Annotated in this window: 92 protein-coding genes, 3 pseudogenes and 1 riboswitch (1 of these 96 only partly in view); of the genes and pseudogenes, 60 read left to right on the forward strand and 35 right to left on the reverse strand. The window is 73.4% G+C overall.

Going from position 1 to position 115,343, the window contains the following annotated elements; translation table 11 throughout:
- The 5 genes from AC0VYN_RS08940 to AC0VYN_RS08960 form a co-directional block, all read right to left on the reverse strand.
- A protein-coding gene (locus AC0VYN_RS08940; protein ID WP_475535497.1) for an MFS transporter crosses the window boundary here: on the reverse strand, positions 1-148 show its start. 1,364 nt of this gene lie to the left of the window's left edge; the window shows 148 of its 1,512 coding nt (coding positions 1-148); the start codon lies at positions 146-148; the stop codon falls past the left edge of the window.
- Positions 149-230: 82 nt separating this feature from the next.
- Positions 231-890, reverse strand: coding sequence for an isochorismatase family protein (locus AC0VYN_RS08945; protein WP_475535498.1), 660 nt, complete (start codon positions 888-890; stop codon positions 231-233).
- A 27-nt stretch (positions 891-917) separates the two neighbouring features.
- A complete protein-coding gene (locus AC0VYN_RS08950) occupies positions 918-1,445 on the reverse strand; it encodes a flavin reductase family protein (protein ID WP_475535499.1) in 528 nt (175 codons plus the stop codon).
- Positions 1,446-1,600: 155 nt separating this feature from the next.
- Complete coding sequence (locus AC0VYN_RS08955) at positions 1,601-3,286, reverse strand: NAD(P)/FAD-dependent oxidoreductase (protein ID WP_475535500.1); 1,686 nt, start codon at positions 3,284-3,286, stop codon at positions 1,601-1,603.
- Between the two features lie 44 nt (positions 3,287-3,330).
- Positions 3,331-4,653: an NAD(P)/FAD-dependent oxidoreductase gene (locus tag AC0VYN_RS08960; protein ID WP_475535501.1), complete on the reverse strand. Its 1,323-nt coding sequence runs from the start codon at positions 4,651-4,653 to the stop codon at positions 3,331-3,333.
- Positions 4,654-4,876: 223 nt separating this feature from the next.
- On the opposite strand from AC0VYN_RS08960, the gene AC0VYN_RS08965 reads away from it, so the two are divergent.
- The 7 genes and pseudogenes from AC0VYN_RS08965 to AC0VYN_RS08995 all read left to right on the forward strand — a co-directional run bounded on the left by AC0VYN_RS08965 (position 4,877) and on the right by AC0VYN_RS08995 (position 21,251).
- The gene (locus tag AC0VYN_RS08965) at positions 4,877-11,374 is read left to right on the forward strand and encodes a beta-ketoacyl synthase N-terminal-like domain-containing protein (protein WP_475535502.1); all 6,498 of its coding nucleotides are present in this window, start codon (positions 4,877-4,879) and stop codon (positions 11,372-11,374) included.
- 43 nt (positions 11,375-11,417) lie between these two features.
- A pseudogene (locus tag AC0VYN_RS08970) lies at positions 11,418-15,275 on the forward strand (type I polyketide synthase); the annotation flags it as partial.
- A gap of 184 nt (positions 15,276-15,459) precedes the next feature.
- Complete coding sequence (locus AC0VYN_RS08975) at positions 15,460-16,875, forward strand: MFS transporter (protein ID WP_475535503.1); 1,416 nt, start codon at positions 15,460-15,462, stop codon at positions 16,873-16,875.
- 429 nt (positions 16,876-17,304) lie between these two features.
- Complete coding sequence (locus tag AC0VYN_RS08980; RefSeq protein ID WP_475535504.1) at positions 17,305-17,532, forward strand: hypothetical protein; 228 nt, start codon at positions 17,305-17,307, stop codon at positions 17,530-17,532.
- 213 nt (positions 17,533-17,745) lie between these two features.
- On the forward strand, positions 17,746-18,171 hold the full coding sequence (locus tag AC0VYN_RS08985) for a hypothetical protein (RefSeq protein WP_385470230.1): 426 nt from the start codon (positions 17,746-17,748) through the stop codon (positions 18,169-18,171).
- A gap of 21 nt (positions 18,172-18,192) precedes the next feature.
- Complete coding sequence (locus tag AC0VYN_RS08990; RefSeq protein WP_475535505.1) at positions 18,193-20,541, forward strand: hypothetical protein; 2,349 nt, start codon at positions 18,193-18,195, stop codon at positions 20,539-20,541.
- A 29-nt stretch (positions 20,542-20,570) separates the two neighbouring features.
- Positions 20,571-21,251 carry a hypothetical protein gene (locus tag AC0VYN_RS08995; RefSeq protein ID WP_475535506.1) on the forward strand — a complete coding sequence of 227 codons (681 nt, stop codon included), beginning with the start codon at positions 20,571-20,573 and terminating at the stop codon, positions 21,249-21,251.
- Positions 21,252-21,319: 68 nt separating this feature from the next.
- On the opposite strand, the gene AC0VYN_RS09000 is transcribed toward AC0VYN_RS08995, so the two are convergent.
- The 4 genes from AC0VYN_RS09000 to AC0VYN_RS09015 are packed head-to-tail and all read right to left on the reverse strand — an operon-like array spanning position 21,320 to position 25,835.
- Positions 21,320-22,480, reverse strand: coding sequence for an acyl-CoA dehydrogenase family protein (locus AC0VYN_RS09000; protein ID WP_475535507.1), 1,161 nt, complete (start codon positions 22,478-22,480; stop codon positions 21,320-21,322).
- Between the two features lie 26 nt (positions 22,481-22,506).
- Positions 22,507-24,012: a 3-hydroxyacyl-CoA dehydrogenase gene (locus tag AC0VYN_RS09005; protein ID WP_475535508.1), complete on the reverse strand. Its 1,506-nt coding sequence runs from the start codon at positions 24,010-24,012 to the stop codon at positions 22,507-22,509.
- Between the two features lie 51 nt (positions 24,013-24,063).
- Positions 24,064-24,867, reverse strand: coding sequence for a CoA-transferase subunit beta (locus tag AC0VYN_RS09010; protein ID WP_475535509.1), 804 nt, complete (start codon positions 24,865-24,867; stop codon positions 24,064-24,066).
- Positions 24,868-24,917: 50 nt separating this feature from the next.
- Entirely contained in the window at positions 24,918-25,835 is a 918-nt protein-coding gene (locus tag AC0VYN_RS09015) for a CoA transferase subunit A (protein ID WP_385470242.1), read from the reverse strand.
- 251 nt (positions 25,836-26,086) lie between these two features.
- Here AC0VYN_RS09015 and AC0VYN_RS09020 point away from each other — a divergent pair, with 251 nt between their 5' ends.
- The 4 genes from AC0VYN_RS09020 (at position 26,087) to AC0VYN_RS09035 (ending at position 30,439) form a co-directional block, all read left to right on the forward strand.
- The gene (locus AC0VYN_RS09020) at positions 26,087-27,040 is read left to right on the forward strand and encodes a LysR family transcriptional regulator (RefSeq protein ID WP_475535510.1); all 954 of its coding nucleotides are present in this window, start codon (positions 26,087-26,089) and stop codon (positions 27,038-27,040) included.
- 65 nt (positions 27,041-27,105) lie between these two features.
- A complete protein-coding gene (locus tag AC0VYN_RS09025; RefSeq protein WP_475535511.1) occupies positions 27,106-28,365 on the forward strand; it encodes an acetyl-CoA C-acetyltransferase in 1,260 nt (419 codons plus the stop codon).
- 235 nt (positions 28,366-28,600) lie between these two features.
- Positions 28,601-29,935, forward strand: a complete 1,335-nt coding sequence (locus tag AC0VYN_RS09030; RefSeq protein WP_475535512.1) for an MFS transporter — start codon at positions 28,601-28,603, stop codon at positions 29,933-29,935.
- Positions 29,936-29,980: 45 nt separating this feature from the next.
- The gene (locus AC0VYN_RS09035) at positions 29,981-30,439 is read left to right on the forward strand and encodes a MaoC family dehydratase (protein ID WP_475535513.1); all 459 of its coding nucleotides are present in this window, start codon (positions 29,981-29,983) and stop codon (positions 30,437-30,439) included.
- Positions 30,440-30,546: 107 nt separating this feature from the next.
- On the opposite strand, the gene AC0VYN_RS09040 is transcribed toward AC0VYN_RS09035, so the two are convergent.
- Positions 30,547-30,987: a hypothetical protein gene (locus AC0VYN_RS09040; protein WP_475535514.1), complete on the reverse strand. Its 441-nt coding sequence runs from the start codon at positions 30,985-30,987 to the stop codon at positions 30,547-30,549.
- Between the two features lie 98 nt (positions 30,988-31,085).
- On the opposite strand from AC0VYN_RS09040, the gene AC0VYN_RS09045 reads away from it, so the two are divergent.
- Positions 31,086-31,460, forward strand: coding sequence for a hypothetical protein (locus AC0VYN_RS09045; RefSeq protein WP_475535515.1), 375 nt, complete (start codon positions 31,086-31,088; stop codon positions 31,458-31,460).
- A gap of 53 nt (positions 31,461-31,513) precedes the next feature.
- Here AC0VYN_RS09045 and AC0VYN_RS09050 read toward each other — a convergent pair whose 3' ends face one another.
- Complete coding sequence (locus AC0VYN_RS09050) at positions 31,514-31,648, reverse strand: helix-turn-helix domain-containing protein (RefSeq protein ID WP_475535516.1); 135 nt, start codon at positions 31,646-31,648, stop codon at positions 31,514-31,516.
- Here AC0VYN_RS09050 and AC0VYN_RS09055 point away from each other — a divergent pair.
- Positions 31,643-31,771 (forward strand): hypothetical protein, encoded by a 129-nt coding sequence (locus AC0VYN_RS09055; RefSeq protein ID WP_475535517.1) that lies wholly within the window; start codon positions 31,643-31,645, stop codon positions 31,769-31,771. The genes AC0VYN_RS09050 and AC0VYN_RS09055 overlap by 6 nt on opposite strands.
- Positions 31,772-31,813: 42 nt before the next feature.
- Here the strand turns inward: AC0VYN_RS09055 and AC0VYN_RS09060 are convergent, their stop codons facing one another.
- Positions 31,814-33,658: a thiamine pyrophosphate-requiring protein gene (locus AC0VYN_RS09060; protein ID WP_451692555.1), complete on the reverse strand. Its 1,845-nt coding sequence runs from the start codon at positions 33,656-33,658 to the stop codon at positions 31,814-31,816.
- Between the two features lie 201 nt (positions 33,659-33,859).
- On the opposite strand from AC0VYN_RS09060, the gene AC0VYN_RS09065 reads away from it, so the two are divergent.
- From AC0VYN_RS09065 to AC0VYN_RS09075, 3 genes are all read left to right on the forward strand, one after another.
- Positions 33,860-34,672 carry an SDR family NAD(P)-dependent oxidoreductase gene (locus AC0VYN_RS09065; protein WP_475535518.1) on the forward strand — a complete coding sequence of 271 codons (813 nt, stop codon included), beginning with the start codon at positions 33,860-33,862 and terminating at the stop codon, positions 34,670-34,672.
- 68 nt (positions 34,673-34,740) lie between these two features.
- Positions 34,741-35,970, forward strand: a complete 1,230-nt coding sequence (locus AC0VYN_RS09070; protein WP_475535519.1) for a cytochrome P450 — start codon at positions 34,741-34,743, stop codon at positions 35,968-35,970.
- 119 nt (positions 35,971-36,089) lie between these two features.
- Entirely contained in the window at positions 36,090-36,284 is a 195-nt protein-coding gene (locus AC0VYN_RS09075; protein WP_359405708.1) for a hypothetical protein, read from the forward strand.
- Between the two features lie 165 nt (positions 36,285-36,449).
- Here AC0VYN_RS09075 and AC0VYN_RS09080 read toward each other — a convergent pair whose 3' ends face one another.
- The 4 genes from AC0VYN_RS09080 to AC0VYN_RS09095 form a co-directional block, all read right to left on the reverse strand.
- Positions 36,450-36,959 (reverse strand): nucleoside deaminase, encoded by a 510-nt coding sequence (locus AC0VYN_RS09080; protein WP_385467153.1) that lies wholly within the window; start codon positions 36,957-36,959, stop codon positions 36,450-36,452.
- Between the two features lie 258 nt (positions 36,960-37,217).
- Positions 37,218-38,036, reverse strand: coding sequence for a xanthine dehydrogenase accessory protein XdhC (xdhC, locus tag AC0VYN_RS09085; RefSeq protein ID WP_475535520.1), 819 nt, complete (start codon positions 38,034-38,036; stop codon positions 37,218-37,220).
- Positions 38,029-40,425, reverse strand: coding sequence for a xanthine dehydrogenase molybdopterin binding subunit (xdhB, locus tag AC0VYN_RS09090; RefSeq protein WP_475535521.1), 2,397 nt, complete (start codon positions 40,423-40,425; stop codon positions 38,029-38,031). The genes xdhC and xdhB overlap by 8 nt, the downstream gene beginning before the upstream one ends.
- A complete protein-coding gene (locus AC0VYN_RS09095; RefSeq protein WP_475535522.1) occupies positions 40,422-41,900 on the reverse strand; it encodes a xanthine dehydrogenase small subunit in 1,479 nt (492 codons plus the stop codon). Before AC0VYN_RS09095 ends, xdhB begins: the two co-directional genes overlap by 4 nt.
- A gap of 744 nt (positions 41,901-42,644) precedes the next feature.
- Here AC0VYN_RS09095 and AC0VYN_RS09100 point away from each other — a divergent pair.
- The gene (locus AC0VYN_RS09100) at positions 42,645-43,703 is read left to right on the forward strand and encodes a vWA domain-containing protein (RefSeq protein ID WP_451692565.1); all 1,059 of its coding nucleotides are present in this window, start codon (positions 42,645-42,647) and stop codon (positions 43,701-43,703) included.
- 34 nt (positions 43,704-43,737) lie between these two features.
- On the opposite strand, the gene AC0VYN_RS09105 is transcribed toward AC0VYN_RS09100, so the two are convergent.
- The 3 genes and pseudogenes from AC0VYN_RS09105 to AC0VYN_RS09115 all read right to left on the reverse strand — a co-directional run bounded on the left by AC0VYN_RS09105 (position 43,738) and on the right by AC0VYN_RS09115 (position 45,645).
- Positions 43,738-44,169 carry a YybH family protein gene (locus AC0VYN_RS09105; protein ID WP_475535523.1) on the reverse strand — a complete coding sequence of 144 codons (432 nt, stop codon included), beginning with the start codon at positions 44,167-44,169 and terminating at the stop codon, positions 43,738-43,740.
- Positions 44,170-44,228: 59 nt separating this feature from the next.
- A pseudogene (locus AC0VYN_RS09110) lies at positions 44,229-44,498 on the reverse strand (NADPH-dependent FMN reductase family protein); the annotation flags it as partial.
- Between the two features lie 370 nt (positions 44,499-44,868).
- Entirely contained in the window at positions 44,869-45,645 is a 777-nt protein-coding gene (locus AC0VYN_RS09115; RefSeq protein WP_475535524.1) for an IclR family transcriptional regulator, read from the reverse strand.
- A gap of 70 nt (positions 45,646-45,715) precedes the next feature.
- Between AC0VYN_RS09115 and AC0VYN_RS09120 the strand changes: the two genes are divergently transcribed.
- The 7 genes from AC0VYN_RS09120 (at position 45,716) to AC0VYN_RS09150 (ending at position 51,784) form a co-directional block, all read left to right on the forward strand.
- The gene (locus AC0VYN_RS09120) at positions 45,716-46,876 is read left to right on the forward strand and encodes a cupin domain-containing protein (protein WP_475535525.1); all 1,161 of its coding nucleotides are present in this window, start codon (positions 45,716-45,718) and stop codon (positions 46,874-46,876) included.
- Position 46,877: 1 nt separating this feature from the next.
- Positions 46,878-47,705: a fumarylacetoacetate hydrolase family protein gene (locus tag AC0VYN_RS09125; protein ID WP_475535526.1), complete on the forward strand. Its 828-nt coding sequence runs from the start codon at positions 46,878-46,880 to the stop codon at positions 47,703-47,705.
- Positions 47,702-48,337 (forward strand): maleylpyruvate isomerase N-terminal domain-containing protein, encoded by a 636-nt coding sequence (locus AC0VYN_RS09130; protein WP_475535527.1) that lies wholly within the window; start codon positions 47,702-47,704, stop codon positions 48,335-48,337. Before AC0VYN_RS09125 ends, AC0VYN_RS09130 begins: the two co-directional genes overlap by 4 nt.
- 28 nt (positions 48,338-48,365) lie before the next feature.
- Positions 48,366-49,619 carry an FAD-dependent monooxygenase gene (locus tag AC0VYN_RS09135; protein WP_475536840.1) on the forward strand — a complete coding sequence of 418 codons (1,254 nt, stop codon included), beginning with the start codon at positions 48,366-48,368 and terminating at the stop codon, positions 49,617-49,619.
- A gap of 109 nt (positions 49,620-49,728) precedes the next feature.
- Entirely contained in the window at positions 49,729-50,421 is a 693-nt protein-coding gene (locus tag AC0VYN_RS09140; protein WP_475535528.1) for a 3-oxoacid CoA-transferase subunit A, read from the forward strand.
- Positions 50,421-51,083 carry a 3-oxoacid CoA-transferase subunit B gene (locus tag AC0VYN_RS09145; RefSeq protein ID WP_475535529.1) on the forward strand — a complete coding sequence of 221 codons (663 nt, stop codon included), beginning with the start codon at positions 50,421-50,423 and terminating at the stop codon, positions 51,081-51,083. Before AC0VYN_RS09140 ends, AC0VYN_RS09145 begins: the two co-directional genes overlap by 1 nt.
- Positions 51,084-51,175: 92 nt before the next feature.
- Positions 51,176-51,784, forward strand: coding sequence for a TetR/AcrR family transcriptional regulator (locus tag AC0VYN_RS09150; RefSeq protein WP_475535530.1), 609 nt, complete (start codon positions 51,176-51,178; stop codon positions 51,782-51,784).
- An 18-nt stretch (positions 51,785-51,802) separates the two neighbouring features.
- On the opposite strand, the gene AC0VYN_RS09155 is transcribed toward AC0VYN_RS09150, so the two are convergent.
- The 4 genes from AC0VYN_RS09155 to AC0VYN_RS09170 are packed head-to-tail and all read right to left on the reverse strand — an operon-like array spanning position 51,803 to position 55,233.
- A complete protein-coding gene (locus AC0VYN_RS09155; RefSeq protein ID WP_475535531.1) occupies positions 51,803-52,726 on the reverse strand; it encodes a LysR family transcriptional regulator in 924 nt (307 codons plus the stop codon).
- Positions 52,727-52,736: 10 nt separating this feature from the next.
- A complete protein-coding gene (locus tag AC0VYN_RS09160; protein ID WP_475535532.1) occupies positions 52,737-53,879 on the reverse strand; it encodes an NAD(P)/FAD-dependent oxidoreductase in 1,143 nt (380 codons plus the stop codon).
- The gene (locus AC0VYN_RS09165; protein ID WP_475535533.1) at positions 53,876-54,064 is read right to left on the reverse strand and encodes a ferredoxin; all 189 of its coding nucleotides are present in this window, start codon (positions 54,062-54,064) and stop codon (positions 53,876-53,878) included. The genes AC0VYN_RS09160 and AC0VYN_RS09165 overlap by 4 nt, the downstream gene beginning before the upstream one ends.
- Entirely contained in the window at positions 54,061-55,233 is a 1,173-nt protein-coding gene (locus tag AC0VYN_RS09170) for a cytochrome P450 (RefSeq protein ID WP_475535534.1), read from the reverse strand. Before AC0VYN_RS09170 ends, AC0VYN_RS09165 begins: the two co-directional genes overlap by 4 nt.
- A gap of 247 nt (positions 55,234-55,480) precedes the next feature.
- Between AC0VYN_RS09170 and AC0VYN_RS09175 the strand changes: the two genes are divergently transcribed.
- The 7 genes from AC0VYN_RS09175 (at position 55,481) to AC0VYN_RS09205 (ending at position 62,848) form a co-directional block, all read left to right on the forward strand.
- Positions 55,481-56,455 (forward strand): phosphotriesterase family protein, encoded by a 975-nt coding sequence (locus AC0VYN_RS09175; RefSeq protein ID WP_475535535.1) that lies wholly within the window; start codon positions 55,481-55,483, stop codon positions 56,453-56,455.
- 48 nt (positions 56,456-56,503) lie between these two features.
- Positions 56,504-57,460, forward strand: coding sequence for a phosphotriesterase family protein (locus AC0VYN_RS09180; RefSeq protein ID WP_475535536.1), 957 nt, complete (start codon positions 56,504-56,506; stop codon positions 57,458-57,460).
- A 13-nt stretch (positions 57,461-57,473) separates the two neighbouring features.
- Positions 57,474-58,589, forward strand: a complete 1,116-nt coding sequence (locus AC0VYN_RS09185) for an FAD-dependent oxidoreductase (RefSeq protein WP_475535537.1) — start codon at positions 57,474-57,476, stop codon at positions 58,587-58,589.
- A gap of 4 nt (positions 58,590-58,593) precedes the next feature.
- Positions 58,594-59,517, forward strand: a complete 924-nt coding sequence (locus AC0VYN_RS09190) for an alpha/beta hydrolase (RefSeq protein ID WP_475535538.1) — start codon at positions 58,594-58,596, stop codon at positions 59,515-59,517.
- A gap of 35 nt (positions 59,518-59,552) precedes the next feature.
- Complete coding sequence (locus AC0VYN_RS09195; protein WP_475535539.1) at positions 59,553-60,494, forward strand: MBL fold metallo-hydrolase; 942 nt, start codon at positions 59,553-59,555, stop codon at positions 60,492-60,494.
- 17 nt (positions 60,495-60,511) lie between these two features.
- Complete coding sequence (locus AC0VYN_RS09200; protein WP_475535540.1) at positions 60,512-62,251, forward strand: CocE/NonD family hydrolase; 1,740 nt, start codon at positions 60,512-60,514, stop codon at positions 62,249-62,251.
- A 135-nt stretch (positions 62,252-62,386) separates the two neighbouring features.
- Complete coding sequence (locus tag AC0VYN_RS09205; protein ID WP_451692573.1) at positions 62,387-62,848, forward strand: VOC family protein; 462 nt, start codon at positions 62,387-62,389, stop codon at positions 62,846-62,848.
- 45 nt (positions 62,849-62,893) lie between these two features.
- Here AC0VYN_RS09205 and AC0VYN_RS09210 read toward each other — a convergent pair whose 3' ends face one another.
- Entirely contained in the window at positions 62,894-66,226 is a 3,333-nt protein-coding gene (locus tag AC0VYN_RS09210) for a CHAT domain-containing protein (protein ID WP_475535541.1), read from the reverse strand.
- A 285-nt stretch (positions 66,227-66,511) separates the two neighbouring features.
- Here AC0VYN_RS09210 and AC0VYN_RS09215 point away from each other — a divergent pair, with 285 nt between their 5' ends.
- The 17 genes from AC0VYN_RS09215 (at position 66,512) to AC0VYN_RS09295 (ending at position 87,166) form a co-directional block, all read left to right on the forward strand.
- Positions 66,512-67,105, forward strand: a complete 594-nt coding sequence (locus AC0VYN_RS09215; protein WP_475535542.1) for a hypothetical protein — start codon at positions 66,512-66,514, stop codon at positions 67,103-67,105.
- Positions 67,106-67,286: 181 nt separating this feature from the next.
- Positions 67,287-68,006, forward strand: coding sequence for a hypothetical protein (locus AC0VYN_RS09220; protein ID WP_475535543.1), 720 nt, complete (start codon positions 67,287-67,289; stop codon positions 68,004-68,006).
- The gene (locus AC0VYN_RS09225; protein WP_475535544.1) at positions 68,006-68,692 is read left to right on the forward strand and encodes an RES family NAD+ phosphorylase; all 687 of its coding nucleotides are present in this window, start codon (positions 68,006-68,008) and stop codon (positions 68,690-68,692) included. The genes AC0VYN_RS09220 and AC0VYN_RS09225 overlap by 1 nt, the downstream gene beginning before the upstream one ends.
- 80 nt (positions 68,693-68,772) lie before the next feature.
- On the forward strand, positions 68,773-69,882 hold the full coding sequence (locus AC0VYN_RS09230; RefSeq protein WP_475535545.1) for a macro domain-containing protein: 1,110 nt from the start codon (positions 68,773-68,775) through the stop codon (positions 69,880-69,882).
- Between the two features lie 195 nt (positions 69,883-70,077).
- Positions 70,078-70,308 carry a hypothetical protein gene (locus tag AC0VYN_RS09235; RefSeq protein WP_475535546.1) on the forward strand — a complete coding sequence of 77 codons (231 nt, stop codon included), beginning with the start codon at positions 70,078-70,080 and terminating at the stop codon, positions 70,306-70,308.
- Positions 70,301-71,071, forward strand: coding sequence for a vWA domain-containing protein (locus tag AC0VYN_RS09240; RefSeq protein ID WP_475535547.1), 771 nt, complete (start codon positions 70,301-70,303; stop codon positions 71,069-71,071). Before AC0VYN_RS09235 ends, AC0VYN_RS09240 begins: the two co-directional genes overlap by 8 nt.
- Complete coding sequence (locus tag AC0VYN_RS09245; RefSeq protein WP_475535548.1) at positions 71,068-71,907, forward strand: protein phosphatase 2C domain-containing protein; 840 nt, start codon at positions 71,068-71,070, stop codon at positions 71,905-71,907. The genes AC0VYN_RS09240 and AC0VYN_RS09245 overlap by 4 nt, the downstream gene beginning before the upstream one ends.
- A 2-nt stretch (positions 71,908-71,909) precedes the next feature.
- A complete protein-coding gene (locus tag AC0VYN_RS09250; RefSeq protein WP_475535549.1) occupies positions 71,910-72,950 on the forward strand; it encodes a protein kinase domain-containing protein in 1,041 nt (346 codons plus the stop codon).
- Positions 72,947-73,597: a 4Fe-4S single cluster domain-containing protein gene (locus AC0VYN_RS09255; RefSeq protein ID WP_385471737.1), complete on the forward strand. Its 651-nt coding sequence runs from the start codon at positions 72,947-72,949 to the stop codon at positions 73,595-73,597. Before AC0VYN_RS09250 ends, AC0VYN_RS09255 begins: the two co-directional genes overlap by 4 nt.
- The gene (locus AC0VYN_RS09260) at positions 73,594-75,060 is read left to right on the forward strand and encodes a hypothetical protein (protein ID WP_475535550.1); all 1,467 of its coding nucleotides are present in this window, start codon (positions 73,594-73,596) and stop codon (positions 75,058-75,060) included. The genes AC0VYN_RS09255 and AC0VYN_RS09260 overlap by 4 nt, the downstream gene beginning before the upstream one ends.
- Entirely contained in the window at positions 75,057-77,213 is a 2,157-nt protein-coding gene (locus AC0VYN_RS09265; protein WP_475536841.1) for an AAA family ATPase, read from the forward strand. The genes AC0VYN_RS09260 and AC0VYN_RS09265 overlap by 4 nt, the downstream gene beginning before the upstream one ends.
- Entirely contained in the window at positions 77,210-79,273 is a 2,064-nt protein-coding gene (locus tag AC0VYN_RS09270; RefSeq protein WP_475535551.1) for an Hsp70 family protein, read from the forward strand. Before AC0VYN_RS09265 ends, AC0VYN_RS09270 begins: the two co-directional genes overlap by 4 nt.
- Positions 79,273-80,463: a hypothetical protein gene (locus tag AC0VYN_RS09275; RefSeq protein ID WP_385468172.1), complete on the forward strand. Its 1,191-nt coding sequence runs from the start codon at positions 79,273-79,275 to the stop codon at positions 80,461-80,463. Before AC0VYN_RS09270 ends, AC0VYN_RS09275 begins: the two co-directional genes overlap by 1 nt.
- Positions 80,460-82,982, forward strand: a complete 2,523-nt coding sequence (locus AC0VYN_RS09280; RefSeq protein WP_475535552.1) for a GTPase-associated protein 1-related protein — start codon at positions 80,460-80,462, stop codon at positions 82,980-82,982. Before AC0VYN_RS09275 ends, AC0VYN_RS09280 begins: the two co-directional genes overlap by 4 nt.
- 6 nt (positions 82,983-82,988) lie before the next feature.
- A complete protein-coding gene (locus tag AC0VYN_RS09285) occupies positions 82,989-84,539 on the forward strand; it encodes a TRAFAC clade GTPase domain-containing protein (protein WP_475535553.1) in 1,551 nt (516 codons plus the stop codon).
- 104 nt (positions 84,540-84,643) lie between these two features.
- On the forward strand, positions 84,644-85,300 hold the full coding sequence (locus AC0VYN_RS09290) for a TetR/AcrR family transcriptional regulator (RefSeq protein WP_475535554.1): 657 nt from the start codon (positions 84,644-84,646) through the stop codon (positions 85,298-85,300).
- A 249-nt stretch (positions 85,301-85,549) separates the two neighbouring features.
- On the forward strand, positions 85,550-87,166 hold the full coding sequence (locus AC0VYN_RS09295) for an MFS transporter (protein WP_475535555.1): 1,617 nt from the start codon (positions 85,550-85,552) through the stop codon (positions 87,164-87,166).
- Between the two features lie 15 nt (positions 87,167-87,181).
- On the opposite strand, the gene AC0VYN_RS09300 is transcribed toward AC0VYN_RS09295, so the two are convergent.
- The 7 genes from AC0VYN_RS09300 to AC0VYN_RS09330 all read right to left on the reverse strand — a co-directional run bounded on the left by AC0VYN_RS09300 (position 87,182) and on the right by AC0VYN_RS09330 (position 95,570).
- Positions 87,182-88,030, reverse strand: a complete 849-nt coding sequence (locus AC0VYN_RS09300) for an energy-coupling factor ABC transporter ATP-binding protein (RefSeq protein WP_475535556.1) — start codon at positions 88,028-88,030, stop codon at positions 87,182-87,184.
- Complete coding sequence (gene cbiQ / locus AC0VYN_RS09305) at positions 88,027-88,776, reverse strand: cobalt ECF transporter T component CbiQ (RefSeq protein WP_475535557.1); 750 nt, start codon at positions 88,774-88,776, stop codon at positions 88,027-88,029. The genes AC0VYN_RS09300 and cbiQ overlap by 4 nt, the downstream gene beginning before the upstream one ends.
- On the reverse strand, positions 88,777-89,118 hold the full coding sequence (locus tag AC0VYN_RS09310) for an energy-coupling factor ABC transporter substrate-binding protein (RefSeq protein ID WP_475535558.1): 342 nt from the start codon (positions 89,116-89,118) through the stop codon (positions 88,777-88,779).
- A complete protein-coding gene (locus AC0VYN_RS09315) occupies positions 89,115-89,810 on the reverse strand; it encodes an energy-coupling factor ABC transporter permease (RefSeq protein WP_475535559.1) in 696 nt (231 codons plus the stop codon). The genes AC0VYN_RS09310 and AC0VYN_RS09315 overlap by 4 nt, the downstream gene beginning before the upstream one ends.
- A 30-nt stretch (positions 89,811-89,840) precedes the next feature.
- A riboswitch (cobalamin riboswitch) is annotated at positions 89,841-90,024 on the reverse strand.
- A gap of 121 nt (positions 90,025-90,145) precedes the next feature.
- The gene (locus AC0VYN_RS09320) at positions 90,146-90,652 is read right to left on the reverse strand and encodes a potassium channel family protein (RefSeq protein WP_475535560.1); all 507 of its coding nucleotides are present in this window, start codon (positions 90,650-90,652) and stop codon (positions 90,146-90,148) included.
- 71 nt (positions 90,653-90,723) lie between these two features.
- The gene (locus tag AC0VYN_RS09325; protein ID WP_475535561.1) at positions 90,724-92,115 is read right to left on the reverse strand and encodes a chloride channel protein; all 1,392 of its coding nucleotides are present in this window, start codon (positions 92,113-92,115) and stop codon (positions 90,724-90,726) included.
- Between the two features lie 323 nt (positions 92,116-92,438).
- Positions 92,439-95,570, reverse strand: coding sequence for an FAD-binding and (Fe-S)-binding domain-containing protein (locus AC0VYN_RS09330; RefSeq protein WP_475535562.1), 3,132 nt, complete (start codon positions 95,568-95,570; stop codon positions 92,439-92,441).
- Between the two features lie 192 nt (positions 95,571-95,762).
- Here AC0VYN_RS09330 and AC0VYN_RS09335 point away from each other — a divergent pair, with 192 nt between their 5' ends.
- The 10 genes from AC0VYN_RS09335 to AC0VYN_RS09380 all read left to right on the forward strand — a co-directional run bounded on the left by AC0VYN_RS09335 (position 95,763) and on the right by AC0VYN_RS09380 (position 107,808).
- On the forward strand, positions 95,763-96,155 hold the full coding sequence (locus AC0VYN_RS09335) for a cell division protein SepF (RefSeq protein WP_475535563.1): 393 nt from the start codon (positions 95,763-95,765) through the stop codon (positions 96,153-96,155).
- A gap of 193 nt (positions 96,156-96,348) precedes the next feature.
- On the forward strand, positions 96,349-97,524 hold the full coding sequence (locus AC0VYN_RS09340; protein ID WP_475535564.1) for an AAA family ATPase: 1,176 nt from the start codon (positions 96,349-96,351) through the stop codon (positions 97,522-97,524).
- Positions 97,521-97,892, forward strand: coding sequence for a nucleotide pyrophosphohydrolase (locus AC0VYN_RS09345; protein WP_475535565.1), 372 nt, complete (start codon positions 97,521-97,523; stop codon positions 97,890-97,892). Before AC0VYN_RS09340 ends, AC0VYN_RS09345 begins: the two co-directional genes overlap by 4 nt.
- 194 nt (positions 97,893-98,086) lie before the next feature.
- Positions 98,087-98,557, forward strand: coding sequence for a DUF6099 family protein (locus tag AC0VYN_RS09350; RefSeq protein ID WP_385468128.1), 471 nt, complete (start codon positions 98,087-98,089; stop codon positions 98,555-98,557).
- Between the two features lie 120 nt (positions 98,558-98,677).
- The gene (locus AC0VYN_RS09355; RefSeq protein ID WP_475535566.1) at positions 98,678-99,601 is read left to right on the forward strand and encodes an LLM class F420-dependent oxidoreductase; all 924 of its coding nucleotides are present in this window, start codon (positions 98,678-98,680) and stop codon (positions 99,599-99,601) included.
- 144 nt (positions 99,602-99,745) lie between these two features.
- A complete protein-coding gene (locus AC0VYN_RS09360) occupies positions 99,746-101,230 on the forward strand; it encodes a 3' terminal RNA ribose 2'-O-methyltransferase Hen1 (RefSeq protein WP_475535567.1) in 1,485 nt (494 codons plus the stop codon).
- Positions 101,227-103,776: a polynucleotide kinase-phosphatase gene (locus AC0VYN_RS09365; protein WP_475535568.1), complete on the forward strand. Its 2,550-nt coding sequence runs from the start codon at positions 101,227-101,229 to the stop codon at positions 103,774-103,776. Before AC0VYN_RS09360 ends, AC0VYN_RS09365 begins: the two co-directional genes overlap by 4 nt.
- Before the next feature lie 172 nt (positions 103,777-103,948).
- Positions 103,949-105,172, forward strand: coding sequence for an arginine deiminase (locus AC0VYN_RS09370; RefSeq protein ID WP_475535569.1), 1,224 nt, complete (start codon positions 103,949-103,951; stop codon positions 105,170-105,172).
- Between the two features lie 79 nt (positions 105,173-105,251).
- Positions 105,252-106,259, forward strand: a complete 1,008-nt coding sequence (gene argF, locus AC0VYN_RS09375; RefSeq protein ID WP_475535570.1) for an ornithine carbamoyltransferase — start codon at positions 105,252-105,254, stop codon at positions 106,257-106,259.
- Positions 106,260-106,362: 103 nt separating this feature from the next.
- Positions 106,363-107,808, forward strand: a complete 1,446-nt coding sequence (locus AC0VYN_RS09380) for an amino acid permease (protein ID WP_475535571.1) — start codon at positions 106,363-106,365, stop codon at positions 107,806-107,808.
- Here the strand turns inward: AC0VYN_RS09380 and AC0VYN_RS09385 are convergent.
- A complete protein-coding gene (locus tag AC0VYN_RS09385) occupies positions 107,762-108,205 on the reverse strand; it encodes an ATP-binding protein (RefSeq protein WP_385469547.1) in 444 nt (147 codons plus the stop codon). The genes AC0VYN_RS09380 and AC0VYN_RS09385 overlap by 47 nt on opposite strands.
- A 319-nt stretch (positions 108,206-108,524) precedes the next feature.
- Here AC0VYN_RS09385 and AC0VYN_RS09390 point away from each other — a divergent pair, with 319 nt between their 5' ends.
- Both AC0VYN_RS09390 and AC0VYN_RS09395 read left to right on the forward strand, forming a co-directional pair.
- Positions 108,525-109,352, forward strand: a complete 828-nt coding sequence (locus AC0VYN_RS09390) for an enoyl-CoA hydratase family protein (RefSeq protein WP_475535572.1) — start codon at positions 108,525-108,527, stop codon at positions 109,350-109,352.
- A gap of 4 nt (positions 109,353-109,356) precedes the next feature.
- Positions 109,357-111,741: a bifunctional salicylyl-CoA 5-hydroxylase/oxidoreductase gene (locus AC0VYN_RS09395; protein ID WP_475535573.1), complete on the forward strand. Its 2,385-nt coding sequence runs from the start codon at positions 109,357-109,359 to the stop codon at positions 111,739-111,741.
- Between the two features lie 238 nt (positions 111,742-111,979).
- Here the strand turns inward: AC0VYN_RS09395 and AC0VYN_RS09400 are convergent.
- The 3 genes and pseudogenes from AC0VYN_RS09400 to AC0VYN_RS09410 form a co-directional block, all read right to left on the reverse strand.
- Positions 111,980-112,630 (reverse strand): annotated as a pseudogene (locus AC0VYN_RS09400) (sulfotransferase family protein); the annotation flags it as partial.
- 106 nt (positions 112,631-112,736) lie between these two features.
- A complete protein-coding gene (locus tag AC0VYN_RS09405; RefSeq protein ID WP_475535574.1) occupies positions 112,737-113,567 on the reverse strand; it encodes a PaaX family transcriptional regulator in 831 nt (276 codons plus the stop codon).
- A gap of 15 nt (positions 113,568-113,582) precedes the next feature.
- A complete protein-coding gene (locus tag AC0VYN_RS09410) occupies positions 113,583-115,304 on the reverse strand; it encodes an AMP-binding protein (RefSeq protein ID WP_475536842.1) in 1,722 nt (573 codons plus the stop codon).
- Between the last annotated feature and the right edge of the window lie 39 nt (positions 115,305-115,343).

Below are 115,343 nucleotides of genomic sequence, written 5' to 3' on the forward strand. Positions count from 1 at the left end.
CGTCGAAGCCGAGCGCCGTCCGCATCGAGGGCAGTGCGACGTTCACCACCGAGACGTCGAGCGAGACCATGAGCTGGGCTACGGAGACGGTCCACAGGACCCCTCCGGGGCTGACGGCCCGTTCCTCTCGTGCCGATTTTTTGTACATGTAAAAATTTTAGACCGGCGTGGGTGCCTTGTCGAGCGGAAACGGAGGGGCCCGTACGGGCGGCGCCGGGCGGGCCGGGAACTCATGCTCCGTACGTACGGGCGGAGCCCAGCAGCTCCGCGGTGAGCCGCGCGGTGGGTCGCACCGCCGCGCAGCAGCCCGCCGCCCAGGCGAGTGCCGCCCGGTGCTCGTGGGCGCTGAAGTCCGCGACCGCGTCGGCCGCGAGGAAGACCTCGAGGTTGTGGCTGAACGCGTCCACAGCCGTGGTGACACAGCCCAGATGCGCGTACACGCCGCAGATCACGAGCTGGTCGCGGCCCAGCTGCCGCAGCTGTCGCTCCAGGCCGGAGCCGAAGAAGGCGCTGTAGCGCCAGGCGGACAGCACGGTGCCGTCGACGTCCGGGGCGAGTTCGCGCACGATGGCCGCGTCCTCCAGGACGTCGTCGAGGCCCTTGCCCCAGAAGTCCGTGAGCAGTCCCCGTTCGCCCGGCGCCTGGGTGCCGGGCTGCACGGTGTGGACGACCGGCACGCCCAGCCCGCGGCACGTTGCCAGCAGGGCCGAGCAGTTGGCCAGGAGAGGGTCGAACGGGGACGTGCCGCGGGGGTAGGGCCGCAGGAAGAAGCCCTGCATGTTGAGGACCAGCAGGACGGACCGCTCGGGGTCCGCGGTCCAGTCGACCCTGGTCCCGAGGTCCGGGTCCGGGCCGGGCATCGGATACGGATGGATCACGGGGACGTCCATCGTCTGCCGTTCCCTCCGGCGCAGTCGTCAGGAGATGAAGTCGTACGACAGGAAGCCGTTCTCCATGTCCTCCGCCCAGGACCCGTACCGGCGCATGCCGTACAGCAGGGGTATGGGCCGGCGCAGCGAGGTGACCTGGGTGGCCCTGGCCATCACCACTGTGTGGTCGCCGACGGCCTGTTCGGCGGTGACCGTGCAGTCGGCGATCGTGTGCGCCGCCTCGACCAGATGCGGGCCGCCCTGCGGGGCCGGTACCCACGGCATCCGGTCGAACCGGTCCGCGGCCCCCGAGCCGAACAGCTCGGCGGTGGACCGGGCGTGCTGGTGGAGCAGGTTCACGGCCAGCGACCCGCTGTCCAGTACGGCGCCGAGGGTGGGACTGCCGGCGCGCAGGCAGACGAGCAGGGTGGGCGGGTCGAGGGCGACGCTGCACAGCGATGTGCACGTCATCCCCCAGGGGGTGCCGTCCGGGGCCTGAGCGGTCACGACGGAGACACCCGTGGGGAATGCGGCGAACAGGCGGCGCAGATCGGCTTCGTACCGCTGGTGCGACATGGTTCCTCACTCGCCTCGGTCACAAGGATGCGGACGGGGAAGACCCGGAGTGCCGCACGGCCTCGTGGCGGGAGGGGCCGCGTCCACGAGGTCGTTCGGCGGGGAGGCGCCGGGCCGGAGGTAGGGCCTCGGTGTGCCGGTTCGGGCAGCCGGGGTCAGTAGTCCCTGGAGCCGGTCCCGGCCTCCGCCTCCTTGGCGAGCGCCATGCCCCGGGCGGCGTTGATCATGCGTTTTCCGATCTCCGGCGGGGCCTGGGTGCGCGACCACTCCTCGGCAGCGACCATCCGCTCCCGCGTCATGTTGAAGCAGCGGTTCTCCGGCAGCCCGAACCTGTCGGCATGCGCGATGAAGTCCACTTCCTTCCGGATGTACTCGTGGATGCGCGCGGCGGCGACACCCGGCTCGACGGTCCCGGCCTCGACCGCCTCGCACAGCTCACGGGTGAGCTTGCCCATGCGGACGAAGGTCTCGCTGATCGGGAGGGGGGAACCCGGGTTCCCGGACCGCTCGGCCTCGAGGAAGACGTCGGCGTCACCGGTCTCGCTGAACCGGTAGTAGGCGTCCTCGACCATCATGTTGCCGCTCATCGTCCCGAGCATCCAGGTCCGGTTGACGGCGTTCCACAGCTCGTAGTGACCGAAGCCGACGAACGAGCTGTAGACCAGGTCGTCGTGGAAGTCGAACAGCCCCTGGTGCAGCGCCTCCACGTGGGCGAAGCGCTCCTTGGACCAGTCACCGTCGCGGGATGCCGCGATGAGCCGCCAGCCCAGTGCGTTGACGAGCTCCAGGGTGTTCGCCAGGCCGCGCGAGTACAGCGCGTCGATGAACCCGGCGGCGTGGGACGTCAGGCAGTAGCGGTCGCCGACGACGGTCCTGGCCGAGTACTGGAGCCGGCCGGTGGAGACCCACGGGCGGACCGTCTTCGCCCCCTCGAACTGCCAGGCGATCTCGGGGAACCGTGCGAGGAAGTCCTGGAACTCCTGCTCCGGGGGCGTGTCGCCCTTCGGGTACTTCCGCGGATCCAGGGTGAGGCCGACGCTGCACAGCGGGTTGCGGGCCGCATCGTGGTTGTCGAACGGGATCACCCAGAGCCAGCCGCCGTCGAAGACGTGGTGCAGCGTGCCGTGGTGCCACGGGCTCGGCTGGTCGTGCTGCCGCGCGGTGGGCGAGTCGTCGAACGGCTTCACCCCGATCATGTGCGTGAAGAGACAGCGGGAGTGGGTCCGGGCCCGCGTGGGCGTCTCGCGCAGTTCGTACTTCTCCGCGAGCGGCGAGCGGAACCCGCTGCCGTCGACCACGTACGAGGCCCGGAACTCCTCGCCGTGCTCCGTGCGCAGGACCGCGCCCTCGGCCGGGTCGATGTCGATTTCGGTGACCCGGGTCGCGAGCCGCGCGTCGGCGCCGTGCGTGAGCGCCACGTGGAACAGGTGCGCGTCGACGTCCTGCCGGAACAGGTGGGTCTCGGTGCGGAGGTCGACCGGAACCACCAGCTGGTTGATCTCCTGCGGATTCTGCGGCTGCCCCTCGCGGTGGTAGACGAAGCCGAAGTTCTGCTTCTGGCCGCAGTTGGGGGAGATCTCCTCGATGGTCCCCTTGTAGTTCGACAGGGCCTTCAGTTCCGGCACGTCGTAACGCTTCGCGATGAGCCGCGCCATGCCCGACGTGTACGGGATGGTCGACTCGCCCACCGCGAAACGCGGGTGGGTGCCCGCGTCCAGGATGAGGGTCTTCACCCCGTTGCGCGCGAGCACCGAGCCCAGCATGCCCCCGGCCATGCCGCTGCCGAGGATCACCACGTCGTACCGGTCTGTCGCCGTGGAGGCGGAGTTCTTGCCGTGCACCTGTTCTTCCTTCCCTCTGACGGTCGGCCGGTCGGCCGGTCGGCTCAGTGCTCGGTGGTGGCGGGCTGGGTCTCCGGGACGAGATCGTCCACGGTGATGTCCAGCGCGAGGTGCTTGCCGCGCAGGCCGGCCAGGAGCGTGACGAAGTCGTTCGCCGGTGTGTTCTTCTGCTCCGGGTCGATGATCGACTGAGCCAGGTTGTGGTAGTCCTCCTTCTTCAGCGAACGGTCGTAGAAGCGCTCCACGAAGGAACGGACCTCGTTGAAGAAGCTCAGGTAGGCGGTGGCGTAGCGCTTGAGCGCCACCTCCTCGATCTCCGGGTACTGGAGGACCTTGTCGATGACCCGGGACAGGATGCTGCCCGCGGTCGTCGCCAGCGCGACACCGGTCGAGATCAGCGGGTCGACGAACGCCGCCGCGTCACCGACGGCGGCCCAGCCCTTCCCGTAGACGGTCTGGTTCGTGTACGACCAGTCCCGGGCACTGCGGAAACCGGCCGACTGACGAGCGTCCCGCAGCATGTGCTTGAGCTTCGTGGTCTTCTCGACCTCGTCGCGGAAGAGCCGCTCGAGGCCCTGGTCGCTCTCGCCGGCGACCGTGCTCGGCGTCACGAAACCGACACTGACCGTTCCCTTGTCGAGCGGAATTCCCCAGAACCAGCCGTTCTCGAGCCCCTCGATCAGGATGTTGCTGTACTGGTCGCCGGGCAGCCGCTCGCAGTTGTCGAAGTAGGTCCACACGGCGACGTTGCGGAGCTTGTCGTGCCAGTGGACCTCCGAGTACCTGCGGGTGAGGACGCGTGCCTGACCCGAGGCGTCCACCACCATGGCGGACCTGACCTCATAGGTCTCCTTGCCGCCGCGCACGGTGAAGCGCACGCCCGTGACCCGGTCGTCCTCCTCGACGGGCTCCTTCACCGTGGCGTCCTCGACGACGTACGCCCCCAACTCCCGTGCCCGGTCCAGGATCACCGAGTCGAGGTCGGCACGCCGGGTGTGATATGCGAACGGATACTCGCCGCCGTCGACGAAGGAGAAGTCCCAGGCCGCTTGCTCGTTTCCCCAGATGAACGTCCCGCCGTACTTGCGCTCGAATCCGCGCTGTTCCAGCCGCTCGGTGAGCCCCATTTCCTCCATGGGGGCCATCACCACCGGAATGAGCGATTCGCCGACGTGGTAACGCGGAAAACGCTCTCGGTCGAGAATCAGCACCCGGTGCCCGCGCTTGGCGAGAAGCCCGGCGGTGGTGGCACCGGCCGGCCCGCCCCCGATAACAATGACGTCGAATTCAGTGGGTATGCCAGTGAGACTGGACGGCATGCTCGACCTTTCCGATCCGAAACGTGCCGCGGCCCGCCGGGCGGGCATCCGCAGCACTGCGTTGGCTGGACTCAGCCAGGTTCGGGCACGCGGGCTGAATGCCTTCTGCACAGCTTCTGGACAACTCCTTGTGGAATCCGGAACAGACGCTGGATCAGGGGAGGAAATAGGGGTTGTTTCGCCGCCCCGAACTTTCTAGCGTTGCGCAAGGTGAGCTCGCCGGTCATCACGCCGCAGGTATGAGCAAGCTCAAGCAGGCAGGAGCGTACGAGTGACGCACGTCGAAGACATCCGGCCACTTTCCGAAGTGCTGCGCGGCCATGCGCTCGACCGCCCGGACCGGGTCGCGTTCGCCGACGAGGAGCGCGAGGTCACCTACGCGCGGCTCGCCGAGCGCACAGGGCGAGTGGCCGGCCACTTGGCCGGGGCCGGGGTGGAGCGCGGCGACCGGGTCGCCATCCTTCTCGGCAACAGCGTCACGACCGTCGAAAGCTATCTGGCGGTCACCCGCGCCGCGGCCGTGGGCGTACCGGTCAACCCCCATTCCCCGGACGCCGAACTGGCGCATCAACTGGACGACAGCGGGGCGCGCCTCGTCATCACCGACGGCGCCCACCTGGAGCAGGTCGAGCGCATGAGGGCGACGCGGGAAGACATGCTCGTCGTCCTCGCGCACGGGGACGCCTCCGGTGGCCGCGTTCCCACGGCGGGCACCCTCGCCTTCGACGAGCTCGCCGAGAGCGAGCCGGCCCAGGGACCCCGGGACGACCTCGGCCTCGACGAGCCGGCCTGGATCCTCTACACCTCCGGCACCACCGGGGCGGCCAAGGGCGTGGTCTCCCACCAGCGGGCCTGCCTGTGGTCCGTCCACCACTCCTACCAGGGCGTCCTCGGTCTCGGCCCCGACGACCGGCTGCTGTGGCCGCTGCCGCTCTTCCACAGCCTCGCGCACATCCTCTGCGTCCTGGGCGTGACCGTCACCGGCGCCTCCGCGCGCATCCTGCCCGGCTTCGGAGCCCAGGACGTGCTGGAGGCGCTGCGCGCCGAGCCCTGCACCCTGCTGCTGGGCGTCCCGTCCATGTACTTCCAGCTGGTCGAGGCGGTGGAGGCGGCCGAGGAGGCCGGCCGGCCGGTCCCGAAGCCGCGGGTCTGCGTGGTCACCGGCGCGGCGACCGGCGCGGCGCTCGCCTCGGCCGTCGAGCGGGTGCTCGGCGCTCCGCTCGTCAACAGCTACGGCTCCACCGAGACCTGCGGCGCGATCACCATGAGCCGCCCCCGCTCCCCGCGGCCGCCCGGCACCTGCGGAACCGTGGTGCCCGGCGCCGAACTGCGCCTGGCCGACCCGCGCACCGGCCTCGACGCGCGGGCCGGCGAGGAGGGCGAGGTCCTCGTCAGGAGCCCCAGCCTGATGCTGAGGTACCACGACCGTCCGGAGGAGACCGCGGCCGCGCTGCGCGACGGCTGGTACCGCACCGGAGACCTGGCCCGGCGTGACGCCGGGGGGCACCTGACGATCACCGGCCGGGTCAAGGAACTCATCATCCGGGCCGGGGAGAACATCCAGCCCGGCGAGATCGAGGACGTCCTGCGCAGCGTCCCCGGCATCGTGGACGCTGCCGTGACGGGCCGGCCCGACGAGGCACTGGGCGAAGTCCCCGTCGCCTACGTGGTTCCCGCCGCCGAGGGCTGGTCGCCCACCGATGCGCTGGCGGCCTGCCGGGACCGGCTCAGCTACTTCAAGGTTCCGGCCGAGCTCTACGAGGCCGCCGCCCTGCCGCTCACAGCTTCCGGCAAGGTCAGCCGCCGCAGGCTGCCGCACCTCCCCGCCCGGCTGCGGGGCGTCGGCGGCAGCCACCACGACCGTCTGTGGCGCACGCGCTGGGACCCGTGGCAGCCCGGGACGGCACCGGCCGGCTCGGACGACGGGCCGTCGGCGGCGGAGGCGACGGCCGGCCCGGCGGCGCGCTGGGCCGTGATCGGGTCCGGAGACCCGGCCTTCACGGAGGCTGTGCGCCGGGCGGGCGGCGTCACCGAGTCCTTCCCCGACGTGGCGGCGGCTCGTGCCGCCGGGCCGTTCGACGGCTGCCTGCTGGCGGCCGGCCCGCCGGACAGCGGCGCGTGGTCCGACGGGCCGGCCGCACCGGTCGTCCCGGAGACGGACGGACCGCCCGGGGCCCGGACCGTCGTCCTCTCCCGGGGCGCCGTAGCCGCCCGTCCCGGCGAGCGAGCGGCCCCGGCCGCCGCGGCCGCGCGCGCCCGGCTCCTCGCCCCTGGGGCCGGCCGGACGGTCCTGGTCGACCTGGAGCCGGGGGAGCGGACCGAGGACGCGTACGTCGCCGCCTGGCACACGATCCTGGACGCACCCGCGGGAGAGCCGGAGTTCGCCGTCCGCTCCGGCGAGGTCCTGGTACCGCGGCTGGTCCGCGCCCGGGCGGCGGCCGAGATCGCCGCGGTGCCGCCGCGGCAGGGCGGCACCGCTCTCGTGACGGGTGCGGGCACCCGTCTCGCACACGTGCTCGCGGCCCACCTCCTGCTGAATCACGGAGTCCGTGACCTCGCGGTCACCGATGCCGACCCGGCCGCGGCCCAGTCCCTTGCCGCCGAACTGACCCGGCTCGGCGCCACCGTGACGGTATGCCGGGAACTCCTGGACACGACCGAGGGCGCCGCCGCACTGCTCGCCGCCCTCGGCCCCAACCGCCCGCTCGACACGATCGTCCACCCGGTGACCTCCCCTGCCGACGCGACGGCCGCGGACCGGCTGCTCACCCTGACCCGCGACACCGGGCACACGACTCTCACCCTGTGCGGCACGCTCGTCCAGCACGGCACCCACCCCGCGGACCCCGCCACGGCGGCGGCCACGGCCTACGCCGCCGCGCTCACCCACGACGCCCACCACGCCACCTTCCTGGCCTTCGGCCCGGTCACCGACGACGGGGACGCCCCCGCCCCGACACCGCCGGGTCTCGCGGCGCTCACCGCCAGGGAGGTGGCCGACGCCTTCGACGTCGGGCGGGCGACGTCGGGCGGCCAGGCCCTCGTGATGCGCACCGACCCGTGGACGGCGCGGTCCACCGGGGCCGCCCGGCTCCGCCGGCTGCTCCACGCGCCCACCGACGACGCCGGCCCGACCGCCGACGACGGGCTGCGGGGCCGGCTCGCAGGGCTGCCCCTCAGGGCCCGTGAGCGGGCGCTGGCCGGTCTCGTACGGGACGAGGCGGCACGGGTGCTCGGACTCGACGATCCACGGCGGATCGAGTCCGGCCGCGCCTTCACCCACTTCGGGCTCACCTCGCTCACCGCCGTCGCCCTGCGCGCCCGGTTGGCCGCGCGGACCGGGCTGCGCCTGCCCGTGACCATCGCCTTCGACCACCCGACACCCGCGGCGCTGGCCGCGGCCCTGGCACGTGAGCTGTTCGGCCGCCGGCCGGACGGCGCCGCCGAACGGCGCCCGCCGCGCGCCGCCGACGACGCCGGCCGGGACCACGATCCCGTCGTCGTGGTGGGCATGAGCTGCCGCTACCCCGGCGCCGTCGCGTCTCCGGAGGACTTGTGGCGGCTCGTCGCCGAAGGCCGCGACGCCATCGGCGCGTTCCCCACCGACCGCGGCTGGGACCTGGAACGGCTGCTGCGCGGCGACGGTACGGAGCCGGGTACCTCGGCCACCGGTTCCGGCGGGTTCCTCGACGCACCGGGCGACTTCGACGCCGCGTTCTTCGGCATCAGCCCGCGGGAGGCCCTCGCCATGGACCCGCAGCAGCGACTGCTCCTGGAAGTCGGATGGGAGGCCGTCGAACGCGCCGGCATCGACCCGACCGCCCTGCGGCAGACGGACACCGGCGTGTACGTCGGGCTGATGTTCCACGACTACGCCAAGAACCCCGGCCCCCTCCCCGAGGACCTGGAACGCCTCCTCGGCACCGGCACGGCGGGCAGTGTCGCCTCCGGGCGCCTCGCCTACACACTGGGCCTCAACGGCCCGGCCCTCACGGTCGACACCGCCTGTTCCTCCTCGCTCGTCGCCGTCCACCTCGCCTCGCAGGCCCTGCGCCGCGGCGAGTGCTCGCTCGCCCTGGCCGGCGGCGTCGCCGTCATGGCGACCCCCGGCACCTTCGTGGAGTTCAGCCGTCAACGCGGCCTCGCCCCCGACGGCCGGTGCAAGGCCTTCGCCGCGGGCGCCGACGGCACCGGCTGGTCCGAGGGCGTCGGCGTGGTCGTCCTGGAACGCCTCTCCGACGCCCGCCGCAACGGCCATCCCGTGCTCGCCGTGATCCGGGGCAGCGCGGTCAACCAGGACGGTGCCAGCAACGGTCTTACCGCGCCCAGCGGACCGGCACAGCAGCAGGTCATCCGCCGGGCCCTGGCCGACGCGGGCCTCACGCCCGCCGACGTCGACGCCGTCGAGGCGCACGGCACGGGAACCGTCCTCGGCGACCCCATCGAGGCCAACGCGCTCCTCGCCACCTACGGCGTGGACCGCGACCCGCGACGCCCGCTGTTGCTCGGCTCGCTCAAGTCCAACATCGGTCACGCCCAGTCCGCGGCCGGGGTCGGCGGCGTCATCAAGATGGTGCAGGCGATCCGGCACGGCGAACTCCCCCGCACCCTGCACGCCGACCGGCCCACCCCGAACGTGGACTGGGCCTCCGGGACGGTACGCCTGCTCCAGGAGCACACCGCCTGGCCCGACACCGCCGGCCGCCGCCGGGCCGCCGTGTCCTCCTTCGGCGTCAGCGGCACGAACGCCCACCTCATCCTGGAACAGGCACCCGACCCCCTGCCCGCCGACCCGCCGGACGTACTTCCCGACGTCGTGCCGGTCGTACTGTCGGCCCGAACCGGTGCGGCCCTGCGCCGCCGGGCCGAGCACCTGCTGAACCGGTTGCGCGCGCACCGGGAGCTCCGCGTCCCCGACCTCGCGGCTGCCCTCGCCACCACCCGTACCGCCCTTCCGCGGCGCACCACGTTCGTCGTGGACGGCGCGGCGGAGATGGAGCGCCGACTGGCGGCCGTCGCCGCCGGCCGGGACACGGGCGTCGCCACGGAGGAGGCGGGCGCGGCACCGGGACTGGCCATCGGGTTCACCGGCCAGGGCAGTCAGCGCCCGGGTATGGGGAAGGAGCTGTACGACCCCTATCCCGTCTTCGCCCGGGCGCTCGACGCGGTCTGCGCCGCCCTCGACCCCCACCTCGACCATCCGTTGCGTGACGTCATGTGGGCTCCCGAGGGCACGCGGCAGGCCGCGCTCCTCGACCGTACCGACTTCACACAGGCCGCGTTGTTCGCCCTGGAGAGCGCCCTCTACCGGCTGGTGGAGTCCTGGGGCATCGTCCCCGACCTCGTCATGGGGCACTCCGTCGGCGCGCTGGCCGCCGTACACGCGGCCGGGGTGCTGTCCCTGGAGGACGCCGCCTCGCTCGTCGCGGCCCGCGGCCGCCTGATGGCCGCACTGCCGGCCGGCGGCGCCATGGCCGCCGTCGAGGCGACCGAGGACGAGGTGCGTACCGTGCTCGCGACCGCGGCCCGGACACTGGCCGTCGCCGCGGTGAACGGTCCCCGCTCGGTCGTGGTGTCCGGCGAGGAGGGGGCGGTAGGGACCGTCGCCGAGACGTTCCGGACGCGGAGGCGGCGGGTGACCGCCCTGCGGGTCAGCCACGCCTTCCACTCGCCGCTCATGGACCCCGTGCTGGACGAGTTCGGAGCGACGGCGCGGAAGCTGACCTACCGTCCGCCCCTCCTCCCGGTGATCTCCGACCTCACCGGTCGGCTCGCCGAGCCGGACCAACTCCGCTCTCCCGACTACTGGGTCCACCACGTCCGTGAGACCGTCCGCTTCGCGGACGCCGTACGCGCCCTGCCCGGCGAGGGGATCACGGCCTTCCTCGAACTCGGCCCCGACCGGCAGCTCACCACCATGGCGGGCGACTGCGTGCCCGGCTCGGAACTCGCCCTGTGCGGAGGGCTGCGCCGCGGACGGTCCGAGGTGCGCTCGCTCCTCGAAGCGGTGGCCCTGGCCCATGCGCGCGGCGTTCCGGTCGACTGGCCGGAGCTCTTCGCCGGACGCCCGGCGCACCCGGTCGACCTGCCCGTCTACCCCTTCGAGCACCGGCGGTACTGGCTCGCGTCCGGGGTGGCGGACGCCTCGGTCCCCGCGCAGGCGGCGATGCCCGCGCCCGCCTCCCCGCCGGACGAGCCATCGGCCGGGGAACGGCTGCGCGCCGACCTGGCGAGCCTCTCCGGGGAACTGCGGGAACGGACGCTGACCGAACTCGTCCGGACGGAAGTCGCCGGCGTCGCCGGCTTCGAAGGCCCGCACGAGGTCGAGGCCCACCGCAGCATGACCGACCTCGGACTCGACTCCGTCTCCGCCGTGGACCTGAGCGAGCGGATCGGGGCGCGGACCGGGCTCCACCTGCCCGCCTCCCTGGCCTTCGACCACCCGACGTCGACGGCCATCGCCCGCCATCTGCTCAACGAGCTCCACGCCACGGGCCTCGTCCGGGAAGACGGTGAGACCGGAGCACCGGAGGGAACGGTCTTCGGCGAACTGGCCAGGCTGGAGGCGTCCGTCGAACGGGACCGTCCCGACGCCGCCGCACGCGACCGGCTCGTCGAACGGCTGCGCACCCTGGCCGCGCGGCTCGCCGACGACGCGCCGGAGTACTCCGAAGGCGCGGAGGAGACCTCGATCGGGGACCGGATCGCCGACGCCGCGACGGTCGACCAGCTCTTCGACCTCATCGACAACGAACTGAAGGGACCGTGACGTGACGGGCAGCGAGGAGAAGCTGGTCGACTACCTCAAGAAGGTCACCGCCGAGTTGCACGAGACCCGCCGGCAACTGCGCGGTGCCACGGCCGCGGGCCGTGAGCCGATCGCCGTCGTGGGCATGGCCTGCCGCTATCCCGGCGGTGTGCGTTCGCCCGGGGACCTGTGGCGGCTCGTCATGGAGGAGCGGGACGCCATCTCCGGATTTCCCACGAACAGGGGCTGGGACCTCGACGGCATCTACGACCCCGATCCCGACCGGCCCGGCACGTGCAACGCCCGCGAGGGAGGATTTCTGCACGACGCCGCCCTGTTCGACGCGGAGTTCTTCGGGATCTCGCCCCGTGAGGCACAGGCGATGGACCCCCAGCAGCGGCTGCTCCTGGAGACCGCCTGGGAGGCGCTCGAGCGCGCCGGCATCGATCCGACCTCGCTGCGCGGCAGCGACACGGGCGTGTTCACCGGTGTCGTCCACCACGACTACGCGACCGGGCAGGTGCCGGACGCCCTGGAGCCCTACCTCGTCACCGGCCTGTCCGGGGGCGTCGCCTCGGGCCGCGTCGCGTACACGTTCGGCTTCGAGGGGCCGGCGGTGACGGTGGACACGGCGTGCTCGTCGTCACTGGTCGCCCTGCACCAGGCGGCGCACGCGCTGCGCTCCGGGGAGTGCGGCCTCGCACTGGCCGGCGGCGTGACGATCATGGCGACGCCGCGCGCCTTCCTGTCCTTCAGCAGGCAGCGGGGCCTCTCGCCCGACGGACGGTGCCGGGCGTTCGGTGCCGGGGCCGACGGCACCGGCTGGGCCGAGGGCGTGGGAATGCTGCTCGTCGAACGGCTGTCGGACGCCCGGCGCCACGGTCACCCGGTGCTCGCGGTCCTGCGCGGCTCGGCGGTGAACCAGGACGGTGCCTCCAACGGGCTCTCGGCCCCCAACGGTCCGTCCCAGCAACGGGTGATCCGCAAGGCCCTGGCCCACTCGGGCCTCACGGCGCGGGACGTCGACGCAGTCGAGGGACACGGCACCGGCACGAAGCTCGGCGACCCGATCGAGGCCCAGGCGCTCCTCGCCACGTACGGCCGGGAACGCGACGCGGACCGCCCCCTCTACCTGGGGTCCATGAAGTCGAACGTGGGCCATGCGCAGGCCGCGGCCGGGGTCGGCGGCGTCATCAAGATGATCGAGGCGATGCGGCACGGCGTCCTGCCCAGGACACTGCACGCGGACGAGGCGACACCGCACGTCGACTGGTCGGTGGGAGCGGTGGAGCTGCTGACGAGCCGGCGCGCCTGGCCCGAGACGGGACGGCCGCGCCGGGCGGCGGTGTCCTCGTTCGGGATCAGCGGCACGAACGCCCATGTGGTGCTGGAGGCCCCGCCCGCGGAATCCGGTCGGGGGACCGCCGACGGCCCCGCCCGTGACGGCTCGCGGGACGCCGTACCGTCCCTGGTGCCCTGGCCGCTCTCCGGGCGCGACGCCGGAGCGCTGCGGGACCAGATCACGCGGCTGCGGACGTGCGTCGAGGAGGCGCAGGCCGACCCGGTGGACGTGAGCTTCACGCTCGCCCGGCGTGCGGTCTTCCGGCACCGGGCGGTACTCCTGCGGGGCGGCACCGCCACCCGCGAGATCCGCGGCACCGCCCGGCCGGGCGGCACCGCGCTGCTGTTTCCCGGCCAGGGCAGCCAACGCCCCGGCATGGGACGCGAACTGTACGAGGCCCACCGCGTCTTCGCGGAGTCCTTCGACGCCGTCGCCGAGCACACCGGGCTGCCCCTCAAGGACGTCGTCTTCGGGGAGGCGCGGGACGGCCTGCTCGACCGGACGCGCTACGCACAGGTGGCCCTGTTCGCGGTCGGGGTGTCCCTGTACCGGTTGCTGTGTGGCCTGGGTGTCGAGGTGCACGCCGTCGTGGGCCACTCCGTGGGCGAGGTGGCCGCGGCCCACGCGGCGGGCGTGCTGTCCCTCGAGGACGCCTGCCGCCTGGTGGAGGCCCGGGGCCGCCTGATGCAGGCGCTGCAGCCGGGCGGTGCCATGGCGGCGGTGGAGGTCTCCGAGTCCGAGGCTGCGGCGTCCCTGGGCGGCCTGGCGGACCGGGTGGCACTGGCCGCGGTCAACGGTCCGACGTCCGTGGTGCTCTCCGGCGAGGAGGCCGCGGTCCGCGAGCTGGTGGACGGCTGGCGCGAACGAGGGACGCGCACCCACTGGCTGACGGTCAGCCATGCCTTCCACTCACCTCTGATGGACCCGATGCTGGAGGAGTTCCGGGGTGTCGTCGCGGGGCTGGAGCTCCACGAACCCGCACTGGCCGGGCTGCCCGCCGAGGTCGTGGACCCCGAGTACTGGGTACGGCACGTGCGCCGCCCGGTACGCTTCGCCGACGCGGTGGCACGGGCCCGGGAAGCGGGGGCCGTACGCTGGCTGGAGGCGGGCCCGGGCGGTGTCCTGACCGCTCTGACGCAGCGGATCGTGCCCGAGGCCGAGGACCAGGTCTTCGCCGCTGCCCTGCGCGCCGACCGTCCGGAGACCGAATCGCTCCTCGTCGCCCTGGCCCGGATGCACGTCGACGGGGGCACGGTCCACTGGAGCCGGCTGCTGGACGGGCACGGCACGCTGCTGGACCTCCCCACGTACTCCTTCCAGTACCGGTCCTACTGGGTCGAGGACCGGCCCCTGCCGGCCACCGCGCCCGGCGCGCCGCCCGCGCAGACGGTCCCCTCACCCAGCCACCCGTGCGACGGGGCCACCGCGAACGGAGTGAACGGAGCGGGCGGCATCGGCGGTCCCCTCGCCGGGCTCACCGGGGCCGAGCGGCTGGCCGCCGTGACCGAACTCGTGCGGACCGAGGCCTCACGGACCCTGGGGCACACGGGTGCACCGCTTCCCGCGGACCGCACCCGCCGCGAGCTGGGCATGGACTCCCTCACCGCGATCGAGCTGCGTGACCGGCTCAGCAGCACGCTCGGTCTTCGCCTGCCCGCCACGCTCGTCCTCGACTGCGAGGACCTGGCCTCGGTCGCGGCCTTCGTCGACGCCCGCCTGGAGGACGCCTCCCGCGGGCGGCCCGCTGATGACGGCCGGTCCGGCGAGGGCGGCGACGCCGGCCTGCTGACCGAGCTGTTCCGGGACGCGGCCGCCGCCGGGCGCATCGACGATGCCGTGGCTCTCGCCGAGACCGCCGCACGAATACGGAGGACCTTCACCGACCCCGCGGACCCGGCCGTCCCGCGCACCCTGGTCCCGCTCGGCCGCGAGGTTGCCCGTCCCACCGTGGTGTGTCTGCCCTCCTTCAGCGCGATCGCCGGCCCGCACGTCTACGTCCGTTTCGCGGACGGCCTCAGCGACGCGTGGCGGGGGGCGGCCCTCGTCCATCCGGGCTTCCTTCCGGGCGAACCGCTGCCGGACTCGGTGGAGGTCCTGGCGGAGCTGCACGCCCGGACGATCACCGAGACGGTGGGAGAGGCCCCGTTGCTGCTCGTCGGCCGTTCCGCGGGCGGCTGGCTGGCCCACGAGGTGGCGGCCGCCCTGGAGCGCGGGGGCAGGACTCCCGTCGGCGTCGCGCTTCTGGACACCCCGGCGCGCGGAGACGATCCGCGCGGGTACGCCCTGATGATCGGCGGGATGCTGGAGCGCGACAACCGGCTCGTGTCGATCGACGACCACCGGCTGACCGCGATGGGAGCCTACCGGCGACTCTTCAGGGACTGGAAGCCCGAACCGATCGCCGCCCCCACCCTGTTGCTGCACGCCGCCACACCGTACGGGAGCGACGGGGTGCGAATCGCCTCGTGGCATCTCCCGCACGAGGCCGTCGAGGTGGCCGGCGACCACTTCACGATGCTGGAGGAACACTCGGCGACGACCGCCGAGGCGGTTGAGCGGTGGGCGCGGTCGCTGCTCTGACACGGCGGGGACGGCCCCGTGACCGGGCGGGGGCCTGCGCCGTTCGGCTCCCCGCTGTCGACGTCGACCGGCCGGCGCCGTGCGGGCACCGCGCGCCCCCCGAAATGGAACCGGAACCTGACCGGACCCGAGCCGGGCGACGCGAGTGCCGGCGTGTCTCCCGTCCAACGAAAGGTGCTCTCCCATGTCCCTCGACTCCTTGTCCGGTTCCGGGCAGGCCCCTTCACCGCAGCTGAGCGTCCAGGAGTTCATCGACTCGGCTCCGATGGGGCCGCGGCAGCAACTCGTCGCGGTGCTGGGCCTCCTGGTCATGATCGCCGAAGGCCTCGACGTCACCATCGCGAGCTTCGTTTACCCACACGTCATGCGCGAGTGGGGCACACCGATGAGCGCGGTGACCACCACCGTGACCGCCGGCGTGCTGAGCATGGCGGCCGGCGGTGTGGTGGCGGGACCGCTGGCCGACCGGTACGGGCGCAAGGGCGTGGCCGCGGCCGGCATGGTGGTCTTCGGGGCGGGCACGGCGGCGATGTCGCTCGCGACGACCATCGAGCTCTTCGCCGTCCTGCGCGTCGTGGCCTGCGCGGGACTCGGCGGCGTGGCCCCGGTCGTCATGGCGATCGTCGCCGACTCGACGCCGGCCGCGCGCCGCGCACCTGTGGTGGCCCTCGCCTTCTCGGGCATCGCGGCGGGCACGGTCGCGGGAGGGCTCGTCGCGTCGACACTCCTGCCGGACGTCGGCTGGCCCGCGGTGCTCACGCTCTGCGGTCTCGTGCCCCTCCTGCTCGTCCCCCTCGTCATCGCCTATGTCCCGGAATCGGTGAGCGTCCTGCTCGCCCGTGGACGACCGGCCGAGCAGGTACAGCAAAGCCTCACCCTGCTGGCGCCGGGCCGGGACACCTCCCACGTCGATCTGACCCGTGCCGCGGACGACGAGAAGCAGCCGATGCGGAAGACCGGCGCGAATCTGCTGTCCCACTCCTTGGCGCCGACCACGCTCCTCATCTGGCTGTGCTACTTCGTGATGTTGGGAGTGGTGTTCCTCCTTCTCAACTACCTGCCGCTCATGGCCGAGCGAGCCGGGCTGACGGCCTCCCGCACCGGAGTCGTCGTCGGCCTGTTCGGCGCCGGCACCCTGTGCGGACAGCTCCTGGCGTCCGCCGGCCTCAGGCGGCACGACCGCTTCCGTTTCCTCGCGCTCGCATCGGGCCTCAGCGCCCTCGCGGTCTGTGTCACCGCGGCTGTGGGCACGAGACACGCCGCGATGTTCGTCCTGGTCTTCGTGCTCGGCGCGTGCCTCGGCGGCTCCATGGGCGCGCTGCAGGCCGTCGGTGCCCTGGCCTACCCGCCCACCCTGCGCGCCACGGGCATGGGATGGATGAGCGGCGTCGGCCGTATCGGCACACTCGTCAGCGGCCTGCTCGGCGGGGTCATGATCGGCGCCGGATGGAGCATCTCGCGCATTCTCCTCCTCATGTGCCTGCCCCTGGCGCTCACCAGTACGGCAGCGCTGCTGCTGCGCAACGAGGTCCCTCCCGCGGTCACCGCCGCACCCTCGGACGGACGGAGCGGCCGGGGAGGTCCCGGCGCGGGGGCGTAGTGCCGGCAGCCGTGTCATCCCGATCCCGAGGGCGTCCGTAGGACCCGGGGTCCGTGTCCCGGTACGACCGGTGCCGTGTCTCACTCGCTCGGCCGCAGGCGGCGCAGGGCTTCTTCGGAGTCCCGGTCGTCGGTCAGATGGGCCAGGAGGTGGTGTCCGGGCTCGTCCACCGCGGCCGGCTTCACCTACCTCAGACACAGTTCACCCACCGCCGGATGCCGGAACCGGCGGACCGAGGGCTGCAACCCGGCTGTCTCCCGGCGCTCGTGCCGGCGGGCCGCGTCACCGTCCGGCAGCAGCTCGCCGAGGAGTTCGGCGAACCGGCGACCGTCGGGGGCGCGCGTGGGGGATGCGGGTGTCGCCGACCGGCGCGGCTCCGGCCGCCCTGATCTCGGCCCTCGCTCCGGCTTCCGCGGCGAGCCCGGTGCCGTGACCCGGACCCGGGTCGGCACGAAGCTGTTGTGGACCGAGGCGGCCTCCACGGACAAGGGCGGCATCGACGAGGACGGTGCCCGGGGCCTGGCCACGATGCTCGCCGAGCGCGCCCGACAGCCCCAGGACGGGGACGAGCCCTCCGCCGCGCTCGACGGCCGACCGTTCGGCCATGCCGGGGCCCGCCCCGCTGCGCGAACCCCTCGAGAGGACTTCGGCGAGTGACCGTTGTCGCCACGTGCAACGGGCTCGGGGCCGGCAGCCGACCCGTGATCCCGCCGGGCTGGGCGTCATTCGAGGGATCATGTGAGGAAGCTGTCCGGGGTTCGGGGATTCAACTACCGACCGCCCCGGGTGATGATACAAGCGACAGGTGATCAGGCCGGTGGCCGCGTGGATACGGTGGAGTCGCCCGCCCGGATGAACTTGGGGGAATTCATGACGTTCGAGCAAGAATGGGCCGAGCTGCGCGAGGCGTCGGCCACGCGGACGGCCATGCAGATCGACAGCATTCCCGCCGAGGGCGGCGGAGGCGGTGGTGGGGACCTGGTGGTCCACCGGGACGACCTCGGCGCCATCGGCAGCGACGCGTACGACCTGCTGGGACGGCTGGGCAAGGACGGCGACATCGCCCGTGCCTCCACCTTCGACGCGGCGACGGCGCTGACCAACGGGAACTTCGTGAGCGGTGCGGCCGTGCTGAAGGTGCACGACTTCTGGCAGACCCACCTGAAGACGCTGCTGGACTCCTGCGCGCAGATCTCGAACCACCTCGATTACAGCAAGGCCCGGCACGCCAAGGACGAGGCGAAGATCGAGGGCGATCTGACGCGGATATCCGTACTGTCGGAATACATGAAGTAGGGCTCGGGGGAGCGCGCGACAATGCTGAAGTACGAGGACATCATCGACGCCCCGGTGGCGAAGCTGAAGGCCGCCGCCGACGACTGGTCCGAGATGGCGGGGAAGCTGGACAAGCTCGCCACCGACGCCGCCGACGGGATGAAGGCGAAGGCGGACAAGGCGGCCTGGGAGGGCGTCAACGCGGGGGTCACCAAGGCCTTCATCGGCAAGACGGTCAAGGAGTTCGCGGACGCCGCCGCCGAGGCCAAGGGTGTGAAGCTGATCCTGGAAGAGGGTCACGCGGCCATCAAGAAGGCCAAGGACGACCTGGTGAACATCCGGGACAACGAGGGGCCAGCGGCCGGCGTCCGCGTGGACGGCAAGGGCAAGGTCACGGCGAAGAACCCGTTGTCCGAGATCCCCGCGGCGCGGCACGACCCCGACTACAGCCGGCTCCTGCAGGAGGAGAGGAAGAACATCGAGTCGTGGCAGAAGAGGATCGACCTCATCGTCGACAACTGCAACGACACCGACCTCTCCTTCAAGAACACCCTCGAGGCCAACGTCACCGACCGCAAGGACTTCAGCGCTCCGAAGTACACGAAGCTGGACCAGGAGGAGGCCGCCCGTGCCGCCGCCCTGGCGGCCAAGGGCCGGGACATCACACACACCGAACTCCAGCAGCTCAACGAGCTCCTGAAGGACAACAGTTCGTCGGTGGAGTTCTCCAGGAACTTCTACGAGAAGCTCGGCCCCGAGAAGTCGCTCGCGTTCTTCGGCCAGCTGTCCACGGACACGTACGAGTACGGCAAGGTCGACAAGGAACGCCTCAAGGACGTCCAGGAGCTCCAGAAGAACCTGGGCCTCAACCTGGCCACCGCCTCCCACGACAAGGAGTTCACCGACAAGTGGGGCCCGGAGCTCCGCAAGCTGGGTACGGAGCGCATCCCCCTGGCCAAGCACGACTACAACGGACCGTACGGATACCAGCTACTCGGCGGGATCATGCGGTACGGGAACTACGACGCGAAGTTCCTCAACCCGATCGCCGAACACGTGGCGCAGCTGCACCAGAAGGACCCGTACATGTTCGCCGACAACAAGGTGGTGAACAGTCCCTTCAAGAACCCGTTCAACCCCTCCGGCGTGAACGGGGCCGGCTACGACCCGGCCACCGCCATGCTGGAGGCGCTCGGCAACAGTCCGGAGGCGGCGAAGAAGTTCTTCACCGACCCCCCGACCGCGTACAACGAGGACGGCACGGTCAACCACGGCGCCACGGCCGACCTCGGCAAGAACAAGGACGGCGAGGCGATCGACAACTACCTCGACTTCTTCGGCAACGAGAAGTGGGAGTCCTTCCCCGACGTCAACTCGCTCGACCAGAAGGAACTCGAGGCGTCGCTCGACCAGATGCCCGACGCCCTCGGCCGCGCCCTGGAGGCGGCGACGCTCGGCTACCCGGCCGGGCACCCGGACGCCGGTGTGGTGCGGGACGCGGACAACGCCGCGGTCATGCAGAAGGTCGTGGAGAAGTACAGCGCGGACCCCGGGCTGCTCAAGGAGCACCACGAGGCGATGGCCGACAGCCTCGGCGTCATGGGCGCCGGCTACATCGACGACATCAACTGGGCGCTGGACAAGAACGATCCGGACAGCGTGTTCGCGCCGGGCAAGAACCCGGACGGGCACCTCGACTTCGCGGACAGCGCGGACGGGAACGGGCGGAGCGTCGTCCGGGGCTTCCTCAGCACGCTCGGCCAGCACCCGGACGCCTACGCGACGGTCTCGACCGCGGAGCAGGTCTACACCCGTAGCGCGCTGGAAGAGACCGTGGGCCCGGACGGGAAGGTCAACGAGGGCGCCGCCAGGGCGACCGTGCGTGTGGGCGCCGAGGTGCAGGGCATGCTCGACCAGTCCCGGGCCGACCAGGTGGAGGCGACGAACCTCAAGACCCACGAGGACTACGAGAAGGCGGTCGCCAAGCGGTCGGGCTGGATCGAGTTCGGGGCCACCGCGGGCATCGCGGCGGGCGTCGCCTTCCTGCCCGCGACCGCGGCCGTGGGCGCGGCCGCGGTGCTCATCCCGCTGGCGACAGATACCGCCAGTGGTGCCGCCGAACAGGTCATAGGCCAGATGATCGGTGACATATCCGATAACTCGGTCGACGAGCACAAGGAGAAGATCGAGGAACTCACCAGGGAGGAGAAGACCAAGGTCTACTCCGCCGGTGAGGGCATGGCGGAGTCCCCGATGGAGGAGTTCCTGCGGCACAACGGCGTGGACCCCAACAGCGACTTCGGACAGGACCTGCGCGAATCGATGCTGGTCGGCTACGGGGTCGGCAACGACCGGGAGAACCAGCAGGGCAACGACCCGGAGACCGGCTGAGGCCGGTGGACGGCCGAGGACACGTGAGGATGCGGACAGTGATCAATCGTAGGCCGGTGCGCCTTCGGCTCCTTGCCACGGCCGTGGCCGGCTTGTTGTCCCTCGGGGCCACCGGTTGCAGTGGGAACGGGGACGAGGACGCGGCCGACAAGGAACTGACGGGAACGCAACTGTGCGGTGGCGACGCCGTGTCCGCCCAGGCGTCCGAGGCGCTGAAGGTGATCACGGGGTCGTCGCGGTTCGGGACGACGGCGGAGAAGTCCACCGTCGCGCAGGCCGCGACGGACCTTGTCGCGGCGTTTCCGGCTCCCACCGGGGGACGCGACGACGTCTGCCGCATCTACACGGCCGCCGGTACACCGGATGTCGCGCTCCGCGTCACCTGGCGACTGGATGACGGCAACTCGACGGGAACTCCCGCCCCGGACTTCACCGCGCTGAAGATGGGGAAGCGTACCCTGACTGCGGCGAACAGGGCGTCGATCCTGTTCGCGTGCCGGAGCGACAGGTTCCCCAACAGGATGAACGAGGCTCTCGTCGCCATCGGCGTGGAACGCTGGGGTATGCCGACCGAGCCCGAGGGCGACGTCGAGGCGTTGAAGGACGCCTACGCGACCGTGGCCCACTCCTTCTCGCTGGCCATGGCCGAGGAACTGCGCTGCGAGAAGAACGGCGGGCTCCCCGCACGGCCCGTCCTGGAGCCCGCGTAGCCGCCGGCGTACGCGGCAACGACCACGAGCAGGCGGCCCCTCCTGTCCGCAGGAGGGGCCGCCTGCCGTCACGTCAGGGCGTTCACCCCGGTCAGGGCGCGGCCGATGATGAGCTTCTGCACCTGGCTGGTGCCCTCGTACAGGGTCAGCACGCGCGCGTCGCGCAGGTACTTGCCGACCGGGTACTCGTCGATGAAGCCGTAACCGCCGAAGACCTGGAGGCAGTTGTTGCTCACCCGTACCGCCGTCTCGCTCGCGTGGTACTTCGCGGCCGAGGCGTCGGTGGCGTACTCCTTCGGGGAGGCGCCGGCGTCCGCCATCCGGGCCACGTGGTGGGTGAGCAGCCGGGCGGTCTGCACGTCGACGGCCGAGTCCGCGAGGAGCTCCTGGACCAGCTGGAAGGAGGCGATCGGCTTGCCGAACTGGGTGCGCTCGGTGGAGTAGCGCACCGCGGCGTCGAGTGCGCCCTGGGCGAGGCCGACCGCGCCGGCCGACACCGATATCCGGCCGCGGGAGAGGGCGCCGAGCGCGATGCCCAGGCCCCGGTCCACCTCGCCGAGGCGGGCCGAGTCGGGCACGCGCACCGACTCGTAGGTGAGTTCGGCGGTCGCCTGGCCCCGCAGCCCCAGCTTGCCGTGGATCTCCGTGGCGGTGAAGCCCGGCGTGTCCGTAGGGACCAGGAAGGCCGTGATGCCCTGCTCGCTGGTCCGGGCGAACGTCAACGCGGCGGCGGCGACGGTGCCGTTGGTGATGAACATCTTGCTGCCGTCGATGATCCAGTCGTCGCCGTCGCGCCTTGCCCGGGTGGTGAGGGAACCGGCGTCGGAGCCGGTGCCCGGCTCGGTGAGGGCGAAGCAGCCGAGCGCCTCACCCGCGGTGAGCCGGGGCAGCCAGCTCTCCTTCTGCTCGTCCGTACCGTGCGACGCGATGGTCTTCGACACCAGCCCCAGCGAGACCGACACGATGCCGCGCACCGACGAGTCGCCCCGGCCCAGCTCCTCGGTGACCAGGACGTACGACAGCATGTCGGCCTCGACGCCCCCGTACTGCTCGGGAAGCATCAGCCCGAGGATGCCGAGGTCCCCGAGGCGCTTGGCGATGCCTGGGTCGACCCGCTCGGCCCGGTCCCAGTCGCGGGTGTGCGGCACGATCTCGTTGTCGACGAACTCCGCCGCCAGGGCGCGGAAGTCCCGCTGGGTCTCGGTCAGCCCGAAGTCCCTTGTCAGCACGGTGTCTCTCCTTCAGTGGGTGGTGTTCAGCGCGCGGCGGGACCGGTGCCCGGCTCGGTGAGGGGGAGACCGAGCTGCGCCCGCTCCGTCAGCCACCGGGTGGGGCGGTACCGGGGGTCGGCGGTCGTGGCGTGCAGGGCACGCTGGAGGTCGAGCATGCGCCCGGCGCCGACGCGTTCGCCCCAGGCCAGCGGCCCGGTCGGGTATCCCAGGCCGGCCGTGACGGCGGTGTCGATGTCGGCCGGGGCGGCGATCCCGCGCTCCGCGATGGACGACGCCACGGACACGATCGACGCGAGCAGCCGCTGCGCGACGGAGCCCGCCGTGTCACGCACCGGGGTGACACGGTGCCCGCCGCCGGCCAGGACGGCGTGCGCGTCCCGGGCGGCCTCCGGGTCGGCCGCCGGGGTCACCGACAGGACCCGGCGTGACGTGCCGAGGGACAGGGGGTCGACGCCGAAGGTGCGGGCTGCGGGCAGCCCCAGCTCGGCGACCGCGGCGGCCACGGAGGTGCCCCACACCGGTACGAGGACGAGCGCGTCCCCGGTGAGCGGTCCCGGCGTCGCGCCGGAGGCGGTCAGCGCGTCCCGCAGCGCGGCGGCGTCGTCGCTGTCACCGGGTACGTGCACGGGACGGGCGGCGTTCCCGGTGGGGGCGGGTTCGGGCTCCGCCGCGGGTGCGGCTGAGCCGTAGGTGTGGAAACCGCGCCCGGTCTTGCGTCCGTGCAGCCCGGCCGCGACGCGGTTGGGGGTCAGGTACGAGGCGCGCAGCCGGTCGGAGTAGCGGAAGCCCTCCCAGATGGTGTCGATCACGGTCGCCGTCACGTCGAGCCCGGTGAGGTCCATCAGCTCGAACGGGCCCATGCGCAGCCCGAGCACGTCACGGGCGATCCGGTCGATGCCGGCCGGGTCGCCGACGCACTCCTCGAGGAGGGCGAGGGCCTCGGTGACGAGCCCGCGCCCGGCGTGGTTGACGAGGAAGCCCGGGGTGTCGGCCACGACGACGGCGGCGTGCCCACCGGCCCGCACCATCTCCGCGAGCTTCTCCGGGAGTCCGGGACGGGTGAGGGCGCCGGGGACGACCTCGGCGACCTTCATCAGCGGGACCGGGTTGAAGAAGTGCAGTCCGGCCAGGCGGGAGGGGTCCTCCAGTCCGGCGGCGATCCGGGTGACGGGCAGCGACGACGTGTTCGTCGCGAAGACGGCCGAGGCGGGCAGGACCTCCTCCAGCTGCCGGAAGAGGGCGGTCTTGACGCCGAGGTCCTCCAGGACGGCCTCGACCACCAGCTCCACGTCGTCACCGGGCGCGGCCGGGGAGTCCACCGGGACCAGGCGCCCGACGGCGGCTTCCGCGGCCTCGGCGCTCATCCGGCCCTTCTCCGCGCCCCGTTCGAGCATGGTGCGGACGAAGAGGACGGCGTCGTCCACGGACTCCCGGCGGGCGTCGGCGAGTTCGACGGTGTGCCCGGCCGTCACCGCCCACTGGGCGATGCCGCGGCCCATGACACCGGCACCGACGATTCTGATGCGCATACGCGTTCTCTCCTGCTTCGGTACGGTTCGGCTCGGCGGTCTCGCGGCCGGTCAGCGCAGATAGACGCGCTCGGGGTCGACGTCCTCGCGCAGCAGGCGGAGTTCGGGGTCCGAGGGAGGGGCGACGACCGTCACGTCCTCGGCGACCTTCAGGTCCCAGCCGGTGGCTTCCCGCACCTGGTCCACGGTCACCCCGGGGTGCACGGCCACGAGCCTCAACTCGTCGCCCAGGCCCCGGCGCTCGAGCACGCCGAGGTCGGTGATCACCCGGGTGACGCCCGCGCCGAGCGGACGGATGCCGTCGGCCAGGGCGCGGTCGGGCCCCGGGGAGGTGCAGAAGTCCAGCCGCTCGGTGAACGAGCGGGGGGTGTGGCGGCGCATCACCACGAAGATCTCCCGCGCGTTGGCCATCACCTCCATCGCCCCGCCGGAGCCGGGAAGCCGTACGTCGGGGGAGTGCCAGTCGCCGATCACGGACGAGTTGAGGTTGCCCCACCTGTCGATCTGCGCGGCCCCGAGGAAGCCCACGTCGATGTGCCCGCCCTGCAGGACGTAGCCGAACAGCGCCGGGATCGTCAGCACCGCCTCGGCGCCGGTGATCAGCACGGCGTCCGCGATGGTCTCCGGCAGATGCGAGGGATGAGCGCCGCACACCCCGGACTCGTAGACGATCTCCAGGCCGGGCGCCACCGTCAGATGGGCCAGCGACGCCGCGAGGGTGGGCAGCCCGATGCCGGCGAAGACGGTGCGCCGGCCCGCCAGGGCGCGCGACGCCACGACGGCGAGCAGTTCGGACGAGGTGACGTCCGGCGCGTCCTGTGACGCGTCGGGCGTGGTCGTCGTCGCGGTGGTCATCCTGGGCTCTCCTTCGGGTGCGGTCAGGTGCGGCGCCGGCCGTGCGGCGGTCACAGCCGCCGCCCGTAGTTCACGGGCAGGCTCATGGCCTCGCCCACCGCGAGGGAGGCCCAGTGCTCCTCGCCGAGCTTCGCGGTGTACTCGGCGTGGTCCTTCGTGCCGTACACCCACTCGGCCATCCATTCCCGCAGCCGTACGGGGTCCTTGCTGATGGCCGACCAGGCGCGGTAGAAGGCGTTGTCGCGGTCGTAGTAGCCCTGGGCGAACGACGGGTGCGCGCCCCGGGGGCACTCGACCACCGCGTCCACGGCGTGCGCGGGGATCACGGTGCGGTTGGGGTCGGAACGCACGACCTCGTCGTCGACGACCTCCTCGACGACCACGACGGCCGTGCGGGCCGCGTACACGGCTTCCGCCTGGACGCCGGTCAGGCCCCAGACCTGGGTGTTGCCGCTGCGGTCGGCGCGCTGAGCGTGGACGATCGTCACATCGGGGTTCACCGGCGGCACGACGTAGATCTGCTCGGGCTCGCCGTCGGGTCCCGGGTAGGGCGACGTCACCTTGCGCAGGCCGTCGTTGACCTTCGTCAGGTCGCTGCCCGCGTAGCTGCGCAGCGGGAAGAACGGCAGCCGCTGCGCGCCCGCCAGATAGCGGCAGACCATCCCGTGGTGGCTGTACTCCTCGAACACGAGCGGTTCCGGGTCGGCCCGCTCGACGCGCCGGCGCAGCTCTCCGAGCGAACCGGCCGACGAGTTGCCGACGAAGGAGGACACCAGCCGGGAAACGCAGCCTCCGGCCAGCATCTGGTCCACGACGATGTCGGCGGTCATGCGGACCACGGTGAGGTCCCTGCGGCCCTGGCGGATGATCTCGTGTCCGGCCGCGGTCGGGATCAGGTGGGTGAAACCCTCCAGGCAGACGGTGTCGCCGTCGTGCACGAAGGCGGCGATCGCCTCCCTCATCGACATCGTCTTGTCCGCGCCGCCGCCCGGATTCCTCGCGGGAGCCGGAGGCGCGACGGCGACGCCGGCTCCCTGGGAGCCGTCGGGGGCGGAGTCCACGGATCGGTTCACGGGTGGCAGCTCCTCGGGGGGTGCGGGTGTCGCGTCACACGGTGCCAGGAGCCATTGATTGCCGTCCAATACCGAATTAAGGTGAGATCGAGACGCCGAACGAATCAATGTTGTGCCGTGCCGAGGACGGCAGGGGAGAAGGCTCCGTGGAACTGCGCTACCTGACCGCCTTCGTGGCCGTCGCCGAGGAACTCCACTTCGGACGGGCCGCCCGGCGGCTCCAGATGGCGCAGCCGCCGCTCAGCCAGCAGATCCGGCAACTGGAGAAGGAGCTCGGCGTCCAGCTCTTCGAACGCAGTACCCGGTCCGTGCGGCTCACCAGCGCCGGGGAGTCCTTCCTCGGCCCCGTCCGCACCGTGCTCCGCGACCTCGACCTCGCCACGCGCGCGGTCAAGGCGGCCGGCCGCGGGGAGTTCGGCAGGGTGACCGTCGGATTCGCCGGAGCCTCCAGTCACGAGGCGCTGCCCCTGCTCACCCGCGCCGTCCGCGCCTCCTATCCGGGCATCGAGCTCGTCCTGGCCGGGCAGACGTACGCGAACACCGCCCTCGCCCGCGTCGCCGAGGGCACCCTCGACCTCGGCTTCGTCCGGCTCCCCGCCCGCCGTCCCGGCGTACGGACCCGGGTGATCTACGAGGAGGAGCTGATCTGCGCCCTGCCGTCGGACCACCGCCTCGCCCGCCAGGAGCGCATCGCGCTCGCCGACCTCGCCGAGGAACCCTTCGTCACCTTTCCCGCCAACGCGGGATCCAGCCTGCGCGACGCCATGACCGAGGCGTGCGAGAAGGCGGGCGTCGTCCCCCGGGTCACCCAGGAGGCGCCCGACTCGCACACCATCCTGGCGCTGGTCGCGGCCGGCGTCGGTGTGACCCTCACCCTGACCTCCGTCCAGCACGTCCAGGGCACGGGCCTCGTCTACCGGCCCCTCGAAGGGGACCCCGTGCGGCTGCACGCCGCCCTCGCCTGGCGGGCCGACAACCCGTCCGCCGCGCTGCGCACCGTCCTCGCCGTCGCCGAGGAGGCCCTGCCCACGCCGCCCGGTCTCACAGCGGACCAAGACGGAATCGGTATCAGTCGGCTAGCAACTGAGTATTGGAGTTGAAGGGCAGGGGGATGCGAGGGTCGGCCCAGACGCCGTTGTCTGCCTGACCGGAAAGGCCCCACCGCATGTCCGCACAGCCAGCGAATCCCCCTCGTCCGACGCCGGCGGCGGGAACCGATGTCGTCGTCTGCGCCCCCCTGCGCACTCCCATCGGCCGCTTCGGGGGTGCGCTCGCCGGTCAGCGTCCCGCGGCGCTCGCCGCGCAGGTCGTCTCGGCCGTCGTCCGGGAGAGCGCCGTCGACCCGGAGCGCATCGACGAGGTCGTCCTCGGCCACGCGTACCCCACCGCCGACGCCCCCGCCATCGGCCGGGTCGCCGCACTCGACGCCGGCCTCCCCGACCGGGTGACGGGCGTGCAGATCGACCGGCGCTGCGGCTCGGGCCTGCAGGCCGTACTCGACGCCGCCATGCAGGTCAGGTCCGGCTTCAGCGAGGTGGTCGTGGCCGGCGGCGTCGACGTGATGAGCGCGGCGCCCTATTACACGCACGAGGGGCGGTGGGGAATCCGCGGTGCCGGACTCCGGCTGCACGACTCCCTGGCGCGTGGCCGCGTCACGGCGGGAGGGGAGCACCACGTCATCCCCGGCGGCATGATCGAGACGGCCGAGAACCTGCGCCGCGAGTTCGCCGTCAGCCGCGAGGACCAGGACGCGCTCGCCCTGCGGTCGCAGCAGCGCGCCGCACGGGCCATGGCCGAGGGTCTGTTCGACGACGAGATCGTGCCCGTCACCGTACGCACCCGCAAGGGCGACGTCGTGGTGGACACGGACGAGCACCCCCGCCCGGACACGACCGCCGAGAAACTGGCCTCCCTCAAGCCCCTCATGCACGCCTCCGATCCGGAGGCGACCGTCACGGCCGGCAACGCCAGCGGCCAGAACGACGCGGCCGCCGCCTGCCTCGTCACCACCAGGGAGACCGCCGAGCGGCTCGGCCTGACCCCGCTCGTACGCCTGGTGTCGTTCGCCCGTGCGGGCGTCCCCGCCGAGACGATGGGCATCGGACCCGTGGAGGCCACCCGCGTCGCGCTGGGCCGCGCCGGACTGTCGCTCTCCGACCTCGACCTGATCGAGCTCAACGAGGCGTTCGCCGCGCAGGTCCTCGCCTGCACCCGCGCCCTCGGGCTGTCCGACGCCGACCACGAGCGCATCAACGTCAACGGCTCCGGGGTCTCCCTCGGCCACCCCGTCGGGGCGACCGGTGCCCGCATCCTGGCCACCCTGACCCGCGAGATGCACCGCAGGCAGGCGCGCTTCGGCCTGGAGACGATGTGCATCGGCGGCGGACAGGGCCTGGCAGCGGTGTTCGAGCGCATCGCCCCGTAGGCGCCGGCGCGTCCGTTCCCGCCCGCACGGGCGGGGCACCGCGCTCACTGATACGTAAATCGTCTCACTGAATCCGTCATTCAGTATTGGACCGCTATGGGCGGCGACTGGCAGCGTTGCGCCATCGAACGGGACGGACGCCCCGTCCCGTGGCCGGCACGTCGCCGCCGCCCTCCGGAGCCCCCACCTCCACCCCCTCCAATTCCCCTGATCACCGCTGCCCATGGGAGCCGTCATGAGCACCATCCCAAGCCAGGAGCGGAACACAACCGCGCGCAGAGCCGGAATCGGAGCCTTCATCGGCTCGACCATCGAATGGTTCGATTTCTACATCTACGGAACCGCGGCCGCACTGGTCTTCGACAAGGTCTTCTTCCCCGAACTCGAAGGGGCCCTCGGCACCCTCGTCGCGTTCGGCACCTTCTGGGTCGGCTTCCTCGCCCGGCCCCTCGGCGGCATCGTCTTCGGCCACTTCGGTGACCGGCTCGGCCGCAAGAAGACGCTGGTCATCACCCTCCTGATGATGGGCCTGTCGACCACCGCCATCGGTCTGCTCCCGGGCTACGCAAGCATCGGTGTGGCCGCTCCGATCCTGCTGATCCTCGTCCGCATGATCCAGGGCATCGGTCTGGGCGGCGAATGGGGCGGCTCCGTCCTCATCGCCTCCGAACACGCGCCCAAGGGCAAGTCGATCCTGTACGGCGCCTTCGCCCAGCAGGGCTCCCCGGTCGGCAACACGCTCAGCACCGTCAGCTTCCTGGCGATCAGCCAGCTGCCCGACGAGGCCTTCGTCTCCTGGGGCTGGCGAGTGCCGTTCATCGCCTCCGCCGCCCTCGTCTTCGTCGGACTCCTCGTCCGGATGAAGGTCGAGGAATCGCCGGCGATGGCCGGCATCATCGAGAAGAAGGAAGTCGCGAAGGTCCCGGTCCTCGAGGTCTTCCGCAAGCACCCCGGGCTGATCGCCCTCGGCATCGGCGCCTGCACCATCGGTCTGTCCGCCACCTACTTCAAGGGGACCTTCGCCCTGTCCTGGGCGACCAGCAGCCTCGACTTCGACCGCAGCTCGTTCCTGACGATCCTCCTCGTCGCGAACATCACCCAGGTCCTCGTCCAGCCCTTCGGCGCCGTCATCGCCACCAGGATGAAGAGCAAGTCGCGTGCGGTCGCCGTCATGCTGGTGCCCGAACTCGTCCTGATGCCGCTGATGTTCATGCTGATCGCCAGCGGGAACTACGCCCTGGCCATGCTCGGCGTGGTCGTCGCCACCGTCCCGCACTGCCTCTACTACGCGGCCCTCGCCGGCCTGCTCGCCAGCCGCTTCCCGGCGCACCTGCGCTACACCGGGATCTCCCTGAGCTACCAGCTCTGCGGCACCATCCTCGGCGGCACCACGCCGATCATCGGACAGTTCCTGCTCAACCAGTCGGGCTCCATCGCCACCGTGATCGCGTACGCCCTGTTCCAGGTCGCCCTCACCCTCGTCTGCATGCTGTTCCTGCTCAAGCGCCCCAACTACGACGAGACGGCCGCGACGGACGAGAAGCCGGCCGACGCGATGGCCGCCGCCTGACCCGTACCGCCCAGGAGCACCGCACCACAGAAAGGCCCCCACCCCATGCCCCGCATCGTCCACGGCATCGACGGGATCACCGGTCTCGGCGGCCAGGATCTCGGTCACTCCGGCTGGAGGCGGGTGACCCAGGAGCTCATCGACGCCTTCGCCGAGGTCTCCGGTGACCACCAGTGGATCCACACCGACACCGAGCGTGCCGCCGCCGGACCCTACGGCCGGACCATCGCCCATGGCTATATGGTCCTGAGCTGGGGCATCCCGATGTTCTCGGAACTGCTCGAGGTACGGGATGTCGGCATGGCCCTCAATTACGGGGTCAACAAGGTGCGCTTCCCGGCCCCGGTGCCCGTCGGCAGCCGCGTCCGCCTGCACGCGGCCGTCGCCGCCGTCGAACCGGTCAAGCGGGGCGGAGTGCAGGTGACGCGTTCCTTCACCTTCGAGCTGGAGGACTCGGCCAAGCCGGCCTGCGCGGCCGAGTCCCTCACGCACTACTACCCGTGACGGGCACGACGGAGGGCTGACGGCGCCGCCCTCCGCACCCGGGAGGGTCCCGGTCGCCGTGCAGGCGTGGGCCCCGGATCGCCCGGTCCGGGGCCCACGCCGACGGGTCAGGCGCGCCTGCGGCGGCGCATCAGGACGAGGGCGCCCGCACCGGCCACCACCAGCGCGGCACCGCCGGCGGCCAGCGGAAGGGTGCCGGCGTCACCGCCGGCGGCGGCGAGGTCCTCGGACTTCTCGGTCCCGGTGACCTCCTCCGTACGGCCGCCCTTGGCCTCGGTGCCGTCGGGGAGCCCGTCGCCCGCGTCGGTGTCCGTGCCGGTGTGCTCAGCAGGGGCCGGGGCGGCGGTCTTCGGGGCGTCCCCGGCCACCGCGAGGTCCTCGCCGTCGAGGGCGACCTCGACCTCGGCCCGGCCGTCGCCGGAGGAGAGGACGGCCACGGACACCTTGCTCGCCCTGTCGGTGACGGACGTGATGGCGTCCGCGTCGGCCGGGGCGTCGTTGCCGGCCGTCCTGTTCGCCCCGGTCATGTCGATCAGACCGCCGGCCACCGGCCGACCGGCGGCCCTGGGCCTCGGTCCGATGCGGCAGGACAACTCTCCGTCTCACACGGACTCTCGTCGGCCCGACGAGACCACCTGTCGCTAGGATGCGGGCCCTGAACACCGACAGGTTCAACCTCCCGGGCCGCGAGGCGATGATCGCCGGGTTCTACCGGTCGGCCGACGCCCTCACCCCGCTGGTGGACACCTCCGCCAGGGTCTCGCGCCTCACCCGCCTCTCCGTCGGTCTCGCCGACCTGGACACGGGCCTGTGCAGCCTCCAACTCCGCTGGTACGTCGACGGACGCGAGGCCAGGCAGGCCCGCGGCGAGACGTCCGTCCTCCCGGCCCGCCTCGGGGTCCCGGCCGACCGGCGCACCCACCGGGTGACCGCCACGGTCGTCGACACCACGTCCGCCGTCCGCAGCCCCGCGGCCCGCGACCTCACGTCCAACTCCGCCACCTGGACCGTCACGCGCTGACCGGCGGCGTTTGCCTGTGCGCGGCATCGGTGCCGGCAGGACGCACCGCCCGCTCACTCCGGTGAGCGGCGCAGCTCCAGGCCGCGCAGGGCGATCTGCAACTCGAACTGCACCAAGGGGTCGCGGAGTTGATCGCCGAACACCTCCTCCAGCCGGCGCAGGCGGTAGCGGACGGTCTGGGGATGCACGGCCAGACGCTGGGCGTGCGCACCGGCCGGCTCGCGGTACGCGGCCCCGACGGGTTCGTCACCCTGATCGGCGACGGCCACCACGACGGTGCCGGCCGGGCCGGCGGAGCGCCACGACACTGACGACGGCGCCCATGGCCGCCCACGGAACGGGGGCGCCGGGCCTCACTTGTCCTGTCCGGTGCTGTCGTGCGGGCCGGCGCCGGGGCGGTCGCCGCGGTGCCGGCTGCCGGGCAGCATCTCCTGGACCTTCGCCTTGAGGCCCTGGCGGACCATGCCCGCGCGGTCGCTGTCGCCGTGCAGGATCGCGGAGGCCGCGGCCTCGATCTGGTCCAGCGAGGCGTGCGGCGGGATCGGCGGGACGGCCGGGTCGGTGCGGAAGTCGATGACGAAGGGCCGGTCGGCGGCGAGCGCCCGGTCCCAGGCGGACTCGACGTGCTTGGGCTTCTCCACCCGCACCCCGTCGAGGCCGATGCGCTGCGCGATGTCCGCGTACGGCAGGTCGGGGATGGCTTGCGACTCCTCGAACTGCGGGGCGCCGGACATGGCCCGCATCTCCCAGGTGACCTGGTTCAGGTCGCCGTTGTTCAGCACGGCCACGATCAGCCGCGGGTCGGACCACTCGCGGTAGTACTTCGCCGCGGTCACCAGCTCCATCATGCCGTTCATCTGCATGGCGCCGTCCCCGACCAGGGCGATCGCCGGCCGGTCCGGGTGGGCGAACTTCGCCCCGATGGCGTACGGCACGCCGGGGCCCATCGTGGCCAGGGTGCCGGACAGGGAGCCGCGCATGCTGCCGCGCAACCGCAGGTGGCGGGCGTACCAGTTGGCGGCCGAACCGGAGTCGGCGGCGAGGATCGCGTCGTCGGGCAGCTTGCCGTCCAGGGCGTGGACGACGTACTCCGGGTTGACCGGGTCGGCGCTGACGGCGGCGCGCCGCTGCATGACCTCCCACCAGCGGGCGACGTTCTTCTCGACCTTCTCCCGCCAGGTCCGGTCCTCCTTGCGGTGCAGGCGGGGCAGCAGCCGCCGCAGTGTCTCGCGGGCGTCGCCGACGAGGTTGACCTCGTTCGGGTAGCGCAGGCCGATCATGTGCGGGTCGATGTCGATCTGCACCGCCCGCGCCTGGTCCAGCTCCGGCATGAACTGCGTGTACGGGAAACTGGAGCCGATCATCAGCAGGGTGTCGCACTCCTGCATCAGCTCGTAGGAGGGGCGGGTGCCCAGCAGCCCGATGGAGCCGGTGACGTAGGGCAGGTCGTCGGGCAGGGCGTCCTTGCCGAGCAGGGCCTTGGCCACGCCGGCGCCGAGGACGTCCGCCAGCCGTTCGACCTCCTCGCGGGCGCCGCGGGCCCCCTGCCCGATCAGGACCGCGACCCTTTCACCGGCGTTCAGCACGTCGGCGGCCCGCTGGACGTCCTCGTCGGCCGGGACCGGCGCGTACGACCCCAGTCCGAGGCTGGAGGGCACCATCTTGAAGGCGTGCGTGGGCGGGCTGTAGTCCAGCTCCTGCACATCGGCGGGGAGGATGATCGCGGTGACGGTGCGCTTGGCGTACGCGGTGCGGAAGGCCCGGTCGATCAGGTTCGGCAGCTGCTCGGGAACCATGGCCGTCTCGCAGAACTCCGAGGCGACGTCCTTGTACAGACTGGCCAGGTCCACTTCCTGCTGGTAGGAGCCGCCCATGGCGCTGCGGTTGGTCTGCCCGACCAGCGCCACGACCGGCACGTGGTCGAGCTTGGCGTCGTAGAGCCCGTTCAGCAGGTGGATCGCGCCCGGCCCGGAGGTGGCCGCGCACACGCCCACCTTGCCGGAGAACTTGGCGTAGCCGACGGCCTGGAAGGCGGCCATCTCCTCGTGCCGGGCCTGGACGAACTTCGGCTTGTTGTCCGCGCGTCCCCAGGCGGCCAGCAGCCCGTTGATGCCGTCGCCCGCGTAGGCGAAGACATGGTCGACGTCCCACTCGCGCAACCGCTGGAGAATGTAGTCGGACACCTTTGTGCTGGCCATGCAAGCTCCGTTCCCGATTCCGCTGCTGAGCGACTGCCCCCGGCGTCCGGGCCGTGCGGGGACGCGCGGGGCACGACTCTCCATGGGTAACCGAGCGGCTACGCGGGAAACGTCGCCTTCGCGACGCCGGCCCGGCGCCGGCCGGGGGACCTGCGCTTCCGCCGGTGGCTTGGCACCCGGCAAGGGGGTTACTCGCCCACCATGGATGACACACGGCCACTCGCTCTGATCACCGGCGCGTCCAGCGGCATCGGCCTCGAGCTGGCCCGGCAGTTCGCCCTGAACGGTTACGACCTGGTGGTGAACGCCGAGGACGAACGGCTGGAGTCCGCCGCGCGGGGCCTGCGGGAAGCGGGAGTCGAGGTCCGCGCGGTGCGCGCCGACCTCCGGACCGCCGAAGGCCGGTACCTGCTGCTGGACGCGCTCGACGGGCTGACCGTCGACGTGGCGGCGCTCAACGCGGGGGTGGGCCGGGGCGGCGCCTTCGTCGACACCGACCTCGCCGACGACCAGGAGGTCATCGACCTCAACGTCACCGCGACCGTGCGGCTGGCCAAGCCGCTGCTGCGGGCCATGGTGACCCGCGGCGTCGGCCGCATCGCCTTCACCTCGTCCGTCGCCTCGACGATGCCCGGCTCCTTCCAGCCCGTCTACAACGCCTCCAAGTCGTTCGTGCAGTCCTTCGCCCAGGCGCTGGCGGAGGAGGTGAAGGACACCGGCGTGACGGTCACCTCGTTCATGCCGGGCCCCACGGAAACGGACTTCTTCGAGCGGGCGGGCATGGCGGACGACACCCGGATGGGCACCCTGAAGAAGGACGCCCCCGCGCAGGTGGCCGAGCAGGCGTTCAGGGCGATCCTGAAGGGCGAGCGGAAGGCCGTGACCGGATCGTTCAAGACCAAGACGCAGGGGCTGGCCGGAAAGGTGCTGCCCGACGGGGTCAAGGCGGCGGCCCACCGGCGGATGGCGGAGCCGGGGACCGGGGACGAGGAGGACTCCGGGCGGCAGGAGTGACCGCCTGACGGCCATCCGGCCGCCGCGTCCGCCGGTGTCACGGAGGCCGTCCGGGGCACTTCGGGGGCATGAGCCCCCGACGACTGGTTCCCGAGTCCCTGGCCCTGCTGACCGAGGGCTACGCCTGGCTGCCCGACCTGATGCGCGCCGAGGGCGCCACCGCGCTCGACCTCCGCGTCCTCGGCCGGCCTGCTCTCGCCGTACGGGGCCCGGACGCGGTCCGTTTCTTCTACGACGAGGAGCACGTCCAGCGGCACGGAGCGCTGCCCGGCCCGGTCCTGAGTACGCTTTTCGGCCACGGCGCGGTCCACACCCTCGACGGTGACGCCCACCGGCACCGCAAGTCGTTCTTCCTGCCCCTGCTGGAGACCGACGCCGTGACGGGCGCGGCCGGGCACATCGACGCCGCCTGGGAGGAGGCCGTACCGGACTGGCGGGCGCGGCCGGACGTGGTGCTCTTCGACGCCGTCGGCCGGGTGATCACGCGCGGTGTCTGCCGGTGGGCCGGCGTCCCGCTCGCGGAGGACGAGGAGGAACCGCTGGCGCGGGACCTGGTGGCCATGGTGGACGGTTTCGCCACGGCGGGTCCCCGGCACTGGCGGGCCAGGCGGGCCCGGACCCGGCAGGAACGGCGGTTCGCCGGCCTCGTCACCGAGGTGAGGTCCGGGGCGGTGCGGGCCCCGGCGGATTCCGTGCTGGACCGGGTCTGCCGCCATCGCGACGCCTCCGGCGCCGAGCTGACGCCCGGGATCGCGGCGGTGGAGCTGCTGAACGTCCTTCGCCCCACCACGGCGCTGAGCTGGTTCGTGACCTTCGCCGCGCACGCCCTGCACCGTTGGCCCGAACACGGGGAGCGGCTCCGCTCGGGCGAGGCGGGTTTCGCCACGGCGTTCGCCCACGAGGTCCGCCGGTTCTACCCCTTCGCCCCCTTCCTGGGCGGCCGGGCCGTCACCGACCTGACCTGGCAGGGCCACCACGTCCCGGCCGGCGGCCTCGTCCTGCTGGACGTCCACGGCCAGGACCACGACGAACGCCGGTGGAAGGACCCGTACGCCTTCCGCCCCGAGAGGTTCCTCGACCACCCGCCCGGCCGGGACGAACTGATCCCCCAGGGCGGGGCCGACCCCCGCACCGGGCACCGATGCCCCGGCGAGGCCATGACCGTGGGCATCCTGGAGACGCTGTCCCGGCGCCTGGCCGACCTGGACCACGAGGTCCCGCCGCAGGACCTGACCATCCCCCTGAACCGCATCCCCACCCGGCCACGCAGCGGAATGATCATCCGGCTGCGCGCATAGCACCGGGCGCTCCCGGTGATGTGCCGACCGGATGTACCGGGCGGATGTTTCGGGTGGAGCCCGTGAGACACCCGAGTGCCGACACGTGTTCCCGCGCAGGTGAAGCGAGGAGAAGAGCCATGTCGAACCCGCAACAGCCCGAGCTGAGGCGCAGCGACAAGGGAGCGGCCACGTCGGAGGACAGCCAGGCCCGCAAGGCGGCCCAGCCCGCTCGCGGGAGCGGCGGCCGGGCCCACGGCACGGACCGCGGCGACAAGGGCGGAGGCGAAGGCGGCGGTACGCCTCCCGAGCAGCAGCCGGACCACCCGGCCTGAGCCCGAGCCACCCCAGGGCCGGCCCTCGACGCCACCGCGGAGGAACGCGGTGACGTCGAGGGCCGGCCTCATGTGAAGTCGCGCCGCGAACGGGCCGGCGGACGGCTGACCGCGACGCGTCGGAAGCGCGCCCCCGACGCCGAGTGGCCGCGCACGGGCCCCGCGTCAGTAGTCGACGCGGTCGGACTTGGCCAGCCACGCGTCGAACGGCGCCGTGCGGTGCGGCAGGTCGAGGTGCTCGACCCGCGTCGGCCACATCGACTGGGGCTTCATGGCGAACAGGTCGTAGAACTTGCGGTCGTCGAAGCCGGCCACCGCGGCGTCGTGCCGGTCGGCGGAGTAGACGATCCCGTCGACGCGGGCCCACAGCGCGGAGGACAGGCACATCGGGCACGGCTCGCACGAGGTGACCAGCACGCAGCCCTCGAGCGAGAAGGTGCCCAGTTCCTTGCAGGCGGCGCGCAGCGCGCTCACCTCGGCGTGCGCCGTCGGATCCAGCGTCGCGGTGACCTGGTTGTTCCCGAGGGCGACGACGTTCCCGTCCTTGGCGACCAGCGCGCCGAACGGACCGCCGCCGTTGTGCACACTGTCGGTGGCCAGGCTGATCGCCTGCTCCATCCAGGCGCGCTTGAGGTCCTGGATGCTCGCTTCTTGGGTGTGCGCGGTCACGGTCACTCCTTCTCGGACAGGGTGGGGACTTCCCCGGATGCTCCGCCCCATGCGGGACGCCGCCGTCATACCCCCGGCTGCGGGGTCCACCGGCGTGCGAAGAGCGGCTTGTGAGGAGTACACAGCCGGTCATGGGGCGTCAGCTAGGGGTGAAAGACATGAAAACCCCGCAGGCCGGGACCGGCGCTTCGTAGATTTCTACGAGGCCGGCCCGCCGTCGTCCCTGTGGCTTGACTCGAGGACCGCGCCGCTCGGCGGCGCCGCTCAGCGACGGTCCTGTTCGAACGTCAGCAGCAGGTCCGCCGCCACGCTCACCGCGATCACGGCGGGCTCCTTGCCGGTGATCCCGGCCAGTCCGATCGGGGTCTTGATCCGGTCGATGGCGGCCTCGTCGTGGCCGCCCTCGGTGGCCAGCCGGTGCCGGAACCGCGACCACTTGGCGGCCGAGCCGATCAGGCCGATCGAGCCGAGGCCGGCGGTGCGCAGGGCCGCGTCGGCCAGTGCGGCGTCCTCGGCGTGGTCGTGCGTCATGATCAGGACGTGCGTGCCGGGCGCGAGCTCCTCGAGCACCGTCTCCGGCAGCAGCGGCGTGTGGTGCACCTGGATCCGCGCCACCGCGTCCGCCAGCACGCCGAGCCGTTCGTCGGTCAGCATGTCGGGGCGGGTGTCGACCAGGTGCAGGTCGAGCGGATGGCGGGCCAGGACGCGGGCCAGCTCCAGTCCGACGTGACCGACGCCGAACACCGCCACCGCCGGTACCACCGGCAGCGGTTCGAGCAGGACCGTGACGGCCCCGCCGCAGCACTGGACGCCGTGCCGGTTGGTGACCTTGTCGTTGAGCTTGAACTCCATCAGCTCGGGCTCCGCGTCGTGCCCGCCGATCAGCTCACGGGCCCGGTCGATGGCGACCGCCTCGATGTTGCCGCCGCCGATCGAGCCCCACGTCGCGGACGACCCCACGACGAGTTTGGCGCCGGCCTTGCGGGGGGCGTGACCGCGCACGGCCGCGACGGTCACGAGCACGCCGGCTTCCCGGCGGGCCCGCAACCCCGCGACCGCGGCCACCCAGGTCGTGTCAGGCATTGCTCAGGGCGTCGGTGCCGGAGGTGACCGCGCCGCCCTCTCCGCCGTCCCGGCCGCCGCTCCGGCGGGCGGCTTCGATCGCCCAGTACACGGCCTCCGGAGTCGCCGGGGAGGCCAGCTCCAGGCTGACGCCCGCCGGCCCGAACGCCGCCGCGGCCTGCCGCAGCGCCTCGCGCACCGAGAACGCCAGCATCAGCGGGGGCTCGCCGACCGCCTTGGACCCGTAGACCGCGCCCTCCTCGGTGGCGTTCTCCAGCAGCGTGACGTTGAACTCCTCGGGCATCTCCGAGAAGCTCGGCAGCTTGTACGTGCTCGCCGCCTGGGTCAGCAGCCGGCCGCGGTGGGGCCCGTCACCGGTGTCCCAGCGCAGGTCCTCCAGCGTCAGCCAGCCCGCTCCCTGCACGAAGCCGCCCTCGACCTGACCGATGTCGATCAGCGGGGAGAGGCTGTCGCCGACGTCGTGCACGATGTCCACCCGCCGGATGCGGTAGGCGCCGGTGAAGCCGTCGACCTCCACCTCCGTCGCGGCGGCACCGTGGGCGAAGTACTTGAACGGCGAGCCCCGGAAAGCCTTCGCGTCCCAGTGCAGGCCCTCGGTCCGGTAGTAGCCGGCCGCCGACAGCTGCACCCGCTGGAAGTACGCGGTGCGCACCAGGTCGTCCCAGGCCAGTTCCCCGTCGCCGCCCAGGGCGCGCGCCACGCCCTCGACGATGCGTACGTCCGAGGCGTTCGCGCCGAGCTGCGAGGCGGCCACCTGGAGCAGCCGTCCGCGCAACTGCTCGCAGGCGTTCTTGATCGCCCCGCCGTTGAGATCGGCGCCCGAACTCGCCGCGGTGGCCGAGGTGTTGGGCACCTTGTCGGTACGTGTCGGGGCGAGGCGCACCTTGTGCAGCGGGATGCCCAGCGTCGTCGCGGCCACCTGCAGCATCTTGGTGTGCAGGCCCTGGCCCATCTCGGTGCCGCCGTGGTTGATCAGGACGGAGCCGTCCTTGTAGATCAGCACCAGCGCGCCGCCCTGGTTGAAGGCGGTGAGGTTGAACGAGATGCCGAACTTGATGCCGGTGACCGCGAGGGCCCGCTTGGTGTGCGGGTGCGCGGCGTTGAAGGCGGCGATCTCGCGCTTGCGGTCGGCGATGCCCGCGTCGCGCCGCACCTGCTCCCACACGGTGGAGATCCGCTCGGGCTGCGTGACCGGCTGCCCGTACGGCGTCGTCTGGCCCTGGCCCGGCCGGTAGAAGTTGCGTTCCCGCAGCTCCATGGGGTCCAGGCCGAGCAGCGGAGCGCAGCGGCCCAGGATGTCCTCGATCACCAGCATGCCCTGCGGTCCGCCGAAGCCGCGGAAAGCGGTGTTGGAGACCGTGTGCGTCCTGGCGATGCGGCCGGCGACACGCGCGTTGGGGATCCAGTAGGTGTTGTCGATGTGGCACAGCGCGCGGGCCAGCACCGGCTCGGACAGGTCGAGGCTCCAGCCGCCGTCGGCGACCAGCGTGGCGTCCAGGGCCTGGATGCGGCCGTCGGCGTCGAAGCCGATCCGCCACTGGGCGTGGAACCCGTGCCGCTTGCCGGACATGGTCAGGTCCTGCGTCCGGTTGAGCCGGAACCGGACCGGCCGGCCGGTGAGCTTGGCGCCGAGCGCGGCGACGGCCGCGAACCCGTGCGGCTGCATCTCCTTGCCGCCGAAGCCGCCGCCCATCCGCAGGCACTGCACGGTGACCTCGTGGGACGGCACGCCGAGCACGTGGGAGACGATCTCCTGGGTCTCCGACGGGTGCTGGGTGCTGCTCTGGACGAACACCTGCCCGTTCTCGTCGACCTGGGCGAGCGCCGCGTGCGTCTCGAGGTAGAAGTGCTCCTGGCCGGCGAACTGGAACTCGCCGGTGAACACGTGCGCCGAGTCGGCGAAGCCGGCGTCGACGTCGCCGGCCTCCATCACGGGCCGGACGCCGTGGTAGCTGCCCGCCGCGATCGCGTCCTGGAGCGTGACCAGGGAGGGCAGTTCGTCGAGCTCCACCTCGACGGCCGCCGCACCGAGCCGGGCCGCCTCCAGCGTCTCGCCGAGCACCCAGGCGACCGCGTGGCCGTGGAACATGACCTCGTCGGGGAACAGCGGCTCGTCGTGCTTCATGCCGGCGTCGTTGACGCCGGGCACGTCGGCCTTGGTCAGGACGCGCACCACTCCGGGCACGGCGAGCGCGGGCGCGGTGTCGAGCGCGACGATCCGGCCGTGGGCCCTCATGACCTGCACCGGGTAGGCGTGCAGCACGTCCTTGGTGCGCTGGACCAGGTCGTCGGTGTAGAGCGCGGCGCCGGTGACGTGCAGGGCCGCGCTCTCGTGCGGCATCGGGACGCCGACGACGGGCTTCTCGGGACGCTCGGACAGGTGGCTCATGACGGCACCGCCTCGGTGTTCTGTGCGTACAGCTTCAGCAGGCTCTGGCCGAGCATCGCGGAACGGTAGAGGGAGCTGGCGCGATGGTCGTCCATCGGCGTGCCCTCGCCCCGCAGTACCCGGGCTGCGGTCTCGACGGTCTCCGTCACCCACGGCCTGCCCTCCAGGGCCGCCTCGGTGGCGAGGGCGCGGATCGGGGTGGCGGCCACGCCGCCCAGGCCGATGCGTGCCTTGCGGACGACGCCGCCCTCGATGTCGAGCGCGAACGCGACCGCCACACTGGAGATGTCGTCGAAGCGCCGCTTGGCGATCTTGTGGAAGGCCGTGACGGGCGCGAGCGGCAGCGGGACGCGCACCGCGCGGATCAGCTCGCCGGGACGGCGCACGCTCTGCCGGTAACCGGTGAAGTAGTCGGCCAGCGGGACCACACGCTCGCCGTCGGCGTCGGCGAGCACCAGCGAGGCCTCCAGCGCGAGCAGCACCGGCGGGCTGTCGCCGATGGGGGAGCCGGTGCCCAGGTTGCCGCCGAGGGTCGCGCTGTTGCGGATGAGCCGGGACGCGAACTGCGGGAACAGCTCCGCCAGCAGCGGCACGTCGCCGTCGAGGCGCCGTTCGATCTCGGTGAGCGTCTGCGCCGCCCCGATCTCGATGTGGTCGGACTCGATGCGCAGTCCCCGCAGTTCGGGCAGCCGGTCGACGGCGACCACGCAGTCCGCGCGCCGGGCACGGATGTTGACCTCGACGCCCCAGTCGGTGCTGCCGGCGACCACCACCGCGTCGGGCCGCTCGCGCAGCAGCCGGGTCGCCTCGGCCAGGGTGCCGGGCCGCAGGAACACGGCGTCGCCCCGGGCGTATTCGGTGGCGACCGGCTCGGGCGGTGACTGCTCGCGGCGCCGCGCCAGCGGATCGTCCTCGGCCGGTGCGCCGACGGCGAAGGCCGCGTCGCGGATCGGGCGGTAGCCGGTGCAGCGGCACAGGTTCCCGCTCAGCGCGTGCAGGTCGAAGCCGTTCGGACCGTGCTCGGCGTCGGCGCCGTCGGCCGTGCCGTCCGCGTCGGGGGCCGCGTGCGCGCAGCGGTCGGGACGGTAGTACTCGGCGGCCATGCTGCAGACGAACCCGGGCGTGCAGTAGCCGCACTGCGAGCCGCCGCGGACGGCCATCTCCTCCTGCACCGGGTGCAGCGCGGGCGGCGTACCGGGCGCACCGGCGGTGGCGAGGCCCTCGGAGGTCACGATCTCCTGACCGTCGAGGGACGCGACCGGGACCAGGCAGGCGTTGACCGCCACCCAGTCGGTGGGCTTGTCCACGCCGGGCCGGGCCACCAGGACCGAACACGCGCCGCATTCGCCCTCGGCGCAGCCTTCCTTGGTCCCGGTGAGGCCACGGTCGCGCAGGAAATCGAGGACCGTTGTCCGGGGTGCGGCCGGGGAAATAGGTGTGCTCTTCCCATTGACCGTGATCCGTGCCGCTACCATGGCACATCCTCATTTCGGAGCGCGGTCGTACAGATGATGCTCGTCGCCATTTCAGGGGCTTTCTCTATCGGTGGCGCAGCTTAAGCGTGATAAACCCGACCGGAAATCAGCGCGCGAGGGCGCGCCCGCGGGCGGGGAGGAGATCAGAGGACACCGGGGCCGTGGATCCGGCACGCCGGGAAGAAGAGGCTGTTCAGCAGCCGTGTGCTACGCGACCCGGGACCCAGACGGTCCGCTGCGCGAGGCGATGCAGGTCGGAGATGATCGACATCCGACTTCGCCCCCTTCCAGCAGCTCTCGAGTCGGTCCGGTCGAAAAATACGGTGCCGCGGGGCGACGGTCAAGGCTCCGCCCGTGTCCGGCTTTCACCGCCACCCCGGAGACGGCGCGGGCCCGCGTGCGGGAGACGCCCCGACGGGCCCGTCCCGTGTCCGCCGTGCCCTCGCATTTACGAGGCGGACCGGTCGTATTCCGCCGCAGGTGCGATCCGGTCACCGGTAATTCTCTGAGGCATTTCCGAGTGCGAGACGGGTCGCGGTCACTCGGTGCCGGCCGGACCGGCGTCCTCGGCGGCGCCCGTCCCGGCACGACGGTCCGCGGCGCGCTGTCCCGGTCCCGGCAGGTGTGCCCCCGGTGCCGGGCACGGACCCGCCGGGACGGGTGATCGTGCGTCAGGCGGCGTTGTCAGTGCCTCCTCCTAGTGTTCGAGCATCAGTCGGGGAGCCTCGCAGAAGGAGCAGAACCATGTCCGCCAACAGGATCCAGCACAAGGTGAACCACGTCGCGCTGGTAGTGGACTGTTCGGGTTCCATGTATCAGCACCAGAGCCAGCTCATCCGCGTCGTCGACGAATTCGTGGCGGGTCTGAAGGCCGAGTCGGACAGCCTCGGCCACGAGACCCGGATCAGTCTCTACTCCTTCGACCACCGGGTGGAGAACCTGGTCTGGGACATGGACGTGAAGCATCTGCCGTCCATGCGGGGCCTGTACAAGGTCAACAACGGCGCCACGGCCCTGATCGAGGCCTCTCTGAAGTCCCTGGACGACCTCGGGCACATCTGGGAGGAGTACGGCGAGCACAGCTTCCTCCAGATCGTGGTGACGGACGGCGAGGAGAACGCCTCCGGCGGCGACAGGCGGCACGACGGCGACATGACCATCCTCGGCCCGTGGCTCGACAGGATCTCGGCGAAGATGAACGGACTTCCGGGCCACTGGACGTCCGCCATCCTCGTCCCGAACTCCCTCGCGAAGCGCACCGCCCAGAACTACGGTTTCCCGGCCGGCAACATCGCCATCTGGGACGCGGACTCCCAGAAGGGCGTGGAGGAGGCCATCGGCACCGTGCGGGCCGCCGCCACCAGCTTCCTCAGGGGCCGCGAGCAGGGTGTGCGGGGCACGAAGAACCTGTTCGCCGTCGGCCAGGACATATCCGTCGACGACGTGCGGGCGAACCTCGAACCGATCCCGGCCGACAAGTACCGGCTCCTCAAGGTAAACCAGGAGATGGAGATCCGCCCGTTCGTCGACTCGCACCCGGGAGTCACCTACGAACGCGGCTCCTGCTACTACCAGTTGGGCGCCCGTGCCCTGGTCCAGCCCAACAAGGAGGTCATCGTGGTCGAGAAGGACACCGACCGCGCCTACACCGGGGACGCCGCCCGCAGCCTCCTGTTCGGCACGGGCATCCAGGGGACCGTCTCCGTGAAGGCGGGCAACAACCCCGAGCTGGAGGTGTACGTGCAGAGCCGCTCGGTGAACAGGAAGCTCAAGCCGAAGACCCGCCTGCTCATCATGCTCTGAGGGAAGAGAACGGAAAGACGGTCGGCGCCCCGGCTCACCTGTCCGGCGGGGACCACGCCCGGAGGGTCTCCGGATCGATCGGCACGGAGATGTGCTCGTGCGTGATCAGCCACCTGCCGTCCGACCGTGCGAGACCGACGCTCGAGCGCACCCAGACGCTCATGACGGTCCCGTCCCGGCGAGTGCCGGAGTCCAGGTGGAGCATGTGCGCGAAGGCGAGGTCGCCGTCACCGCTCGCGACGGTCGGCTCGTGCGTCTCGAGGCCGATCGGGCCCTCGTAACCGCCGAACCACCGCAGGAAGTTGCGGCGGACCGCCTCACGACTCGTGAAGTGGAGTGGGGGGACGACGTCGTAGTAGACGACGTCGTCGGAGTAGAGGGACATGAGCCGGTCGATGTCCTTGGTCCGGCAGGCCTCGACGCGCTCTTCCAGCAGCGCCCTGATGCCGGCTTCGTGTGACGTCATCGCATCCTCCTCGAGAAGCGGAACCGCGACCGGTCCGGCCGCGGGTCGTGCGGACCGGCTCAGGCGGCGCGGCCGGCCCTGAGCGCGGCGGCGGTGTCGACGGCGCGCCGGGCCTGGTGGCGGGCCGCTTCCAGGGACACGTCGCCGGGTGCGCCGTCGCCCGCCACATGGGAGGCGCCGTAGGGGTTGCCCGCCTTGAGGTGGACGGGGTCGGTGTAGCCGGGCGGCACGATGATGCCGCCCCAGTGGTAGAAGGTGTTGCCCAGCGCCAGGAGGGTCGACTCCTGGCCGCCGTGCGCGGTGTTGGACGCGGTGAACGCCGAGTAGACCTACGCCGCCGGGGCCGGTGCCGGGGCGCCGTCGCGGCCGGGAGCCAGGGGCGCCGGTGCCTCGTCCTCGGGGGAGCGGCGGGCGGCCCCGACCCCGATCATGCCGTCCCGTTGTTCGGCGTCATTGCTGTTCTCCCTGGCTGGGAAAGAGGGGCGTCCCGGGAAGCGGGAGCCTCGAGAGCGTGGAATGCCTCGGCTCGGCGTACGCGGTGGGGGAGAGGGCGCGACGCGAGTCGGGCGGGATGCCGTGGAGAATGACACTCGCTTTACGGCGCGTCAATGATTTGTTCGTTACCTAAGATGGAAAGGCGCCGTGTAAGGCGAATGGCCGGGTGCTCACCAGAGGTCCGCGCCGGCGCGTGACGGGGACTCAGGCCTGCCCGGCCAGGTCCCCCTCCAGCGCGTGCGCCGTGGTGTCGAGCGCGGCGACCAGTGACCGGAGGCGATGCGGGTCGTAGCGCACACCGGGCATCGACACCGACAGACCGGCCAGCGCGGTGCCGTCCGGACCGCGCACCGGGACGCCGACGGCGACCAGGCCGCGTTCGGAGCGCTCCTTGTTGACGGCGAACCCGTTGCGGCGCAGACGCCTCAGCTCCGAACGCAGCCCGTCGAGGTCCGGACGGTCGGCGGGGCGGGTGCGGTAGCGCTCGGGGGCGTACACCTCGTCCAGTTCCTCGTCCGTGAGGTCGGCGAGCAGCAGCAGTCCCGCCGTCGTGCGGTGGGCGGGGAACACCATGCCCTCGCGGGAGCCGACCCGCAGCGCCTGCCGGCATTCGACGCTGGCGATGAAGCGCGCCGTGTCCCCGGTGCGCACGATCAGGTTCGTGGTCTCGCCCAGGAGATCGACGACCCGGTGCAGATGGGGCAGGGCCGCCGCGCGCAGCCGCGACACGAGGGACTGGGAGTGCGCGGCGAGCTCCAGCACCGGCCCCGCGCGGTAGACGCGGTCCTCGCCCTGCACGGCGAAGTCACGGTAGACGAGCATCGCCAGGAGCCGGTGCGCGGTCGACCTGGCGACCCCGAGCCGCTCGGCGATCTGCGACACGGTCGCACCGCCCTCCATCTGCAGGATGGTCGCCGCCCGCAGCGCGTGGTCCACGCTGGCGACGGGGTAGGGCGGCGGCGTCTTGAGCGGCTTGTCCATGGTCTGTCCCTCATGTTCTGCTCTCCAGAATCTACATGTTCTTCTGGCAGACACGTCGCAGGCTGTGGCCGTGACTCAGTCCTCCATCGCCCACGACACCGCAACGGGTTCCCCGGTCCGGCTCCAGGCCGTCGCCGCGGAGGGGCAACCCGAGGTCACCCCGGCGCTCGAAGAGCTCTACCGGGGCTTCGAACAAGAGCTGCTCGTCCCGCTCTGGACCGAGATCGGCGACCTGATGCCGGCCCACCCGCGCTCGCGCGCCGTGCCGCACCTGTGGCGCTGGGAGCGGCTGCGGGAGCTGGCGGACCGGGCCGGCGGCCTGGTGCCGGTCGGCCGCGGCGGCGAGCGCCGCGCCCTCGCGCTGGCCAACCCCTCCCTCGGGGGCAGGCCCTTCGCCACGCCGACCCTGTGGGCCGCCATCCAGTACCTCATGCCCGGCGAGGACGCCCCCGAGCACCGCCACACCCAGCACGCCTTCCGCTTCGTCGTCGAGGGCTCGGGCGTGTGGACGGTCGTCGGCGGCGACCCCGTGCCGATGAACCGCGGTGACTTCCTCCCGCAGGCCGGCTGGAACTGGCACGCCCACCACAACGCGACCGCCGAGCCGATGGCCTGGATCGACGGCCTGGACATCCCGTTCCAGTACGTCACCGAGGCGCAGTTCTTCGAGTTCGGCCGCGACGAGATCGGCGACGACGAGCGGATCACCCCCGAGCGGTCGCGTTCCGAGCGCCTGTGGGGACACCCGGGCCTGCGCCCGCTGTCGGCCGTCCCCGCCACGCCGGGCAGCCCGCTGCTGTCGTACAAGTGGGAGTACACCGACGCGGCCCTGCGCGACCAGCTGCTGCTGGAGAAGGAGGGCTTCGGCGGCACCGTCGAGCCCGGCCACGCCGCGGTGCGCTACTCCAACCCGCACGACGGCTCCGACGTGCTGCCGACCCTCCGCGCCGAGTTCCACCGCGTCGCCCGGGGCGCCGAGACCGCGCCGGTGCGCGAGACCGGTTCGTCGGTCTACCAGGTCTTCGACGGCTCCGGCGTGGTGACCGTCGGCGAGAAGTCCTGGACGGTCGGCCGCGGCGACCTGTTCGTCGTCCCGTCCTGGGAGCCGTTCTCCGCCCGTTCCGAGGCCGGCGCGTCCGACTCCGACGAGGGCGCCCTCGATCTGTTCCGCTTCTCCGACGCGCCCGTCTTCGAGGCGCTCAAGCTCGCCCGCACCCAGAAGGACGCCTGACATGAAGCTCGCCACCATCCGCACCGCCGACGGCACCCGGGCGGTCCGCCTCGACGGCGAGAGGCTCGTCGACCTCGGGTACGCCGACCTGGGCGAACTGTTCGCCGAGGACGGCTGGCAGAACCGGGCCGCCACCGCGTCCGGCACCACCTATCCGGTCGATGGCGCGGACTTCGCACCGGTCGTCCCCAACCCCTCCAAGGTCGTCTGCGTCGGCCACAACTACACCAACCACATCAAGGAGATGGGCCGGGACCTGCCCAGCCACCCGACCCTCTTCCCGAAGTTCGCCGAGACCCTGCTGGGCGCGAACGACGACATCGTCAAGCCGGCCGAGACCGAGGCGTTCGACTGGGAGGTCGAGCTGGCCGTCGTGATCGGCAAGCAGGTGCGCCGCGCCGACGAGCAGCAGGCCGCCGACGCCATCGCCGGCTTCACCGTCATGAACGACATCTCGGTGCGCGACTGGCAGTTCCGCACCATCGAGTGGACCCAGGGCAAGATCTGGGAGGCCACCACCCCGGTCGGCCCCTACGTCGTCACCCCCGACGAGGTCGGCGGCGTCCGCCCCGCGCTCGAGGTCAAGACGGTCGTCGACGGCCAGGTCATGCAGCAGGACGACACCGGAACGCTGCTGTTCGACCCGGTCTTCCTGGTCCAGTACATCTCCACCGTCATCACCCTGAAGCCGGGCGACATCATCGCCACCGGCACCCCGGCCGGCGTGGGCAACGCCCGCGACCCCAAGGTCTTCCTGCTCCCCGGCCGGACCGTCGTTACCGAGATCTCCGGCCTGGGCGCCTGCGCCAACAAGGTGGTGGAGGGATGACCACCGCCCCCCGGACCTCCGCCGACACCCGCGGGTGGGCCCGCACGGGCACCGAGCTGATGCTCGACGCCGTCGCGCGCCTCGACGAGACCGCCTTCTCGGCCCCGAGCGTGCTGCCGGGCTGGACCCGCAAGCACCTGGTGGCGCACGTCGCCGCCAACGCCGACGCGCTGTGCAACCTGGTGCACTGGGCGGCCACCGGCGAACAGACGCCGATGTACGCCTCCGCCGAGGAGCGCGCCGCCGGCATCGCCAAGGGTTCCACCCTCTCGGCGGGCGAGCTCCGCTCCTGGCTCACCGACTCCGCGCACAGGCTCACGGCGGGACTGGACGGGCTCACCGACGAGCAGTGGCACAACAAGGTCGTCACCGCCCAGGGCCGTACCGTCCCCGCCACCGGACTTCCCTGGATGCGCGCCCGCGAGGTGTGCGTCCACGCCGTCGACCTCGGCACCGGCGTCGTCACCTTCGCCGACCTCCCGAAGGGCTTCCTGACCGCCCTGGTCGCCGAGATCAGCGCCAAACGGGAGCTGACCGGGCTGCCCGACGGCCCGCTGCCCGAGGTCGCCGCCTGGCTGGCCGGCCGTCCCCACTCGCTCGCCGACGCCCCCGGGCTCGGCCCGTGGCTGTAGAGAAGTGAGTCCCATGTCCAACCCTGATGTGATCGTGGTCGGTGGCGGCATCGGCGGCCTCGGTGTGGCGTTCTCGCTGACCCGCCAGGGCCTGCGCGTCCGCCTGCTGGAGAGCGCCCCCGCCTTCGGCGAGGTCGGCGCCGGCATCCAGCTCGCCCCCAACTGCACCCGCATCCTCGACGACTACGGCCTGCTGGACGAGGCCAAGGGCCTCGGCGTCGTCCCGGACGCGATGGTCATGCGCGACGCCGTCGACGGCGACGAGCTGACCCGGCTCGACCTGCGCGACCTCGAGAAGCGCCACGGCTATCCGTACCTGGTCATCCACCGCAGCGACCTGCACGGCCTGCTGCTGCGCGCCTGCGAGCGCGCCGGCGTCGGGCTGGTCAACGACGCCCGGGTGACCTCGTACGAGAACACGGACGGCGGCGCCCGGGTGACCCTCGCCTCCGGCGGGACCCACGAGGCCGGCATGGTGATCGCCGCCGACGGCCTGCACTCGCCCGCCCGCAAGCTGTTCGTCGACGACCAGCCGGTCTCCTCGGCCTACGTCGCCTACCGCGGCACCGTTCCCGCCGACCAGCCGCGGGTGAAGTCCGTCGACCTCGGCGAGGTCGTGGTCCACATCGGCCCCCGGTGCCACTTCGTCCACTACGGCCTGCGCGGCGGCGCGATGCTCAACCAGGTCGCCGTCTTCGAGTCGCCCAAGGCCCTGGCCGGCCGGGACGACTGGGGCACGCCCGACGAGCTCGACGCCGCCTTCGCCGGGACCTGCGACTTCGTCCGGGACGGCCTGCCCTTCATGTGGCGGGACAAGTGGTGGCGCATGTTCGACCGCGACCCGGTCATGACGTGGGTCCACGGCCGGATCGCGCTGCTCGGAGACTCCGCGCACCCGCCGCTGCAGTACATCGCGCAGGGCGCGATCATGGCCATCGAGGACGGCTGGGTGCTCGGCGAGCACGTCGCCCGCAACAGCGCCGAGGACGGCACCGTCGCCTGGACCGCCGCGCTCGCCGCCTACGAGGCCGTCCGCCCGGAGCACTGCCGCCGCGTCCTGACCACGTCCCGCAAGTGGGGCGAGCTGTGGCACCTCGACGGTCCCGCCCGCGAGCGGCGCAACGTGCTGCTGCGCGCCCGCGACACCTACGACTACTCCTTCACGGACTGGTTGTACGGCCCGACCGCGCTGACCCCGGACCAGGAGCCCGAGATGTTCACGCCGATCCCGCTGGACTCGGCGCCCGTCGGGGAAGCGGTGCCCGCGGGTGAGGCGGCATGAGCGACGCCTGCCTCTGGCGGCGGCGCTGGGGCGTGGCGGCCGTCTGCATCGGCGTGGGCCAGGCCCTCGCCGTGGTCCTGGAGAACGTGACCGACGAGGTGAGCCGGGGATGACCACGACCATCGCCGCGACGGCCGACGAGGCCGTGGCGGGCATCGAGGACGGCTCGACGGTCCTGGTGGGCGGCTTCGGCCTGGCGGGCATGCCGTTCGACCTCGTCGACGCCCTCATCCGGCAGGGCGCCACGGACCTGACCGTGGTCTCCAACAACGCCGGCAACGGGGACGTGGGCCTGGCCGCGCTGCTCAAGGCCGGCCGGGTGCGCAAGGTGATCTGCTCCTTCCCCCGGCAGAGCGACTCCTACGTCTTCGACGACCTGTACCGGGCCGGACGCGTCGAGCTGGAGGTCGTCCCCCAGGGCACCCTCGCCGAACGGATGCGGGCCGCCGGGGCGGGCATCGGCGCCTTCTACAGTCCCGTCGGCGTCGGCACCCCGCTGGCCGAGGGCAAGGAGACGCGGGAGATCGACGGCCGCGTCCACGTCCTGGAGCACCCCATCAAGGGGGACGTGGCCCTGATCTCCGCCCACCGCGCGGACACCATGGGCAACCTCGTCTACCACAGGACCGCCCGCAACTTCGGTCCCGTCATGGCCACCGCGGCGACCACCGTCGTCGCCCAGGTCACCGGCATCGTGCCCATCGGGGACATCGACCCGGAGACCGTGGTCACCCCGGGCATCTACGTCGACCGCCTGGTACGGGCCGAGGCCCGCCGGCTCACCGTGCAAGGAGCCCGCTGATGACCACCACCCTGCCGGAGCGGACCGACCGGGGCCCGCTCACCACCGACGAGCTCGCCGCCCGCATCGCCCGCGACATCCCGGCCGGGTCCTACGTCAACCTCGGCATCGGACAGCCGACCAGGATCGCCGAGCACCTGCCGCCGGACGCGGGGATCGTGCTGCACACCGAGAACGGCATGCTCGGCATGGGCCCCGCCGCGACCGGCGACGACGTCGACCCCGACCTCACCAACGCCGGCAAGGTCCCGGTCACCGAGCTGCCCGGGGCGGCGTACTTCCACCACGCCGACTCCTTCGCGATGATGCGCGGCGGCCACCTGGACGTCTGCGTGCTCGGCGCGTTCCAGGTCTCCCAGCACGGCGACCTGGCCAACTGGCACACCGGCGACCCCGACGCCATCCCCGCCGTGGGCGGCGCGATGGACCTCGCCGTCGGGGCGCGGCGGGTCCTGGTGATGATGAGGCTGTTCACCCGGAACGGCGCCCCCAAGCTCGTCCCCGCGTGCACCTACCCGCTCACCGGGCCCGGCTGCGTCCACCGCGTCTACACCGACCACGGCGTCTTCGCCGTCGGCCCCGACGGGGTCCGGGTGCTGGAGACGTACGGCATCACGACGGCGGAACTGCGGGAGCGGCTCTCCGTCGAGCTCCACCCGTGATGCTTCACTGCCCGTAAAGAACACGGACGACGTGTCCGGACGCGGTCCGGTGCGTGCGTTCGCCATGCGGAGACGGCGTTAGGATCTCCGCCATGGCGAACCTTCGTGAGGCACAGAAGCAGATGACCCGCCGTCTGCTGCTGGAGTCGGGACTCGAGCTGTTCAAGACGAAGGGGTACGCCGCCACCACGGTCGACGACATCGCGACCGCCGCGGGCACCACCCGGGTGACCTTCTACGCGTACTTCCCCTCCCGCAGCGAACTGATGAAGGCGCTCATCGACGAGCAGCTCAACGAGACGCTCCAGCGCGTGCGTTCGCCCGAGCACGGGTCCACGGCCCGGGACCTCGTCGACACCGTCGCCGAGGGGACGCCGGAGGCGGTCATGGCGTGGCTGCGGCGGACCGCCGACATCTGGCCGGCCATCCGGCCGATCATCCGCATCGGCCGCGACGCCTCGGTGGTCGACCCGGAACTCCCCGACCTGGTCGAGCGGTGGCTGGAGGAGGCCGTCGGCGACATCGAGGACGGACTGACGGCCGCCGGACGCCTCGAACCCCATCAGCGGCACTTCCGCGGTGTCCTCGCGATGGCCGAACTCGACTACGTCGCCCAGCACTGGGACCGCACCGACTGGAAGATCACGCGCGATCAGATGCTCGACGAGCTCGCCGACAGCTGGGTACGGCTGCTGACCTGACGGGGGCCGCGGCCGGCGTCACCGGGGCTTCGCCGCGTCGAACAGCAGCGCCCGGAGCCACTCGACGAAGTACTGGTCGCTCAGCCGGGGATTCCACACCATGTCGATCCCGAGGCCGGGCAGCGGGAACGGGAACTCCTCGATCCGCAGGTCGGCCAGCGTCCGCATCGTGACGGCGACCCGGTGGCGCAGCAGGGCGACGCCGCCCCCGCGCGCGACCAGGAACGGCACCAGCAGGTAGTCGGAACTGTACTGGCCGACCCGGTAGGGAATGCCCCTGTCCTCCAGCACCGAGTAGGGGAAGACCCGCCGTTCGGTGTCGACGACGACGTGCGGCTGGGTGGTCAGGAGGTCGAGCGCACCCGCCTCCGGCGGCGCGTCCGCCGAGGCCACCACCACACAGCGGTCGTCGTAGAGCCGCTCGCGCGGGTGCGGCGAGAAGTGCCCCTCGGAGATCAGCACCACGTCGACACCCTGGTCCGAGAAGGTGGCCTCGGTCGGCACCGCGATCGTGCGCAGCCGCAGGGTGGCGTGCGGGGCGCGCTCGGCGACGAGCCGCATCAGCCGGGGTCCGATGACGAACGCGGTGCTGTTGGTCAGTGCGACCGTGATCACCCGCTGGTCCGTGGCGGGGTCGAAGGAGGGGAAGTTCACCACGCGTGCCGTCTGCCGCAGGGCGCTGCGCAGCGGTCCGAGCAGCTCCAGCGCGCGCGGGGTCAGCGTGACGCCCGTCCCGTGCCGGACGACGAGATCGTCGCCCAGCATCCGCCGCATCCTCGCCAGTGCGTGGCTCATCGCCGGCTGGGACAGACCGACCCGTTCCGCGGCCCGGGTCACCGAGCGTTCCTCCAGCAGCGCGAGGAGGGGCACCAGCAGGTTGAGATTGACCGACGCCAGCCGGTCGAGACCCGAACCCGTGGTGCCCTCCGCCTCCGTGCCCATGCGGCGAACCCTACGCGGCCGCCCTGGTCATCCGGCGCAGCCGGGGGACGGGGATGCGGTAGTCGAGCGCCACGGCGTCGGCCGTGCCGTCCCCGTGCCGCCAGCGCATCAGCGCCGGGCCGCCGCCCGGCTCCCCGTCGACGTACTCCGGTGCGCCCTCGGCCGGAAGGTGACCCACCGCCTTCAGGCTCAGTCCGAACTGCTCGGTCCAGAAGTACGGCTGGAAGTCGAGCGGCGGCGCCTCGTCGCCGCGCACCAGGGCTCTCGCGGCGACCTTCGCCTGCTCGATCGCGCTGCTCCACAGGGTGACGCGGCGCACGCCCCGCGCGGTGGGGAACGCCGCCAGGTCCCCGACGGCCGCCACATCGGGGCGTACGAGCCCCCGGGTGTCGACCGGAACGGCCCCCTTCGCGGTGAGTCCCGAGCCGGCGAGCCACTCCGTGTTGGGGATGTCGCCGGCCGCGGTCAGGATCACCTCCGCCTCCAGGACCCGGCCCTCGGCGAGGACGACCCGGGCGTTCCCGCCGTCCCCCTCGATCCGCGCGGCCTCGGTCTCAATGACGGTGACGCCCCGCTCCCGCGCGGCCCCGACGAAGACGTCGGCGAGGTACGGGCCGAGCTGGAGGACCAGCGGGACGCCCTGGGAGACGACCGTGACCTCGCAGCCCGCGGCCAGGCAGCCCGAGGCGATCTCCATGCCGAGCGGGCCTCCGCCCACCACGACCACCGACGGTCTGGCGGCCAGCCGGGCGCGCAGCGACAGCGCGTCGTCGAGTCCGCGCAGGGTGAGCTCCTCGGGCAGACCGGACAGCCGCCTCGCCCGGGACCCGGTGGCCAGCACGAGGCGGTCGTACGGCAGCGCCGTGCCGTCGTCGAGCATGACCCGCCGCCGGTCCGGGTCGAGCCCGGTCGCGCGCACACCGAGCAGTTCCGTCGCGCCGTGACCGGCCGGCGGGAGCTCGTGCGAGGTCATGTCGTCGCCGTCGAGCAGCAGCGCCTTGGACAGGGCCGGGCGGCTGTACGCCGGGTGCGGTTCGTCGCCGACGACGGTCAGTTCGCCGTCGAAGCCGGCCTCGCGGAGCGTGTCGGCGGCGGTGAGCCCGGCGATCCCGTTGCCGACGACGACCACGCGCTCCAGGGTGCCGGTGCTCATTCGACCCTCAGTGCCGCGACCGGGCACACACGGGCGGCGGCGCTCGCCAGAGCGGCGTCGGCCCCGTCGACCTCCTCGCGGTCCAGCACCAGTTCGCCCTCGTCGTCGAGGTGCATCAGCTGCGGTGCGGCCTCCTCGCACAGGCCGTGTCCCTCGCAGCGGGGACGGTCGAGAACGATCCTCATGCGGGGATCACCTCCAGGACGGGGAGCTCTTCGATGCTCCGGGTGGTGTTGCTGGGGACACGGACCTCGGGTCCGGCGACGAGGCGCTCGACGCGTCGGGACAGCGCCTCGATCACGGCGTGCGCCTCCAGGCGGGCGAGTCCCTGGCCCGCACAGCCGTGCGGGCCGTAGCCGAACGCCAGGTGGTCGACCGGGTTGCGCTCGACGAGGAAGGCGTCGGGGTCGTCGTAGTGCCGCGGGTCGCGGTTGCCGGCGCCGAGCAGCACGGCTACCTGGGAGCCCGCCGGGACGAGGATCCCGCCGACCTCGACGTCCTTCGTGGCGAGCCTGCCCCAGGCGTTGATGGGCGGCCAGAAGCGCAGCACCTCGTTGAACGCGGCCGGCACCAGCGAGGGGTCGGCGCGGACCAGGGCGAGCTGGTCGGGGTGCCGGGCGAAGAGGGCGACGACGTTGCCGATCGCCGCGATGGTGCTGTCGACACCGGCGCCGAGGTACTGGTGGATGATGTGGCCGGCCGTGTCCGCGGGAATCGCTCCGCGCGCCTCGGCGTCGAAGATGCCGCGGCCCACGGAACCCTCGGCCAGGTCCGCGGCCGTGACCTGCGAGCACCAGGCGTAGAGCTCGCCGGCGACGGGGAAGGCGTCGGCCGTGCGCTGGTTCATCGGGCCGAGGACCTGCATGGCGGCCTGTCCCCAGCGCAGCATGTTGTCGCGCACGTGGCCCGTGAAGCCGATCAGGTCCGCGACGACCTCCAGCGGGAAGGCCCGGGCGAGGGCGTCGACGGCCTCGAAGGAACCCTTCTCGACGAGCCGGGCGACGAGGGCGTCCGCCTTGGTCTCGATACCGGCCTTGAGACCGCGCAGCGCACGCGGGGACAGGTTCTCCGTGAGCGTGGCGCGCAGCTGGGTGTGCACGGGCGGGTCGGAGGCGAGCGACGTTCCGGTGAGCGCCTCGTTGGCCGGCGGATTGAACGCGATCGAGGCCGACGAGAACGACTCCCAGTCCGCGAGTGCGTCACGGACGACGTCGTACCGCGTCAGCGCGTGGACGTCGTTCTCCGGGAGGTGGACGACGGGGCCCCGTTCCCGCAGTTCGGCATAGACCGGGTAGGGGTCGAGGACCACTTCGTCGGCGAAGAGGTCGACGTCGGAGGTGGGAGGGGTGCTCATGCCCCTCAGTGAAGTCGTCCCCCTGGCATCGAACAAGTGAATGCTTTACATGCCACTCCATGCACCGCGTGCATGTAGAGCCCCGGAGGACGGGCGGCGAAAGGCCTTCGGAACTCCTCGCGCAACCCCTGGAACTTTGTTTTTTCGTGGTGTTCGTTTCATTGACGGGGTGTAAAGCGAATGGCTACCGTGACCGCAGCCACAGGGTGTGCCGTGCGCATCCCACCCCGGAAGACGTGAGGCAGGCATGAGCGTCAAGACCACCACCGTGAACACCGTCCTGGGCCCCGTGCCGGCCGACGAGCTGGGCGTCGTCTCGGTCCACGAGGCGCTGCTGTCGGTGGTGCCGGGCGCCGAGCACGCCTTCGACATCCGCATCGACCGCGCCGAGGTCTTCGAGATCCTGGCCGCGAGGCTCAGGGACTTCCGCGCCCACGGCGGCGGCACGATCGTCGACAGCACCGGCATGTTCCACGGCCGCGACGTCCGGCTGTACGAGGCCCTCGCCCGCACGACCGGCGTGCACATCGTCGCCTCGACGGGCCAGGGCCCCGAGGAACTGCTCGGCGGCTACTTCCTCACCCCGCAGACCAACCCGCCCACGCCGTGGCCGGCGGAGAAGTTCGCCGACCTCTTCACCAAGGAGATCACCGAGGGCATGGTGGTCCCGCGGGTCGAGCGCCGCGGCGCGGCGGGCCTGGTGGCCACCGCCGCCACCCGTGAGGGCATGACCGCGACCGACGAGAGCCTCTTCCGGGGTGCGGCCCGGACCGCACTGAGCACCGGCGTGGCGGTCTCCGTCCGCTACGGCAAGGACGCCCTCCACGACCTCGACATCGTCCTCGACGAGAAGCTCCCCGCCGACCGGGTCGCCGTCGGCGGACTCGACCGCAGGGACGCCGTCGCCTCCGGTGCGCCCCTCGAGGTCGCCCGCCGCGGCGCCTACGTCGCCCTCGACCACGTGGGCACCGAGGACGACACCCACCTCACCGACGCCGAGCGCGCCGAGCTGGTCGCCGGCCTCGTCGAGGCCGGCCTCGCCGGCCGGATCCTGCTGTCGGCCGGCGCGACCGGCGTGGCCAAGGGCCACACCGGCAACGACCTGCCGTACAGCCACGTCCTGACCACCTTCGTCCCGCTCCTGAAGACACACGGTCTCAGCGACGAGGACGCGCGGCGGATTCTCGTGGAGAACCCGCGCGACCTGCTGTCGGTGCGCTGAGCGCGCCGGCACCGACAACCGTCAAGTCTCTACTCAAAGGTGAGTGTTGTGTCGAGAGTGAACACGGTCCTGGGGCCGGTCCCGGCCGAGGAGCTGGGACTCGTCGCGGTCCACGAGCACATCGGGTACGGGATGCCCGGCTCCGAACTGGACACCAAGTGGTGGAAGACCCCCGAGCAGCGCTACGAGGAGACCGTCCCGAAGCTGCGCGCCTTCCACGAGTACGGCGGCGGCACCTTCGTGGACGCGACCGGCATCTGCAACGGCCGTGACGTCGACTACTACAAGTCGCTGTCCGCGAAGACCGGCGTGCACATCGTCGCCTGCAGCGGCTTCGTCGGCGGCGACACCGCCCTGCCGCACTTCGCCAACGCCGACGTGGACTACCTGACGCGGCAGTTCGTCCACGAGATCACCGTCGGCATCGGGGACACCGGCGGCCTCGCCGGCGTCATCAAGGTCGGCGTCAGCCGCGGCGGCCGCATGACGGACCTGGACAAGCGCATCTACCGCGCCGCCGCCCGCGCCGCGCTCACCACGGGCGCACCCGTCCTGACCCACCTGGCCATCGACGCCGAGAACGCGATCTCCATCTTCGAGGAAGAGGGCCTGCCGCTGGACCGCGTCCTCTTCGGGCACGTCGACGACGGGGTGAACGCCGACAGGACGCGCGACGTGTGGATCGCCGAGCAGGGCGGCCGCATCGGCTTCGACACCTTCGGCTACGAGACCGAGCTGCCCGACCCGCCGTTCTGGGCCCGACCCCGCAAGGAGCGCCTCGACCACTTCCTGCGGTTCGTCGACGGGGGCCGCCGGCTGAAGCAGGTCCTCGCCTCCGCCGACGCCAACTGCAGCCCGCTCGGCTGGCCGGGCGTCAAGGGCCACACCGTCAACTACATCTTCGAGGACCTCATCCCGGACCTCCGCGCCGCGGGTCTCGACGACGACGCCATCGAGACGATCTTCGTCGACAACCCGGCCGACTTCCTCACCCTTCAGAAGTAAAGCGAGAACCCCCATGCAGTCCTCGGAATTGAAGAACCTGAAGATCGCCGTCGTCGGAGCGGGCTACGGCGGCGCGGCGGCGGCCAAGGCCCTCAGCCTGCTCGGCGCCCGGGTCGACGTCTACGAGCAGGCCAACCGGATCCGCGAGGTCGGGGCCGGCATCGGTCTGCGCCCCGCCACCATGAACCGGTTCCGCGAGTGGGGGATCTTCGACGCCATCGCGAAGGTGACCTCGCCGAGCGAGTACTTCGAGATCCTCACCGCCACCGGCGACCCGATCATGAAGGAGACGTGGCCGGCCGCCGGCGAGCAGACCCACACCCACCTGATCCACCGCGGCGACTTCATCGAGGCCCTCATGGGCGTCCTCCCCGAGGGCATGGTGCACCTCGGGCACAAGCTCGAGAGCGTCGAGGACAAGGGTGACCGCTCCGTCCTCACCTTCGCCGGCGGCGGGACCGTCGAGGCCGACCTGGTCGTCGGTGCCGACGGCATCAAGTCGGTCGTGCGCCGGGAGCTGTTCGGCGACCAGAGCCCGGTGTTCGCCGGTGAGCACGCCTACCGCGCCGTCATCTCCCTCGACGCCGCCCACGGCATGGTCACCGACGACAACCTCCGCATGTACATCGGCCGCGGCACCAAGGTCTACCTGCTGCCGCTGCGCCACCGGGGCCAGGTGTCCTTCGACATCACCGCCCTGTGCCCCGACGGCACCTGGACGCCCCAGGTCACCAAGGACGACCTCCTGAGGACGGTGGAGGGCTTCGACGAGCGCCTGGTGAGCATCACCCGCGACCTCGACATGGACACCGTCAACATCCGCGCCGTGTACGACATCGACCCGGTCGGCACATGGCACTCGGACTCCGTCGTCCTCGTGGGCGACGCGGCCCACTCGATGCTGCACCACCAGGGCCAGGGCGCCAACTCCGCCATCGAGGACGGCGGCGCGCTCGCCGACGCCCTGCGCGAGGCCGGCTCCGTGAAGGAGGCGCTCGCCCTCTACCAGGCGACCCGCAAGCCGGTGACCGACGAACTTCAGCGCATCTCGCGCCAGGGCTGGACCGAGGACGAGATCGCCGAGGTCTTCCCCGGCCAGAAGCCCGCCGCCGCTGCCCCCCAGGAGTGACACCATGACCCTGCACCCCGAGATCGCCACGTTCCTCGCCGGCCTGCCGGCCCCCGACGGCGGCCCGCTCGACCCCGTCGCCATGCGCGCCGCCGACGAGGCGCACGTACCCCCGCTCGACGAGCGCCTGCCGCTGCACGCCGTCGAGGACGTCACCGCGAAGACGGCCGCCGGCGAGGTGCCGGTCCGCGTCTACACCCCGGACGAGGCCGACGGCCACGGCGTACTGGTCTACTTCCACGGCGGGGCGTTCTTCCTCGGCAGCCTGGAGACCCACGACCACGTCGCGCGCTCGCTGGCCAGGGAGACCGGACTCAAGGTCGTCTCCGTCGGCTACCGCCTGGCCCCCGAAGCCGCCTTCCCGGCCGGCCTCGACGACTGCCACGCCGTCGTGCGCTGGGTCGCCGAGGAGGACGCGGGCCTGGGCTGGGACGGTACGACCCTCGCCGTCGCCGGCGACAGCTCCGGCGGAACCTTCGCCGCAGCGGTCGCCGCCAGGGCGCACGACGACGGCTTCGACCGGATCACCCACCAGATCCTCTACTACCCCTCGCTCGACCTGGACTTCGACGTCGACCGCTACGCCTCCCTGCGCGAGAACGCCAAGGGCTACGGCCTGGAGACCGAGGGTCTGAAGCCCTTCAACGCCTTCTACCTCGACAGCGGCGCCGACCCCGCCGACCCGCTCGTGTCGCCGATCAAGCGGGCCGACCTCGCCGGGCTGCCGCCCGCACTCGTCGTCACCGCCGAGCACGACCCGCTGCGCGACGAGGGCGAGCTGTACGGCGAGCGGCTGCGCGCGGCCGGGGTGGAGACGAAGGTCAGCCGGTACGCGGGCGCGGGCCACGGCTTCGTCCAGCACTTCTCCTGGATCCCGGAGTACCACGAGGTCTTCGGGGAGACGCGCGACTTCCTCGGCCGGCGCTGACCCGGCCGGCCCGGTACGAGTTCGGAAAGAGGACCATGACGCAGGCAGTCGACGTCCACCCCCTGGTGTCGCCGTGGGGCCGGTTCGGTCTGTACAGCTTCTTCATCGACGCGCCCGAACCGGCGATCGTCGACACCGGCATCGCCACCTCGCCCGCCGAGGGCATGGCCCCGGCCCTCGAGGCGATCGGGCGCCGCATCGAGGACGTGCGCTGGATCCTGCTGACCCACGGTCACATCGACCACGTCGGCGGGGCGCACGCCCTGTGGGAACTCACCGGACGGCGCGCCCAGGTCGTCGTCCACGAGGCCGACGCGCCGATGCTCCGCTCCCGCCGCGCCCATGTGGAGGAGTACCTCGCGGGGCGGGGCCGGTACCTCGGCGACCCCGAGGGCGAGGCGAAGGTGACGGCCGCCGCCCGGGCCGTCATCTCCGGGGAGATGGAGCCGTCCCTGCTGGTCAGGGGCGGCGAGACCCTCTCCCTCGGCGGCGACGTCACCGTGTCCGTGCACGCCCTGCCCGGCCACACGCCCGGCTCGGTCGCCTACGTCGTCGACGGGCGGCGCTCGGTCTTCACCGGCGACGCCGTCCAGGTCCACGGGGCCGCCAACGGCTTCCCCGGCTACACCGACCCGGTCGCCTACCGCGCCGGCCTGGAGTACCTGCGGGACGAGATCCGCCCGCGCCGCCTCTACCTGGGCCACCCCTACCGCCGCGCCGACGGCACGCCCTACGGCGTCGAACTCGACGAGACGCAGGCCCGGGAGGCGATCACGCAGAGCCTGGACGTCGAGGCCCGCGTCGCCACGGCCGCCCGCGGATGCCTGGAGGCGGGCCTGCGGGAGACGGATTCGCCGTACTCCCCGTTCGCCCGCGCCGCCGGGGAGCTCGGCTACACCGGCGACCCCACGCTCGAGCCGTCGCCCTTCTTCACCTCGATGGCCGGCTACCGCGCGCGCCACGAACAGACCTCGTAACACAGGAGCCGACACCCATGACCGACCTTCACACGATCCGGGCGGGCGAGCGGCCGATCGCCGTCCGCAAGGATCTCCGGGTGCCCATGCGCGACGGCGTCACGCTGGCGGCCGACACCTACAGCGGCGTGGACGACACGCCGCGGCCCGCGCTGGTCGCGCTGAGCCCGTACGGCAAGGAGCTCCAGGCCCTCGCCCTGACCACCCCGCCGCAGCGCCGCCCGAGCCCCATGTGGGACGGCTGCATCGAGGCCGGCGACATCGCGCGCGTCGTCGAGGAGGGCTACGTCCACGTCATCGGCGACCTGCGCGGCTCCGGCGCCTCCGAGGGCGAGCACATCGGCAACTACAACGCCGGCGGCGTCTCGCTGGGCCAGGACGCGTACGACTTCATCGAGTGGGTCGCCGCGCAGCCGTGGTGCGACGGCAACGTCGGCATGATCGGCATCTCCTACTTCGGCTCGATGCAGGTGCTGGCGGCGGCCGAGCGGCCGCCGAGCCTCAAGGCGATCTTCGTCAGCGGCGGCCACTACGACTTCTACGAGACCACCTACCACGGCGGTGTCATGTGGTTCATGCCGCGCGCCGCCCGCGAGGGCCGCGGCGGCGACTCCGGCTGGGCCTTCACCGACGGCGTGAAGTCCCGCATGCTGGAGACCCATTCGCCCGAGGAGATCAGGAAGCGCGTCGCCGAGCGGTTGAGGGACCCGGACGTGGCCGCCTGGCCCAACCTGGTCCATGTCCTCAACTACCCGAAGAACCACGAGGCCTGGTTCGACATCGTGATGAACGAGGTCGACGGCGAGTGGTACGAGGAGCGCAACCCGATCACCCTCGCGCCGGACATCGACATCCCGGTCTGGCTCCAGATCGACCAGGGCCGCGGCTGGACGATGGACGGCACCATCGAGCTCTACAACCGCCTCAAGGGGCCCAAGAAGCTGGACATCGGCCCCTATCCGCCGATGCAGTCGCGCCCCTTCGTCGAAGAGCACGACAAGATGTTCCGCTGGTACGAGTACTGGATCAAGGGCGTCGACAACGGGATCATGGACGAGCCCGCCGTCACCGTCCACGTCGAGGGATCGCGTCGGTACGTCACCGGCGCGCAGTGGCCGCCGAAGGACGTGGAGCACCGGGCCCTGTACCTCCGGCCGCGCCACAGGCTCTCCTTCGAGCCCGAGTCGATGGGCGCCGAGTACGCCGTGCCCGACGGCTTCTACCAGGCGCCGCTGACGGTCACCGACAAGGTGGAGATGCTCAGCTGGAGCACCGAGCCGTTCACCCGGCCCACCGAGATGATCGGCCAGGGCGCGGCACACCTCTTCGCCCAGATCGACCAGCCCGACACCAACTTCATCCTGCGCATGTGGGACGAGGCCCCGGGCGGCAAGCGGCAGCTCATCACCACCGCCTACCTCAAGGCCTCGCACCGCGAGCTCGACGAGGAGCGCACCACCGAGGGCGACCCCCACCACCCGCACACCCGCGCGGTGCCGGTCGAGCCGGGGAGGATCGAGGAGTACGTGCTGCGGGTCTATCCCTTCGCGGCGACGTTCCTGCCGGGCCACAGGCTGGTCGTGGAGCTCTCCAACAACGAACCACTGGCCGACGCGCACAACGCGCTGCTGCCGCCGGACGCCTTCCACCTGCCGGTGGGCCGCCCCGTCACCCACAAGATCTACCGGGACGCCGCGCACCCCTCCCGCCTCGTCCTGCCGTTCACCACGGCCACGGCCGCGGGCGCCGACCGGTAGGAGGCGGCGACGGCGCGGGGGCTCCGCGGCGTCGTCCCGGGAGAGCGGGCGGACAACGGCCGCACGGGGTGTCAGGGTGGGCTCGATGAACACCGGCCGACTCGACACCGGCCCCGCCGCGAACGGAGCACCCCGATGAGCCGCCACTTCCAGGTCACCTTCGACGCCCACGACCCCCGGGCGCTGTCGAGCTTCTGGCGCGAGGTCCTGGGCTACGTCCACCCCGGCCCGCCCGGAGTCGACGTACCCGAGGGCACCGACCCGCTGGCCGCGTGGGACGACTTCCTCGCGCGGATCGGTGTGCCGGAGGACCAGCGCAACAGCAGGTCGGCCATCGAGGACCCGGACGGGCACGGTCCGCGGGTGTTCTTCCAGCAGGTGCCGGAGGGCAAGGCCGCCAAGAACCGGGTCCACCTCGACGTCCGGGCGGCCCCCGGACTCGAGGGGGAGGAGCGGATGGCGGCGCTGGAGGCCGAGTGCGACCGGCTCGTGGCACTGGGCGCGAAGCGCGAGCGCCGCTTCGAGCCCGAGCCCCCGCTGGGCACCGGCTTCATCGTGATGACCGACCCCGAGGGCAACGAGTTCTGCCTGGACTGACGCGCCGGGCCGTGGCCGGTCCCGGGACCGGCCACGGCCCGGCTCTCAGCCGGCGGCCGAGGCGGCCCGCGTCGTACCGGGACCCGGATGGCCCTGGTGGATGAACGCGGCCCAGGCCGCCGGGCGGTCCAGCACCGGGCCCTTGCGCAGCTCGTCGAGCAGGTCTCCGCCGAGCGACGCCGGGGCGGTGCGCCGCGGGTCCAGCATCCACATCTGCGCGGCCCGGAGCGCGTCGACCGGACTGCGGCCCTCGACCGCCAGGTGGTGGTGGAACACGGCCATCATCAGCGCCGATGCCGAGTCCCGGGTGGCCCAGCGCGAGCCCACCACGTCCCGCGCACCGCCCGCCACGAACGCGGTCGTCAGGGTGAGCGCCTCGTCGTGGTCGCGCCGGCTCAGGTCCGTCTCGCAGGCACTGAGCACGACCAGCGGGCCGTCCGGGGCGTCCCGTACCCCCGCCCGGCGGCCGAGCAGCCGGGACACCGTCAGCAGGCCGGGGTTCGGCGACGCCGGTGCCCCGTCCCCGTCCGGTGCCGGCTCGGCGCGGCCCTCCGGGTACGCCAGTTGCAGCGCGGACGCCGTCGGACTCGGGCCGGCCGAGCCGTGGCAGGCGACGTGGAGCAGCGACGGTGTGCCGGCGAGCAGCGCCAGGACCTCGTCGGGCGTGCCGGCGGCCAGGCGCTCCGGGGGCTCGTCGAAGATCTCCCCGCACAGCCGTGCCCGGGGGTAGAAGACGTCCCGCAGCGCCCTGATCTCGACGTCGGCGTGGACGAGGTCCATGGTCGGGTCGGCCACCAGGACGGGATCGTCCTCCGGGACCCGCCGGGCGCGGCGGACCGCGTCCAGGAACTGCCGGCCGGACGCCGCGTAGCTGAACACGATCGCCTGGCACGCGTACGCGTGCGGTGCCCCGGCCGGGAGCCGTGCCGCGTGCCAGGGGACGATGCCGAGGCGCCCGCACGGCACCAGGACGATCCTGGGCGGGCCGGGGCGGTCCCGGCGCCGGTTCCCGTTGGCGGCGAGGCGTTCCGCGAGGCCGGTCAGGACGGGCGCGACCACCGCCCCGGTCGCCCAGTCGCACAGCTCGGACAGGGCCTCCTCCCACGCGGCGGTGGCCGCGGGATCCCGGGGCTCCGCCTGGTGCCGGGCGGCCGCGTCCAGGTACCGCTCCAGCGGGCCGCTGTGCTCGCCGGAGAGCAGGGGCAGCGCGCGTACGCCCGTGCCGGTGTCCGGCCCGACCACGATCGCCATGCCCGGCACGGTGCCCTCGCCGGCCAGCAGGTAGACCAGCGCGTCCGCGTCGCCCTCCGCGACACCGGCCTTGAGGTCCTCGACCGTCGGCGTGCGGAACAGCGCGCCGCCCGGCTCCCGGTGGCCGAGGGCCTCCAGCGCGCGGCGCCGCAGCGAGCTGGGCAGCTCGCGGGGGAGCACGCCGGACCGCCCGGCGGACGCGGTGTCCGCCTCCCGCCACTCCCGGGCGAGGTCGTGGTGCCCGCGGGACTCCAGCAGGTCGGGCACGGCCCGCGAGGTGGACGCCGCCTGCAGCACCAGGGCCCGGCCCAGCTCCAGCGCGGCCACGGCCTCCTCGACCCGGCCCTGCGACGCGGCCCAGATCGCGGCCCGGATGCCGCGGTCGGCGCCGGACCGGGCGGTGAGCAGACCGTGGTCGGGGCCGTCCTGCAGGACGACGTCGCCGGCCAGTGCCTGGAGGGACTCCAGCGCCGCGTCCGTGGCGGCGTCCCGGTCCGCGGGATCCTGGGTGCGCTCCAGACGGAGTCGGTGGTTCTCCGCGAGCTGCCACAGGGCGGGGGCGGCGATCTGCGGCGACCGGCCCTGCCGGACGCGGTCGCGGACCCGCCCCAGTTCGTCGATGGCGGCGTCCAGGTCGGCCGGATCCCCGGTCGCGGAGTGCCGCATCGTCGCCGCCAGGGCGGAGAGGAAGCGGGTCTCCGTGGAGGCGTCCGCGGCGGGAGGGACGTACGCGGGCATCTCGTCCGGCGTACCGCTCACGACGGCCCGGGCCGTGCGCAGCGTGTCCCGGAACGCCGAGGCCAGCGCGTCCGGGAGCCCGAGGGACGTGGTGGGCACGCTCGCCAGGATCTCCTCCTGGTGGGCGAACCCGCGCATGAGTGCCCCGGTGTCGTGGGTGAGCGAACCGAGGCTGGTCAGCGCGGCGCCGAGTGCCAGCCGCACCACCGGGCGGAACGGGTGACCGTCCGGGGCGGACCGCTCGAGGTCCTCGAGTTCGGCCACCAGCGCCGTGAGGTCCGCCGCGGACTCCGCCTCCTCCGCCTCCCGCACCCGGGTGAGCAGGTTCATCGCCCGGTTGCCGATCAGGAGTCCGGCGGCGGCGGGGTCGGACGCCGCCTGCCGCTCGAAGTGCTCGGTGACCCGGCTCGCGTGCTCGCGGGCGACGTCCGTGTCCTGGTGGCCGCCGCCCAGCGGCTGCCCGGCCTGGAGCACCAGGCGCATCAGGTTCTCGATCTCGGGTGCCCGGTCGTGACCCTCCGGCAGCCGGTCCAGGTCCGTGCCCAGCCGCCGGAGCAGCCGGCTGACCTGTTCCGGGTCGCCCGTGCGCAGGGCGTCCGTGGTGCCGAAGATCGCGGCCAGCCAGGAGCCGGCGATCGTGCTTCCGGCATCGTCGTCGGCCTCGGGGGCCGTGGGCGTGGCGGCGTCCGGGGGAGGCTCGGGCAGGTCCTTCGCCAGGTCCACGAGCATCCGGAGCTGATCGGCGAACGGGAAGCCGTCGGGCAGCATGGCCAGCAGCCCCTCCGGGTCGGAGAAGTCGTTCATCGCCGGATGGCCCAGCAGGTTCCGCATCAGCGTGAGCTGCTCCAGCAGTTCCGGCGGCAACGGCAGCTGCCCGGCGTCCGCGGCCTCGCCGGCCAGTGCGGCGAGCCTCGCCGCTTCCTCGGCCGCCGCCCCCGGCCCGACCTGCTGGGCCCGGTCGAAGACGTGCCAGAAGTCCGGAGCGGCCCCCGGCGTGCCGACCGGCATGGAGGACTCGGAGACGGTCATCAGGAGCAGCGCCGCCATCTGCCTGTCCTGTGCCGTCACCGCCTCGCCCGCGGGCGTCGAGGGGTCCCGTGCCTCGGTCAGCAGCTGCCGCGCTCGCTCGCGGTCCTCCGGCGTGCCGTTCCCGGTGGCGTACCGGACGGCCAGCAGCCAGCCGAGCCGTACCGTGACCAGGCCGAGGAGCGGCCGGTCGTGGTCCAGGAGGTCGCGCAGACCCGACAGTTCGGCCACCGGCCCGTCGAAGTCGCCCGGGGACACCGTCCCCTCGCCCGTCCGGACGGCCAGCCGGGCCGCCCGTCCGACCGCGTCCTGCGCCCAGAGCCGCAGCCCCCGGACGCCCCCGTCCGCCTCGTCGTTCACCATGTTCGCGTGCCCCCTGTCCGCCGCGGGACCGTACCCGCCGGCTCACCGGCCCCCGTGGCCCCATGATGGCTCCGTCGGGGTCCCCGCGGAACGGCGATCGCCCCAACTCCCGCGAGACGCCCGGAAATCGGCCAGGAGGCGACCTGCCCCGCCCGTCGGCGGCCGCGGTGGTCGGCGGCGGGGCGAACACCGGTCGTCGTCCGGGCCGGGGCTTCCCGACGCCGGTGACCTGCTGCTTCGCTGGTCCCGGCGGAACAGGGGAGCGAGTACGGGGGAGGGGGCGGCGTGGATCTCGGGGGAGCGGCCGCACCGGTCGCCGCGGTCGTCGGAGTCGTCGGGACGCTGCTGTCCGCGCTGCTGACCCAGCGCGCGGCGGACCGCGGCCGGCAGCGCGAGCAGGAGCGGGCCGAGGCGTTGCGGGAACGGCGCGGCGAGGAGCGGGAGCGGCGGGCCTGCTACGTGGCGCTCAACACCGCCGGCCGGCAGTATCTCGCCGCGCTCACGGACCAGTTGCACGCCCTGGACCGCGCCGAGGAGCTGCCCTCCGCGCGGCAGCGGCTGACCGGGGCCCGCGACCAGTACCGGGACGTGTACGCGGAGGCGCAGATGCGGCTGCCGCAGCGGGTGCTCGGGCACGCGGCGGAGGTCAGCCGTCACCTGGGCGTCGTGTACGGCATGGTCCGGCGTCTGGACGACGGCGTACCGCGGCGGGGGGAGTCGTCCGCCGCCGCGCAGGCGGGCATCGACGCGCTGTGGGAGCGGCTGCGGGAGATGCGGCGCGAGATGCGCGCCGATCTGGGCGCTTCCCGGGCGGATCCCGGGCGCCGTACCCGGGAATCGGGCGGAACGGACCACCGGGCGCCCGGCGGGTCGGCATAGTACGGACCGGCACGGTGGAGCCGGGCCCCGGCCGGGACCGGGGCAGCCCGAGGAGGCGGACGGCCGGGAGGCGCGTCGACGCCGCGGCACGCACGGGGGCGGGGCGCCCGGACGCGGAGGGAAGCGAGGACGCGGACATGAGGGACGGCACGGCACACGGCACGACGGAGAGGGGGAACGCGTGAACGGCGACGACACCGGCGGGAACCGCGGCGGCGCGGCGGACCGGCTGCTCGCCCTGATCGGCGAACACCGGGACACCGTCCGGGACGGACTCGACGACGAGCAGTACGCGCTGCTGCTGACCAGGCTGACCGCGCTCGCCGGCGCGCCGTCCGACGACGTCCGGGCGGTCCGCAGGGCTTTCCAGGGCGTGCGCCTGGCGCTGCTGCCGCTGCCGCTGGACCATCCGGTGCGCGTCGCGCTGGACCCCGTGCGCCTGGTCACGGCGCCGCCCGGGCCGTCCACGGTGACCGGAGCGCGGGAGCTGATGGCCCGGCTGGTGATCCCGGCACCGTCCCCCGGCCCCACGGAGCCCGGTGGGGGTGACGCGGCCGGCGACCCCGCGCAGGACGAGCTGCTGAGGACGCCGGCCCTGTCCGCCGACGAGGCGCGGGCCCGGTGCGGCGGCACGGCACCGCCGCCCGAGCTGATCAGACTGACGGACGCCCGGGGCGGTGACCGCTACCCGGAGTTCCAGTTCGGCGCGGGCGACGGCAGCCCGTACGAGGTGGTCCTCGAGGTCAACCGCGTACTCCTCGCCGACGTCGACCCCTGGGGCGCCGCCGCCTGGTGGCTCAGCGGGAACAGCTGGCTGGGCGGGACACCCGCGTCGCTCCTCGGCCGGCTGCCCGACGGCGAGCTGGTCGGCGCGGCCACGGCACTGGCGGAGGGGGACTGATGAGCGGCTTCTTCCCCACCACGCCGTTGGAGCTGCGCCCCAACCGGCAGGTGGTCCCGGCGGGCACGGAGCTGTGGCGGGTGCACAAGTCCCGCTACGCGCCGGACCAGTTCAACCCCAACCTCGCGGACGTGCACGACCACATGGTGGGCAGCCGCTTCGACGGCACGGTGCTGGACCCGTACCACTCCCTGTACCTGGCGGCCGACCCGACGACGGCCCTGGCCGAGAGCGTGCTGCGCTCGCGGCCCTACGACCCGCGGTTCAGCATGCGGTACATCCCCTGGATCACCGTCCGGGGACGGTCGTTGAGCGCCCTGCGCACCAGGTGCGACCTGTGCCTCGTCTCGCTGGTCGGGGAACGGGACCTGGCCGCCGTCTGCCAGGACTCCACGCTGCTCGAGGACGAGCGGAACTACCCGCAGGCCAGGCGCTGGGCGAGCGAGATCCGCGCGCAGGCCCCCGACATCGTCGGTCTGGTCTGGCAGTCGCGGCGCAACCGGCCCGAGCAGGCGCTGGTGCTCTTCCACGACCGGGTCGGGGGCTGCGCGGGCTGCGACGGCAAGCCACTGGAGGTGCTGCCGGACGCCGGCATCGAGGACCTCGGCTCCGACGCGGGCATCGACCGGGCGAACGAGCTGCTCGCACAGCTCCGTTCGGAGATCTCCCGGCCGGAGCGCCGGTAGTGACCGGGGCGGCGCGGCCCCGCCCCCGGGGCCGGTCGTCCCGCTTGTCCGGGTGTGAAACCCGGTGCCATCGTGAGCGCATGGTTTCGACTCCTCCTGACCACGCGTCACTTCACAGCGACCTCAGGGAGGTCAGACGCGCGGGCCTGGTCCGGCTGCGCGGGCGTGCGCTGCCCGCGCTGGAGCCGGCCGCCGAGGCGGTGGGCGCGGGCGCCGCCCGCACCCCGGGTGCCGCCGTCGAGGCGCTGCTGCGGCTCGCCGTGTCGCGCCTGGACGCGGGCACCCTGCGCACCGCCGCCGAGTACACCCTCGGCCTGGCGCAGGGCACCAGGGACTGGCCCGCGTCCTCCCGCCGCGCCAGGGCGGCCGCGGTGTACGGGGTGAGCGTCGAGCGGTTCCGCAAGGACCACGAGGTGATGGTGCTCGGACAGATCGCCGAGCACATCGTGCTGCTGATGGCGGAGGCGGCCGGGGCCCCCGCCGCCGCGCCGGCCGCCGAGGGCGGCACCGGCACCCACCGTTCCGTGGCGGCCAGGGTCGCCGGCCGGGACGTGCGGCTCACCCTCCACGTGCATCCCGCGGACCTGCTGCGCGACGTGGACGTGATCGTCTCCCCGGCCAACGTCTACTTCGCGCTGCCCGAGTCGTACAAGTCGTCGGTCGCCGCGTCGCTGCGCCGGGCGGCCGCCGTGCGCGGCGTGACCGGCGAGGTCCTGGACGACCCGGTGCGCGACGAGTTGCGGGCCTGGGCGGAGCGGCAGGGCACGTCGGGCCGCGCGGTGCTGCCCGGCACGGTGGTCGCCACCGGTCCGGGCGCCCTGGCTGAACAGGGCGTGCGGCGGATCTACCACGCCGCCGTCGCCGTGCCGCGGGCCGGCACCAACGACTACGACGTGCTGCCGGCCGACGTCACCCGGGCCGCGTCCCGGGCGCTCGCCGTGCTGGCCCGGGAGCACGACCGCCACGACCCCCCGCTGCGCTCGGTGTGCTTCCCGCTGCTCGGATCGGGGCGCGGCGGACTGCCGTACCACGTCAGTCTCGCCGCCGTGTGGGCCGCGCTCGAGGCGGAACTGGCGCGCGGGGCGCGGTGGGACGTCCACTTCCTGGTGCGCACCGCGGAGGCGGCGGCGGTGGTGGAACGGATCCAGGCCAGGATCCGCCCGGCCCGCGACCAGCGGCCGACCGGGTGACCCGGTGCAATGGAAGGGTCCCCCGGTCCGCACGGGAAGGTGCGGGAGGCGCCGGCGAGGGCCGTGAGCGCACGGGGGAGTGCACAGGGATCTTCGGGGGCGCACGGGGAGCACTGGGAGGTGTCGGAGGATGTCAGCACCACTTATTTCCGTCGTGCCAGGGACAGTTGACGGTCCGACACCTAACGTGGGCGCATGAGCGGCGGGATGCGGGAGTGGGCTCTCGGGGCGCCGGGCCGGATCGTCACCTGGCCGATGCCCGACACGTACGTACTGGTCGAGGGTGTGCTGCTGCGCATGCGCCCGGACCCCCCGGGAATGCCGCCGGGAACGGAGGTCGTCGTGGGCACCGACACCGCGGGGCACCGCCTCGTCGCCCAGGGGGCCGCGCCGGGGACCGGGGACGGGCGGCCCGCGCATGAGTGAGTACGGCTTCGGGTTCGCGGAGGGCTTGGACGAACGGCAGCCCGTCGTCCTGCTCCTCGACACGTCCGCCTCCATGGGGCGGCCGGCCGGCAGCCCCCGCATCGACGAACTCAACGACGCGCTGACCCGCTGGTTCGCCGAGGTCAGGAGGGAGCCGAGACTGCGCACCCGGGTGGAGGTCTGCCTGATCGCGTTCGACTCGCGGGTGCGCGTCTTCGACCCGGTCCGCGGCACGCTGGCGCCGGCCGGGGAGACCACGGCGGACCGGCTCTTCGTGCCGGTGGACCGGATGCGTCCGCCCCGGCTGGAGGCGTCCGGGCTCACCCGCATGACGGAGGCCGTCGAGACGGCGCTCGACCTCGCCCGGGAGCGCTACCGGGCGCTCCAGGCACAGTGCGTCCAGGTGCGGCGCCCCATCCTGTGGGTGCTGACGGACGGCGCGCCGAGCGACGCCGACGGGCGGCGGATGGACCCCGCCGCCCTGGCCGGCACGGCGGAGAAGGTGCGCCGCGGCGAGGAGCGGGGCGAGTGCGTGTTCCAGGCCGTCGGAGTGAGCGGCGCCGACCTGGAACTCCTTGAGGTCCTCGCACCCGAGGGCACGCTGATGCTGGACGGTCTGAGCCTTGAGCGGATCCTCGAGCTGATGTTCCTGAGCTCGGACCGCAGCACCCCGCACCAGACCCCCGACGACATGCGCAGGGAAGCGGCCAGGTTGGCGGAACGGCAGCGGCGTATGCAACAGCTCGAGGAGCGGTTCCAGTGATCGTCGCCGGGGCCGTCGTCCAGGGCACCGGACACCTGGCCGCGGGACGGGGATGCCAGGACGCCTTCAAGGCGGTCGACCTGGGGGACGCGGTGGTCCTCGCCGTCGCGGACGGCGCCGGCGGCCGTGAACGCAGCGCGCTCGGCGCCCACATCGCCGCGGACACGGCCTGCCGGGTGCTGGCCGAGGACGCCCCCGGCCCGGCGGACTCCCCGGAGACCTGGACCCGGTGGACCGCTGCGGCCGGGGCCCGGGTGGTCGCGGAGTACGTGCGGTCGGTGACGGCCGTCCTGCGGGCGACGGCTCCGGCGCACCGGCCGGACCCGCCGGACGCCGGCACGGTGGACACCGGCGCCCTCGCCGCCACCCTGGCCGCCGCCCTCGTCCGGCCGCCGTGGGCGGCGTTCGTCTCGGTCGGCGACTGCTTCGGCACGCTCCTCACCCGGGAGGCCGCCACCGCCACGGAGCCGGAACCGGCCGAGCGCTGCCACCTCGTCCTGCCGCCGCCCGCCCCCGGCGCACCGGAGCCGGTCTTCCTCTCCTCGCCCGGGGCCGCGCTGCGGGCACGGACGTTCGTGGTCTGGGAGCCGGACCTCAGCGGCGTCGTCCTCGCCACGGACGGCTGCGCCGCGCTGACCCTCGACCACCCCTCCGTACGCGGACTGCCGCCGGAGGCCGGGCCGTTGCCGTCGGAGCGGTTCTTCTGCGGGCTCGCCGCCACCCTCCGCGCCAACGGCGGCGACGCCGAACCCCTGCGGGCCCTGCTCTCCGGGCCGGGGGCGGCCCGCACCGGCGACGACCTGACCGTGCTGTGCGCCCTGGCCGGCGGGAGGTGACGATGCCCCTCACGGTGGTGTCCGGCACCGGACACGAATGGCGCCTCACCGAGCGGATCGGCAGCGGCTCGGAAGGAGTCGTGTACGGCGTCGACGACGCGCGGCCGCTGGTGGCCAAGCTCGTCCCCGACCCGCCCGACCCGGCCGCCTACCGCCGCCGCATAGCCCGGCTGGTGCGCCAGCGCCGCGAGCCCCGCACGGTCCGGCTGCTCTCCGCGACGCCGGCCCGGCTCGCCTGGCCCATGGTGGGGGTGCGCACCGGAGGTCCGGGCGCCGACGGCGTCGACGGCTACGTGATGACCGACATGCGCCACGCCCACCGGCCGTTCACGCACCTGCTGACCCCGGCCGCCCGCCGCGCCCTGCTGCCCCGGGCCACCTGGGCGACCGCGCTGACCGCCGCGCACTCGCTGGCCCGCCTGCTGGCCGACCTGCACGCCGAGGGCTATGTGGTCGGCGACCTCAAGCCCGACAACCTGTGGGTAGACGACCGGGGCGGGGTCGGAATGGCCGACGTGGACTCCTGGCAGTTCACTGACGGCGGCGAACTCTTCCCCGGACGGATGGGCACCACCGGCTACCTCGCGCCCGAACGGATCGGCGCGCCCGCCGGCACCCCGCCGCAGCGGGCCTCGGACGACTTCGTGCTCGCCGTCCTGGTCCACCAGCTGCTGATGGACGGACTGCACCCCTTCGCCGGGTATCCCGCGGACGGCGGCGAATACCGCTCCTACGACGACAACGTCCTGCACGGCCGGTGCCGCCTCCTCGACCGCACGTCGGTGCTGCTGCCCCGTTCCGCGCCACCCGCCGACCTGCTGCCCCGGCGGCTCGCGGACCTGCTGCGGGCCGCGTTCGGCGGCGTGCGGCCCCCCGCGTCGGCCTGGGCCGAGGCGCTGGCCGCCGAGTCGGCCCCCGCGCGGCTGCGGACCTGCCGGACGGACCCGCGGCACGTGCACACGGTGGAGCGGCCCTGGTGCCCCTGGTGCGACCTGGCCGAACGGTCCGGCGACGGGAAGGACACGGAGGAGAACACCGCATGAGCGAGACGACCCGGCTCTCCGTGGCCCGCAGGCTCGGCCACTGCACCGTCCTCGGCCCGGGCACCCGCGCCGTGATCTGGGTGCAGGGCTGCCCCCTGCGCTGCCACGGCTGCGTGGCGGCCGAGACACTGCCCTTCGAGGGCGGCACCGCGTACACCGTGGGCGAACTCGCCGACTGGCTCTGCGCGCTGCCCGACGTGGAGGGCGTCACCCTCTCCGGCGGGGAACCCTTCAGCCAGGCGGCCCCGCTGGCCGCGCTGCTCGACGAGGTCCGCGCCCGCAGGCCCGGCCTCAGCGCCATGGCGTACTCCGGATTCCGGTACGAGGCCCTGCGCAGGGGCGGACCGGACCGGCAGGCCCTGCTGCGGCGCCTCGACCTCCTCGTCGACGGCCCCTACGTCGCCGCACGCCACGCCGGCCTGCGCTGGCGGGGCTCGGCCAACCAGCGCATCGTCGCCCTCACCGGCCGCTACGCCCACCTGGCGGACCAGCCCGACACCAGCGCGGGCGTCGAACTCTCGCTGGAGGCCGACGGATCGCTCTCCTGGGCCGGGGTGCCACCGACCCCCGGATTCCGGGAGGGACTCGAGGAACAACTCGCGGCGCGGGGCTTCGTGCTGCACACCCAGGCACGGAGGGAAGCATGAGCGGATCACCGAAGTACAGCACCGTCAGGGTCACTCCCGCCTACCGGCAACGCGAGGAACGGCGGCGCCGGGAACAGCAGGCGGCACGCCGCCGCCGCGAGGCCCAGCGCGCCCGGGAGCGCGCCGAACTCGCCGCCCGGCGGGCCCAGGAGGCCGCCGCCCGCCGGGAACGGGCACAGGCCGCGGCCGAGCGACGGCGGCACGAGCTCGCCGCCCGGCGCGCCGCCGAACAGCAGGCCCACGCCTCCCGGCTCGGCCGGGAGGAGGCGGGCGCCGACGCCCGCCGCCTCGACGAGGTGCGCGACCTGCTCGTCCGCGTCCGGACGTCCGGCACGGGCGTCCCGGCCGGTGAACTGGACGAGCTGGAACGGCAGGTGCGCACGCTGCGGGACCGGATCGGTCACGAGGAGCGGCTCGGCGGCGCGATCGAGGAACTGCGCGGCCGCATCGTCCTGCTGGACCGGCGGCAGGACGACTCCGGCCGGGCGGCCGACCCCGGCGCGGTCCTGGCCGGCTTCGAACGCAGGCTCGCCGAGATCGGGCCGGACGCCGCGGAGCACGACGCGGAGGGCCGGCAGCGGTGCCTGGAACTGCTCGGCCGGCTGCGCGCCTCGGCCGGCCCGGACGGCCGGACCCGCTTCGAGGCCCTGCTCGGCACGATGGAGCACGCCCTGGCCCGGCACGCCGCGACCGCCGAGGGCCGCGTCGAGGCGGAGCGGCAGCGCGAGCAGCAGGTGCGGGAGGCACGGCTGCAGGCCGAGGAACGCGCCGCCGCCGAGGCCGCAGCCGAGGAAGCGGCCGAGGAAGCGGCCGAGGAGGCGGAACGCGAGCGCCTGACGGCCGCGCTCGGTGAGGCGGCGGACCGGCTCGACGTCGTGCGGCGATCCGCGCTGGACTCGGCGGAGGACGCCCGGGAACTCGCCGCCCCGGACCTCGCGGCGCGGATCGAGGAGGCTCTGCGCGCCGTCACCGGGCCGCTCGCGGCGGGCGAGGCCCCCGAGGCCCTCGCCGCGGTCACCGCGCTGGAGGAGCTGCTCCCCGAGGCCGAGGCGCGGCTGGACGAACTCCAGCTGGCCCACACCCGGCGGATGGACCTCGGCCAGGCCCTCCAGGACGCCATGCTCGGTGAGGGCTTCGCCTTCCTGGGCGGCGAGGACCAGGGCGAGCGGCTCGTCCTGCGCTTCGAACGCCCCAGCGGCGCGAGCTACGAGACAACGGTCGCCACGGACTCCGGAGGCACGCCCGTCCTCGTCTACCACGTGGACGGCGAGCCCGACGTGGCCGTGGAGCCGGCGCCCGAGGGCGCGGTGTGCGACACGACGGAGGATCTCCTGGAGCGGGTGCACGAGGCGGTCGGCGGACAGGACGGCTTCGTCCCCGACGAACTCACCTGGCAGGGCAAGCCGCCCTCGCGGCAGGCCCGGCAGCTGCCCGGCACCGAGGAATGGACGTGGAGCCGGTGAGCACGGTCGACTGGGGGAAGCGGGCGAACGGCGTCGGCACCGCCCGGCCCGGCGCGGGCGCCGGCGCCCCGGGCGGTGCAGGGCGGGACGGGGAACCGGCCGCCGCGGACGGCATGATGCCGCTGTGGGCGATATCCCTCGGGTGGGAGCTGCGGCGCGGACGCCAGGTGATCCTCAACGGGCAGATCAGGGACCGCTGGTGGTTCCACGACCGGCCCGCGTCCTTCCGCAGGGTCGTCGCGGAGGTACTGGTGCTGCGCGGCGCCGAGACGGTGGGCTGGTGGGACCCGGTCGGCGGGCTCACGTTCCCGATCCCGGAGCACGCCGAGCACTTCGACCGCCTGGCCGCGGGACTCCCGCCGGGCGACACACCCGGCACCCACGCCGCCACGCCAGGCGGCGCGGCACCGCGGGCGCGGCCCGGCGCGCCGGACGGCCGGGACCGGACACCGCAGGACGGCCGGACGGCACGGCCCTGGGAGAACCGCGGCGACAACGGCGGCGAGGCCGGAGCGTCCGGTGACGGCGAGGCCCCCGCCGCGCGCACCCGGCGCGGCGACGAACGGCAGCGCGGCCGGGACCGCCTGCTGACCCCGCGGACGCCGGGACGGCCCCGGACCTTCGACGACGTCGTCGCCGTCGTGCAGCGCCTCGTCGCCTCGCCCGACGCGGCCACGGCGTTCGTCTTCGAGGACGTCGACCATCACCTCCCGCCCGGCCAGCCCGCCTCGCACCTCGGCTACCTGCGGCTGCGGGCCGCGATGACGGACGCCGTGACCCCGCACTCCGCCGCGGGACCCGCCCCGCACGCCCGCAACGCCGTCCTCTGCGCGGTCGGCGACGTCGGACGCCTGCCCGGCTGGTTCCACCTGGAGGACCCCCGCATCGCCGCCCTCCACATCGGCCCGCCCGACCCCAGCGAGCGCCGGCTCTGGCTGAGCTGGCTGCACCGGCACTTCAACGGCGGGCAGGACGCCTCGCGCGCCGACCTCGAGGGCCTCGTCGGCGCCACCGACGGCATGACCGGCTGGGACATCGACTCCCTCGCCCGGACCTCGTGGCTGCGCGGCGTCCCCCTGCACAAGCCCGACAAGCTCCTGGAGCAGCACCGGCTCAACGTGAGCGTCGACCCGTGGACCCAGCTCGACCGGGAGACCGTCGCCGGTGCCGCCGGCGTGCTGGGGACGCGGGTGGTCGGCCAGTCCAAGGCCGTGGACGCGGTCGCCTCGGCCCTCCAGTCCGCCTTCGTCGGCGTCGACTTCGGCAACTCCGGGAACGCGCGGCCCCGGGGCGCGTTCTTCTTCGTCGGGCCCACCGGCGTCGGCAAGACCGAACTGGCCAAGTCGGTGGCCGAGCTGATGTTCGGCGACCAGAGCGCCTACGCCCGCTTCGACATGAGCGAGTACCAGCAGGAGCACGCGGCCGAACGCCTCGCCGGCGCCCCGCCGGGCTACATCGGCCACGAGCAGGGCGGTGAGCTGACCCGGCGGGTGCAGGAACGGCCGTTCAGCGTCCTGCTCTTCGACGAGATCGAGAAGGCCCACCCCAAGGTGCTGGACAAGTTCCTGCAGATCCTGGAGGACGGCCGGCTCACCGACGGACGCGGCCAGACCGCCTACTTCTCCCAGTGCCTGATCATCTTCACCTCCAACACGGGGGCGGAAGCGGTGCAGGACCTGCTGGGCGAGCGCGGCGACCGGCTCACCTACGCCGAGCTCGAGGCGCACTTCACCCGGGCCGTGGAGGAGAAGTTCCGGCAGATCGGCAGGCCGGAGATCTACGGGCGGCTCAAGCCCGGCGTGGTCGTCTTCGACATGCTGCGCCGCGAGCACATCGTCCGGATCGCCGACCGGCTCCTCGGACAGCTCACCGAGTCGGTCCGCGAACGGCACCGGGTCGAGCTGGACTTCGACACGGACACCCTGCACCCGTGGATCACCGAGCGGATGTCGGACCCCGAGCACCAGGCGTACGGCGGACGGCAGATCCGCAACGAGCTGGAGCGGGTACGGGCGGCCGTCGTGCGCCACCTGCTGGAGCACCGGCCGGCCCCGGGCAGCCGCATCCGGGCCGGCATCGCGGCCGACGGCACGGCGCGGGTCACGGCCGACGGCACCGCGCCCCGCGCGTGGGAGGGGGGCGAGGACACGTGATCGGCATCGACCTCGGGCACCGTTTCGGACGCCTCGGGCGGATCGGCCCCGACGGCGGACCGGTCGTGACCACCACCGGACTCGACGGCGCGGACGGCGTCCTGGAGCCCCGGCGGGCGCTGCCCCTGCTGTTCGGACCCGCCCCGGCCGGCACGGCCCCCGCGGCCGCGGAACCGGACCGGCAGGCGGTCCTCGGCATACCGGCGTCCGGCGGCCGGGAGGACGAGCTGCGGCGCGCGGCCGAGAGCGCCGGACTGGACGTCGCGCGCGTCGTGCCGGACCCGGTGGCGGTGGCGCTGCACTACGGGGCCGTCGACGAGGGCGTGGACCGCACGGTGCTGGTCTGCGACCAGGGGGCGACGACCCTGGACCTGACCGTCCTCGCCGTCACGCCCGACCTCACGGTGCACCTCGTGCGGACCCGCACGCACCGGCTCGGCGGCGACGACTGGGACGCGGCACTCGCCGGCGTCCTCGCCGGGCGGCTGCCGGACGGGGTGGACCCGCTCCGGGCGGCGGAGCGGCTGCGGCGCGCCCTCGGCGCCTCGGACTCCGCCGACGAGACCGTCGAGGACCCGGCGGGCGGCCGGCACCGGCTGACCCTGGACCGCGCCGGCTTCGAGCGGGCGGTGGCGCCCCTGCGGCAGCGGACGCTGGACGCCGTGGCGGAGCAACTGACCGCGCCCGGACCGGAGGTGGACACGGTCCTGCTGGCCGGCGGCCTGTGCGTGGCCCCCGGCCGACGGGCCGAGATCGAGGCGCTGCCGGCCGCCCAGGGCCTCACGGTCCGCGGCCACCTGCCCGAACTGGCCGTCGTGCGAGGGCTGCTGGCGCTGGGGGACTTCCCCGTCCTGCGCATCGTCGACGGCCCCGCCCCGGGACCGGCCCGGGCCGGCGACCGGTACCCCGTGCCGGAGCGCGTCACCGCCCCTCTCCCGGACCTGAGCGCGGACCGCCCCGGCGCTCCCGCGAGGGACCCGGACTCCGCCGCCGTACCGCCACCGGAGCTGGACCCGGACCCCCTGCCCCGGCGCCCGCTGCCGGATGACCCCGAACCGGCGGTGTCCCGCGACGCACCCCGGACCGCTCCCGGCGGCCCGCGGACCACCACGGACGTCCGGCGGCCGCCGGACGGCCCGACGTCACCGCAGCCGCAGCCGCAGCCGCAGCCGCAGCCGCAGCCGCAGCCCCAGCCGCGGCCACCGGCCCCGGACGCCGGGCCCGTGCCCGAGCCTCCCACCGTCACCGTCCCGGGCCCCCGCCGTGCACCGGAGCCGGCGCCGGCCCCCGAGCCGCCCGAGCCGCCACCGGCCGCGCACGCCCCCCGCACCCCGGAGCCCTCGGACGCCCCGGCCACCGCCCCCGGCGCCCCGGCGGCGGGCACCGCCGAGCCCGTCACCGAACCGGGGGACCACCTCGCCGTCCCCGTCGGGCAGCTCCAGGCCCTGCGCCGCGGCGACCACCTCCTCGTCCTGTGGGCCTGGCCCGACGGCGCCCTCAGCGCCCGCGTCCGCTGGCGCCGCGAGACGGGACCCGCGGGCGAGGGACCGCACCACGGTGTCCCCACGGAGGGCGACCTGCTCTGCCGGCGCCGGGTCTACGAACACGACGGCGGTCTCGACCTGGCCGTCGGACGGGGCGCGGTCACCCTGACCGTCGAGGCCCTGGTGACCGGCCCCGCGGCGGACTGCGAGGGCGCCTCGTCCCTCCAGGTGCCCGCCGAGGCACCCGTCGTGGAGTACGAGCCGACCGTGCGCCGGCGCCTCAGGGGCCGGGTCGTCTCGGTCGCCTTCACCTCCGCCACCGGCTGCGACCTGCCCGCGCTGCGCATCGTCCACAGCCTCGGCCGTTTCCGCCCCACCAGCACCGCCGAGGGCACCGTGCTGCACGAGGTGCCCGCGCAGCGACTGCCCGCCGGCACCCCGCTGACCGTGGAGTTCCCGCTGCCCGCCACCCGGGGCCCCTCCTGGCTGGTCTGCTTCCCCGCGGACGCCAACACCGCCACCGACGCGCCCGTCGACATCCGCCCGACGGCACTGCACAGACTGCGAGTGACCTGATGGCCAGACGACTCACCTGCCCCTACTGCTACGAGAACTTCGCGCCGCGCGAGATCCGCTTCCGCTGCAACAGCCGCCTCAGCCGCACGGGGAAACAGTGCCCACGCCGCCGCGACCAGGTGCTCGACGAGCGCCGTGGCCCGCGCCCGAGCCACGACCTCGGCCCGGACTTCGCCGCCGACGGCCGCAGACCGACCGCCGTGTGCTCCGGCTGCGACGGCGAGACCACCTACCGGATCTGCCCGGTGTGCCACTCCGAACTGCCCGTCCAGTTCGGCCGGGTGGACAACCGCCTGATCGCCATGGTCGGCGCGAAGGCGTCCGGCAAGACCGTCTACATGACGGTGCTGCTGCACGAGATGAGGAACAGGGTGGGCGAGGCGTTCGGAGCCGCCCTGATGGGCCTGGACGACGCGACGATGCGCCGCTACAGCTCCGACTACGAGGACCGCCTCTACCGCGACAACCAGATGTTCCCCGGCACCCAGACCGCCTCCACCAACCTCAACCGGGTCGACCCACTGGTCTTCCGGTTCAGCCTGGGCCGGCGCACCTTCCTCGGCGAACGCCCCCAGCACACCGTCCTGTCCTTCTTCGACACCGCCGGCGAGGACTTCAGCTCCCGGGAGAGCGTGGAGCTCAACACCCGCTATCTCACCGGCGCCGACGGCATCATCCTGCTCCTCGACCCGCTCCAGATGTCCGACGCCCGGGCCGGCGCCCTGCCGGGCACGCCGCTGCCGGGCACCGAGGGCCTCGACGCGCCCGTCAACGTCCTGTCCCGGGTCACCGGTCTGCTGCTCGCCCCGCGCGGCGGCCGCTCCGCCCAGAAGATCGACACGCCGATCGCGGTGGTCTTCTCCAAGATGGACGCCTTCTGGCACCAGCTGGACGCCGGCAGCCCCCTGCGCGACTACGCCCCGCCGGGCGGCCGGTTCGACGTGAGCGACAGCCTCAGCGTCCACGAGGAGGTGCGCCGGCTCCTCAAGGACTGGGACGGCGTCCAGATCGACCAGCTCCTGGACAACCACTACTCCCGCTACCGCTACTTCGGCGTCTCCGCCCTCGGCCGCAACCCCACCCCCGAGGCCCGGGTCGCCGACACCGGCATCCAGCCCTACCGGGTGGCCGACCCGCTGCTGTGGCTGCTCGCCGAGTTCGGGTCGGTACCGAAGGCGGGACGCGGATGACCGGCCGGGCCGCGTCCGGGCCGGCCGGCCCCGGGGCGTACTTCCAGCAGCTCTACTACACCTCCTGCGAACACGGCCTCACCGGCTTCTCCGGGTTCCAGTTCAACGCCGTCAGCGCCGGGGTCAGCCTCGAGACACGGCAGGCCGTGGAGGCCCTCGCCGGATACGAACCACCGCGCGCCCTGGTGGAGTCGGACACCCCGGAACTGCTCGCACGCTGCCCGGTCAACCTCTGCTACCGGCCGTACGACCCGCAGGGCCGGACCGCCACCGCGCTGTGCGTGGCTTACGTGGGCCGGGACTCGGCCCGCCGCTTCGGCAACTACTTCGCCCACGCCCTGCACAGCGACGACTTCCCCGCGGCCGGCGGCGGGACGCTCGCGATCGAGCTGTGGGACTCACCGGTGTGGACCCGCTCGGCGTCCCCGGACACCGAGATCCCGGTACTCGCGGCGCCCCCGCGCGGCCCGCTCGACGCCCGCGCGGTCCGCGACTTCCTCCGCGCCCACCCGCACGCGGCGCGGCTGCCGGACCTGCTGGCCGCCGTGTTCGCGACGCTCACCGACCACGGCTCGGTCGTGGTCGTCGACGACTCGACCGACCGGATCGCGCACTGGTTCGCCGCCGTCTCCTACCTGCTGCCGCCCCCGCTGGCCCGCCGCCTCTCCTTCGCCACCTACGTCTTCCGGCCCGCCCGCAGCCGGCTGCACCTGATCGGCACGGTGCCCGGGGCGCAGCTCGACTTCGGCACGGACGACGAGGCCGCCTACACCGTCTTCGACTTCTCCCGGGGCCACTTCCCGGAGGTGGCCGTCCCCGGCCTGGTGTCCCTGCTGACCCGGATCGGGGTGGGCTCCGTCCGCCCCGTCTGGTCCTGGACGGCGGACTACACCCGCGGCGGGGAGGAGAGACCGGCCGACTGGCACGCCCCGGTCGCCGCGGCGGCGGCCTCGGGCGGCATCGCGCTCACCGGCGCCGACGTGCGCGCGGTGATCGGCTGGCTGGCCGGCGCCGACCACCTGGGGCCGCGCCGGGCCGCCGTCGCCGCCGATCTGCACCGCAAGCACCGCGACCTGGACGACGCGCAGCTGGCGGCGCTCAGCGACGCGGCGAAGGCCGGCGGCGACCCGGCCGTGCACCAGGAGATCGAGGGCAAGCTGCACGAGTCCCGGATGCGGGCGTACATGACCGGCGCCGAGGACGCGGCCGCGCCGGTGCCGCTCACCGACCCGGCGGAACGCGAGCGGGCCACCGCCCTGTGGGAACGGCTGCTGGGCGGCGAGGCGGCCACGGCCCGGCAGCGGGTGCGGCTGCTGCTGTGGGCGCTCGGCGCCCGACTCGCTCCGGAACCCGGCCTCGTCGAACGCGAGACCCTCGCCGTGGCCCGCACCCTGCTCGGCGTCGCGAGCCCCGGACCCGGTCTGCGGCGCGAGGTGGTGGAGCTCGTCGCCGGCCTGCCGCGGATGCGCGAGGCCCTGGCGGAGGCGGTGCGGGAGGCCCTCGAAGGGCGGGACGGACAGGAGCAGCTCTTCGCGCAGTTCCCCGCCGAACTGCTCGGGGAACGGGACCTTCGGGACCACCCGCTGCTCCTGGAGTACCACTGGCGGGCCCGGGCCGAACGGGAGCCCTCGCGCACGGTCGACATCATGTTCGCGATCCTCGAGGTCCGCGGCCGGACGTCCCCCGACGCCGAACTGCTGCGCGGCCTGTGGCGGCACCCCTCACGGACCTGGACCCACCGGGAGGCCCTGCGGATCGCCGCCCGGCTCGCGGACGCCGGGCAGGTGGACGAGGCGGTCGGCGCGTGGCTCGACCGGGCGGTCAACCAGCGGATCGACGACGAGGAGGGGCTGTCGGCCTGCCTGGCGCTGTGCGCGGAGCTCGCCGCGCCCGGCCGCCCGGAGTGGCTGCCGCCGGCCGCGCGGGAACGGGTGCGCATCGTCCTGGAACTGGACAGGGCGCTGCGCACGGAACGGGAGGCCGTCGCGCTCGCCGGCGCGTTCCGGGTGTCGGGCACCGCCACCTGGACGGCGGTGCAGGCGCTGAAGCGGTACCGCCTGGTGCCGGCCATGCTGGCCCTGCCCGTCGACGCCGGCCGGCTCCGCGACGAGCTGCCGGAGTTCGGCCACTCCCTGGCGGAGCACTACCTGGCGGCCGTACGCCGCGCCGCGACCGGCGCCGAGCGGTGCGACGACGTCACGCTCGGCCACGTCGCCGCCGTGGCCGCGCTGCCCACGGCCGGCGGGCGGCTCTCCCAGGCCCAGCAGGACCTCGTCCTGCTGATCCGGGGTCACACCGCCGCGTACTGGCGGACCGCCGACCTCAGACGGCTGGAGGGCGAGGTACGCCCCCACCACCCGCAGCTCGCCGACCACTACCGGGACGCCGCGGAGGCCCGCCGCAGCGGCGCGCAGAAGCTGGCCGGGAAGGTGCGGCTGTCCCTGCGCCGCGGCCGGGGCGGCTCCCCGGACGAGGACCCGCCGGGCGAGGGTTCCCGGCGAGAGAAGAAGGGACGGTGACGTCCGGTGGCCGAGATCGTCGCCTGGGTCCTCATACCCGTGCTCTACCTCGCCGCGCTCACGGCGTACCTGGTCGTCGTCCCGGCCGTCGTGCTGCTGCGGGGCCTCGCGCTGACCATGGAACTCCTGTGGGGCCACGTGCGGTTGCTGATCGGCGTCCTGTACCGGCGCACCCCCGAGTTCCGCACGATGCCGCCCTACCGTCCGCAGGACGAGGCGGTGAAGGCGTACCGCAACTACTTCTTCGGCCCGGGCTACCGGGACCTGCGCCAGCTCCTCACGCTGGAACGCCGGTCGTACCTGAGGACGGCCGGCGACTCCTTCCGGGCCGTGACCTCACGGCAGTTCACGGCCCCGTCCCGGCACCGGGCGTTCACGGTGCCGTACGGGGTGACGCTGTACCTGGGCCTCTGCCTGGGCGTGGTGCTGGCGGTGCCGCCGCTCGCCCTGCTGCTGGCGGCGCACGCCCTCGTCCTCGTCCTGCTGACGGGCGGGGCGCGGACGGTCGCCGGGACCCTGCGGGCGGCCGACCGGGCGGTGCTGCGGGTGAGGCGGCTGCGCACCGGGATGCTCTGCCCGCACTGCTTCGAACGCGTCCCCTACCCGGCGTACGACTGTCCCCGCGCGACCTGCCGGCGCCGGCACGCGGACATCCGGCCCGGCACCTACGGCATCTTCCGGCGCCGCTGCGAGTGCGGGCAGCGCATGCCGACCCTGCTGATGCTGATGGGCAGGGACGCGCGGCTCCAGGCGTACTGCGTGCACCCGCACTGCGAGAAGCCGATGAACGCGGACGCGGGGCACATGCCCGAGGTGGTCCTGCCGCTCATCGGCGGACGGGCCGCGGGCAAGACGCAGTTGATGGCGGCGATGCTCCTCGCGCTGGAGAACGCGGCGGCCGACGGCGGACCGGCGATCACGTTCGCCGACGAGGACTCGAACTCCAACTACCAGGTGCTGCGCGAGGTCCTGCGCATGCAGGGCCACACCCGGGCCACCCAGAAGGACCTGCCCCGGGCGCACTCCTTCGTCCTCGGCAGCGGGCGCTCCGAGCGGCTGGTCCACCTCTTCGACACGGCCGGCGAGCGGTTCGTCGACCGCGACGAGACGGACGCGCTGCGCTACGCCCGGGCCGCGCGGACCTTCCTCTTCGTCCTCGACCCGATGTCGGTGAAGGCGTTCTGGACCTCGCTGGAACCCGCGCCGGGACCACTGCTGGACCGCACCCTCGCCTCGACGGTCGACCCGGAGGAGGTCTTCGGCCGGTCGGTCCAGGCGGTGGCCGCGATGGACGCCCCGCTGAAGCGCTCGCGGCTGGCCGTCGCCATCAGCAAGACCGACCTGCTGGCCGGGCACGGCCTGGTGCCCGACCGCCTCGACGACAGCGACGGCGCCCGCGCCTGGCTCTGCGAGGGCCTCGGCCTGCGCAGTCTGGTCCAGGCGATGGAGCTGGACTTCCAGGAGGTCCGCTACTTCTGCACGGCGGCGGTGGCCGACGAGGACGCCCGGGTGGACGGCAGCATCACCCGCTTCGTCGACTGGTGCCTGCGGGACTGAGGGCGGCGACCGGGCCGGGGGAGCCCTCCGTGCCAGAATGGGCGTCCCGCCGTCCGACCCGCGTCCCCCCGCGTCCCTCCGCACCGATGCACCGAGGTTCTCCCGTGTCCAAGCCCGTGGCCCGTGAGCCGCAGCGACGCAACGCGCGCTCCAACCGCGCGCGCATCCTGGCCACGGCCCGCCGGGAACTCGGCCGGAACCCGGACACCACCCTGGAGGAACTGGCCCGGGCCGCCGGTGTGGTGCGGCGCACCCTCTTCGGTCACTTCCCGGGGCGGGCGGCGCTGCTGGAGGCCCTCGCCGAGGAGGCCTCCGAGGTGCTGCGGAGCACGATGGCGTCGGCCGGGGAGGGGGCGGGGCCGGCCGAACCGGCCGAGCGCGCGCTCGCGTACTTCCTGCTGCTGATGTGGCCCGTCGGCGACCGCTACCGGATGCTGCTGGCGCTGGCCCGGCACGACCTGGGCGCGGAGCGCGTGGCCGAGATCCTCACGCCGGCCCGCGCCGAGGTCACCGCCATCCTGGAGCGCGGACAGCACGACGGCACCTTCCCCGCCCACCTGCCGCCCGCCGTGCTGAGCGCCGGGCTGGAGGCGATGACGGTCGCCCTGCTGGAGCAGGTCAACACGGGCGCGCTGGAGGACGACGGCACCCGGGCCGCCGTCGCCTCGCTCGTCGCGGCCGGCGTGCCGCAGGACCGGGCCCGCGCGGTCGTCGAGTCGGTGGCCCCGACGGTCCCGGCGCACCCGTCGGCCGACGACTGACCCCACCACCCCGTAGGCACCCGCCCCGCCGGAGCAGCAGCGCCGGGGCGGGCGCAGTCGTGCCGTACCGCCTCTTCCGCGCTCCCTCGACCGGCGTCGTCCTCCCGTGAAGTGACCGTGCGCGGACGCGTGGGCCGGCCGGCAGCGGGTACCCCGAGGACTGTTTGCACATCGGTGGGCAAGAATCTACCCTGAAAGCAGTCTGCACACCGATGGGCAATTAAGTCGCCCTCGTACCCGGGAGCCCTCATGCCCCTACTGGCCACCACACCCGTCGAGAAGATGGCCGGGCCGTACCCACGGCGCTGGTGGGCCCTGATCGTGCTGTGCCTCAGCCTGCTCATCGTCGTCATGGCCAACACGTCCCTGATCGTGGCCGCCCCGGCCATGACCGCCGACCTGGGCCTGAGCAGCAGCGACCTTCAGTGGGTCATCGACGGCTACACCGTCCCGTACGCCGCGCTGATGCTGGTGCTGGGCGCGATCGGCGACAAGTACAGCCGCCGCGGCGCCCTGGTCACCGGCCTGGTGATCTTCGCGGGCGGTTCGGTGATGGGCAGCCTGGTCCACGAGACGGGCCCGGTCATCACCGCCCGGGCGGTGATGGGCGTCGGCGCCGCCGTCGTCATGCCGGCCACGCTGTCCCTGCTCGTCGCGATCTTCCCGAGGGGCGAGCGGGCCCGCGCCATCACGGCCTGGACCGCCACGTCCGGACTCGCCATCGCCGTCGGCCCGCTGGTCGCCGGCTGGCTGCTCGGCGACCACGCCTGGGGCTCGACCTTCCTGGTCAACGTGCCCGTCGCGGTCCTCGCCGTCGTCGGCGCGCTGCTCCTCGTGCCCCCGTCCAGGGCGGCCGGCATGGGCCGCATCGACTACGTGGGCGGCCTGCTCTCCATCGTCTCCGTCGGCAGCCTGGTCTACGCGACCATCGAGGGCCCGCACTTCGGCTGGGGCGCCGGCCCCGTCACCGCGGCCGTCGTGGCGGGCGCCGGCCTGGTGGCCTTCGTCGCCTGGGAGCTGCGGCACCCGCAGCCCATGCTGGACGTGCGCAGGTTCCTCCAGCGGCCGTTCAGCGGCTCGATGCTGGCCGTGCTGTTCTTCTTCTTCGGCACCTACGGCGCCATCTACTACTCCACGCAGTTCCTGCAGTTCGTCCTCGGCTACGGCGCACTGGAGACCGGCGTACGGCTGCTGCCGCTGGCCGGGGCCGTGTTCGTCGGCGCCGCCGTCACCGGGCACCTCACCCCGAAGCTGGGCGTCAAGGCCATGATCGGGTCCGGCATGGTGATCGGCACCGCAGGCGTCTTCCTGCTGGTCCTCGTCGACAAGGACTCGACGTACTCCGGCTTCCTGGCCCCGATGCTGCTGCTCGGCCTCGCGATCGGCCTCAGCGTCTCCCCGGCCACCGACACCATCATGGGCTCCTTCCCGGAGAGCGAACTGGGCGTCGGCGGCGGCGCCAACGACACCGCGCTGGAACTCGGCGGCTCGCTCGGCATCGCCGTCCTGGGCTCCCTGCTCGGCACCGCCTACCGCGACGAACTGGCCGACCTGGCGGGCGACCGGCTCCCGGCCGCCGCGCTGCACACCGCCCAGGACTCCGTCGGCGGCGGCCTCGCGGTCGCCGAGCAGATCGCGAAGACGCCCTCCGCCGGCCCCCAGCAGGCCCAGGCCCTGGCCGACGCCGTCCATCAGGCCTTCGCCCACGGCGTGGCCACGACCAGCCTGATCGGCGGGATCATCATGGCCGCCGGCACCCTGATCGTCGTCGCCGTCCTGCCCGGCCGCCGCGGCGGCGCACAGCGGCGGACCGAGGAGCAGCCGGCACCGGCCCGCGACGCGGAGTACAGCGACTCCACGAGCTGACCGGCGCGGCGACGGTCAGTCGGCCGGCCCGGCCAGGGCCGCCAGGTCCTCCGCCGTGCGCGGGCCCCCGGCCGGGTCCGCCAGCAGTCCCCGGGCACACAGCAGCCGCGCCGCCGCCACCCCCCACGGCAGCCGCAGTCCCGCCGGGCCGAGCAGGTCGGTGCGGGCCAGCGTCGGCGCCGTGGGGCCGGTGTGCACCCCGGACGGGGTGAGCAGGGCGGCGTCGTCGGACCAGCGCAGCGCGAGATCCACGTCGTGGGTCGCCATCACCACCGTGGTGCCGCCCGCCCGCAGCCGGTCGAGGGTGTCGAGCAGCCGCTCCTGCCCGTCCGGGTCGAGCCCGGCGGTCGGCTCGTCGAGGATCAGCACCCGGGGGCGCATCGCGACCGCGCCGGCGATCGCGGCCCGCTTGCGCTGCCCGTACGACAGCAGGTGCGTGGGCCGGTCGGCCAGCCCGGCGATGTCCAGCGCGGCGAGCGCCTCCCCGACCCGGGAGCGGACCTCCGGATCCGGCAGCCCGAGGTTCAGCGGCCCGAACGACACGTCCTGGGCGACGGACGCGGCGAACAACTGGTCGTCCGGGTCCTGCACCACCAGCTGCACGGTGGTCCGCAACCGGGTCAGCCCGGCCCGGTCGTACGTCACGGGCCGCCCGTCGACCGTCAACCGCCCGGCGCCCGGCCGCAGTCCGCCGCTGAGCAGCCGCATCAGCGTCGTCTTGCCGCTGCCGTTGCGGCCCAGCAGCGCGAGCGCGCGCCCCTCGCGCACCTCGAAGTCCAGGCCGGTCAGCACCTGAGGCCCCTCCTCGTACCCGAAGGACACACCTCGCAGGGCGACGAGGGCCGGTTCGGTGGGCTCGTTCACGTCAACGGCCTTTCCAGTACGAAGGTGAGCACGGCCAGCGCCGCCAGCAGCACGACGCTCGCCGCCGTGAACGGCACGGAGACCCGGGCCTCGGGCACCAGGACGCGCAGCGTGCCGTCGTAGCCGCGCCCGGCGAGCCCGGCCTGCAGCCGCGTCGCCCTGTCGAAGGCCCGCACGAACGCCGTGGCGCCGAGCCCGCCGAGCGAACGCCAGGCCGCGGCCCGGGTGGTGTGCCCCAGCCGCGCGGCCTGCGCCTCGCGGATCCGGCGCACGGAGTCCAGCAGCAGGAAACTCATGCGGTAGGTCACCAGCGCCACGTCCACCACCGGCGCGGGCACCCCGGCCCGCACCAGCCGGGGCAGCAGGTCGGACATCGGCGTGGTGAACGCGAACAGCAGCACCCCGAGGGAGGCCGCCGACGTGCGCAGCAGCAGCTCCCCGGCGCGCACCGCGCCGCCGTCCGCCGCGCCCACGAAGCCGCCCGGGCCCCCGACCCGCACCAGCAGCGGCAGGGCACCGGTCACGCAGAACCCCAGCGGCACCCGGTACGCCCGCCACAGCCGCCGCCGGGGCACGCCCGCCGGGCCGAGCAGCACCGCCAGCGCCGCGACCAGGACCAGCGCCGCGCCCGGCCAGGGCGGCAGCGAGATCGCGAGCACGGTCAGACCCAGCCCGAGCACCGCCTTGTCCACCGGGTGCCGGTGGCGCCACCGGCTGCTGTGCGCCGCCGCGTCGATCGGCAGCACTCAGTCCCCTTCGGGCGCGTTCGCGTCCTGCCGGGCGGCCGCCCGCTCCTCGCCCTGCCGCCGGCCCCGGCGCAGACCGAAGTAGTAGGCCAGCACCCCCGCGCCGAGCGCCGCCTGCGCGGCGAACAGCGCGGACTCGATCTCCCCGGACGGCGGCTCGTACAGCGGCGAGAACCACGGCTCGTAGTCCGGCTCGATCTCCGTGATGGCCGTCTCCGCCTCGGCGTCGGCCCCGGTGAACGGCTTCTCCTTGTGGTCGCCGAGACCGAGCGCCAGCGGCAGCACCGCCAGCGCGGCCACGGCGAGCAGCAGCAGGAGGTTGATCTTCGTGTTGCGGTTCATCGGACGACGGCCTCCTCACGCTCGCCGGCCTTCGCCGGCAGCACGCGCAGACGGGTCAGCTCTCCCTTGCTGGACTGCACCAGAAGCCGCATCACGACCACCGTGAGCAGGCCCTCGCTCACCGCGAGCGGGACCTGTGTGACGGCGAAGATGGATCCGAACTTGCCGAGCGCGCCCAGGAACCCGCTGGCCGGGTCGGGGAAGGCCAGCGCGAGCTGCACGCTGGTGACGCAGTAGGTGGACAGGTCGGCGACGAACGCCGCGCAGAACACCGTGACCATCAGCGGCGCCCCGTACCGGCGCAGCAGGCGGTAGGTGCCGTAGCCCGCCCAGGGGCCGGCGATCGCCATCGAGAAGGCGTTGGCGCCGAGCGTGGTCAGCCCGCCGTGGGCGAGCAGCAGTGCCTGGAAGAGCAGGGTGATCGTGCCCAGGACCGCCATGACGGGCGGCCGGAACAGGACGGCGCCCAGACCGGTCCCGGTGGGGTGCGAACAACTCCCGGTGACGGAGGGCAGTTTCAGGGCCGACAGCACGAACGTGAAGGCTCCGGACGCCCCGAGCAGCAGCGTGCTCTCGGGATGCTCCCTGACCTCACGGGTGAGTGACCGTACTCCGTGGACGACGAACGGCGCGGACGCGACACTCCAGGCGATCGCGTGCGCCGGAGGCAGAAAGCCCTCGGCTATGTGCATGGCTCAGCAGACCCTCTCCAGCACCTCGTGGATGGACGACGCGCCTTGGCCGGTCTCCTGGCTGACGGGTACCACCGCCCGAACTCCGCCTTCCCGGGTCACAAGGACCCAGTGGCTGCCCGCGAGGGCCGGAGCCGGACTTCCCGATCACAGTGGCGAGGGCCGCACCGGTACTTCACCGGATTTCCCGTTCACCAAGGCGTGGCGACAGTAGTGCGCCCACGAGGGTGGTGACAAGCGGGCCTCCCGGCGGCCGGCCCCGGGGGCCGCGGGGACTTCCGCGCCGGCACCGCGTCGTACGGGGCCGCGCGCCCTCGCCCGGCGTGGCGAAGATCTCAGCCCGAGGTGCCCTTGCCGTCGGGGGCGCCGCCGTCGGTGTCCCGGACCACCCGGGAACGCAGCTGCTGGCCCAGCGCCGTCCCCGCGGCGGTGAGGAAGACGAAGCTGTAGACGATCTGCAGGATCGTCACGAGCCGCGCCGTCTGGCCCCGCGGGGTGATGTCCCCGTATCCGACCGTGGCCAGGGTGACGACGGTGAAGTACAGGGAGTCGACCCGGGTGTGCAGCCCGTCGAACGCACCGGGCTGCTTGGCCAGGAGGTAGTAGGCCGCGGCGAAGACGTGCACCGACAGCAGGATCAGCAGGGAGATGGCCACGCCGGGGTGGGTGTCCGTGCGGCCGGTGAGGACGTGGCGGATCTGCCGCAGCAGCAGTACGGCCACGGCCGCCAGGCCCAGAGCGAACAACAGCCAGCTCAGGACCGGATGACGGGGGCCCAGCCGGTCGAGGGGCAGCAGGAAGTAGGCGGCGACCAGGGCCACGACCGCACCGGCCCTCGTCACCCAGGGACGCGCCGAACGCCAGGAGGCACCGGCCCCGGTCCGGTGCGCCCGCCCGCCGCCCCCGCGTCCGGTCACCGCTCCGGCCCCGGCCGGGGACGCGACTGCGTCCCCGCCCCCGCCGGAGGCCCGGGCTCCGGCGGGCTCCGGCGGACCGCCTGGGCGACGACGAAGGCGACCACCGACGAAATGACGATCAGCGGCATCTGCTCGTGCGCGTCCGCGCCCATCAGCAGTACCGCGAGCACCGAACTGGCCAGTGGCAGCCCCGTCACCGCGGCCATGGCGGCGGGCATGCCGAGGGCGAGGGCCGGGGTCACGCCGAAGCCGGGCAGACCGGAGCAGGCCATGGCCGTGGCCGCGCCCAGCAGCAGGGAGGGGAAGATCGGACCCCCGCGCAGACTGCCCAGTGCGATGCCCCACGCCAGCCCCTTGCAGACGACGAGCGCGACCAGCGCGCCCACGGACCAGGCGTGCGGATGCGCGGCGAGCTGGGCGAGGGCGGCCTGCCCCGACAACGCCGCCTCCGCCGGCGAACGGCCGGTGATCAGGGCGTACGCGGTGATGCAGACGCCGACCGCCGTGGCGCACAGGACGGTGCGGACGGCAGTGCGGTGCTCCGCCCAGGCCCTGGTGCGGCGGCCGAGCGCGCGGGCCAGCGTGACCAGCACCGCGATCAGCGCCGCCGTCGGGATGCCCCACAGGAAGTCACCGGCGTCGGGGTCGGTGCCCGGCGGCACGTCGGGCAGCGACAACGCGCCGATGGTCAGGCCGGTCCACTGCCCGAAGCCGGTGAAGACCAGGGCTCCCGTCGCGCTGGCCAGCAGACAGGGCAGCAGCAGGGCGACCATCCGGGTGCCGGCCAGCCCGGCGCCCTCCAGGAGCAGGACGGCCGCCGCCACCGGGCCGCCGAGGATGGTGGAGATCGCGGCGGTGGAGCCGGCCGTCGCCAGGATCGCGCCCGCCTTCGGATCCGCGCGCGCACCGACCCGCCGCACCGCGAGCAGGGCGAGACCGCTGCCGACGGCCATCAGGGGTGCCTCGGGGCCCAGGACCACACCGAGCGGCAGGGTGGCCAGCGCGGCCAGGACGGCACCGGGCAGCGCCTCCGGCCCGACCGGCGCCTGGCCCAGGCCGTTCACCGGCACGTGCCCTCCGCCGCCCGGCATCCGGGTCACGATCGGCGCCAGGATCAGCCCCGCCAGCACCAGCGCGGGCAGCGGCCACCACCAGGGCGGGGTGGCGTACCCGGCGGCCTTCGGCAGCGACGTCCACACCCAGTGCTGGAGCTCGTGCTGGAGGCCGACGAAGAAGAAGCAGGCCAGCGCGATGGGAATGCCGATCAGCACGCACAGCAGCAACAGCAGCAGGTAGCCGGGGCTGAGCAGGGTGCCGCGCAGGGACTGCTCGGCCCGGTCCGGGGCGGCGTTCTCCGGTGCGGCGGCCCGACCCTCCGGCGCCGTCACGGGGCCGTCCGGCGCGGTCCCGGCACGGGCCCGGCGGGCGGCGGCAGGGGCTGAGTCGTCACGGGCCCTCCCCATGAAGCATGGTCCGCCCACCTCCCGGCGCGGACCGGCGGCCCGTCGCGCGTACGTGTGCATCGTGTGCGCTTCAGTTAACGCGAGACCGCACCGCACCGCATGCCACGCACCGCCCTCCGGGTCGCCACCGCCCCGGGCACCACTCCGCCGCCCTCTTCCGGTCCTCCGTCCGGCGGGCCGCCGGCCGTGGGTGCGCCCGCCGGGGCAGGGGAGGGCCCGCGTCTCCCCGGGCGACGGCGCGCCGGCGTTCAGCGGCGCCGCAGCCGGCGGGCCAGCACGGTCGCCGTGCCGGCGGCGGCCAGTCCGGTGACCGCGAGGGTCAGCGCCCGCGCCCGGCGGCCGGGCGGTGCGGGGCGCACGTCCGGTCCGGTGCCGTACGCGCTGCCCGGCACGCCGGCGTCCCCCGCGGGGCCGGGCAGTGCCGAGGCCAGCAGCTCCGCGAGGTGCACGCCCTCGTGCCCGCCGCTGTCGAACTCGTGGATCTGGGTGCGGCAGCTGAAGCCGTCGGCGAGCACGACGGTCGCCTCGTCCTCCTCCCGCAGCCGCGGCAGCAGCACCCGCTCCGCGCAGGCCTCGCTGACGTCCAGATGACCGCGCTCGAAGCCGAAGTTGCCGGCCAGTCCGCAGCAGCCGGAGTCCAGCCGCTCGGCGTCCACGCCGGCCCGGCGGAGCAGTTCGCGGTCGGCGTCCCAGCCCATCACCGCGTGCTGGTGGCAGTGCACCTGCGCCAGCGCCTTCGCGGACCGCTCGGGCACCCGCGGCGGCTCGTAGCCGGGGGAGTGCCCGGTCAGCAGCTCCGAAAGCGTGACCGTCCGCTCGGCCAGCCGGCGCACGTCCTGGTCGCCGGGGAACAGCTCCGCCGCGTCCGCCCGGAACACGGCCGTGCAGCTCGGCTCCAGGGCCACCACCAGACCGCCCGCCCGCACGTGCGGGGCCAGTCCGCGCACGGTCCGGGCGAGGACCCGCTCCGCCGTGCCGAGCTGCCCGGTGGAGATCCAGGTCAGCCCGCAGCACAGCGGCTCGGCCGGCAGCTCCACCCGCCAGCCCGCGTGCTCCAGCACCCGCACGGCCGCCCGGCCGACGTGCGGGTGGAAGTGGTTGGTGAAGGTGTCCGGCCACAGCAGCACGGTGCCGCGCCGCCCGTCGCCCTCCGGCTCGTGCCCGGCGAACCACTGCTCGAACGTCTGCGCGGCGAACAGCGGCACCTCCCGGTCCGACACGCCCGCGACGGCCACGGCGGCCCGGGACAGCACGGGCGTGTGCGTGAGCGCGTTGACGACCGGTCCGAGCCGGGTGCGGGCGACGACCCGCGCGAGCGCCGGCAGCCAGCCCATCGACCAGTCGGAACGGGGCCTGCGCCAGGGCCGGCGCGCGTAGTGATGGGACAGGAACTCCGCCTTGTACGTGGCCATGTCCACGTCCGCCGGACAGTCCTTCTTGCAGCCCTTGCAGGCCAGGCACAGATCGAGGGCGTCCTTGACCGCCTCCGAGCGCCAGCCGTCCCGGACCGCCGCGTCCCCGTGCCCGTCGAGCATCTCGAACAGCAGCCGCGCCCGGCCCCGCGTGGAGTGCTCCTCCTCCCGCGTGACCTGGTACGACGGGCACATCACCGTGCCCTCACTGGTGTGCTGGCGGCACTTGCCGACGCCGACGCACCGGTTGGCGGCCTGGGAGAACGAGCCGCCGTCGTGCGGGAACCGGAAGTGCAGGTCGCGGGGCTCGTAGGGGGCCCAGCGCGCACCGAGCCGCAGGTTCTCGTCGAGCCCGTGCGGCGCCACGACCTTCCCGGGGTTCATCCGGTCCAGCGGGTCGAAGACGGCCTTGAGCCGCCCGAACGCCTCCACCAGCTCGTCGCCGAACATGCGCGGCAGCAGCTCGCCCCGGCTCTGCCCGTCCCCGTGCTCCCCGGACAGCGATCCGCCGAACTCCACGACCAGGTCGGCGGCCCGCTCCATGAACCGGCGGTACGCCGCCACCCCGTCGGCGGTGTACAGGCCGAACGGGATACGGGTGTGCACACAGCCCTGCCCGAAGTGGCCGTACAGGCTGGGCCCGGTGTCGCCGAGGTAGCCGAACTCCTCGAACAGGGCCCGCAGCCGGCGCAGGTAGCCGCCCAGCTTCTCCGGCGCCACCGCCGAGTCCTCCCAGCCCTCGAAGGTGTCGTGCCTGCCCGGGACGTGGGCGGTGGCGCCGAGGCCGGCCTCGCGGACCTGCCACAGGTCCTGCTCGTGCGCCGGGTCGTCCATGAACGCGCAGTCGGCGTCGTGCTCCGAGCGGTGCACCGCCTCCAGCATCCGGTGCGCACGCGCGTCCGCCTCCTCGGCGGTGTCGGCGCCGAACTGCACCATCAGGAACGCGTTCCCGTCGGGCATCCGGGCCAGCGACTCCGGGTTGAGGCCCTTGATCCGCTCGTCGCGCACCAGCCGGGCGTCGACGCCCTCCAGGGCGATCGGCTCGTGCGGCAGCAGGTCGGGCACCGCGTCGGCGGCCAGCTCGATGCTGTCGAAGCCCAGCACCACCAGCGTGCGTTCCTTCACCACCGGCACCAGTTCCAGCTCCGCCCGCAGGACGGTGACCAGTGTCGACTCGCTGCCCACCAGCAGTCCGGCGACGTCGAAGCCGTGCTCCGGCAGCAGGGAGTCCAGGTTGTAGCCCGACACCCGGCGCGGGATGTCCGGGAACCGGCGGCGGATCTCGTCGGCGTAGGTGTCGCGCAGGGCCCGCAGCCGCCGGTACACCGTCGCCCGCAGGTCGCCCTGCCGCTCGATCGCGGCGTACTCCTCGTCACCGGTCTCCCCGCACCAGAAGCGGGTGCCGTCGTAGAGCAGCACCTCCAGGCGGGCGATGTTGTCGACGACCTTGCCGTGCGCCTGTGCGGTGGCCCCGCAGGAGTTGTTGCCGATCATGCCGCCGATGGTGCAGTTGGCGTGGGTGGCGGGCTCGGGCCCGAAGCGCAGGCCGTGCGGGGCGAGCCGGCGGTTGAGGTCGTCCAGCACGATGCCGGGCTGGACGACACAGGTGCGCGCGCCGGGGTCCACGGACTCCACGCGGGTGCAGTACTTCGACCAGTCGAGCACCACGCCGGCGTTGGTGCACTGCCCGGCCAGGCTGGTCCCGCCGCCCCGCGACAGCACCGGCGCGCCGAACTCCCGGGCCACGGCCACCGCTTCGGCGCCCGCCTCGGGGGTACGCGGGACCACCACGCCGATCGGCGTCTGCCGGAAGTTCGACGCGTCCGTCGAGTACGCGGCCCGGCTGCCCGCGTCGAACCTGACCTCGCCGTCGACCCGATCGCGCAGCGCCGCCCGCAGCCCGGCCGTGTCGACCGGTGGCGGCGCTCCGTCCCGGACGACGGGTTCGGGCAGGTCCAGTGCGCCCATGGGTCCTCCTCGGCGAGATGTACGGTGCGACTCACGGCCTGCCGCGGGTACCCCGCCGCACGTCACGGCAACCTCCGGGTGGCGGTGGGCGTCCGGAAGGACGCGGTCCGTGTCGTTGTTGGGCCGAACGGGTGAGTTGACGTAAGAATTGGCTGGTGCACGCATTGAAGGCGAGTGGAATCGGGGGAGCCGGTGAACAGCTACGACGTCACCGATGAACAGTGGGAAGGGCTCGCCCAGGTCGTTCCGTTGCGCGGGCGCGACGCCTGGCCGTCGGCGGTCGGCCATCGCGCGCTGCCGGAGGCGGAGACGGAGGCACGCCGGCGCTTCGTCGTCCTGCGGGTCAACGTCTTCGCGGACGCCCGCGAGGTCGCCGAGACGCTGATGGCCGGCATTCCGGTGCTCCTGGACCTGACCAACGCCGAGACCGAGGTCGCCAAGCGGGTGCTGGACTTCAGCACGGGCGTCGTCTTCGGCCTGGCCAGCGGTATGCACCGGGTCGACCGCAACGTGTTCCTGCTGACACCGGCGGGGACCGAGGTGAACGGCCTCATGGAGGGCGCGGCCGGGGTCCCGGGGATGTGACGGCGGTGGGCCCCCGCACCCTCGGGGGCCCACCGCGCACCACCCACCGCCCCGCCCACCGCGCACCACCCACGCCCCGCGCGCCGGAGACGGACGCCCCCGGGGCACGGACACCCCGCTCGCGCCCCTCGATCGTAGGAACGCCGGCCAGGCGGAACGGTTCCGCGTGCGGGCGGCGCCCTACGGTCCGCACATGGCCGTGTCACCCCCGTCGACGGCGTCAGCGTCGACGGCCTCCCCAGCCCCCGCCCCGTCGCACCCGGACCGACCGTGCGTCACGGAGCTGCGGCTGTCCGCCTTCGCCCGGCACCGGCGTGCCCGGATCCCGCTCGCGCCCCTCACCCTGCTCGCCGGGCCCAGCGGCTGCGGCAAGACCAGCGCGCTGCGCGCGTACGAGGCGCTCGCCCGGCTCGGCGGCGGCGCGGAGCTCGGCACGGTCTTCCCCGACCCGGTCGCGTGCGTCCCCGAGCGGGCCCGGCCCGACGCCCAGCGGCGCCGCGGCTTCCGCATCGGCTGCACGGTCGACGGCCCCGAGGGCCCGGTGAGCCTCGACGTGGCCGTGCAGGCGGAGCCCGAACTGCGCATCGTGGGGGAGCGGCTGACGGCCGGCGGACTCGTCCTGCTGGAGACCGCCCTGCGCGACCCCGGCCGGCGCGTCGTGCAGGCCGCCTGGCACACGGCCGGGTCGGCGCCGGTCACCCGCGCCCCGCTGCCCGACGACCGGCTCGGCACCCCGCTGCTCCCGCTCCGCGTGGCCGGCAAGACGGACGGACAGCGCAGGGTGCTCGCGGCGGCCGAGCAGACGGTGGTCGCCCTGCGCTCCGTCTTCGCCTGCGACCCGCGCCCCGCCAGGATGCGCGCGCCCGTGCCCAGCGGTGCCGGACGGCTGCTCGGCGGCTGCGACAACCTCGCCGACGTCCTGTGGCGCACCCGGACCGAGTGCGGCCGGCGGCACGCCCAGTTCGTCGCCGCCGTACGGGCCGGATGCGCGGGCCCGGTCGAGGACGTCCTGGCCGAACCGGCCGCCGGCGGTGCGGTCCGCGCGCTGCTGGACCGGGGCGACGGCATCCGCACCGGGCTCCCGCGCCTCGGCTACGGCGAGCTGCGTTACCTCGCCCTCGCACTGGTGCTGTTCACCGGTCCCGGCGTGCTGGAGGTCGACCCGGCCGGTGAGGTGCCCGCCGCGCTGCAGACGCTCACCGTCCTCGCCGACGGCCTCGACCGCGGCCTGGACGTGCGCCAGCGCGCCGAACTGCTCCGGCTGGCGGCGCGTATGTGCGACCGCGGGCACATCCGCCTCGTCGGCGCCGTCGCGGACGCCTCGTGGGCGGCGGCACCGGGCGTCACGGTGGTACACCTGGGGCCGTGACCGATCGACCCCACCCCTCACCGGACCTGGCGGCGCTCCAGCGCAGACTGGCCGCGTTCGCCGCCGCGCGGAACTGGCAGCCGTACCACACCCCGAAGAACCTCGTCGCCGCCCTCAGCGTGGAGGCCTCCGAGCTCGTCGAGATCTTCCAGTGGCTGACGCCGGAGGAGTCGGCCCGCGTCATGGACGACCCCGGGTCCGCGCACCGCGTCCGGGACGAGGTCGCCGACGTCCTGGCGTACCTGCTCCAGTTCTGCGAGGTGCTCGGCATCGACCCGCTCGCCGCGCTGGACGCGAAGATCGACCGCAACGAGTCCCGGTTCCCCGCGGCCGGCGGGCACGACCGGCGGGAGGGGCACGGAGGCTGACGCCGGGGTGAAATCGGGGAGTCACACACTCCGTTATCACTCTCCGCAGTCGAATGCGGGTCCGTATCCTCTTTGTTGTCCGAATATTTCTGCCCAGCTCTGGCTTTTCGCCCCACACGCCTTCACTCTGGGTAGTGAACAACGGAGTTCGAGTGGACGCGCCGCACGCGCGTCCGGGCAGACGGGGGCAGCGCATGGACGCGGTGCGGCTCATCGTGACGAGTGGGCGGGCCCTGGCCGCCGGCGGCGAGGTGCCGGACATACTGACGGAGGTGTGGCAGGCGCAGGCCCTGGCCCAGGCGATCGGCAGCCGGCTGGCGGTCCACGGACCGCCCGAACTGCGCGGCGAGGCCCTGGGACTGACCGAACTGGCGGGCCGTGGCTGCGGGGTGCTGAGCACCCCGGCCCTGGCGCCGGGCGAACTGCGCGCCGCCCAGCTCACCGAGCTGGGCGACGCCCGCCAGGCACTCATGTGCCTCGGCACGCTGCTCGGCGAGATAGGCATAGCCCTCGTCGGCATCGCCTGCACGGTGGAGGACGAGGGCACGTACTGGCAGTGCATGGAGGCGATCGACGCGGCGGACGAGTCGCGGGACCGGGTCCTGGAGATGCTGCGCAGACTGGCGGACCGGGACGCGGCGGCACCGGCGCGGGAGGCGGGCTGACCGCCTCCCGCGGGACGCGGCGCGCGGCCGTCGCCCGTTCACCCGACGGCGGCCGGGTCCGCGACGTGGCACGCCGGAGCCTGTCCGGCGGACGCCGCCCGAGCAGGCAGGATGGAAGGCATGGAACTCCGTATCTTCACCGAGCCCCAGCAGGGGGCCACCTACGACACCTTGCTCACCGTGGCGAAGGCCACCGAGGACCTCGGCTTCGACGCCTTCTTCCGCAGCGACCACTACCTCGCCATGGGCTCCGCGGACGGCCTCCCCGGTCCCACCGACGCCTGGATCACTCTCGCCGGCCTGGCCCGCGAGACCCGGCGCATCCGGCTCGGCACGCTCATGACGGCCGGCACCTTCCGGCTGCCCGGCGTGCTCGCCATCCAGGTCGCCCAGGTCGACCGGATGTCCGGCGGCCGCGTCGAGCTCGGCCTGGGCGCCGGCTGGTTCGAGGAGGAGCACAAGGCGTACGGCATCCCCTTCCCCAAGGAGAAGTTCGCCCGCCTCGAGGAGCAGCTGGCGATCGTCACCGGCCTGTGGGCCACGGAGGCCGGCAAGACCTTCGACTTCCACGGGAAGTACTACGACCTCACCAAATCACCCGCGCTGCCCAAGCCCGCGCAGGCCAAGGTCCCCGTGCTCATCGGCGGCCACGGCGCCACCCGCACCCCGCGGCTGGCCGCGCAGTACGCCGACGAGTTCAACATCCCGTTCGCCTCGATCGAGGACACCGAGCGCCAGTTCGCCCGGGTGCGGGCCGCCGCCGAGCAGGCCGGCCGCGGCGCCGACGCGCTGACCTACTCCAACGCCCTCGTCGTCTGCGTCGGCAAGGACGACGCGGAGGTCGCCCGCCGGGCCGCCGTCATCGGCCGCGAGGTCGACGAGCTGAAGGCCAACGGGCTGGCGGGCTCCCCGGCCGAGGTCGTCGACAAGATCGGCCGCTACGCCGCCGCCGGTGCCCAGCGGATCTACCTCCAGGTCCTCGACCTCGACGACCTGGACCACCTGGAACTGATCTCCTCCCAGGTGCAGACGCAGCTGTCCTGACCTCCCGCGATAAACGAAGGCGCCCCACGGCCGCCCTGTGCGATGGTGTGACCGTCGTCCTGCCGAGCCCCCAGGATCACCACCCCTGGGGGCTTTCGCGTACGACGGCGCAGTTGTGTCCGCCCAGCCGGAGAGGCCCTCCGCATGTTCCTGACCATCACCACCACCGGCACCCCCGAGCGCCCCGCGACCGACCTCGGCTACCTGCTGCACAAGCACCCCGACAAGGCGCAGACGTTCTCCACCTCCTTCGGCACGGCCCACGTGCTCTACCCCGAGGCGGAGGAACAGCGCTGCACGGCGGCGCTCCTGCTGGAGGTGGACACCGTGGCCCTGGTCCGGCGCGGCAAGGGCAAGGGCCGGGGCGGCGCCCCCGACGCGGCACTCACGCAGTACGTCAACGACCGCCCCTACGCGGCCTCCTCCCTCCTCGCCGTGGCACTCGGCAACGTCTTCTCCAGCGCCCTGCGCGGCGTGTGCACGGCACGCCCCGAGCGGGCCGCCGAGCCGCTCCCGCTGCACGTCGAGGTGCCCGCACTGCCCGCCCGCGGCGGCCCCGACCTCGTACGGCGCCTGTTCGAGCCGCTCGGCTGGGCGGTGACCGCGGAGCCCGTCCCGCTGGACACCGAGTTCCCCGAGTGGGGCGACTCCCGCTACGTGCGGCTGACGCTCCGGGCGGACACGCTCACCCTGTCCGACGCGCTGCGCCACCTGTACGTCCTCCTCCCGGTGCTGGACGACGCCAAGCACTACTGGGTCGCCCCGGACGAGGTGGACAAGCTGATGCGGGCCGGCGGAGCCTGGCTGTACCACCACCCCGAGGTCCGGCTCATCACCAACCGCTACCTGTCCCGCCGCTGGTCGCTGACGCGCGAGGCGATGACGCGGCTGGAGCTCGTCCGGCTGGCCGAGACCGACGACAGCGAGGTCGGGGAGATCGACAACGCCGTCGCGCAGGAGGTGGCCCCGGAGGCCGAGGAGAAGCCCACCCCGCTCGCCGTGCAGCGCCGCGAGGCGATCCTCGCCGCGCTCCGCGACGCCGCCGCCGCCCGCGTCCTCGACCTCGGCTGCGGCGAGGGCCACCTGGTGCGCGAGCTGCTCAAGGACCCGCGCTTCACCGAGATCGCCGGCGTGGACGTGTCCGTGCGTGCGCTCACCATCGCCTCCCGCCGGCTGAAGCTGGACCGCATGGGGGAGCGCCAGGCCGCGCGCGTGCACCTGTTCCAGGGCTCCCTCGCCTACACCGACAAGCGCCTCAAGGGATACGACGCCGCGGTGCTCAGCGAGGTGATCGAGCACCTCGACCTGCCGAGGCTGCCCGCGCTGGAGTACGCCGTCTTCGGCTCGGCCCGCCCCCGCACCGTCGTCGTCACCACGCCGAACGTGGAGTACAACGTGCGCTGGGAGTCCCTCCCGGCCGGCCACGTCCGCCACCGCGACCACCGCTTCGAGTGGACCCGCGAGGAGTTCCGCACCTGGGCACTGACGGTCGCCGAACGGCACGGCTACGGCGTGGAGTTCCGCCCCGTCGGGCCCGACGACCCCGAGGTGGGCCCGCCCACCCAGATGGCCGTGTTCACCCTGACCACCGTCCACGAGAAGAACGACAAGGAGGCGAAGGCCGCATGACCACCACCGGCACCACCGTGCGGGACCGCGCCCTGCCCGTCACCGACCTCTCCCTCGTCGTGCTGATCGGCGCCTCCGGCAGCGGCAAGTCCACCTTCGCCCGCCGCCACTTCACGCCCACGGAGGTCATCTCCTCCGACTTCTGCCGGGGACTGGTCGCGGACGACGAGAACGACCAGAGCGCGAGCCGCGACGCCTTCGACGTCCTGCACTACATCGCGGGCAAACGGCTCGCCGCCGGCCGCCGGACCGTCGTGGACGCGACCAACGTGCAGCAGGACGCCCGGCGTCAGCTGATCGACCTGGCCAGGAAGCACGACGTCCTGCCCATCGCCGTCGTCCTCGACGTGCCCGAGCAGGTCTGCGCCGAGCGCAACGCCGGCCGAACCGACCGCGCCGACATGCCCCGCCGGGTCGTCCAGCGCCACACCCGCGAACTCCGCCGCTCCCTGCGCCACCTGGAGCGCGAGGGCTTCCGCAAGGTGCACGTCCTGCGCGGGGTCGAGGAGATCGAGCACGCCACCGTCGTCACCGAGAAGCGGTACAACGACCTGACCCACCTCACCGGCCCGTTCGACATCGTCGGTGACATCCACGGCTGCGCCGCCGAACTGGAGGCGCTGCTCGGCAAGCTGGGCTACGCGGACGGCGTCCACCCCGAGGGCCGCACCGCCGTGTTCGTCGGCGACCTCGTCGACCGCGGCCCGGACAGCCCCGGCGTGCTGCGCCGCGTGATGTCCATGGTCAAATCGGGCAACGCGCTGTGCGTACCCGGCAACCACGAGAACAAGTACGGCCGCCACCTCAAGGGCCGCAAGGTCCAGCACACCCACGGACTCGCCGAGACCGTCGAGCAGATGGACGCCGAGAGCGACGCGTTCCGCGCCGAGGTGCGGGACTTCATCGACGGCCTGGTCAGCCACTACGTCCTCGACGGCGGCCGGCTCGTGGTCTGCCACGCCGGCCTGCCGGAGAAGTACCACGGCCGCACCTCCGGCCGGGTCCGCAGCCACGCCCTGTACGGCGACACCACCGGCGAGACCGACGAGTTCGGCCTGCCGGTGCGCTACCCGTGGGCCGAGGACTACCGCGGCCGCGCCGCCGTCGTCTACGGTCACACCCCCGTCCCCGAGGCCACCTGGCTCAACAACACCATCTGCCTCGACACCGGCGCCGTCTTCGGCGGCAGGCTCACCGCGCTGCGCTGGCCGGAGCGCGAGCTGGTCGACGTACCGGCCGAGCGCGTCTGGTACGAGCCGGCCAGGCCGCTGCGCACCGAGGCACCCGGCGGGCACGACGGCCGGCCGCTGGACCTGGCGGACGTCCGAGGCCGCCGGGCCGTGGAGACCCGGCACGCGGGGCGCGTCACCGTGCGCGAGGAGAACGGCGCGGCGGCCCTGGAGGTCATGAGCCGCTTCGCGACCGACCCGCGGCTGCTGCCGTACCTCCCGCCGACCATGGCGCCGACCGCCACCTCGGAGGTGGACGGCTACCTGGAGCACCCGGAGGAGGCCTTCGCCCAGTACGCGGCCGACGGGGTGGCGCGGGTCGTGTGCGAGGAGAAGCACATGGGCTCGCGGGCCGTCGCCCTGGTGTGCCGCGACGCGGAGGCGGCGCGCCGCCGCTTCGGGGTGGAGGGCCCCACCGGCGCGCTCTACACCCGCACCGGCCGCCCCTTCCTCGACGACGAATCCCTCACCGAGGGGGTGCTCGGCCGGCTGCGCACGGCGATCGGCGAGGCCGGACTGTGGGACGAGCTGTCCACCGACTGGCTGCTGCTGGACGCCGAGCTGATGCCCTGGTCGCTGAAGGCCTCCGGGCTGCTGCGCTCCCAGTACGCCGCCGTGGGCGCCGCCTCGGCCGCGGTGTTCCCGGGCGCACTGGCCGCCCTGGAGAGCGCCGCGGCGCGCGGTGTCGACCTCTCCGCGCTGCTGGACCGCCAGCGCGCCCGGGCGGCCGACGCCGCCGCGTTCACCGACGCCTATCGCCGCTACTGCTGGCCCACCGACGGCCTGGACGGCGTCCGCCTGGCCCCGTTCCAGGTCCTGGCCGTCCAGGGCCGCAGCCTGGCCGCCCTGCCGCACGACGAGCAGCTCGCCCTCGTCGACCGGCTCGTCGAGCACGACGCCACCGGCCTGCTGCGCACGACCCGGCGGCTCTACGTCGACACCGGCGACCCCGAGTCGGTGCGTGCCGGCACCGACTGGTGGCTGGAGATGACCGGCCGGGGCGGCGAGGGCATGGTCGTCAAGCCCCTCGGTGCGCTGGTGCGCGACCAGAAGGGCCGACTGGTGCAGCCCGGCGTCAAGTGCCGGGGCCGCGAGTACCTGCGGATCGTCTACGGCCCCGAGTACACGCGCCCGGAGAACCTGGCCCGGCTGCGGCAGCGGTTCCTGAACCACAAGCGGTCCCTGGCGATCCGGGAGTACGCCCTCGGCCTGGAGGCCCTGGACCGGCTGGCGGACGGCGAGCCGCTGTGGCGGGTGCACGAGGCGGTCTTCGGCGTCCTGGCGCTGGAGTCGGAGCCGGTGGACCCGCGGCTGTGAACCCGCTCACCCGCCGCGGCGGGTGAGCGCCGGGCGCGCGGCGCGCCGGGAAGGCCGGCGCGCCGCCGTCCGCCCGCCCACCGCCCCGGCCGGGCGCCCCGGCCGGGCGCGAAGACCGGCGTATCCGCGCGAGCGGGGGGTGAACGCGCGCCCGAATGGTGAGGATGGAGGCATGGGATTCCACGTCGACTCCGAAGCCGGGCGGCTCAGCCGCGTCATCCTGCACCGGCCGGATCTCGAGCTCAAAAGGCTCACCCCCAGCAACAAGGACGCCCTTCTCTTCGACGACGTGCTCTGGGTGCGCCGGGCGCGCGCCGAGCACGACGGGTTCGCCGACGTACTCCGCGACCGCGGGGTCGAGGTGCACCTCTTCGGCGACCTGCTCGCCGAGACCCTGGACGTCCCGGCGGCCCGCCGGCTCGTCCTGGACCGGGTCTTCGACGAGAAGAAGTACGGAGTGCTGGCCACGGACCACCTCCGGGCCGCCTTCGAGACCCTGCCCGGCCGCGAGCTCGCCGAGGCCCTGGTCGGCGGCATGACCAAGCGGGAGTTCCTGGACGCACACGCCGAGCCGACCTCCGTGCGCTTCCACGTCATGGAGCTGGACGACTTCCTGCTGGACCCGCTGCCCAACCACCTCTTCACCCGCGACACCTCGGCCTGGATCTACGACGGCGTCTCCATCAACGCCATGCGCTGGCCCGCCCGGCAGCGCGAGACGGTCCACTTCGAGGCGATCTACCGGCACCACCCGCTCTTCCGCGACGAGACGTTCCACCTGTGGTCACAGGGACAGGCCGACTACCCCTCCACCATCGAGGGCGGCGACGTGCTGGTCATCGGCAACGGAGCGGTGCTCATCGGCATGAGCGAGCGGACCACGCCCCAGGCCGTCGAGATGCTCGCGCACAAGCTGTTCGCGGCCGGCTCCGCCCGCACGATCGTGGCCCTCGACATGCCCAAGCGGCGGGCCGTCATGCACCTCGACACCGTGATGACGATGGTCGACGGCGACACCTTCACGCAGTACGCCGGGCTCGGCATGCTGCGCTCCTACACCATCGAACCGGGCGTGAGCGAGAAGGAGCTGAAGGTCACCGACCATCCGCCCGAGCACATGCACCGCGCGATCGCCGCGGCGCTCGGACTGGGCGAGATCCGCGTCCTGACCGCGACGCAGGACGTCCACGCGGCCGAGCGCGAGCAGTGGGACGACGGCTGCAACGTCCTGGCCGTCGAGCCGGGGGTCGTCGTCGCCTACGAACGCAACGCCACCACCAACACGCACCTGCGCAAACAGGGCATCGAGGTGATCGAGATCCCGGGCAGCGAGCTGGGCCGGGGCAGGGGAGGGCCGCGCTGCATGAGCTGTCCGGTGGAGCGGGCGGCCGTCTAGGAAGGACGGTCCGTATATAAATTCAGAAGTTCGTATATACTTCCAGGAGTCCCTGTCCCTGTACCTCTGGAGCGCCCCCATGGCGACAGTCCCGGCCGCCCTCGCCGGCCGCCACTTCCTCAAGGAGACCGACCTCACCGCGGACGAGTTCCGCGGTCTGGTCGCGCTGGCCGCGGAGCTGAAGGCCGCCAAGAAGGCCGGGAACGAGACACCGTACCTGCGGGGCAGGAACATCGCGCTGATCTTCGAGAAGACCTCCACGCGCACCCGCTGCGCCTTCGAGGTCGCCGCCGCCGACCAGGGCGCCTCGACCACGTACCTCGACCCCGCGGGCTCGCAGATCGGCCACAAGGAGTCGGTGAAGGACACCGCCCGCGTGCTCGGGCGGATGTTCGACGGCATCGAGTACCGCGGCGACAGCCAGCAGAAGGTCGAGGAGCTGGCCGCGTACGCCGGGGTGCCCGTCTACAACGGCCTCACCGACGACTGGCACCCCACCCAGATGCTCGCCGACGTGCTCACCATGACCGAGCACAGCGGCAAGCCCCTGCCCGAGATCTCCTTCGCCTACCTCGGCGACGCCCGTTTCAACATGGGCAACTCCTACCTGGTCACCGGCGCCCTGCTCGGCATGGACGTGCGCATCGTCGCCCCGAAGGCCTACTGGCCCGCCCAGGAGGTCGTCGACACGGCCCGGGGGCTCGCGGAGGAGAGCGGCGCGCGCGTCACCCTCACCGAGGCCCTGGACGAGGGCGTCCGCGGCGCCGACTTCGTCGTCACGGACGTCTGGGTGTCCATGGGCGAGCCCAAGGACGTCTGGGCCGAGCGGATCGCCGCGCTGTCCCCCTACGCGGTGACCATGGACGTGCTGCGGGCCACCGGCAACCCGGACGTGAAGTTCCTGCACTGCCTGCCGGCCTTCCACGACCTGGGCACCAAGGTCGGCCAGGAGATCTTCGAGACCCACGGCCTCGACTCCCTCGAGGTCACGGACGAGGTCTTCGAGTCCGCGCACTCGGTCGTCTTCGACGAGGCGGAGAACCGGCTGCACACCATCAAGGCCGTCCTGGTCGCCACTCTCGCCTGAGCAGCACCGACAAGCTGTCCGGCGGTCCGGAGCCACCCCTTTCCGGGCCGCCGGCCGCGACCACCGTCGCGCCCCGCACCACCAGAAACGAGCACCACCCGCAATGCCCGCTCACCGCGTCAAGTCGCCCCACCTCCTCGTCGCCGAATCCGGTGCCGACCGCGAAGGCCACGGCCTGAAGCGCACCATGGGGCTGTTCCAGCTCGTCTGCTTCGGCGTCGGCGCCATCGTCGGCACCGGCATCTTCGTCGGCCTGTCGGACTCGGTCGCCGAGGCCGGCCCGGCCGTCGTCGTCTCCTTCGTGCTCGCCGCGATCACCTGCGTCTTCACCGCCTTCGCGTTCGCCGAGCTGGGCGGCGCCATCCCCGTCTCCGGATCGTCGTACTCCTTCGCCTACGCCGGACTCGGCGAGCGCACCGCGTTCCTGGTCGGCTGGTGCCTCCTGCTGGAGTACGGCGTGTCGGTCTCCGCGGTCGCGGTCGGCTGGAGCCAGTACGTCAACGAACTGCTGGACAGCGTCATCGGCCTCCAGCTCCCGCACGCGCTCTCCGCCGGCCCCGGTGACGGAGGCCTGGTCAACCTCCCCGCGGTGATCGTCATCGCCCTGGCCTGCGTGCTGCTGGTGCGGGGCGTGCGCGAGAGCGCCCGGGCCACCGCGGCGATGGCCGTCCTCAAGCTCGCCGTGCTCGTCGCCTTCTGCGCCATCGGCTTCTTCGCCTTCGAGGACGGCAACCTCACCCCGTTCTCGCCGGCCGGCCTCGGCGGCATCGGCGCCGGCACCACGGCCGCCTTCTTCTCGTACATCGGCTTCGACGCCATCACCACCGCCGGTGAGGAGGCCAAGAACCCGCGCCGCGACATCCCGGTCGCCATCCTCGTCTGCATCGGCCTGGTCACCCTGCTGTACTGCGCGGTCGCCCTCGCCGCGATCGGCGCCGTCGGCGGCGGCGAGGTCGGCGACCGGCCGGCCGCGCTGTCGTACGTCGTCGACCGGGTCACCGGCTCCGCCGTCGGCGGCGGCGTCGTCGCCTTCGGCGCGGTGGTGGCCATCGCCTCGGTGGTGCTCGCGGTGATGTACGGCCAGACCCGCATCCTGCTGTCCATGTCCCGCGACGGACTCGTCCCGCCGGTGTTCGAGAAGGTCTCGCCGCGCACGGCCACGCCCGTCGCCGGCACGCTGATCGTCGGCGTCCTCTTCGCGCTCCCGGCCGCCTTCGCGCCGCTGGACGCGGTGGTCAATCTGTGCACCATCGGCACCCTGGCCACGATGGTCGCCGTCAACGTCGCGGTGATCGCCCTGCGCCGCCGCGAGCCGGGCCTCGCCCGCACCTTCCGCGTCCCGCTGTACCCGGTGACGCCGCTGCTCGGCGTCGGCTTCTGCCTCTACCTGATCTACGAGACGGGCCCGGCGACCTGGCTCCAGTTCGCCGTGTTCCTCGCGGTGGGCCTGCTGGTCTACACGGCCTACGGGCGCCGGCACTCCCGGCTCGCCCGGGCCGGGCTCACCGCGGAGGGCGACGCCGCTGAGCGGGAACCCCAGGCAGCCTGAACCAGACCGCCTTGCCGGAGTCGGTGGGGCGGTGACCGCAGGACGAGCTGAGGGCGCGGATCAGCAGGAGACCGCGCCCGTGCTCCTGCCAGGGGTCGGGCGGCTCCTGGTCGGGGCGCGTGAGGTCGCGCGGCGGCCGCGGGTCGGGGTCGTGCACCTCGACCTGGCAGCCGGTCGGCAGCAGCTCCACCACCAGCTCGATCGGGGCCCCGCCCGAGGTGTGCTCGACGGCGTTGGCGACCAGCTCGGCCGTCAGCAGCTCCGCGGTGTCGCCGTCGGCCGTGTGCTCCAGTTCGGCCAGCGCCGAGCGCACCAGGGCACGGGCCACCGGCACGGCCGCGGTGGTGTGCGGCAGCGCGATGCGCCAGAGGGCGGGGGCAGAGGGGCGATCGTGCACGGCTAGTCCGTTCCGGGGCAGGCGGTCCTGTCCTGCTTGCAACCTTATGAATGGTACGGCGCCGCCCGGCAGAGCCCTTCGACGGGCACCACGCGGGACCTTCGACCCCGGTACCGGGCGGCGTACCCCCGTGAACGCCCCGCCTCGCCCGGCCGCTCCCGCCGTTACCGGCCCGTCGACGTCCGGTGACGGATGTGACGGAAGCCGATCGTCCGCCTCCGTCGGCCTATCGCGCACTCATGACGACGGTCACGGATCGGTGATAGCTTCGAAGGGCAGCCCTCAGTGATGCCGTGCCCGTCCCAGGAGGCCGCCCGTCATGAGTCCCTTCACCGGCTCCGCCGGCCGCACCTCCGACTGGCGGCATCTGCGCGTCGATCTCGCCGACGGTGTGGCCACCGTCACCCTGGCCCGCCCCGAGAAGCTCAACGCGCTGACCTTCGAGGCCTACGCCGACCTGCGCGACCTGCTCGCCGAGCTGTCCCGGGAGCGGTCCGTACGCGCCCTGGTGCTGGCCGGCGAGGGCCGCGGCTTCTGCTCCGGCGGGGACGTCGACGAGATCATCGGCGCCACCCTCTCCATGGACACCGCGCAGCTCCTGGACTTCAACCGGATGACCGGCCAGGTCGTGCGGGCCGTCCGGGAGTGCCCCTTCCCGGTGATCGCCGCGCTGCACGGCGTCGCGGCCGGCGCGGGCGCCGTCCTCGCCCTGGCGGCCGACTTCCGCGTCGCCGACCCCAGCACCCGCTTCGCGTTCCTCTTCACCCGCGTCGGCCTGTCCGGCGGCGACATGGGGGCCGCCTACCTGCTGCCCCGGGTCGTCGGCCTCGGCCACGCCACCCGCCTGCTGATGCTCGGCGAACCGGTGCGGGCACCCGAGGCCGAGCGGATCGGCCTGATCAGCGAGCTCACCGACGAGGGCCACTCCGGCGAGGCCGCGCGGACCCTCGCCCGCCGCCTCGCCGACGGCCCGGCCCTCGCGTACGCCCAGACCAAGGCGCTGCTGACGGCCGAGCTGGACATGCCCCTGGCGGCGGCGGTGGAACTGGACGCCGCCACCCAGGCCCTCCTGATGAACGGCGAGGACTACGCGGAGTTCCACGCCGCCTTCACGGAGAAGCGCCCGCCGAAGTGGAGGGGACGGTAGCTCCATGCCGACCTCGGCCGTACCGACTCGAGGGGCGCGGGGCGGTGCCGATCAGGGGCTCCGCCGCGGGGCGCGCCCGGCCGCGACGACGCCGCACCCGCCCGACGGGCGCGACCGTCCCGACCGCGTCGCGATCATCGGCGGCGGCCCCGGCGGCCTCTACACCGCCGCCCTCCTCAAGCGCCTCGACCCCGGCCGCGAGGTCACCGTCTGGGAGCGCAACGCCCCCGACGACACCTTCGGCTTCGGCGTCGTCCTCTCCGACGAGACCCTCGGCGGCATCGAACACGCCGACCCGGAGGTCTACGCGGCCCTGCGGAGGGACTTCGTCCGCTGGGACGACATCGACATCGTCCACCGGGGCACCCGCCAGACCTCCGGAGGACACCGCTTCGCCGCCCTCGGCCGCCGCCGCCTCCTGGAGATCCTGCACACCCGCTGCCGCGACCTCGGCGTGGAGCTCCGCTTCCGTGCCGAGGCCCCGCACCCGGACCGGCTCGCACGGACCCACGACCTCGTCGTCGCCGCCGACGGGGTGCACAGCACCACCCGGGAGGCCTACGCGGAGGTGTTCCGCCCCCGTCTCACCGCCCACCGCTGCCGCTACATCTGGCTGGCCGCCGACTTCGCCTTCGACGCCTTCCGCTTCGAGATCGCCGAGACCGAGCACGGCGTCGTGCAGCTCCACGGCTACCCCTACGCGGCCGACGCCTCCACCGTCATCGTCGAGATGCGCGAGGAGGTGTGGCGGGCGGCCGGCTTCCACGAGGCGGACGAGCGGGAGTCCGCCGATCGCTGCGCCCGGATCTTCGCCGACGCCCTCGGGGGCCGGCCGCTCAGGTCCAACAGGTCGGCGTGGACCACCTTCCGCACGGTCGTCAACGAGCGCTGGTCGCACGGCAACGTCGTCCTTCTCGGCGACGCCGCCCACACGGCCCACTTCTCCATCGGCTCCGGCACCAAGCTCGCCGTCGAGGACGCCCTCGCGCTCGCCGCCTGCCTGGACGAGCAGCCCTCGCTCAAGGAGGCCCTGGCCGCCTACGAGGAGGAGCGCCGTCCCGTCGTCGCCTCGACCCAGCGGGCGGCCCGCGCCAGCCTGGAGTGGTTCGAGGACCTCCAGCGGTACGCCGGCCTGCCGCCCCGCCGGTTCGCCTTCAGCCTGCTCACCCGCAGCCGCCGCGTCACCCACGACAACCTGCGGCTGCGCGACCCCCGCTTCACCGACGCCGTCGAGCGCGAGTTCGGCTGCCCGCCCGGCACACCCCCGATGTTCACCCCGTTCCGGCTGCGCGGTCTGACCCTGCGCAACCGCGTCGTCGTCTCCCCGATGGACATGTACTCCGCCGTCGACGGCGTCCCCGGCGACTTCCACCTGGTCCACCTGGGCGCCAGGGCGCTGGGCGGCGCGGGACTGGTGATGACGGAGATGGTGTGCGTCGGCGCGGAGGGCCGCATCACCCCCGGCTGCGCCGGCCTGTACACCGGGCGGCAGGCCGAGGCATGGCGGCGGATCACCGACTTCGCGCACGCCCGGGCGCCCGGCACCGCGATCGGCGTGCAGCTCGGGCACAGTGGACGCAAGGGCTCGACCCGGCTGATGTGGGAGGGCATGGACGAGCCGCTCCCGGAGGGCAACTGGCCCCTCGTGGCCGCCTCCCCGCTGCCGTACCGGCCGGACGGCCAGATCCCGCGCGAGCTGTCCCGGGCACAGCTGACGGACGTGCGCGAGCAGTTCACGGCCGCCGCCGTCCGGGCCGCGCGCGCCGGGTTCGACCTGCTCGAACTGCACTGCGCCCACGGCTACCTGCTCTCCGGCTTCCTCTCCCCGCTCACCAACCGCCGCACCGACGCCTACGGCGGCACCCTGGAGAAGCGGCTCCGCTTCCCGCTGGAGGTCTTCGACGCCGTACGCGCCGTCTGGCCCGGGGAGCGGCCCATGACCGTCCGGATCTCCGCGACCGACTGGGCCGAGGGCGGCACGAGCGCCGACGACGCCGTGGAGATCGCCCGCGCCTTCGCCGCGCACGGCGCCGACGCCGTCGACGTGTCCACGGGGCAGGTGGTGGCCGACGAACGGCCGGAGTTCGGGCGGTCGTACCAGACGCCCTTCGCGGAGCGCGTCCGGCACGAGGCGGGGGTCCCGGTGATCGCCGTCGGCGCGATCTCCTCCTGGGACGACGTCAACTCGCTGATCCTGGCCGGACGCGCCGACCTGTGCGCCCTCGCCCGCCCCCACCTGTACGACCCGCACTGGACGCTGCACGCGGCGGCCGAGCAGGGCTACACGGGCCCGGGTGCCGTCTGGCCGGCGCCCTACCGGGCGGGCAGCCGCCGCCCGCAGACCGGACGCACCGACGCCCCCAAGCCCCGGCTCGCGCTGCGCGACTGACCCGGCTCAGGACGGATAGCCCCAGGCCGCGCACATCGCGCGCAGCGCCGCGGGGACCCGGTCCGCCTCGGGCAGCGGGCGGCCCGGCTGCACCGTGCCGGTGCGGACCTTGTCGCGCCAGTCGCCGAGGCCCCTGACCAGTTCGGCGTCGCTCTTCTCCGCAGTGCAGCATGGCCGGCGCGTAGTCGAGGCCGAGGAACGCGCACAGGCGGCGCATCTCCCGTTCGGGGGCGGCGGTGATGTCCTCGTAGCGCACGGTGAAGCCGTCGGCGTCGGCCGTGCGGGCCTCCTCGACGGCGGCCAGGTAGGGCAGCACGTCCCTGACGGCCTTGTCGTAGGGCCGCTTGACGGAGTCGCTCTCGTGCCAGGAGCGGGCGATCGACTCGGGGTGGCGCAGCAGGAACACGAACCGGGCGTCGGGCCGGCAGTCCTTCAGGCGCCGGTGCATGTGGACGTTGGCCGGCGTCTTCTCGACGACGAAGTCCTTGCCGGACCGGACCAGTTCGCGGTGCAGGACGCGGTCCCACAGCAGGTGCTCCAGGTCGCCGCGCTCCAGGCCCAGGGCACCCATCGCCCGCTGCGAGAACCAGTTGGTGCAGGTGACCTCCATTCGGCCGAGGTGCGGCTCGTGCGGGGCGTGCAGCCGCGGGTGGGCGCCCAGCATCATGCGCAGCAGGGTGGAGCCGGAGCGGATGGACGAGATGATGAAGACCGGTCGCCGCAGCAGCCGTTCGGTCGTCAGGTCCTCGCCCGACGGACATCGGTACGGGGCCGCCCGGCGCTCGGCGGGCTCCGGCGCGGGCTTCGGCGCCGCGGGCCGGGGAGCTCTCCGCACCTGGAGGCCGGTGGTGACGGTGAGGGCCCGGTTCAAGCTATGCGTGAGACTCATGGGTCAGGACGCTAGGCAGGAAACCTGAGAAGAGGGTCGGAGGCGGCTGAGGGTTCCCTTGTCGCGGACGGAAGTGACGCGCATCACGCCACCGGCTCAGACCGGCTCAGGTCTGCTCCTGGGCCGCGAAGGCGGCGCCGGCGTCCCGGAGGCGCTCGTGCAGGGCCCGGAAGACGGCCGCCGAGCGGGTGCCGGGCCAGTCGGCGGGCAGCAGCCGGGCCGGCAGGCCCGGGTCGGCGTAGGGGAGGTGGCGCCAGGAGTCCAGGACCAGGAGGTAGTCCCGGTACGCCTCCTCGGGCGGGGTGTCCGGGCGGCGCTCCCAGTCGCGCAGCACGCCGGCATGGCGGTCGAGGAACGCCTCGTGCGCCTCGGCGATCGCGGCCAGGTCCCACCAACGTGCCACCGCCTCGGCGGTCGGGGAGAAGCCCAGGTGCTCCCCGCGGAAGAAGTCCACGTAGGCGTCCAGGCCCAGGCGGCCCAGGGTGTGCCGGGACTCCTCGTACAGCCGGGCCGGGGCGATCCACACACCGGGGGCGGCGGTGCCGAAGCCCAGACCGGCCAGGCGCGAGCGCAGCACGTGCCGCTTCTGCCGCTCCTTCTCGGGCACGGAGAACACGGCGAGCACCCAGCCCTCGTCGGGGTGGGGCGCGGTGGCGTAGATGCGCCGGTCCCCGTCCTCCAGCAACTGCCGTGCGTCGGCCGAGAGTTCGTAACCGGCCGCACCCTGTGCCGTGCGGGCGGGCAGCAGCAGTCCGCGCCGCTTCAGCCGCGACACCGACGAACGGACGGAGGGCGCGTCCACCCCCACCGCGGCCAGCAGCCGGATCAGCTCGGCGACGGGCACCGGGCCCGGCGCGAACCGGCCGTACGCGCCGTAGAGCGTGACGATCAGGGACCTCGGGGTGTGCTGCGGGGGCTGGTCGGACACGTTGATCATCTTAGGTCGTCGGCATCAGCCCTGGTCACCCCGGGTCTCGGGGGACGTCAGCAGCCGGTAGCGCTGGAGCTTGCCGGTCGCCGTGCGCGGCAGGGCGTCCCGGAAGTGGATCTCCCGCGGGCACTTGTACGGCGCCAGCTCGGCCTTGAGGAACACGCGCAGGGCCTCGGCGTCCCGCTCGGCGCCGTCCCTCAGTACCGCGTGGGCCACCACGACCTGCCCGCGCGCCGGGTCGGGCCGGCCCACCACCGCCGCCTCCACCACGTCGGGATGCCGCAGCAGCGCGTCCTCCACCTCCGGCCCGGCGATGTTGTACCCGGCGGAGATGATCATGTCGTCGGCGCGTGCCACGTACCGGAAGTACCCGTCGGGCTCGCGCACATAGGTGTCCCCGGTGATGTTCCAGCCGTCGCGCACGTACTCCCGCTGCCGCGGATCGGCGAGGTACCGGCACCCGACCGGCCCGCGCACCGCCAGCAGCCCGGGCTCCCCGTCCGGCACGGGCAGCCCGTTCCCGTCCTGCACCCGCGCGTGCCACCCCGGCACCGGGACACCCGTGGTGCCGGGCCGCACCGCGTCGTCGGCCGCCGAGACGAAGATGTGCAGCAGCTCGGTGGCGCCGATGCCGTTGATGATGCGCAGGCCGGTGCGTTCGTGCCAGGCGTGCCAGGTGGCCGCCGGCAGGTTCTCGCCCGCCGAGACGCAGCGCCGCAGGCAGCTCACGTCGTGGGTGTCCAGCTCGTCCAGCATCGCCCGGTAGGCCGTCGGCGCGGTGAACAGCACCGAGACCCGGTGCTCGGCGATGGCCGGCAACAGCTGCCGCGGACCGGCCTGTTCGAGCAGCAGCGCGCTCGCTCCGGCCCGCATCGGGAAGATCACCAGCCCGCCCAGCCCGAAGGTGAAGCCGAGCGGCGGACTGCCCGCGAAGAGGTCGTCCGCGCGCGGCCGCAGGACGTGCCGGGAGAAGGTGTCGGCGATCGCGAGCACGTCGCGGTGGAAGTGCATGCACCCCTTGGGCCGTCCGGTGGTGCCCGAGGTGAAGGCGATCAGCGCCACGTCGTCGGCCGCGGTCGCCACCGCCGGGAAGGGGGTGTCCGGCGCGGCCCGGCGCAGCAGGTCGTCGGGCGCGTCCCCGCCGTACGCCGCGATGCGCAGCCCCGGGACCTCCGCCCTGGCGAGGTCGTCGACGGCGCGGGCGTCGCACAGGGCGTGCCGCACCCGCGCGATCTCGCAGATCGCGCTCAGTTCGTGCGGGCGCGCCTGCGCCAGCACGGTGACCGCCACCGCGCCCGCCTTCAGCACCGCCAGCCAGCAGGCGGCCAGCCAGGGGGTGGTGGGGCCGCGCAGCATTACCCGGTTGCCGGGCACGACCCCCAGGTCGCCGGTGAGCAGATGCGCGATCCGGTCGACACGGGCCCGCAGCTGACCGTACGTCCAGCCGTCCCCGGCCGCGGTGCGGAAGACCGGACGGTCGCCGGTCGGGCCGGTGAGCAGTTCGGCGGCACAGTTCAGACGGGCCGGGTAGCGCAGCTCCGGCAGGTCGAAGCGCAGCTCGGGCCACTGACCGGGGGGCGGCAGGTGCTCGCGCGCGAACGTGTCGACGTGGGCGGAGCGGTGGGGTCCGGCGCGGTGCTGCTCCGCGTGGTGCGGGTCCGCGGCGTGCGGATCTGCCATGGCGGTTCGCCCCCTTTGTCGTGGTGGGCTCGCGCATCGAGCGTATCGTGTCGGTGACGGCAGTCAACGGGGCGCGATAACCTCGGGGGTGACCCGGCGGGC

The organism is Streptomyces sp. 63XJN7_1_ISO-PGPR-S23-121, from assembly GCF_056173025.1.

Bases quoted from the DNA above. Each gene is read 5' to 3' on its own strand.
- AC0VYN_RS09150 (WP_475535530.1), top strand. From the start codon at position 51,176: ATGGCGAACCTTCGTGAGGCACAGAAGCAGATGACCCGCCGTCTGCTG.
- AC0VYN_RS09055 (WP_475535517.1), top strand. From the start codon at position 31,643: ATGCACGGCCAGACGCTGGGCGTGCGCACCGGCCGGCTCGCGGTACGC.
- AC0VYN_RS08960 (WP_475535501.1), bottom strand. From the start codon at position 4,653: ATGCCCGCCCGGCGGGCCGCGGCACGTTTCGGATCGGAAAGGTCGAGC.
- AC0VYN_RS09070 (WP_475535519.1), top strand. From the start codon at position 34,741: ATGAGCCCCCGACGACTGGTTCCCGAGTCCCTGGCCCTGCTGACCGAG.
- AC0VYN_RS09155 (WP_475535531.1), bottom strand. From the start codon at position 52,726: ATGGGCACGGAGGCGGAGGGCACCACGGGTTCGGGTCTCGACCGGCTG.
- AC0VYN_RS09280 (WP_475535552.1), top strand. From the start codon at position 80,460: ATGACCGGCCGGGCCGCGTCCGGGCCGGCCGGCCCCGGGGCGTACTTC.
- AC0VYN_RS09355 (WP_475535566.1), top strand. From the start codon at position 98,678: ATGGAACTCCGTATCTTCACCGAGCCCCAGCAGGGGGCCACCTACGAC.
- AC0VYN_RS09010 (WP_475535509.1), bottom strand. From the start codon at position 24,867: ATGACCACCGCGACGACGACCACGCCCGACGCGTCACAGGACGCGCCG.
- AC0VYN_RS09235 (WP_475535546.1), top strand. From the start codon at position 70,078: ATGAGCGGCGGGATGCGGGAGTGGGCTCTCGGGGCGCCGGGCCGGATC.
- AC0VYN_RS09035 (WP_475535513.1), top strand. From the start codon at position 29,981: ATGCCCCGCATCGTCCACGGCATCGACGGGATCACCGGTCTCGGCGGC.
- argF (WP_475535570.1), top strand. From the start codon at position 105,252: ATGGCGACAGTCCCGGCCGCCCTCGCCGGCCGCCACTTCCTCAAGGAG.
- AC0VYN_RS09160 (WP_475535532.1), bottom strand. From the start codon at position 53,879: ATGAGCACCGGCACCCTGGAGCGCGTGGTCGTCGTCGGCAACGGGATC.
- AC0VYN_RS08975 (WP_475535503.1), top strand. From the start codon at position 15,460: ATGTCCCTCGACTCCTTGTCCGGTTCCGGGCAGGCCCCTTCACCGCAG.
- AC0VYN_RS09045 (WP_475535515.1), top strand. From the start codon at position 31,086: ATGCGGGCCCTGAACACCGACAGGTTCAACCTCCCGGGCCGCGAGGCG.
- AC0VYN_RS08945 (WP_475535498.1), bottom strand. From the start codon at position 890: ATGGACGTCCCCGTGATCCATCCGTATCCGATGCCCGGCCCGGACCCG.
- AC0VYN_RS09145 (WP_475535529.1), top strand. From the start codon at position 50,421: ATGACCACCACCCTGCCGGAGCGGACCGACCGGGGCCCGCTCACCACC.
- xdhC (WP_475535520.1), bottom strand. From the start codon at position 38,036: ATGCCTGACACGACCTGGGTGGCCGCGGTCGCGGGGTTGCGGGCCCGC.
- AC0VYN_RS09185 (WP_475535537.1), top strand. From the start codon at position 57,474: ATGCAGTCCTCGGAATTGAAGAACCTGAAGATCGCCGTCGTCGGAGCG.
- AC0VYN_RS08985 (WP_385470230.1), top strand. From the start codon at position 17,746: ATGACGTTCGAGCAAGAATGGGCCGAGCTGCGCGAGGCGTCGGCCACG.
- AC0VYN_RS09250 (WP_475535549.1), top strand. From the start codon at position 71,910: ATGCCCCTCACGGTGGTGTCCGGCACCGGACACGAATGGCGCCTCACC.
- AC0VYN_RS09365 (WP_475535568.1), top strand. From the start codon at position 101,227: ATGACCACCACCGGCACCACCGTGCGGGACCGCGCCCTGCCCGTCACC.
- AC0VYN_RS09165 (WP_475535533.1), bottom strand. From the start codon at position 54,064: ATGAGGATCGTTCTCGACCGTCCCCGCTGCGAGGGACACGGCCTGTGC.
- AC0VYN_RS09330 (WP_475535562.1), bottom strand. From the start codon at position 95,570: ATGGGCGCACTGGACCTGCCCGAACCCGTCGTCCGGGACGGAGCGCCG.
- AC0VYN_RS09275 (WP_385468172.1), top strand. From the start codon at position 79,273: ATGGCCAGACGACTCACCTGCCCCTACTGCTACGAGAACTTCGCGCCG.
- AC0VYN_RS09030 (WP_475535512.1), top strand. From the start codon at position 28,601: ATGAGCACCATCCCAAGCCAGGAGCGGAACACAACCGCGCGCAGAGCC.
- AC0VYN_RS09240 (WP_475535547.1), top strand. From the start codon at position 70,301: ATGAGTGAGTACGGCTTCGGGTTCGCGGAGGGCTTGGACGAACGGCAG.
- AC0VYN_RS09395 (WP_475535573.1), top strand. From the start codon at position 109,357: ATGCCGACCTCGGCCGTACCGACTCGAGGGGCGCGGGGCGGTGCCGAT.
- AC0VYN_RS09140 (WP_475535528.1), top strand. From the start codon at position 49,729: ATGACCACGACCATCGCCGCGACGGCCGACGAGGCCGTGGCGGGCATC.
- AC0VYN_RS09200 (WP_475535540.1), top strand. From the start codon at position 60,512: ATGACCGACCTTCACACGATCCGGGCGGGCGAGCGGCCGATCGCCGTC.
- AC0VYN_RS09260 (WP_475535550.1), top strand. From the start codon at position 73,594: ATGAGCGGATCACCGAAGTACAGCACCGTCAGGGTCACTCCCGCCTAC.
- AC0VYN_RS09360 (WP_475535567.1), top strand. From the start codon at position 99,746: ATGTTCCTGACCATCACCACCACCGGCACCCCCGAGCGCCCCGCGACC.
- AC0VYN_RS09370 (WP_475535569.1), top strand. From the start codon at position 103,949: ATGGGATTCCACGTCGACTCCGAAGCCGGGCGGCTCAGCCGCGTCATC.
- AC0VYN_RS09315 (WP_475535559.1), bottom strand. From the start codon at position 89,810: ATGCACATAGCCGAGGGCTTTCTGCCTCCGGCGCACGCGATCGCCTGG.
- xdhB (WP_475535521.1), bottom strand. From the start codon at position 40,425: ATGAGCCACCTGTCCGAGCGTCCCGAGAAGCCCGTCGTCGGCGTCCCG.
- AC0VYN_RS09075 (WP_359405708.1), top strand. From the start codon at position 36,090: ATGTCGAACCCGCAACAGCCCGAGCTGAGGCGCAGCGACAAGGGAGCG.
- AC0VYN_RS08995 (WP_475535506.1), top strand. From the start codon at position 20,571: ATGCGGACAGTGATCAATCGTAGGCCGGTGCGCCTTCGGCTCCTTGCC.
- AC0VYN_RS09405 (WP_475535574.1), bottom strand. From the start codon at position 113,567: ATGATCAACGTGTCCGACCAGCCCCCGCAGCACACCCCGAGGTCCCTG.
- AC0VYN_RS08990 (WP_475535505.1), top strand. From the start codon at position 18,193: ATGCTGAAGTACGAGGACATCATCGACGCCCCGGTGGCGAAGCTGAAG.
- AC0VYN_RS09025 (WP_475535511.1), top strand. From the start codon at position 27,106: ATGTCCGCACAGCCAGCGAATCCCCCTCGTCCGACGCCGGCGGCGGGA.
- AC0VYN_RS09310 (WP_475535558.1), bottom strand. From the start codon at position 89,118: ATGAACCGCAACACGAAGATCAACCTCCTGCTGCTGCTCGCCGTGGCC.
- AC0VYN_RS09065 (WP_475535518.1), top strand. From the start codon at position 33,860: ATGGATGACACACGGCCACTCGCTCTGATCACCGGCGCGTCCAGCGGC.
- AC0VYN_RS09205 (WP_451692573.1), top strand. From the start codon at position 62,387: ATGAGCCGCCACTTCCAGGTCACCTTCGACGCCCACGACCCCCGGGCG.
- AC0VYN_RS09005 (WP_475535508.1), bottom strand. From the start codon at position 24,012: ATGCGCATCAGAATCGTCGGTGCCGGTGTCATGGGCCGCGGCATCGCC.
- AC0VYN_RS09105 (WP_475535523.1), bottom strand. From the start codon at position 44,169: ATGACGTCACACGAAGCCGGCATCAGGGCGCTGCTGGAAGAGCGCGTC.
- AC0VYN_RS09210 (WP_475535541.1), bottom strand. From the start codon at position 66,226: ATGGTGAACGACGAGGCGGACGGGGGCGTCCGGGGGCTGCGGCTCTGG.
- AC0VYN_RS09295 (WP_475535555.1), top strand. From the start codon at position 85,550: ATGCCCCTACTGGCCACCACACCCGTCGAGAAGATGGCCGGGCCGTAC.
- AC0VYN_RS09255 (WP_385471737.1), top strand. From the start codon at position 72,947: ATGAGCGAGACGACCCGGCTCTCCGTGGCCCGCAGGCTCGGCCACTGC.
- AC0VYN_RS09195 (WP_475535539.1), top strand. From the start codon at position 59,553: ATGACGCAGGCAGTCGACGTCCACCCCCTGGTGTCGCCGTGGGGCCGG.
- AC0VYN_RS09190 (WP_475535538.1), top strand. From the start codon at position 58,594: ATGACCCTGCACCCCGAGATCGCCACGTTCCTCGCCGGCCTGCCGGCC.
- AC0VYN_RS09175 (WP_475535535.1), top strand. From the start codon at position 55,481: ATGAGCGTCAAGACCACCACCGTGAACACCGTCCTGGGCCCCGTGCCG.
- AC0VYN_RS09115 (WP_475535524.1), bottom strand. From the start codon at position 45,645: ATGGACAAGCCGCTCAAGACGCCGCCGCCCTACCCCGTCGCCAGCGTG.
- AC0VYN_RS09170 (WP_475535534.1), bottom strand. From the start codon at position 55,233: ATGAGCACCCCTCCCACCTCCGACGTCGACCTCTTCGCCGACGAAGTG.
- AC0VYN_RS09100 (WP_451692565.1), top strand. From the start codon at position 42,645: ATGTCCGCCAACAGGATCCAGCACAAGGTGAACCACGTCGCGCTGGTA.
- AC0VYN_RS09380 (WP_475535571.1), top strand. From the start codon at position 106,363: ATGCCCGCTCACCGCGTCAAGTCGCCCCACCTCCTCGTCGCCGAATCC.
- AC0VYN_RS09350 (WP_385468128.1), top strand. From the start codon at position 98,087: ATGGACGCGGTGCGGCTCATCGTGACGAGTGGGCGGGCCCTGGCCGCC.
- AC0VYN_RS09015 (WP_385470242.1), bottom strand. From the start codon at position 25,835: ATGTCGATGAGGGAGGCGATCGCCGCCTTCGTGCACGACGGCGACACC.
- AC0VYN_RS09340 (WP_475535564.1), top strand. From the start codon at position 96,349: ATGGCCGTGTCACCCCCGTCGACGGCGTCAGCGTCGACGGCCTCCCCA.
- AC0VYN_RS09225 (WP_475535544.1), top strand. From the start codon at position 68,006: ATGAGCGGCTTCTTCCCCACCACGCCGTTGGAGCTGCGCCCCAACCGG.
- AC0VYN_RS09230 (WP_475535545.1), top strand. From the start codon at position 68,773: ATGGTTTCGACTCCTCCTGACCACGCGTCACTTCACAGCGACCTCAGG.
- AC0VYN_RS08950 (WP_475535499.1), bottom strand. From the start codon at position 1,445: ATGTCGCACCAGCGGTACGAAGCCGATCTGCGCCGCCTGTTCGCCGCA.
- AC0VYN_RS09060 (WP_451692555.1), bottom strand. From the start codon at position 33,658: ATGGCCAGCACAAAGGTGTCCGACTACATTCTCCAGCGGTTGCGCGAG.
- AC0VYN_RS09390 (WP_475535572.1), top strand. From the start codon at position 108,525: ATGAGTCCCTTCACCGGCTCCGCCGGCCGCACCTCCGACTGGCGGCAT.
- AC0VYN_RS09130 (WP_475535527.1), top strand. From the start codon at position 47,702: ATGACCACCGCCCCCCGGACCTCCGCCGACACCCGCGGGTGGGCCCGC.
- AC0VYN_RS09125 (WP_475535526.1), top strand. From the start codon at position 46,878: ATGAAGCTCGCCACCATCCGCACCGCCGACGGCACCCGGGCGGTCCGC.
- AC0VYN_RS09095 (WP_475535522.1), bottom strand. From the start codon at position 41,900: ATGGTAGCGGCACGGATCACGGTCAATGGGAAGAGCACACCTATTTCC.